Here is a 115,343-nt window from a genome sequence, read left to right on the forward strand (position 1 = left end):
CGCATGCGGTTCTCCATAACCAATACTTCAAATAGGCAAATCAAAAAGCGTGGCCCAGGACTGGGCCTTGTTCAGAACGGTGAAACGGGCAGTAGCCATTTAAAGACTTAAAGTTGGAGTTCCACTGCGTCGATCTCGCAAGATGTTGTTTTCAGGGCGCCTTTGATCAGCCCGGACCGGGCGTTCAGGTAGCTCACCAGCGTCATTGCATCGGCGCCCTGGAAGGCGATGTAGCCATCAGGACGAATGAGCATCAGCGTGCCCTCCTTGGCGTGGTAGCGTTTGTGTAACCGCCAATCGGGGTCCAGCAGCGTGGAGTGCCAGGCCGGTAATCCGGCGCTGCTCAGGGCATCGATCACGCAATAGGCCTTGATGCCTGGGTAGTCGTTTTCCACCGACTGGGCCAGCGAGTAATAGCCGGGCAGCAAAGGGGAAAACTGGTCGGCCGCGCTGAAAATCAACAGCGTGAACGTACCGTGGAACACGTCGATCAAGCGTTTTACTGGCATGCCTTGCGCTTGCCACAGCTCGACATCGGGGGCCAGTTGTCCAGCGCGGGGCGCCGAAGCCTGGAACTCGGGTTTCTTGCCTTTACGGCTCCAGTTCTGGCGCTGCTTGTTCGTCAACGAGTCCTGGATGTAATCGCTTTTGCCGTAGTGATACTGGTGGCCGGAAATCATCGACGGCAGTTTGCGCTGGACCTTTTTCCTGCTGCTGATCAGCGGCAGGACGTTGTCGCGCAGCCAGACCAGGGCCCGCTGCTTGACGGTAATCAGCCCCGTCAATCTGTGCGCGGTGTTTTCCACTTCGAGCGCTACCGGGTAGCGCTCCTCGTTGTAGCTCTCCAACAGGGACGGATCCGCCAGGCCTTGGTCGACATAGGCCATCTTCCACGCCAGGTTATACGCCTCGGAGATTCCGAGATTCATCCACTGCCCGCCGATCGGGCTGCCGATATGCGCCGAGTCCCCCACCAGGAACACCGAGCCTTGCTGCATCGACTGCACGCGGCGGTGTTGGAAAGAAGCGATGGTGGTCGAAGAAATATTGGACAGTGTCATCTTTTGTCCACGGCCTTCACACAACCGCTGGAAATTTTCCAGGCTCAGGGAGGGACGCTCGCCTTCGGGCGGAAGGTCGTAAGGCATCTCGATGAACAGCCGATAGCGCGATTGGGCGCTGATCGGCGCGACGGCCACATAACCGTCCTGCGCACCCAGGAAAAATGCCCCCTCATCCTTGCTTCCGGCCCACTCGATATCGGCGTCGGCGAGCATGAAGAAGCGGTCGTAGGACGATCCCTCGAAGGCCATGTCGAGGCGCTTGCGGATGTTGCTGCGCGCCCCATCAGAGGCGACCACCCAGCGGCTGGCGAAGCTTTCGTCGGTGCCGTCGGCGTGACGAAGGGTCATGTGCACCGAGCCTGGCTGGTTGTCTATATCGACCAGCTCGGTATTCCATTCCACCTGTGCGCCCAGCTCGTTCAGCCGTTCGAGAAGGATTTTCTCGGTCTGTGGTTGCGGCAGGCTGAGGAGCAGGGGATAGGTCGCGTCCAGGTAGGAGAAGTTGTAATTCAATACCCGCTTGGCGTTGGACTGCACCGAAAACTGGTTGATGGTGAATCCGTCGTGGATGGCTCGATCGGCAACGCCCAGGTCGCGAAAGATTTCCAGCGTCCGGGAATGGATGGCCATCGCTTTGGTTGCCGTCGACGGCCCGACATTCTTCTCGATGATGCGAAAAGACACGCCCCACTGCTTCAGCATGATGGCCAGGGATAAGCCAATGGGGCCAGCCCCTACGATCATGACGGTCGGGTTGCTGCCGGGACGCTTGAAGTGTTTGGGTGCCAGCGTACTCAGGGTATTCATCGGTCAGTACCAGTTTCTGTAGAAGGGAGAGTCGGCAATGTCGAGCAGCGCCGCGTCACCGGATGAGTCGCCGTAGGCATAAATGTAAAAGTCATCGAGGTTGCCCACGCAGCCTTTGAGCCGTGTGACTTTCTCTCTCTCCACGCAGTTGGTACCGGATATCGCCCCGGTGAGACGGTTTTTTGCAGTGGCCAGGCGGGTGCCGCACACATAGTCGAAGCCAGCGGCCTGGCCCCAGGGGATCAGGTAGTTTTCCGGCGAATTGCTGACCAGCGCGGTGCGGTGCCCCATGGACTGATGCCATTTGAGCCGGCGCAGGGCTTCAGGCCTGAGCCAGAGCGGCAGTTGCTCGGTAATGAAATATTTGGCGTGCTCGCGCTCCTGTTCCACCGAAAGGCCACCCAGGTAGCAGGCAATGAAAGCCAGCCGGGCCTGCATCAACGGGGTAAAGCCCAGGATCACGCTGAGCATCTTCGGTAACAGTGGGATGATCCTCAGCCAGAACGAGCGGGTGCCCACGATAAAGCGCATGTAGCGCCAGAAGGTATGCCGGTCGGTGAGCGTGCCATCGAAGTCGAAAACCGCGAGTACCGGTTGTGTGCTGTCAGCGTGCATTTGCCTCTTCCTTGAGCGAGATGATCTCGATGTTCCTGGGCAACTTGAAGCCCGACAGGTAATGCGAGAGCAGGGTGGATACAGCGGCCTGGTTCAGGTCGTCGCTTCCTTCAACGCACAGGTGCAGTACGTTGACTTCCTTGTTGTCCGGGACGATGTAGGCTTTGGCGCGCACGACATCGGGGTGCTTCAGGGCGATGGATTCGACTTCCGTCAGGTCGACCATCTGCGCCTTGATTTTGGAAATGCGCAGGCGCTGGCAATAGAAAAACACATGCCCATCGTCGTTGCGCCAGACCAGGTCACCGCTGTGGAACCAGCCATCACGGAAAAACCGGGCGTTGGCCTCATCGGCATTGTCATAGCCATCGATGACCATGGCCCCGCGAATCAGCAATTCGCCGATACGTCCAGCGGCCACGTCCTGTCCCTGGGCATCGACGACTCGCAGATCCACGCCACTGATCGGTTGGCCCATGGCGCCGCGATGAACCGCGCCAATCGAACTCTGCACAATCACCGGCATGCTCTCGGTCAAGCCGTAGCCTTGCAGCACTGGCTTGCACCCCAGCAACTTGCCCAGCTTGTCGGCTTCGTCGGCCGGCAGATGGCTGCCACCCGAGTAGAGCATCAGTTGAGGGTGCATCGGCAACAGCGCGCCTTTGCGTTTGGTCAGTCGCGTATTGAAGTAGCGGATGACGTCGGGCACCAGGCAGGCGAAGCTCACCTGATGCTCCGACAGCACCTCTGCCAGGTCGCGATTGAGCAAGGTGTTGGTCATCAGCAGCGTGGCGCCGATGCTGAGCGGAAACACCATCATCACGCAGAGTCCAAAGATGGCGTATAGCGGCAGCGTCACCAAGTGAACGGAGCCAACGCCTTGGCGATGAAAATGCTCGTGCAAGCCATCACTCGATTGCGTCAGGTCGAGGTAGCGGTGCGAGACTGCCAGGGGCTTGCCGGTGCCTCGATAGGTGAACTGCACCGAGACCACCGGATTGCCCTCGGGCAGGATCAATGGGGTGCTGTTGTGCGCAAGCTCAACCGCAGCCGTTGCGTTGGCCGATAGCGGTGGCGCCAGCTCGCTCCCGGTGTCCAGCAGCAGGGAGTGCCGGACGCCGTTGGACGGCTGGAATGTCTCGCTGTGCTGCACCCATAGGGCTTCGGTCGTGACCACCAGCGACGGCCTGGCGAGGCTGACGACGTTGGACATCTCGAAAGGGGTCAGCTTGCAGTTGAGGATGACCGGGATGGCTCCGCGCCCGATTATCGCCAAATAGTAAGCAATGAATGCCACCCCGTTGGGCAGTACAAGCGCAACTTTATCGCCGGGTAATACATCCAGCGCCTGAAGGGCACCGTTACATACTTCGGCCTTGATTCGTAACTCGCGATAAGTCACGGTATCGTCTTGTTCGTCCAGGTGCTTTATTGCAATCTGCTCGGGGAACGACTCCGAAATACCGACAAAGCGATGCAGAAAACCTTCTTTATATGAAAGGCTTTTCATTTACCAACCTCTCTCAATCCTTGGATGTATGGCTAGTCAAAAAAGTACTGCAGAGGCAGGCTATATATGAATTGTTTCAATCAAGCATCTACGTAGTTATTGTTCCGATACCAGGCGAGAGTATCGGTCAGTGTTTCAGCGACAGGGCGGAACTTGCATTCCAGTTCCTTTGCGCTTTTTTGATGGCTGAAGTGTGTACGGCCTTGTTCTTGTTCCATGAGCTTGACCGTGGAAGTACTGATCAGCACGGGTTTTTTCGTGAGGCGGTAATAACCTTCATAGAACCAGGCAATGATTCGTAGCATGAACAGTGGCACGTTACGCTCCGGCGCTTTTACGCCACTGACACTCGACAACGCCTGGAAGATGCTTTTCATGTCCATGTGATTGCCGGCCGCCAGATAGCGCTCGCCGGATCTACCGCGGGTAATGGCCGCGAGTTGATGTTCGGCTACGTCCCGGGCGTCGACGACGGAGAAGCTGCCAGGCAGTACACCGGGCAGTTTTTGTCCTACAAAATCCAGAAGGAATTGTCCCGACGAGGTCGGACCTATATCACCGGGGCCAAACATCCATCCGGGTAATACCATGGCGACGAACATATCCGGGTGACTGGAAAGGAACGCTTGGACTTTTTGTTCGGACAGTATTTTGCTCAAGTAGTAATCGTCGGCCTCGAGTTCGCTGCGAGACATTGTTTCATCGATCACTTGGTCACGGTTGCCCTTGAGGACGGCAATCGAAGAGGTGTGCACCGCTCGACGGATACCGGCGGCATAGGCTGCTTGTAACAGGCGTTCGGTGCCCGTCACGTTGGTGTCGTACAGCTTTTGCCAGTGTTTGCCGCCCTTGTAGCTGTCGCGAAAATAGGCTGCGGTGTGAAACAGGGCGTCGCACCCTTGGAGAGCATGACTGAAGGCGGCGACGTCAAGCATGTCCCCTTCGACCAGTTCGACGGGCAGGCCACCGAATTGCTTTCTGGCTTTTTCTGCGGAACGGACCAGCGCCTTGACCTTGATGTTTCGTTTCAGCAACGCACGAACGACGTTATTTCCCAGCAGGCCAGTAGCGCCTGTGACGAAGGCATATTCCATTAAGATCCAGCTCCTGTGAGATGACCTGCCGCTGAGTCAAGATCGGCATGGCCGACTCGCTGGGCTGAACAGGTGTTGGGCTCCACCAACGGCGCAAGTAAAAACCATTCGGTATCTGAAAATCAAGTGGTATTTCGTAGCTTCCGCCCGAGAGCCCGTAAATCCTGGGATTTCAGCGCCTCGTGGCAAAAAAAGCTCAGCGGATGATCGGTCCGAACGGGCACAAATTCCGGCTGGATTCGCTCGCCCGACCCACGCAGATCTGGCGTGATGGCCGATCTTGCGCACGGGTTCATTCACTCAACTACATGGCAAAAACATGGCACTTTATTTAAGTTTTAAATGTCAATCATTGAGCGAGGCGCGTATAAGATGGAACGGCAAAATTGGAGACTGGACGGTGAGTAGCCGATGCGTTGCATCCAGTAACAATTAGATATGATTTTTGGCCAAGGGAGCCGAGGGCGTGATTAAAAAGAGATTGGGTCGAGAAGAGAGCCAACAACTAACCAGAGATACACTGTTCGACACCGCCACTGAACTGATGATCAGCAAAGGTTTTCATGCCGCCAGCGTCAACGCCATTTCCGAGGCGGCTGGTTTTTCCAAGGGCGCTTTTTTTTCAAACTTTACAAGCAAGTCGGATTTACTTCTGCAATTGGCCCAGCGGTTCAAGCGAGTCGAGATCGACCGATTAAGTTCGACTTTGGCTGCAGGGTATTCGTCCGAGCAATTGGCCCACGGCTTGAACGCTTACATCGACACACTGAAGAATAATACCCGTTGTGCGATCCTCGATGCTGAGTTGCAACTGATCGCCTTGCGCGATGAAGATTTTGCCCCGCATTACTATGAGTTGCATGAGGAAAACAGCGAGGCCTTGGGCCAACTCATCAGCATCATATTCAATCATGCCGGGAAGAAGCCGCCGCTGCAGAATGCTGCACTGGCAAAGACTTTTACCGCACTGTCGGAAGGCTTGATATTACAAGGGCATGAAGACCCGGCCGCTGAAATAAAGTTGGTACTGAACTCGCTGATCCAGACTGCGGAGCCGTTATAAGTTTGCCGTGTAAGTTGTAGGTTATCGCTGGTACGCCAGCAAGCGGCGCTCGGCCATTCGGAATATGCCCACCAGGGCGCAGGCCAGCAGCATGTAGAGCAGGGCAGCGATCCCGTACGCCTGGAAGGTCTTGAATGTGGCCGCGTTGACATCTCCGGCGATTTTCAGGATGTCGGGCACGGTGGCGGTAAAGGCGATGGCCGTGGCATGCAGGACAAAAATCACCTCGTTGCTGTAAGCCGGGAGTGCCCGGCGCAGCATGCTTGGAATCAGCACCAGGATGAACAACTGGCTGCGGGTCATGCCCAGGGCCAGGGCGGCTTCGATTTCGCCACGTGGGGTGGTGCGCAGTACGCCGGCGAGTATTTCGATGGTGTAGGCGCAGGTGTTCAGGGCCAGGGCCAGGATCACGCAGTGCATGCCGTCACGAAAGAACCACCACAGGCTTGGCGTTTCCCTGATGACGCTCAGGCTGGCCAGGCCGCTGTAGATGATCAGCAACTGCACGAACAGCGGCGTGCCGCGAAACACCAGGGTGTACAGCTGGATAGGCAATGCCAGCCAGCGACTGCCATAGGTGCGTATCAGCGCCAGGGGAATCGCCGCAAACAAGCCGATGACGGCGGACGTCAGCAGCAACCATAGCGTGACGGACAGGCCGCTCCAGCGATAACCGTCGGTCCAGAGGAAATTGGGCCCGAACTCCTTGAGTATCTCGATCATGACGCTCTCCGCTGTGGTTCCGGGCTGTAGCGCCGTTCCAGGTGTTTGAGGGCAAGGCTGGAGAGAACTGCGAAGGCGAGGAATATCGCGGCAATCACCAAGTAGAAAAACATCTGCCTCGACGTGGCATTGCCCGCTTGCTTGGCGACCTGGACCATGTCGTTGAGGCCCAACAGCGATATCAGCCCGGCACTTTTGAGGAGCACTTGCCAGATGTTGCCGATGCCGGGCAGGGCGAAGCGCATCATTTGCGGCAGGCGGATGCGCCATAGTACTTGCCAGTGGCTCATGCCGTAGGCCCGCGCCGCTTCCAGTTGGCCGACCGCGATCGCCTGGAAAGCGCCGCGAAAGGTCTCGGTGCAGTAGGCCCCGTAAATGAAACCCAGCGTACCGATAGCCGTGCCGTAGGGGTTCAATTGGAATGATTCCTGGCCGAAGGCATCCGCGACCTGGTTGAGCCCGATTTGCGCGCTGTAATAGATCAGCAACATCAGGACCAGGTCCGGCACGCTGCGCACCAGCGTGGTATAGATCGTCGCGACCAGCCGTAGCGGTGCCAGCGGCGAGAGCTTCGCCAGCGCCCCGAGCAGGCCCAGGGTGATGGCGACGCAGGCAGCCCAGGCGGCCACCTGCACGGTCAGCCATGCGCCCTGGAAAATCAGATAGCCGTATCCCTCGAGAAACATGGTTGCAGGCTCCGCACGGGTGGTTATTTCGGTGAAATGTCGAAGTCGAAGTATTTGCTGGCGATACGCTCATACGTGCCGTTGCGGTGGATCCGTTCCAGCGCCTGATTGATTTCACCGGCCAGGGCGGTATCGTTTTTGCGCAAGCCGATCCCGGTACCCGGCCCGAAGATTTCAGGCGACTTGACCACCTCACCGGCATAGCCGAAGCCTTTGCCTATCGGCTTTTTCAGCAGCCCTTCGGAAACCGCAATCGCATCGTCAAACGCCGCATCAAGTCGCCCATTGATCAAGTCCGAATAGGTCAAGTCACTGCTTTGATAAGGCACGATTTCGACACCTTTTGGTCCCCACATGCGCTTGGCATAGACTTCGAACACGCTGCCTTGCTGCACGCCGATGCGCTTGCCGCGCAGCGATTCCGCCGTCGGCTGCAAGGCACTGCCTTCAGGCGCCACCAGGCGCGCCGGGGTGTCGTAAAGCGTGTTGGAAAAGGCAATTTCGGCCTTGCGCTCTTCAGTGATCGAAAGAGCCGACAGTATCCCGTCGAACTTCCTGCCCTTGAGGGCCGAAACCATGCCGTCGAAGGCGTTTTCCACCCAGATGCAACGTCGTTTCAATTCGCTGCACAGGCTTTCGCCCAGCTCGATATCGAAACCGGTCAGTGAGCCATCCGGGCGCTTGGACTCGAAGGGTGGATAGGTGGGATCTACCCCGAAACGCAGCTCTTCGCTGGCGCCCCAGGTCATCAGCGGGCTGGCCACGAGCATCAAACCGATCAGACATTTTTTCATCGACAGGGTATCCACGACAGGTTGGTAGAACCGCCCCGGGACATACCCCGGGTGGCGCGCATCAGCCTTGAAGGTTCAAGGCATGTTTCAGTTGCTCGGTGCGCCCGGCATCCACTGCTTGGCCGTGGCCGAAGCCACCGGCCCAGCCGCACACCTGGCCGGCGAAATCGACGCCGCGTAAAAGACACTCGGCAAGGCTCTGCCGGGCTTGCCATGCCAGCAGGAACGCGGCGATAAAACCGTCGCCGGCGCCCATGCTGTCGACGAACGTGCAGGGCAGCGCCGGTTGCTCGTGGACGCCTCGGGCATCCAGTGCAAGGGCGCCCTCGGCACCGCGAGTGATGACCACGACTGCCGGGCCCCACGCCCGCAACGAGCTTGCCAGCGTCTGGGCTTCGCTCGATGAGAGGTCGGCCGCCGAGAAAAAGGCAATGTCGACATGCTTGATCATCGCCCGCCAATCGAACTCCACCCAGTTGTCCGAAAAGTCGAAAGACAGGCAGCCACTGGCCTGGCGTATTTGCGCCAACTGGCCCTCGAGGCCGCTGTAGAGGCTGCTGTGTGCCAGTGGGTGTTGCGCGATATAGGCCAGGTCGTCGGCCTCGAGCTGCAATTGACGGCAGACACCCGCATCGCTGCCCAGAAACACCCGCTCGCCGTTGGCGCTGTCCACGCATGCCCAACCCGTGGCGCCCGGCAGCGTTCGGCAACGCGAGACGTCGACGTGCTCCTGGCGCAGGCAATCGAGCAGGCGTTGACCATGGCGGTCGTCGCCGACGCAGCCCAGGTAGGCGCTGCGAGTACCAAGCCTTGAAGCGAACACTGCGGTGTTGAGCGCGTTCCCGCCGGGGTATTCGACGTGGCGGTCCAAGTACACGTCAATCGTGTTATCACCGACCGCGATCAGGCTGGTCATGCTCAGTACTCCGTTTTCCACATGTAGCGACGGGTCGTCAGCGGCTGCTGGTGCCAGACCGCAAGATGAGCGGCGATGCGCTCGGCGGCGATCCCGACGATATAGGGCGCGACAATCGCGCGAATCTGCGGGTCGATGCCTTCCATGGGGAAGTCCTTGGCGTCATAGACCATGACCCGTTCGGTGTACCGCTGGCAGAAGCGCACGACGCGCTCCATCTGCGCCCGGCTCGGATCCTCGCCCACCAGCAACAGAAGCGGGGTGGACGAGTCGATGGCTTCGAACGGCCCATGGAAAAACTCCGCAGCCTCCACCGGCAGGCAATGCAGCCATTGGCTTTCCATCACCACGCAGACGCCGAAGACATAGGCGGTGGTGAACATCGGGCCCGAGGCCAGGAAATACATGACCCGATCATCTTTGTAGAGGCGTGCTTCTTCGGCCGCGCGCCGGTCATTGTTGATGGCTGCGTCGGCCAATGCCTGGGGCAGGGCCTTGAGCGATTGAACGAGCTTGTCCAGCAACGGCCATCCCTCGCGCTTGGCCAACAGACCGCCGATCAACGCCTGCAAGATCATGAAGCAACCGAAGTACGCCTCGTCGGTACGCCCCAACAGAAAGCAATGCTGGACAGCCTGGGCCAGCGGCAGCTCGGCAGTCTGGGTCACGCCCACCGTGAGGCAGGGCTTGTCTTTAAGGAAACGTGCGGCGGCGATGGTTTCCTGGGTCGTTCCGGATTTGGAGGCCAGGACCACCAACGTACGCTCATCCAGGCGCGGCGGATCGATGTCCATGAAATCCGCCGGGAAATAGCGCCGCACTTCCAACGTGTGGCTATAACGCTCAAGCCAGTATTGCAGGCCGAGCATGATCCGGTTGGGGGCGCCGCAACTGACGAAATAGATACGATCGATCCGCGTCGCCAGCTCCTGACCGAATTGCTGCGCGTCGTCGACGATTTGTACGGATTGTTGCAAGGAGGCGGTGAATGCTTCCCGGTTGAACTGGATCGCCATGTAAGCTCCTAGGGTGCCTTGTTAAGCGGGTTCATGCTGGATTCATGCGCCCTGTTTAGACCAAAAGCTATACCACGAAAAATACCATTACAAGGTTTTTCTGGCATGGTCTAATGGCCTGTCGCTGCGGCTTGCGAAGGCTTGAAAGCTCCGTTTCTGGCCTGTTTTAACCAAGCTTGCGGGTTTGCGAGGGTTTTCTTTGCTGCTAGAGTCGTTGTGAACGCGCCAAAAAATAATCCAGGATGTAGACCATGAAAGCTGTTTCTTCAAAGCCCTCCGATGTGGCGCTGCTGGCGCCCGAACGCAAGCAGGTTGCGTGGCAGGCCGTCCAGGCATTGCTGGAGATGCTGGAGCGACCCGAGTTCGGGCCGACCGAACGGATACCCGCGGAACGGGACCTGGCCGAGCATCTGGGGATCAGCCGGATGACGTTGCGAAAAGCCCTGCAGACGCTGATCGATCGCGGCGTCCTGGAGCGTCGGGGTAATCGCGGCACCTTTGTGACTGCGCCGGGCGTGGAGCGGCCCCTCAACACCGTGGCGCGCAAAGGTATTGCCGAAGTGGTCGAGCAGGCCGGGGCCCGGCCAGGCAGCAAGCTGTTGTACTTCGAACAAACCCAGGCCAGTGCACGCGTCGCCAAATTACTGAAGATTCGGGAAGGGGATACGTTGCTGGCCATCAGGCGCCTGCGCACCGTCGATCAAAAGCCGTTCTGCATCGAGACCAGCTATATCCCGGCGGCCCGCGCGCCGGAGCTGGTGGCTGGGGACCTGATCGCGGGGGCCTCGCTGTATGCCTTGCTGTTGTCGCGCTACCAGATCGAGATCGAAAGCGACGAGGGTACGTTGAGCATCGCCGCGATGAACGACCAGGAGGCGCGCTTGCTTGAAGTCGAGCCCGGGACGGCCGCGCTCGTCTACCGCGGTGTGATTTTCGATCGCCAGGGGCAACCGGTGGAATACCTGGTGTCGATCAACCATCCTCAGCGGGTGGTGTTCAAGCTGGCGGACAGCCGGGTCAACAGCTTTCATTCCGACCATTGAGGCGTCTGCAGGCTCGCTCGGCGGATTGGGCCTGCGCTGTCACCTGGCTTAGCCGTCGATTTTCTTTCGAATCATCCTGATCAGGTTTTCACCCACGGACTCGATACTTCTGTTCTGTGAAACGACCTGGGCGCCTTCCATCAAGTAGGTGAGTTCCATGGCCAATTCGTCCGGCTCGGCCAGAGCAGCTTCGGCACAGAGCGCAGCCAAGCGCAGGAACTGGCGTTTCTTGTGCGCTTCGATCAACTGGCGCGCGGGGTGCCCTGGCTCGGGTATTTCCGCCAGCGAATTGGTGAAAGGGCAGCCCCGGTAGGAGGCGGCCGAAAGATCCCGGGCGATGAATTCTGCAAAGCCAAGGATTTGCGCCTTGGGGTCGCCGGAATGCTTTGCCGACAGCGCCTCGAAAACCTCCGAATATTGATCGACGAGTAGCCGTATCCACTCCAACACCAGGGCGTCTTTCGAATCGAAATGCCGGTAGACGGTCATTTTGGTCGACTTGGCCTTCGCTGCGATGGCGTCCACCGTCACCCGAGTAACGCCTTCTGTGAAAAACAGCTCTTCGGCTGCATCGAGAATTCGTTCTCGGGGTGCTAGCTGGGGGATTCGTTCGGGTCGCATGACGTTCTCCACTTGACAGCGATACTTTATGGTATCTAACTATACCTATCGGTATCGTCCGATACTGCTAGGTACAAATCATAACGCCTCAACGGCATCCTGGCTTGGAGAATCTGATGAAAACCTCTGAATACGCGGGTTACGACGCCCTGGGACTCGCTGAGTTGATCGCAACCGGCCAAGTCACCCAGGCCGAAGTCAGCGCCGCGGCGCTTTCGGCCATTGAACAGCTCAACCCAACAGTCAATGCATTGGTTGAAGTGTGGGGTGACGAACCCCAGGCCACCGACGGGCCGTTCAAGGGTGTACCTTTCCTGGTGAAAGACCTGGGCCTTACTGCGAAGGGACGCTTGAACGAGTTGGGCAGTCGTTTGGCCGCCGGGTGTGTTGCCGATGAAGATTCGACCTTGATGAGCCGCTTGCGGCAGGCCGGGCTGGTTACGCTCGGCCGGACCACCACACCTGAACTGGCCGCCAGCACCACTACCGAAGCCTTGTTTTCCGGGCCGACACGCAACCCGTGGGACTTGAGCCGCAGTGCTGGAGGATCCAGCGGTGGCTCGGCCGCCGCCGTGGCTGCCGGCTTGGTACCGGCGGCCCATGCCACCGATGGCGGCGGGTCCATCCGCGTCCCCGCGGCGTCAACCGGACTTTTCGGGCTCAAGCCCAGTCGGGGCAGGGTGCCGATGGGGCCCGCGGTGGATGAAGTGTGGGCCGGGCTCGCCGTCCACGGTGTGGTCAGCCGAACCGTGCGCGACAGTGCCGCTTTGCTGGACGCAATCGAAGGGCCGGCCACCGGCGATCCCTTTGAAATTATCCGGCCGCAAGACTCCTATCTCGGGCAAACGACTCGTGAACCCGGGGCCCTGCGCATTGGCCTTCTGCTGCACCCACTGAACGGCGCTCGCTGCGCCGAACCGGTTGCCAACGCCACTCGCGACATCGCGGCACAGCTCCAGGGCCTGGGGCATAACGTGGAAGCGATCAACCTGGACATCGGCCTCAGCTGGGAAGGCTTCGTGGAGATGAACGGCCGATTCTGGTCAACCAATACCGCGGCTTGGATCAACGCGATTGCGGCGGGAACCGGACGCTCGGTGGATGCCAGCACGCTTGAGCCGGCCACGCTGGCGTTGCATGAATGGGGCTGCCGGCTCACCGCCACCGATCTGCTTGAAGCCATGTATTTGCGAAATCTGGTGACCCGCAGCATGGGGTGCTTCTTCAGCCGGTACGACATCTTGTTGAGCCCGACGTTGCCCGAGCTGCCTCCGGTAATCGGTCGCTATAACGAAGGCCAGGCGCTTGTGGATGGCAGGGGCTGGATAGACCGAGTCTTTGCCCACTCGCCTTTCACGGCCTTGGCGAATGTGACCGGGTCCCCATCGATGTCCGTACCCCTGGCGTTTGATACCGAAACAGGCTTGCCTATTGGCATGCAGTTCTCGGCGGGGTTTGGGCGCGAAGACCGGTTGTTGCGCCTGGCCGCCCAACTGGAGCGCGCCTTGCCATGGTCGGCCCGCAAGCCTGGCGCCTGGGCTGGCAACCTCTGATCTTGGCCGGCGAGCGCGGGCTTGCCGGCGGACCCGAGCGGCGCCCCGCTGAGGCTGGTGCTGCCTGCGTGCCTGCCAAATGAAGCTTTCATGACAAAAGTTCGGTAGCACATCGCCATTCCCGTCATGCCTGTGTGACGTGTTCGAGGGGACCTTCAAGGTCGTTTGGAACCGGGGCGCGAAGCCGGGAGTGAGGCGATGGGGACTATGGAACGTTATTCGAAAGTGGGCATGCAGGAGCTCGACCAGCGCCTGTCGAAGATCGTCGAGGCGGCGCGCAAGCAACCAGTGTCGGTGTATCGCTACGGGGCGCCTTGGGTCTGGATCGTTTCCCAGGAAGACTGGCAGGGCGCACTCAAGGAAGTGTCCAGCTACATCCCCCAGGGTCATTCATTGGTCCTGCTGCGTCCGCAGATCGACGACCTGCTGGATGATCATCGCGATGTCTTGCAAGGCCTGAATGCTGACGCCCGGATGCTCATCGCGCCGCAGACCGCCATGCATATCCTCTTGCTGCAACTGCTCTATTCAGTGCCCAGCGAGCAGCAACTCTACGAACAACTCAACTACAACCTGCTGTTCCGCTGGTTCGTCGGCCTGGACCTGAATCAGAAGGTCTGGAGCTTCAACGTCCTGAGCAAAGACCTCGCGACGCTGCTGGGCGATGCGCGGGCGGTGCAGCTCATCCAGAAAGTCATCGGCGAAGTGTTTTGTGGTGCCTTGCTGCAAATGCCGGAGTTCTCCTTGAATTTCGCGCTGCTGCATACCTGGCTGGCCCGGCACGCCACGACATCGACGGCCAGCAATTGAGCCGAATTTTGAATCCAGGGGGTGGTGTGGAGCATTTCTTCAAATTATGGCCGGCGCTGTGGGGCTGGCTGCTGCTGGCGGTTGGGGGGCCGACGGCATGGGCAGCCGAAGAAGGGGCGCAGGCCGAGACGGCACCGGCGCGCCTGGTGGACGTGAACGAGTATTTCGTGCGTGGCAACACCGTGCTCGATGCCCGGGCTATCGAGGAAGCGGTCTACCCGTACCTCGGTCCGCAAAAGACGCTGGACGACATCGAAGGGGCGCGCGAAGCGCTGCAAAAGGTCTACCAGGCCCGGGGCTATCAATCGGTGTTCGTTGAGCTGCCGGAACAGAAAGTCGAGGACGGCATCGTTTACCTGCAAGTCAGCGAGACCAAAGTCGGCCGGGTGCGGGTGGTGGGCGCCAAGCATTATTCCCCTGTCGAAATCCGTGATGACGTGCCGGCGCTCAAGGAAGGTGCGGTGCCTGATTTCGCCCAGGTCCAGGCCGAACTGGCGCAACTGAACAAGACGCCCGGGCGCCAGGTGATGCCGCTGGTGCGTGAAGGGCAGCGCCCCGGGACCATGGATGTGGACTTGCAGGTCGAAGACCAGGACCCCTGGCAAGCGAGCCTGGGGCTGAACAACGACTACAGTGCCGATACCGAAAAGCTGCGCACCGTCGCCAGTCTTGGCTACAACAATCTCTGGCAACTGGGCCACAGCATTTCGCTGACGTTCTTCACCGCGCCCCAAGACACCGAAAATGCCAAGGTCTGGTCGGGTGCGTACACCGCGCCCTTGAATGAACGCTGGAGTGTGCAGTTCTCTGGTTATCAGTCCGACAGCAACGTGGCGACGGTCGGCGGCAGCAACGTATTGGGCAAAGGCCACTCCTACGGGGTTTCGGCGATCTACAGCCTGCCGTCCAGCGCCGCTTGGGCCAATACGTTTTCCGTCGGCGTGGACTTCAAGGATTTCGAAGAGGAACTGAGCCTGGGCGGCGCAAGCGACAAGGCTCCGCTCAAATACGCACCGTTCACCTTCGCCTATAACGGGCTTCGCTACACCCAAAGCAGCCAACTGGGCCTCGGCCTGAGCTTGGTGGCCGGCACACGGAGCCTGTTGGGTTATGGCAGCTCCGACGAAGAATTCGACTATAAGCGTTACCGCGCCAGCCCCAGCTTTGCGGTGCTCAAGGGCGACGGCAGCTACACCTTTACCTTCGCCAACGACTGGCAGACCGCATCCAAGGCCGCCTTCCAGCTGGCATCGGGCCCCCTGGTTTCCAACGAACAGTTCTCCTCCGGTGGCGCCACCTCGGTGCGCGGTTACCTGGCCGCCGAGCGCACCGGGGACGACGGCTACCTGCTGTCTCAGGAGTTGCGCACACCGTCCCTCGCCAAGTTCCTTGGCAGCCATGTCCAGGAGTGGCGCTTCTATGCCTTCGCCGAAGGCGCGCAGCTTTACCTGCGCGACGAATTGCCCGACCAGGAAGCCGATTACAGCCTGGCCAGTGTCGGCCTCGGCACCCGAGCGAGCCTGAGCAAGTGGATGTCCGGCAGCCTCGATTGGGGCTATCCGCTGCTCGACGGGCCGAACACCTCGAAACAGGAATCGCGCCTGCACTTCAACCTGCAAGCGACGTTTTGAACCCAGGAGTCATGTCCATGCAACGCTTATTGTTTTCCCTGTTGATCTGCCTGGGGCTGGTGCTTCCGGCGACCGCCAATGCCTGGTGGCAGGACGATTGGCATTACCGCAAACAGATTTCGGTGGACACCACGCCCCAGGGCGCCGCCATCGCCCAAGCCCTGGGCCGCACGGCACTGCTGGTGCGCCTGCACACCGGTAACTTCACCTTCGATGGTGTCAAGGACGACGGCTCGGACCTGCGTTTTGTCAGCGCCGACGACAAGACCGTGCTCAATCATCAGATCGAGAGTTTCGACCCGTTGATGGGCATGGCGTTGGTCTGGGTCGATGTGCCAAGTGTGGAGGGCGGACAGCGGCAGGACCTGTGGATGTATTACGGCAACCAGAAGGCACCGGCCACGGGCAGCGGTCAGTTGACGTTCGATCCGGACTACACCGCGCTGTACCACTTCGACGGCGCCACCGGCGTGCCGCCCAAGGACACCACGGCCTACGGCAACAATGCCCAGGGCGCCGTCGGCACTAGCGTCGACGGCGTGATCGGGCGTGCCTTGCAGTTCAACGGCCAGCCGCTGTTGCTGCCCGCCAGCCCGTCGTTGCAACAGGGCGCCGGCGCGGCGTTCACGTTCAGCACCTGGCTGCGCCAGGACCAGGCCAGCGGTGAGCAAGTGATCCTGGCCCGCCACGACGGCGCCGCCAGCCTGATGGTGGGCGTGAATCAAGGCGTACCGTTTGTGGCAATCGACGGCCAGCGCGCCGTTTCCACCCAACCGCTGAACCCGGGCCAGTGGCAGCATCTGGCGCTGACCGCCGCGGGCGACAGAGTGGTGCTGTACGTAAACGGTCGCGAAACGGCGAGCCTCGCGGTGGCGATGCCGGCGTTCAACTCGCCCATCGCCCTGGGCGCGGATGTCGTTGCCGGTGCCTTCGTGCCGTTCAGCGGCGCCATGGACGAAGCGCGCCTATCCAAGGTCGCTCGTCCGGCGCCGCTGCTGTTGGCCGACGCCAACGCCCAGGGCGCCGAATCGAAACTGGTGGCCTACGGGGTCGATGAAGAACAGTCCGGCTTCGGTTTCGGCAGCTTGGGTTTTTTGCTCAACGCCGTGCCGCTGGACGCCTGGGTGATCATCGCCGTCCTGGTGCTGATGATGTTCCAGTCGTGGATCATCATGATTCGCAAGAACCGCATGGTCAGCCGCGTCAGTGCCGCCAACGAAGCCTTCCGCGAACAGTTCGCCAGGATCGGCACGCGCCTGGAGATGTTCGCCGACGATCAGGACCTCGCCCAGCGCCTGCAACATTCATCCCTGTGGCGCCTGTATGGGGTGGCGGTCAAGGAAATCCGCACCCGGCGCGAGCAGGGCGCCGACACCTCATCGGTGTCGGCGGCCACCATCGAAGCGATCCGCTGTTCCATGGACGGCGTGCGCACTCGGGAAAACCAGCAACTGAGTTCGAAACTCTCGACCCTGTCCAACGCCATCGCCGGCGGTCCTTACATCGGCCTGCTCGGCACCGTGCTGGGGATCATGGTGGTGTTCCTCGGCACGGCGATGGCCGGTGATGTGAACATCAACGCCATCGCTCCAGGCATGGCGGCAGCCTTGCTCGCCACCGCGATGGGCCTGTTCGTCGCCATTCCCGCGCTGTTTGGCTACAACCGCCTGATTACCCGCAACAAGGAAGTCAGCGCTGACATGCGGGTCTTCGTTGACGAGTTCATCACCCGGCTGGCGGAGCTGCACGGCGAAGGCCAGGCCGGCGAAGCGGCCCAGCGCCGTGACCATCACGTCCAATCGTTCGTACCGGCCTGAGGGGATCGCGATGGCTAGCGTAAATGCTTCACACGATGACGACGATGACGCGGCGGTCGACAGCATCAACATCACGCCATTGGTGGACGTGCTCATGGTGGTGCTGGTGATGTTCATCCTCACCGCCACGGCCCAAGTGTCAGGGATCCAGATCAACCTGCCCAAGGCCAGCGCCTCGGTGTCGTTGTCCGAAGCCAAGACCAAGGCGATTTCGGTGAATGACGGCGGGCAGGTGTTCCTCGATGCCTACCCGGTGACCCTGGCTGAGCTGGAAGAGCGCCTGCGCATCGAGAAGGCCCGAAGCCCGGATTTTCCGGTGATCGTGCGCGGCGACGCGACGGTGCAGTACCAGAAAGTCATCGAGGTGCTGGACTTGTTACGGCGCCTGGAGTTGTCCCAGGTCGGTCTGGTGACCGGCAAACCGAGCCAGGGCTGACCATGACCGCCAGACTTCCTATCAATCCACCCCCGGTGAAGGCCTCCCCGGTGCGCCTGCTCAAATGGGCCGCGGGCCTGCTGCTGGGCGCCGTGGCGGCCTGGCTGCTGTGGCAGTGGGCCAACGACATGAGCGGCGTGCGCCGGGAAGCGCCGAAGGTGCCGACGATCATTCCGCTGCCGCCTCCGCCCCCTCCGCCGCCGGAGAAACCCAAGGAGCCGGAACCCAAGGTCGAGGAAAAAATGCCCGAGCCTGAACCGACCCCGGAACCCGAAGAGGTCAAGCCCGAGGAAGAAGCACCGCCGTCGCCGGTGGATGACCTGGCGAACCCGATGCAGATGGACGGCGATGCGCAATCGGGCAACGACGCTTTCAACATCGGCGCCGGCAAGGGCGGTGGCATGGCCGGAGCAGGCGGAGGGCGATTGGGCAACGGCACGTACAGCCAATTCCTGGCGTTCACCTTCCAGCGCCTGCTGCGAGAGAACCCGGATCTGCGCAGCCTGGCGTTCGCCCTGCAGGCCGACGTCTGGCTGAGCGCCGTGGGGGAAATCACCCGGGTCGAGCTAGTGAAATCCAGCGGCAATCGGCAAGTGGACGAGCAGGTGATTTCCGCCCTGCGCGGCGCACCTCATTTGAGTGAACGGCCACCGGCCTCCCTGACTTTGCCCGTGCGCCTGTCCTTGCAGGGACGGCGACCGGGTTAACCGACTATTTGAAAGTTTGCCAACAGGAGTTGTGTGCAGATGATTTCCAATGTGAATCGATTGTCGTGGGCGATCGGCCTGGTGGTGTTGAGCCTGGCCGGACACGCGGCCGCCGCCCCGGCGCCTTCGGAAAACGCCACGATCAATCTGATCCGCCTGCTGGTGCAGCAAGGCGTGTTGAAGCAAGACCAGGCCGATGGCCTGATCGCCCAGGCCGAACGTGAAGCGGCGCAGGCCCGTCAAGCCGCCACGGCAATTGCCGCAACGCCGGCCGGTGCGCCGGGGGACGTGCGGGTGCAATACGTGCCGAATATCGTGCGTGAGCAGATCCGCGACCAGGTCAAGGCCGAAGTCATGGCCACCGCCAAGCAGGAAAACTGGGCGCAGCCCAACACCTTTCCGGATTGGGTCTCGCGCATCAGTTTCGATGGCGACATTCGCTTGCGGGATGAGTCGCGCTATTACTCGGGCACCAACAGCAACCAAATCGTCGATTTCGCCCGCCTCAACGACAGGGGCCCATACGACGTCAACCCCAACAGCAGTTCGAGCCTGCCACCGTTGCTCAACACTCGTGAGGACCGGGAAAACCTGTTCCGCCTGCGGGCGCGCCTGGGCATGAAAGCGGTGATCGCGCCGCAATGGACGGCGGGAATCCGCATTGGCACCGGTTCGGACAACAACCCAGTGTCCACCACCCAGACCCTGGGCGGCGGGTTCGGCAAGAAAGACATTTGGCTCGACCAGGGTTACTTGACCTGGAAACCCTCGGATGAGCTGACCCTGACCGGTGGACGTTTTGCCAATCCGTTTTTCTCCACCGACTTGTTGTATTCCGGTGACCTGAACTTCGATGGCGTGGCGGCGAATTTCAACCACAAGCTCAATCAGGACTGGGGTGTGTTCGGCACCGTCGGCGCGTTCCCGGTGGAGTACACCAATGACACCAGCACCAGCAACGGCAGTGACAAGGAAGAGAGCGATAACAAGTGGCTGTACGGCGCGCAACTGGGCGCCAACTGGGCGATCAACGACAGCAACCGGATCAAGGGCGCGCTGGCGTATTACCGCTTCGACGACATCGAAGGCCAGCGTTCTTCGTCGTGCCAGCCGTGGGCCGGCGACCCGGGCTGCGACAGCGACGGTTCACGCGTAGCGTTCATGCAAAAGGGCAACACCGTATTTTTGCTGCGGGACATCGCGCCCAATCCGCTCAACCCGTCCACCACGCCACAGCCGCAATACGTCGGCCTGGCCTCGGAATTCAACCTGCTGGACGTGAACCTGGCGTGGGACACCGACCTGCCTGAAGACCTGAAACTGCGCAGCCAGGCCCACTACGTGCACAACCTGGGCTACGACGAAGGCGAGATGCGCAAGCGTTCGGCAGGGCAGTTCGCCAACAACCTGGACAGCGACGGCGAAGTGCAAAGCGGTGCCAACGCCTGGATGCTGCAATTCACCCTGGGCAGCTCCTTGGAACTCAAGCGCCAGGGCGACTGGAACCTGTTCGCCGGATACAAGTACATCCAGCCCGATGCCTTGCCGGACGGCTTCAACGATTCGTCATTCCATCTGGGCGGCACCAACGCCAAGGGTTATTTCCTGGGTGGCAACTATGGCCTGGCGAATAACGTCTTCGCCACCGGCCGTTGGTTGAGTTCCGAAGCGGTGTACGGCGCGCCGTACGACATCGATGTCTTGCAGCTTGAAATCAACACGCGCTTCTAAGCGCAGGGAGGCCCCATGAAAAGGCGAGCCATGAACGCTTGTCCAGTCACGCTGCTGGTACTGGGCCTGTTGCTGGGCGGCAGCGCCCACGGTGAAGGCCTGGAGGAACGGTTGCGGGCGCAACTGCGCAGCACCACTGCCCAGTTGCAAGCCCTGCAAAGCGAACAAGCCCAGGCCAGCGCCGCCCGCCAGGCTGCGCAAAGCCAGGCCCAGGAGGCTCAGGCGCAGGTCAAGCAATTGACTGCGCAACTGAGCAAGGCCCAGGCGCTGAACGAACAACTGTCTGGGCACCAGCAGACCCTGCAAAGCCAGGCCCAGGCCCAGGTGACGGCCAGCAACGAGCAGATCGGCAAGTTCAAGAAAGCCTATGACGAGCTGTTGGTTTTGGCCCGTGGCAAGGAGGCCGAGCGGGCGCGGCTGGAGGCGCAACTGACGGAGCGTGACACACAAGTGCAGCAATGTTCGGTCAAGAATCAGCAAATGTACGACGTGGCCAAGTCCCTGCTGCATGCCTACGAAACCCTTGATGTGACCGACATCGTGAAGATCCGCCAGCCGTTCGCCGCCAAGGCCCGTGTACGTTTCGAAGAGCTGGCCCAAGGTTTTGGCGATGACCTCTATAAAAACCGTTTCGATGCGCCACAGGCCGCGAACATTCATTGATTAACGCAAGGAAGAATTGACCATGACCTTACTGATCGAGCACGTATCCCCCCAGACCCTGACCGAGCTGTTGCAGGCCGCAGGCTACCGGGTCAACGAAACGCAGCAGAACGGCATCGTGCAATTGCTCAGTGCCAGCCAGGGCATCGGCTATGCCGTGCGTTTCGGCAACCCTGGGCCGACACCGGGTGCGTACCTGGATTTCACGTTCAGCTGTGCCTTGCGGGTGCAGGGTGAGTTGCCGGCCGGCCTGGCGGAACTCTGGAACGCGTCGCGACGCTTTGCCCGGTTGTCGGTGCAGGGCGAATTCCTGGTGATGGAAATGGACGTGGTGGTAGCCGCCGGGGTAAGCCCCGATCATTTGCGCAGCCACTTGGAATTGTGGGATCGGTTGCTGCAGGAATTTATCGTCTACCTGCGTGAATACAGCCAGGACGCCGCGCGGGTGCAGGCCCAGGCACAGCCGGCCGAGGAATCGCTGGAAGAGGCCGCCGCATCGTGAAAAAGCCGACCTTCGTCATCAGCGCTGCGGCGTTGGGCCTGGTCGCCGTGGCGGTGACGCTTGGCCTGCGCCCGGGCAGCGATCCGGTGGCAGCGGTGCAGTCCCTCAGCGTCGTTTCGGCCGACGCGCCGAGCCTGGCCCGGTTGGGTAATCAGCAAGTCAGTGGCGATGAGCTCAAGAGCTTGCTGGCAGCCCTGGCGCCTGAGGTTCGTCAGCAGATGCGTGGCAATCGGGCTGCGCTGGAAGGCTGGATCCGCGCACGTCTCGCGGAAAAAGCCGTACTGGAGCAAGCCGATGCCCAAGGCTGGCGCCAGCGACCGGACGTTGAGCGCCAGACCCGGGCCGCCGCTGAGCAGATCGTGTTTCGCGATTACCTGCAATCGGTCAGCCAGGTGCCGGCCGGATACCCCAGCGAAGAAGAATTGAAGCAGGCCTATGCGGCCGGCAAAGCCAACTGGACCGCGCCGGCGCTGTACCGTGTGAGCCAGATTTTCCTGGCCGCGAGCGAGCCGCAAACGATCGAAGCGGTGCGTCGGCAGGCCGCGGAACTGAGCAAGAAAGCCCAGGCATCGCCCGCCGATTTTGCGGCGCTGGCGAGCCGTTATTCCCAGGACCGCAGCAGTGCCGAGCGGGGCGGCGACAGTGGTTTCCAGCCGCTCCAACAACTGGTTGCGCCGGTGCGTGAGGCGGTGGCGCGATTGAAAGTCGGGGCGGTGTCGGAGCCGGTGCAAAGTGCGGCGGGCTTTCATGTGATCAAGCTGACCGAGCAACAGCCCGCCCGCGAAGCGACCCTGGACGAAGTCCGCGAGCGCCTGGCCCAGGCCTTGCGCGCCCAGCGCCAGGAGCAGATCGCCAAGGCTTACCTGGATGGCATGCTCGACACGGCGACCTTGAGCATCGACGGTGCGCAACTGAGCAAGGTGCTGGAGGAGGGCTTTAGGTAGATCCGTAGCAACCCCGTGTATTGGAATAACCGACAGGGAGTCAACCATGACATTCATCGAGCCCGCAGGACGCCTGGCTACTCATCCACATCACACGCCGTTTCGTGCCCCCGATCCCTGGCTGGCGCTCGCTGAGAGCATTGAGCCACAGGTGGCGCAGTGTTTTCTCGCCAGCGCCCGTTGTGGCTGTTTCATGCAGGCGGCCCGCAGCCTCAACGTCAAGGCGACCTGGCTGCGCAAGCAATTGGCGCATCTGGAGGCGCAGCTGCAACGCGCGTTGTTCACTTTCCAGGGCAGCGCCTTGACCCTCAGCCGTGAAGGCCGGCAGTTGCAGGCGCGGTTGATCGCGCTGGCCAACGAAGGGCCGCCGCCATTGAATGACCAACCCTTGATCCGCCTGGCCGTCGCCGAGTCGATCCTGCATGACATCCTGGGTCGAGACCTGACCTCGCTGCTGCGCCGCAACGCCGGCGTGCGGTTGCAGATCATCACGCTGGACAGTGAGCTGGCATTGCAAGCCGCCAGCGCCGACCTTGTGCTGTGGCTCAGTGATGGGCAGGCGTCGGGGCCGGGACCGAGCTTCGCCACCCTGCCTGCGGACCGACTGGCGCGGCTGGACTACGTGCCGCACATCGCCAAACGCTATTCACGGCTGGCCACGCGTCCGGACAGCCTTGATGACTTGAACGACTACATGGTGGTGCAATGGCAGGCGGACCGACAGGTGCACGGCTTCGCGGCGTGGAATGCCGTGGTGGAGCAGCGCCGGGCCGGCGTGGTGCAAGTGCAGTCCTATGAATTGATGCTGGAAATGATTCGCTGCAGCGCCTGCATTGGCCTGTTGCCCCAGTACATGAGCTGCTTCGACAGAGGCCTCGTCGCCTTGCCGGGTCTGTTTGCCGAGCCGATGCAGCGTCACCTGTGGATGGCCGTCAACACCCAGGCCGAAGACTCGCCGCAAGTACGGATGCTCGTCGAGTTGATCCATCACGCGCTGGACGAGCGCCGGGAGTGGTTTCAGGCATGACTGGGGCAAAAGCAGTGTGGGAGCCAGCTTGCTCGCGATGGCGTTGGCACATTCAACACTGTCGCCAGTTGAGCCCCTACAGGTTCCCCACACTGCCTGGAGGGGCTTATAGTGAACGGCCTTGCCACGCCTCCAGGGAGGAGCCGCATGTCTGAACCTTCGATCACCCTCGCACGTTTCACCGATGTCCATATCCCCGCTGTCACCGCGTTATATAACGATCCCGCAGTGACCCGCCAAGTGTTGCAAATGCCTTTCCAATCCACCGAGGTCTGGCGCAAGCGCCTTGCCGTGGATGATGAACGCCAACTGAAACTGGTGGCGCTGCACCAAGGCGAAGTCATCGGTAATCTTGGATTGGAGCAGTACTCGCGCATTCGCCGTGCTCACTGCGCCAGCCTGGGCATGGGCGTGGCAGTCGCCTGGCAGGGCAAGGGCGTGGGCTCGATGCTGTTGGCTGCCGCGCTGGACGTCGCAGATAATTGGATGAATCTGCGGCGGGTCGAGCTGACGGTGTACGCCGACAACGAGGCGGCCATCGGGCTGTACCGCAAGTTCGGTTTCGAAACTGAAGGCCTGATGCGCGACTATGCCGTGCGTGACGGGCGTTGGGTGGACACCCTGGCCATGGCACGGCTGCGTTGAACGCTCAACTGCGCAGGCAACTGGCATTTGCGTACGCCCAGGGCTTGAACCTGTCATCATCCAGCTTCGCAGCACGCCCTTAATCGAGGAACAGCGCATGGATGACGTACAGCAATTGGGCGAGATGCTTCGTCATTACGCAGACAGCGAAGCGCACAAGAAACAACAGCACCTGGCCCAGTCGACGGTTTGGGCTGAACAGATCCAGCTGTTGTTCGGGCAAATCGAGCACTGGCTGGCGCCCGTCATGGCGCCAGGTCTTCTGGAACTGAGCCGCGAGGCGTACGTGGCTCATGGTGCGAGCGTTGAGGCGCAAGCGTCCCCGTTCAAGACTGAAAAACTGACCGTGTCCATTACCGGTAAACCTGTGGAGTTCGTGCCGGAAGTGATGGGCGTGGGCGGGCTGGTGTCCCTGTCGATCATCGGCCTGGCTTCGACTCGCCACGGCAGCATTTCCCTGATATGCCAGCCACCCTCGGTGCAATGGCAGTGGCGCCGGACCAACGGCCTGAAAGACCCCGACACGTTTGTTTTCGATGCAGACTTCCTCGCACAGCAACTGCAGGGTCTGATTCCCCGGGAACGAGGCTGAACAGGGATAAGGACGCTTGCCAGCCCATCGCTTGTTTTTGCTGGAACAGGCAAAAAGGCGCCGATTGGCTATACCTGTATTTCCGGCCCCGTCTCGTGTGGCTTACAGGAGTGACAGCATGAAGTTCGCGTCAATGATCGGCACCGTGTGCATCGCCTCGCTCGCCTTGGCGGGCTGCTCCAGCAAGATCACCCAGCCGGACGAGTATTCGGGGTTCCTGGGGGACTACAGTCGGCTCAAGGCAGAAAAATCCCCCTCGGGAGCCGAGGTGATGCGTTGGGTCGATCCGAAGATCGATCTTTCCAGGTACACCAGCCTTTACATTGAACCGACACAGCTTTATCCCAAGCCGCAGCCGACGGTAAAAATCCCTCAGGCGACCCTGTCAGGTATCACCAGTTACTACGACCAGGCGCTCAAGCGCGAAGCCGGGAAATCGCTGCCCCTGGCGAAGGCACCGGGCCCTGGTGTCCTGGTGATGCGCGCGGCCATCACTGCGGTCAGCAGCAAGACTGAAGGCCTGAAACCTTATGAGGTGGTTCCGATTGCGCTCGTGGCGGCTGCGGTGAGCACTGCCAGCGGTATTCGCGACCAGGAAACCACCCTGGGCACCGAGGCGGTGTTTCTCGACGGCAGCAGCAATGCGGTGGTCGCCCAAGTGGTACGCAAAGGCACGGGCAAGCCGTTGTCCAACGACTCCCAAGTGATGAAGGCCGATGATGTGAAAGGTGTGATCGACGGATGGGCGGCCGATCTGCACCAGTCGTTTCTCAAGCTCAAGGCCAAATAGCGGCGCGCGCCTGAACGAGTCATGACTTTTTATGTCCAGCCATAGGTCGGAGCACCATTTCATGGTTAACTCCGGCCTCCATCATTTTCACAATGTCAGAAGGAATCCGTTCATGGCTCAAGTCACGCTCAAAGGCAACCCGGTACAAGTCAACGGTCAGTTGCCACAAGCCGGTTCCAAGGCGCCAGCCTTTTCCCTGGTGGCCGGCAATCTGTCCGACGTTTCCCTGAAGGATTTCGCCGGCAAGCGCAAAGTGCTGAACATCTTCCCAAGCGTCGACACCCCGACCTGCGCCACGTCCGTGCGCAAATTCAACGCCCAGGCCAACGATCTGGACAACACCGTGGTGCTGTGTATTTCCGCTGACCTGCCGTTCGCCCAGGCACGCTTCTGTGGCGCCGAAGGCCTGGAAAACGTGCAGAACCTGTCGACGCTGCGGGGTGCCGAGTTCATCCAGGACTACGGCGTGGCCATCGCGGACGGCCCGCTCAAAGGCTTGACCGCCCGCGCCGTGGTCGTGCTGGATGAAAATGACAACGTGCTGCACAGCGAGCTGGTCAAGGAAATCGCTGAAGAGCCGAACTACGACGCTGCCCTGGCCGCTTTGAAATAAGTGGAATGAAATAAGGCATTTATTACAATTGTTAACGGCCTGGCCCTGTCCAGGCCGTTTTCTTTTGTGCTTCAAGGTCTTAGCCGACAACGTGCCAGGTAAGCCCAACGTAAATTGCCGGTAAAGGCGCTTTGCTAAATACCCGCCAGTGCTTATCGTTCAGCCTCCTGTAGAAGAAGCCCTCGCGCCCAATGGTTGATCACTCCATGCAATCCTCTGTTTCCCGCAATTCCCGCCGCTGGCTGCTCGGCCTGCTCATCGTATTGGTTGTCGCGGCGCTGGCCTGGAAGTTCTGGCCCGGTGGCGCCGCGCAGAAGCCTGGGGCAGGGGAGAAGACCGCAGCAGGTCACATGGGACGTTCAGGCGGCATGCGGCCTGGGTTCGGCAGTGCCTCAGGGCCGATCCCGGTGCGGGTGGCGCCGGCGGTTACCGGAGATTTCCCGCTGTACTACAAGGCGCTGGGCACGGTCACGGCCCTCAATACCATCAATGTGCGCAGCCGGGTAGGCGGGGAGTTGGTCAAGATCGCCTTCGAAGAAGGGCAGATGGTCAAGGCTGGGGACCTGCTGGCCGAAATCGACCCGCGTCCGTACCAGAACGCCTTGCTCCAGGCCGAAGGGACGCTGTTGCAGAACCAGGCCCAATTGAAGAACGCCCAGGTTGACCTCGAGCGCTACCGTGGCCTGTATGCGGAGGACAGCATCGCCAAGCAGACCCTCGACACAGCCGCTGCGCTGGTCGGCCAGTACCAGGGCACGGTCAAGACCAACCAGGCGGCGGTCAACGACGCCAAGCTCAACCTCGAATTCACCAGGATCCGCGCGCCTATCGCCGGGCGGGTCGGTCTGCGGCAGCTGGACCTCGGCAACCTGGTAGCGGCCAACGACACCACGGCGCTGGCGGTCATCACCCAGACCCAACCTATCAGCGTCGTGTTCACCCTCCCGGAAAACAGCCTGGAAACGGTCCTTGCCCGTTACCGCAGCGGGGCCAAGCTGCCCGTCGAAGCCTGGGACCGTGGCGACCTGAAACTCCAGGCCAGCGGTGTGCTGCAAAGCCTGGACAACCAGATCGATGTCACCACCGGCACGCTGAAGTTCAAGGCCCGCTACGAGAACCGCGACCAGTCGCTGTTCCCCAACCAGTTCGTCAACGTGCGCCTGCTGGCCGATACGCTCAAGGGTGTGGTCTTGGCGCCGACGGCAGCGATTCAGTTTGGCACCAATGGCACCTTCGTCTACGCCCTGGAAGGTGACAAGAAGGTCATCATCAAGAAACTGAAAATCGGTGCCAGCGACGGTGACAACACGGTGGTCACCGAAGGCCTGGCCGCTGGCGACCGGGTCGTGCTCGAAGGCACCGATCGCTTGAAGGAAGGCAGCGAAGTGGAAGTGGTCAGCGACAGCCAGGACGTACCCACCACGCCGACCGAGCACCTGCAAGGCAAGAGCGCGGCAACCCCGACTGAACCGGTCGCGGCCGACAAGGCGAAAAAGGACGGCGCATGAATCTCTCGCGGCTGTTCATTCTTCGCCCGGTCGCCACCACCCTGAGCATGCTGGCCATTGTCCTGGCCGGCCTGATCGCCTATCGGCTGCTGCCGGTGTCGGCCTTGCCTCAGGTCGATTACCCGACCATCCGCGTGATGACCCTGTACCCGGGCGCGAGCCCCGATGTGATGACCAGCGCGGTCACCGCGCCCCTGGAGCGACAGTTCGGGCAGATGCCGGGCCTGACGCAAATGGCATCCACCAGTTCCGGTGGCGCCTCGGTGATCACCCTGCGCTTCAACCTCGACATCAACATGGACGTCGCCGAGCAGCAGGTGCAAGCAGCAATCAACGCGGCGACCAATCTGCTGCCTAAAGACCTGCCGGCGCCACCGGTCTACAACAAGGTCAACCCGGCCGACACCCCGGTGCTGACCCTGGCAATCACTTCCAAGACCATGTTGCTGCCCAAGCTCAACGACCTGGTCGACACCCGCATGGCGCAGAAAATTGCCCAGATCAACGGCGTGGGCATGGTGACCATTGCTGGCGGCCAGCGCCAGGCCGTACGGATCAAGGTCAACCCCGAGGCCTTGGCGGCCAACGGCCTTAACCTGGCGGACGTGCGCACCCTCATCGGCGCCTCCAACGTCAACCAGCCCAAGGGCAATTTCGATGGGCCGACCCGGGTCTCGATGCTGGACGCCAATGACCAGTTGACCTCGCCCAAGGACTACGCCGAACTGATCCTGGCCTACGCCAATGGTGCGCCGTTGCGGCTCAAGGACGTGGCACAGATCGTCGACGGCGCGGAAAACGAACGCCTGGCCGCGTGGGCCAATGAAAACCAGGCGGTGCTGCTCAATATCCAGCGTCAGCCGGGGGCCAACGTCATCGAGGTGGTGGACCGGATCAAGGCCCTGTTGCCGAGCATCACCGATAACCTGCCGGCCGGCCTGGACGTCACCGTGCTCACCGACCGCACCCAGACCATCCGTGCCTCGGTCACCGACGTGCAGCATGAACTGCTGATCGCCATCGTCCTGGTGGTCCTGGTGACGTTCCTGTTCTTGCGCCGGGTGAGCGCCACCATTATTCCTTCGGTAGCCGTGCCGCTGTCGCTGATCGGTACGTTCGGCGTGATGTACCTGGCGGGCTTTTCCATCAATAACCTGACGCTGATGGCGCTGACCATCGCCACCGGTTTCGTGGTGGACGATGCCATCGTCATGCTGGAAAACATCGCCCGTTATATCGAGGAGGGCGACAGTCCGTTGCAGGCCGCGCTCAAGGGCGCCAAGCAGATCGGCTTCACGCTGATTTCCCTGACCCTATCGTTGATTGCGGTGCTGATCCCGCTGCTGTTCATGGCGGACGTGGTGGGGCGGTTGTTCCGCGAGTTCGCCATCACCCTGGCGGTGGCGATCCTGATTTCTTTGGTGGTATCCCTGACGCTGACGCCGATGATGTGCGCCCGGCTGCTCAAGCGTGAGCCCAAGGAAGACGAACAGGGCCGTTTCTACCGAGCCAGCGGCGCCTGGATCGATTGGTTGATCGCCGCCTACGGGCGCAAATTGCAATGGGTGCTCAAGCATCAGCCGCTGACCCTGCTGGTGGCGGTGGGCAGCCTGGTGCTGACGGTGGTGCTTTACCTGGCCGTGCCCAAGGGCTTCTTTCCGGTGCAGGACACCGGGGTGATCCAGGGTATTTCCGAGGCGCCGCAGTCGATTTCCTTCGCCGCCATGAGCGAGCGCCAGCAGCAGCTCGCCAAGGTGATCCTCGCCGACCCGGCGGTGCAAAGCCTGTCCTCCTATATTGGCGTGGACGGCGACAATGCCACCCTCAACAGCGGCCGGCTGCTGATCAACCTCAAGCCCCATGGCGAGCGGGACGACAGCGCCACCCAGATCATTGCTCGTTTGCAGCCACAGCTGGACCGCCTGGTGGGCATCCGCCTGTTCATGCAGCCGGTGCAGGACCTGACCATCGAGGACCGGGTCAGCCGCACCCAATACCAGTTCAGCCTTTCATCGCCGGACGCCGAGTTGCTCAGCCTCTGGAGCGCCCGGCTCGTCGAGGCCTTGGCCCGCCAGCCGGAGCTGACCGACGTCGCCAGCGATTTGCAGGACAAGGGCTTGCAGGTTTACCTGGTAATCGACCGTGACGCCGCCTCGCGCCTGGGCGTTTCCGTCTCGAACATCACCGATGCGCTGTATGACGCCTTCGGCCAGCGGCAGATTTCCACCATCTACACCCAGGCCAGCCAGTACCGCGTGGTGCTGCAGGCCCAGGCCGGGGAGCGGATCGGGCCGCAGGCGCTGGACCAGATCCACGTCAAGACCACCGACGGCGGTCAGGTGCGGCTGTCGAGCCTGGCCCGGGTCGAGGAGCGCCAGGCCCAGCTGGCAATTGCTCACATCGGCCAGTTTCCGGCAGTGATGATGTCGTTCAACCTCGCGCCCGGCGTGGCCCTCGGCCATGCGGTCGAGGCGATTGAAAAGGTCCAGCAGGACATCGGCATGCCGGTGGGTGTGCAGACCGAGTTCCAGGGCGCGGCCCAGGCATTCCAGGCGTCGCTGTCGAGCACCTTGCTGCTGATCCTGGCGGCGGTGGTCACCATGTACATCGTCCTGGGCGTGCTGTATGAGAGCTACATCCACCCGATCACGATTCTTTCCACGTTGCCTTCGGCGGCCATCGGCGCCTTGCTGGCGTTGATCCTCAGCGGCAATGACCTGGGCATGATTGCGATCATCGGCATCATCCTGCTGATCGGTATCGTCAAGAAGAACGCGATCATGATGATCGACTTCGCCCTCGACGCCGAACGCAACCAGGGCATCGACCCGCAAACGGCGATCTATCAAGCGGCGCTGCTGCGCTTCCGCCCGATCCTGATGACCACCCTGGCGGCCTTGTTCGGCGCGGTGCCGCTGATGCTCGCCACCGGCTCCGGGGCGGAACTGCGCCAGCCCTTGGGCTTGGTGATGGTCGGCGGGTTGTTGGTGAGCCAGGTGCTGACGCTGTTCACGACGCCGGTGATTTACCTGTATTTCGACCGCCTGGGGCGGCGCTTTGCCAAGCTGGATGGGAAAGAGGTGGCGGTATGACGGTACCTAGCGGCAAGCTTCTAGCCGCAAGCGACAAGCTAGAGCCTGTGCACGACTTGCTTTTCTCTTGCAGCTTGAAGCTTGCAGCTTGGAGCTGTAGCCCATGAACCTCTCCGGCCCATTCATCAAGCGCCCCGTGGCAACGATGCTCCTGAGCTTCGCGATCATGCTGCTCGGTGGCGTGTGCTTCGGCCTGCTGCCGGTAGCGCCGCTGCCGCAGATGGATTTCCCGGTGATCGTGGTCCAGGCCAGCTTGCCCGGGGCCAGCCCCGAGGTGATGGCGTCCACCGTCGCGACGCCCCTGGAACGGTCCTTCGGCGCCATCGCCGGGGTCAACACCATGAGCAGCCGCTCCAGCCAGGGTTCTACGCGGGTCATCCTGCAATTCGACCTGGACCGCGACATCAATGGCGCGGCCCGGGAAGTGCAGGCGGCTATCAATGCCTCGCGCAACCTGCTGCCCAGCGGCATGCGCAGCATGCCCACCTACAAGAAGGTCAACCCGTCCCAGGCGCCGATCATGGTGTTGTCGCTGACCTCCGACGTGTTGGAAAAAGGTCAGCTTTATGACTTGGCGTCGACCATCCTGTCCCAGAGCCTGTCCCAGGTAACGGGTGTCGGTGAGGTGCAGATCGGCGGCAGCTCGCTTCCCGCCGTGCGCATCGAGTTGGAACCGCAATCGCTCAACCAGTACGGCGTAGCCTTGGACGATGTGCGCACCGCCATCGCCGATAGCAACGTGCGCCGACCCAAGGGCTCGGTGGAGGATGACCGGCGCATGTGGCAGGTCCAGGCCAACGATCAACTGGAGAAGGCCAAGGACTACGAAACGCTCATCATCCGTTACCAGGACGGCTCGGTGCTGCGGCTCAAGGACGTGGCGAAAGTCACCGACAGTGTCGAGGACCGCTACAACAGCGGCTTTTTCAATAACGATGCCGCCGTGCTGCTGGTGATCAACCGTCAGGCCGGCGCCAACATCATCGAGACCGTCAACGAGATCAAGGCGCAATTGCCGGCGTTGCAGGCTGTCTTGCCCGCGAGCGTAAAACTCAACCTGGCCATGGACCGCTCGCCAGTGATCAAGGCCACCCTCCATGAAGCGGAAATGACCCTGCTGATTGCCGTCGCCCTGGTGGTGCTGGTGGTGTTCCTGTTCCTCGGCAATTTCCGCGCCTCGCTGATCCCGACCCTGGCGGTGCCGGTGTCGCTGGTGGGCACGTTTGCAGTGATGTACCTGTACGGTTTCTCCCTGAACAACCTGTCGCTGATGGCATTGATCCTGGCCACCGGGCTGGTGGTGGATGACGCCATCGTGGTGCTGGAGAACATTTCCAGGCACATCGACGAAGGCGTTCCTCCCATGAAAGCGGCGTACAAGGGCGCCGAGGAAGTGGGTTTCACCTTGCTGTCGATGAACGTCTCGCTGGTAGCGGTGTTCCTGTCGATCCTGTTCATGGGTGGGATCATCGAGAGCCTGTTCCGCGAGTTTTCAATCACCCTGGCGGCATCCATCGTGGTCTCGCTGGTGGTATCCCTGACCCTCACGCCAATGCTCTGCGCCCGCTGGCTCAAGCCTCATGTACCCGGGCAGGAGAACCGCTTGCAGCGTTGGAGCCAACGCCTCAATGACCGCATGGTCCGCGGGTATGCCACCAGCCTGGATTGGGTCCTGCGCCACCGACGCCTGACTTTGCTGAGCCTGTTGGTGACCATCGGTGTGAATGTCGCCCTGTACGTGGTGGTGCCGAAGACCTTCATGCCGCAGCAGGACACCGGCCAACTGATTGGTTTCGTGCGCGGCGACGATGGGCTGTCGTTCAACGTGATGCAGCCGAAGATGGAAATCTTCCGCCGCGCCGTGCTCAAGGATGATGCAGTGCAGAGCGTCGCCGGTTTCATCGGCGGCAACAACGGCACCAACAATGCCTTCATGCTGGTGCGCCTCAAGCCAATCAAGGAACGCAGGATTTCCGCGCAAAAAGTCATCGAGCGCCTGCGTAAGGAAATGCCCAAGGTCCCCGGTGGCCAACTCATGCTGATGGCTGACCAGGACTTGCAGTTTGGCGGTGGCCGCGAGCAGACCACCTCACAATATTCCTACATTCTGCAAAGCGCCGACCTGGCGTCGCTGCGCCAGTGGTACCCCAAGGTCGCCGCCGCGTTCAGGGCCTTGCCGGAACTGACCGCTATCGATGCCCGCGACGGTGGCGGTGCGCAACAGGTGACGCTGGTGGTGGACCGCGACCAGGCCAAGCGCCTGGGCATCGACATGGACATGGTCACCGCAGTGCTCAACAACGCCTACAGCCAGCGGCAGATCTCAACCATCTACGACAGTCTCAACCAGTACCAGGTGGTGATGGAGGTCAATCCCAAGTACGCCCAGGATCCCAGCACCCTCGAACAGGTCCAGGTAATCACCGCCGATGGCGCGCGGGTGCCGCTGTCGACCATCGCCCATTACGAGAACAGCCTGGAAGACGACCGAGTCAGTCATGAAGGTCAGTTCGCCTCCGAAAGCATTTCGTTCGACATGGCCGAAGGCGTGACGGTGGAGCAGGGCTCCGCCGCCATCGAGCGGGCGATTGCCAAACTGGGAATGCCGGAAGACGTCATCGCAAAAATGGCGGGCACGGCCGATGCTTTTGCCGCCACCCAGAAGAGCCAGCCGTTCATGATTCTCGGGGCGTTGCTGGCGGTATACCTGGTATTGGGTGTGCTGTATGAAAGCTACATTCACCCGCTGACTATCCTGTCGACCTTGCCATCGGCCGGTGTCGGCGCCTTGCTCTCGATCTACGCGCTGGGCGGCGAGTTCAGCCTGATCTCCCTGTTGGGGCTGTTCCTGCTGATTGGCGTGGTGAAGAAAAACGCGATCCTGATGATCGACCTGGCGTTGCAACTGGAGCGGGCAGGGCAGTCGCCCTTGGAGTCGATCCGCAGCGCTTGCCTGCTGCGGCTGCGGCCGATTCTGATGACCACCCTGGCGGCGATCCTGGGCGCCTTGCCGTTACTGCTCGGCTCTGCCGAGGGTGCGGAAATGCGCCAGCCGCTGGGACTGACCATCATCGGTGGGCTGGTGTTCAGCCAGGTACTGACCCTTTACACCACCCCGGTGGTTTACCTCTATCTCGACAAGCTGCGCCATCGCTTCAACCGCTGGCGCGGCGTGCGCACTGATGCTGCCCTGGAAACTCCGTTATGACCGACCGTACCCTTATCAATCTTGCCGCTGCGCTGGCAACCGCCCGGGGCTCGCGAGTGTTGAGCCTGGCCCTGTGCGTGGCAATGCTCAGCGCTTGCGCCATCGGCCCGGATTACCAGCGCCCTCCGGCGGCCGCGCCGGTGCAGTACAAGGAGGCGCAGGGCTGGCGCGCAGCGAACCCAAGCGATGCGTTGGCCCGTGGCGCCTGGTGGGAGTTGTATGGCGACACGCAGCTCAACGGCCTGGTGGATAAACTCAACACCGCCAACCAGACCGTGGCCCAGGCCGAAGCCCAATACCGCCAGGCCCGGGCTCTGGTGCGCAGCGCCCGGGGTGCATTTTTTCCAACGGTGGACCTGACGGTGGGCAAGACGCGCTCCAGCCAGGGCACCGGAAGCAGCAGTTCGAGCCTGAGCAGTTCGTCCAGTGGCATTCGCGACACCTATAACGCCCAGGCCGGGGTCAGTTGGGAGGCGGATGTCTGGGGCAAGCTGCGCCGCACCCTGGAGGCCGACGAAGCGAGCGCGCAGGCGAGTTTCGCCGACCTGGCCGCGATGCGCCTGAGCCAGCAATCGGAACTGGTGCAGAACTACCTGCAGCTGCGGGTGATCGATGAACAGAAGCGCCTGTTGCAGACCACGGTCGACAACTATCAGCGCTCGCTGAAAATGACCGAAAACCAATACCGTGCCGGTGTGTCCGGCAAGGATGCGGTGGCCCAGGCCCAGACCCAGCTCAAGACCACCCAGGGCGACCTGATCGACCTGATCTGGCAACGAGCCCAGTTTGAGAATGCCATTGCCGTGCTGATCGGCCTGCCGCCGGCCGAGTTCAACCTGGCTGAAACCGGTGATATCCCGTCACTGCCGCAAATCCCGGTGGCGCTGCCCTCGCAACTGCTCGAACGCCGGCCGGACATCGCCTCGGCGGAACGTTCGGTGATGGCCGCCAACGCCGAGATCGGCGTGGCCAAGGCCGCCTATTACCCGGACCTGACCCTGAGCCTCAGCGGCGGCTACAGCAGCAGTACCTACGATAATTGGGTCAGCGTGCCGAACCGCTTCTGGTCGGTGGGGCCGCAACTGGCGATGACACTGTTCGATGGCGGCCAGCGTTCGGCGGAAGTCGACCGCACCGTGGCCGCCTATGACCAGACCGTAGCCACCTATCGCCAGACCGTGCTCGACGGTTTCCGTGAGGTGGAAAACTACATGATCCAGCTCAAGGTCCTGGAGGACGAAGCACGGGTACGCCAGGAAGCCCTCGATGCCGCCCGGGAATCCCTGCGCCTGACGCAAAACCAGTACAAGGCCGGCCTGATTGCCTACCTCGACGTAGTGACGGTCCAGGCCACGGCCTTGAGCAACGAACGCAGCGTGTTGACCCTGCAACAGAGCCGGTTGATCGCCAGCGTGCAACTGATCGCGGCGCTGGGCGGTGGTTGGGATGGGCAACTACAGGCAGGCGAGTAACCGCAGGGTTGAATGCAGTCCCGCTTTTGGCCGATGCACTGCCTACGACCTGTCGTCATGGCTTGGTATAGTTCAGGCCTCTTTCAGTCGGTAAAGGATCACTGCCATGTCGCAATACCAAGCGTTCAACGTCGAACTTGCCGATAACGTTGCCCATGTGCAGATCAATCGTCCGGAAAAGATCAACTCGATGAACGCGGCGTTCTGGAGCGAAATCATCGAGATCTTCCAGTGGGTGGACGACACCGACGCCGCGCGGGTGGTGGTGCTCAGCGGTGCCGGCAAACATTTTTCCTCGGGGATCGACCTGATGATGCTGGCGGACGTGGCGAACGAGCTGGGCAAGGATGTAGGGCGAAATGCGCGCCTGTTGCGCCGCAAGATCCTGCAGTTGCAAGCCTCGTTCAACGCCGTCGACAATTGCCGCAAGCCGGTACTCGCCGCGGTCCAGGGCTACTGCCTGGGCGGCGCCATCGACCTGATTTCAGCCTGCGACATGCGCTACGCCGCCCAGGACGCGCAGTTCTCCATCAAGGAAATCGATATCGGCATGGCGGCCGACGTCGGCACGCTGCAACGCTTGCCCCGGATCATCGGGGACGGCATGCTGCGTGAACTCGCTTATACGGGGCGCACCTTCGATGCCGACGAAGCGCGCAGCATTGGCCTGGTCAATCGTGTCTACAGTGATACCGCCAGTTTGCTCGACGGTGTCATGGGTATCGCCCGGGAAATTGCCGCCAAATCGCCAATTGCCGTGACCGGCACCAAGGCGATGATCAGCTACATGCGCGATCACCGCATCGACGACGGGCTGGAGTACGTCGCCACGTGGAACGCTGCCATGCTGCAATCGACTGACCTGCGCGTGGCCATGGCCGCCCATATGAGCAAACAGAAACCCGAATTTCTGGATTGACTGATCATGATTTCACGCTGGACCACCGCAGTACTCGATACCGATTTTCCCGGCGGCTGGGCCGTGGCCCGCAGCCCGGAAGGCTTTCTGTTCGATGATAACGGCGCGCTGTTTCCCCGCGACTGGCTCAAGCGACAGGACCTGTCGATCCTCGCCGAGCATGGCATCGGCCACCTGGACGGTGAGCCTGTCTATCTGTTGGAATTGCACAGCTCACAGGATATTCCCGGCTGCAACTGGAAAGGCTTGCGGGCATTCATGCTCGAGGACGACCACACGCTGTACAAAGTGCTGGGCTACGCGGCGCAGATCGGCACCTGGGCGCGGGAACATCGTTTCTGCGGCAGTTGCGGCAAGCGCATGAGCCAGATCCCGCGGGAGCGGGCGATGTATTGCGATGCCTGTGATTTGCGGCACTATCCGCGCATTTCACCGAGCATGATCGTGCTCATTACCCGCGGCGACGAAGTGCTGCTGGCCCGTTCGCCGCGTTTCGTCACCGGTGTCTACAGCACCCTGGCCGGGTTTGCCGAGCCAGGCGAGTCGGCCGAGGATTGCCTGGTTCGCGAGGTGCGCGAAGAAGTAAGCATTGAGGTAAAGAATATCCAGTACATGGGCAGCCAATGCTGGCCGTTCCCCCATTCGATGATGCTGGGCTTCCACGCCGAATATGCCGGTGGCGACATCATCCCTCAAGAAGATGAAATCGAGGACGCCCAGTGGTTCAACGTTCACAACCTGCCACCGCTGCCGGCCTCGCGATCCATCGCGCGTTACCTGATCGATCTCTACGTGGCGCGCCGCCTAGGCCACGCTGAACCAGTGCTGCCAGGCTAGCCGCACGGTCAAGCCCAACACCACGGTGATGAACACCGGCCGGATGAACTTCGCGCCGCCGCTGATGGCGGTGCGAGCACCGAAGAACGCCCCGATCATCACCGCAATGCCCATGCTCAGGCCGATGATCCAGTCGACCTGCCCGGAAAAGATGAACACCGACAGCGCTGCGATGTTGCTGACGAAGTTCATGCTGCGAGCTACGCCACTGGCCTTGACCAGGTCGATGGGGTAGAGCAGCAAACTGCTCACCGTCCAGAACGCCCCCGTCCCGGGGCCCGCCACGCCGTCATAAAAGCCCAGGCTGAAGCCTTGGGGCGATTGCCACTTCTTGCTGATGGGCGCGTTGCTGTCCAGAGGCGCCTTGGGCGTGCCGCCGAACAACAGGTAGAGACCGCACGCGAAAACGATCACCGGCAGCATCTTGTTCAGCCATTCGGCCGGCAGATAGTGCGCCACGACGGCGCCGGTCAAGGCACCCACGAGCGTGCCGACCAGGGCGTGGGTCCACTGCCGGGGATGGAACAGCTTGCGCCTGTAGAAAGTGAAACTGGCCGTGGCCGAACCGAAGGTCGAGCTGAGCTTGTTGGTGCCCAGGACCAGATGGGGCGGTAGCCCGGCGGTGAGCAACGCGGGTGTGGTCAGCAGGCCACCGCCGCCAGCAATGGCATCGATGAAGCCGGCAATGAACGCGACAATGGCGAGGATAGCGAGGGTAGTGAGGTCAACGCTGAGTTCAAAAGGCATGGAATGGGCTTATTCGGCAGATCGCAGCAGGGCGGCGGGGAAGGCCGGTATGTTACCCACAATGACCGCGAGCCGCGACTGCCCGATTGCCCCCGGCTCAAAGACACTGCCCCCCGTGGCGAGGGAGCTTGCTCCCGCCGGGCTGCGCAACAGCCCCCGTCATAACCACATCGCACTCCGCCGGAGCCCGCCCCCTCGCCATCAGAACCCTCGTTCACTCCGGCCTGAACACCGCCCGCAAACAGCTGTGCGACTTGTCCTTGAACATCGCATAACCTTCCACCGACTGCTCCAGCCCCATCGGGTGGGTCAGCAAATAGGAAGGGTCCAGCTCGCCCTTCTGGATGTGCTCGAACAAACGCTTCACGTAGCGCTGCCCCGGTTGCTGGCCGGAGCGCAAGGTCAGGGATTTGTTGACGATTGCGCCCATCGGAAACTTGTCCAGCAAACCGCCATACACGCCGACCACCGATACGGTGCCGCCCTTGCGGCAGGCTCGGATCGACTGGCGCAGCACCGTGCCGCGTTCAGTGTGCAAACGCATCATCTGCTTGGTCTTGTCATAGAAATAGTCGATCTCGGTGCCATGAGCTTCCATGCCCACGCAATCGATACAACGATCCGGGCCACGGCCGCCGGTCAGCTCCAGCAAGGCGGCATGCACGTCGCAGGTTTCGTAATTGAGGGCGATGGCGCCGGCCTTCTCCTCAGCCAGGCGCAAGCGCTCGGGGAAGCGGTCGATGGCAATCACTCGCTCGGCCCCCAGCAGGTAAGCGCTGGAAATCGCCATCAGGCCAACGCCACCGCAGCCCCAGACCGCCACGGTGTCGCCGCGTTGGATGTCGGCGTTGTCGGCAGCGAAATAACCGGTGGGGACCGCGTCGGAGACGAACACCGCTTGCTCATCACTGACGCCCTCGGGAATGGCGAACAGGTTCACGTCGGCAAACGGCACGCGAATATAAGTGGCATGGCTGCCGGCGTAACCGCCGAACGCATGGCTGTAGCCGATGATGCCGCAGGCCGGTTGGCCGTAGGCAATGTCTGTTGCGCTGGGGTTGGGGTTGGAGTTGTCGCAGCAGGAAAAGTCCGAGCGCTGGCAGTGTTCGCACTGGCCGCAGCCGATGATCGACACGGTGACAACCCGGTCGCCTTTGCTGAACTGGGTGATGGCCGAGCCGGTCTCCACCACTTCGCCCATGAATTCATGGCCAATGATGTCGCCCGCTTGCATGGTCGGCACGTAACCGCCCAGCAAATGCAGGTCCGAACCGCACACGGACGACAACATCACCCGTACGATGGCGTCACGGGGATTGAGAATGGACGGATCATCGACTGTCTCGACTTGGAGTTTATTGGGGCCTTGCCAGGTCAATGCACGCATCAGGCTGTTCCTCCAGTGATAGGTGTGGTGGAAGCGGGGCTGGTCGGCGCTTGGGTGGCATTCGTGGCCGGATGCACGAACAGGAAATCCTTCGTGTCCTGGGCGCGCATTCGGTTAGTGGTCACCTCGCCGAGCTCCAGTTGCTGCTTGATGCTGCGAAGCAGATTCAACAAGGCTTTGTCCGAGAACTTCGAGATGGCGGCAGCCAGGGCGTAACCGGCGGAACCCAGGGAGGTCTGGCAAGCAACGATGGCCTTGATCTGCGTGCCTCGGCCCGTCGGCGCGTCGCTGAAATGCATCTGGATGTCATGTTTGAAACGCGAATCCGGGGCGGCGATCCAGTGCAGCTTCCGGCCATCCTTGGGGTCGTCCTGTTCGATGTCGCATTCCAAGGTCTTGTCCATCGGGCCGTGGGCGACCCAGCGGTAGGTGCGCTCGCTGGTCTGTTCAATCTCATCCACCCAAGGCACCAGCGCCCCGAGATTGCCCGGGTTGCTGCAGAACGCGAAGACTTCCTCCCTGGGCTTGCCGATCGTGATGCTGCGGGAAATTACCTTGCTACCGTTCCAGTCCCGGTCCTGTTCGAAGGCTTGCTCGAAAGGAGTATGTGTCAGCGCACGCTTGACCCTGCACGTACCTGAGTAACCGCGCCAGGCGGCACAGACGCCAAGCATCACTTGCGGCCACCCTTTGAGCCCGCCCTCGCGCAGCCCGTTGGCGATCAACAGCGTGCCGGCCAGCAACGACACGACGCGCTCCGGTGTTCCTAGGTTGGGGTGCGAAGGGGTCGGTACGGCGGCCCGGCTCGCAACCAGTTGGGGTCGTTCAGTCATGATGGTTTCCTTATGATCAAGGGCGACATAAGGAATGAGCCGGGGGACGGCGTCGTTGTTCCATCCACATTCGCGCTTTCCGATGAGGCGAACCGTGGATGCGGTCACGTATTGCACAGCCTTGGCGGGCTATCTATCGGCGACGGCCAGGACCGACCAAGCGACGATTACTTTTTTGAAATCAAGGGGTTGTCAGCCTAGGCAAATGAGTACATAATTGCGCCCATCGAACGCACTGGGACGTAAAAAATCTCAATGTTTTCAAGGAGATAGCGCTTCGTAAGAGGTCTGTTTCCAGATCAGGTTTGTACACGGTTGATGTGGCGACAATGCATCAGGCGTCTTGAGGCCGAATAGCAAAATGGTTATGCAGTGGATTGCAAATCCACCTACGCCGGTTCGATTCCGACTTCGGCCTCCACTTTAAAACAGCTCCGTAGATCTATGATTTACGGAGCTTTTTTATTTACGATGCGAGGAAAGCTTTTGTCTTGAAAAGGACATGAGCAACCTTGCTTCAGAGGGGAGGGATGTATATATTCCTCGCTCTTGCTGCACCAGGCCAGGCCCTGGCGAATCTGATATTTGCCAGTCTCCATAAGGCTTGCCGCGCTACCGCCCGAATGGCGAAACTGGTAGACGCATGGGACTTAAAATCCCCCGCTCGTAAGGGCGTGCCGGTTCGATTCCGGCTTCGGGCACCATATAAAACAAAGGGTTGCATGAGATATCTCATGCAACCCTTTTTTGTTTGCCTTTCATCTGCAACGTGACCGAGGCGACCTACAACCGCCGGCGAAACGCTTCGAGAATTTCCCGCGTGCCTCTTTTCATTTGCAGCTGGGCGATGGCATCCAATGGGTGCCAAAGGCAATCGCTGATTTCATTCTGTGGCGTGGCCGACTTTGAATCGCGAACCGAGGCTTCGAATACATGGTGTTCGGTTTCACCCTCGTTGATTCGCATGAGGTAGAGCAGGTTTTCGACGCTCAGGCCGGTTTCTTCTGCCAGCTCCCTCACCGCAGCGCCCGCGTGGGTTTCGCCGCGTTCGACCGCGCCCCCTGGCAATGCCCAGCGGCTGTTGGCCTTGCGGACCAGCAAGACGTGGCGATTATCTTCGCAAATGACCGTCGCTCGTATCTTCATGGCATTGCTCAATCAGTGACTGTCATTAAAGTGAAATATAACTGAAATATTAAGGCCCGTTGCCAGCACGGCGATCACAAACCTATTTTTCCGTGGGTCTATTCATAAGACCCTTCTCATAAGTGAAAGGCTGCACTTCATTTCTCATGCTATCGGCCATGCAAGCCCACACTTGCGTGCCGCCGGCCATCGACCGGTCATCGGCAAAAATGAATCAGATTGGAAAAAACGCATCCATTTTGGGTGGCTGGCCGCCCCCGAGAGGGGAAGGGAGGAAAAATGACCACGGTTGAAGATTTCAAGATCAGATCCCACGAGCTTCTGATGGAGCTCGATGCGGCGACGTCGCAGATGATGGAGCTCATTTGTGTTCATCAAATGACCGGGGCGACCTGGGATGAAGCCGTCCAGCGTCAACATGAGGCCTATGAGCGGTGGGTCGCTTATCTGAATGAGCGCCTGTAGGTGCAGGCGCAAATTCTTTGAACGGCGCTGGCGCGGTCATGCCTAATCCATAGACCTTCAAGAGGATAGGGCCATGTCTGAATTAGCCAGTTATTTCTGGATCGCCGTTGCGGTGATTCTGCTGCTCCTGGATCTGTGGGTGATCCTCAGTGTGTTTCGAAGCGAAAAGTCCGCCGGGACCAAGGCCGGCTGGGCGCTGCTGGTGATCATACTGCCGGTGTTGGGGCTGGTCATATGGGGCGTCGCCGGGCCACGCGGCGTCAAGCAAGGCCCATCGTCGCCGGAGCACAGCAAAGGCTAGCAACGGCTGCGTGGGCCACCCCGGTCAGCGGTTCTTCCATTGGCCGCCGGTGGTCTCGCAGTCCTGCTGGGCCTGTTTCGCTTGATTGATGTCGTAGTAGTACCAAGTGATCAGGGCATGATCGGGAAGGCTGGCCGATCCTCCATTCTGGTCCTGGCGAGTGGCGCGCGGGTTGGCCAATGCTTCCTGGGTCAGCGGTGCCTGGCATGTCGCCACGTAGCCTTCTGCGCAACGCTCGACTCGGTTTTTGCGGGTGCTGAGGGTTCCCTTGCTTTCGTTGCTGCAAGACCAATCGAGGGTTTCGGCGGGTACACCTTTGTATTCGTAGCAACTATGGCTTTCGATGGCGGGTACCGAGGAACTCTGGGACTGGGTGAAGACATCGCAGCCTTGGGCCATGGCGGCGGCGGGGCTCGCACAGGCGATCAGTAACAGGATTTTTGCGTTCATGAGGTTCTCCCTGAAGCGGCTTCTGCACGTTGATATCAATATCGAGGCGCAATAGAACGCTGTTGTTCCATCGGTTTTCCGACCAATAGAACTTAAGGGAAAACGGGGCCGGCGTAGCGCGTCAGCGGAATTTGGGCAGCGGCCGCTCAGCGGGCTTGAGCGACGTCAATGCGCTCTGGATCGACGGGGCATCGCGTTCAATGTCATTGAGCCGGTCGCGGATGCGCACTGCGGTAGGGTGTCCACCCTGGTGGTCGACCCAGTCGGCGATTTCCTTGCAGGCGGCAGTGAGCGTGGCCTGACGTGATTCCAATAAAGTGAGCAGGGTGGTGATGGACTCTTTTTCGGACATGTCACACCTCCATTTCAGAGTTGATGATGTAGCACAAAACCCGCCAGTGGGCGGGTCATACCGTTGTTTAAGCGTAGTTGAGTTATTTCGGGTCTGTCGAAGAATCCGGCGCCCGGCTGGACAGCCGGTGCGCCGGATCAGTGTGTGTTGAATCAGCCGGACTCCTTTATCCAGGACGGCGCGACACTGGCTCGCCAGCGCACGTCGGTGATGCCGTATTTCTCTGCCATGGGTTTTGAAACCCGCTTGACCTTTTCTCGCCCGAATTTGGGAATGCGCCCGACACCCGCGTCGCAACTGGCCCAATGCCAGGCCTCTGAGTTGTTCATCACCTCGGCACGGATGATGAATGACTTGGGCTCGCCATGGAGCATGTAGTCGATGATGTAAAGCGATGGCCCGCCCATAAATCCTCCCTAATTAGTCCTATACGGATGGATACGAAGGCATTCGGAAAATTCCATCGAATTTCCAGACGGTCGATATATGACTCTCCAGGCATGGGCGCGGGCCGATAGTAAAAATTGCCAGCAGGCGGCGCTCACCCTCAGGAACCAAACCCGGTTAACCTTCTCCAAGGTGGGCTTCAAAACCACGAGCCAGGGATCAAGGGCGAGGCAGTGCGGCATCAAACTAAGGCAAAATATGAAAAACATCGCCAGGACGCTGCTTTGTGCGGCCTTCGCCATCGGTCTGTCGGGATGCATCGGCCCACCCATCGAACTGACCCCGCAAACCGAGCAGCAACTGCGTGCACAACCCCCGATCCGTTTCCTCCTGACATTCGATGACGGCCCCAGTGCGTCGTCGTTCTGGAACCCGAGCCTGGCCGTGCTGGACGCGCTGGCGGACAATCCTGTGCAGCCCGGGATCAAGGCGGTTTTTTTTGTGCAGACCCGGGCGATCAGAGCCGGTGACAGCGATATCGGGCGTTCGGTGATGCACCGCGAGCAGCGCGAAGGCCACCTGTTGGGCTTTCACACGGCAACCTATTGGCACACCAATCATCGATTCCTCAGCCCCGAGCAGCTCGAGCAATCGCTTGTCGATGGCGGCGCCGATATCGCCAGCATCGCCGGTGTGGCGCCCAATCTGGTGAGGCCGCCGTTCTGGAGCTACGACAAGCGCACGTTCGCCGCCTACCAGCAGCATGGCTTGCACGTATTGCTGACCGACCTGAGCGCCAACGATGGGAAAATCTGGGGTATCACCGCCAGCCCGCGGCGGCGAATCAACCTGATACGCCAGCTCTCGGAGGTGCGCGAGCGCATTGCCGCAGGGCAGCTGCCTGTGGTGGATGGCGTGATCCCGGTGGTGGTCACCTTTCATGACCTCAATCGCTATACCGCCCGGCATGCCTGCGAATACCTTCAGATCCTGCTCGAGGCGGCTCGCGTCACCGGCGTCAAGACCGACGCCAGACCCTTTTATGACGACCATCAGGCCTTGGAGCGGGCAGCGCTGGCGCGCACGGTCAGGGACACGTCCCAGCCGGTGCACTTGCCTGGGCTGTGGGACTGGCTATGGGATTCCGACTCCCATTGACACTCCCACGGACAGCACGCCGACGTTGCGACGCTCGGTCGCTCCCCAGGCATGAACTGGGAGTAAGGTAGGCGACGTAACCCTGGTGTATCTCGAAGGAGGTAACGATGAGCCGTGCAATGCTGACCAAAATGCACATTAACGGGTACGACGTGCTCAGCGTGAACAGCGGTCCGTGGCGGGTCTGCACGCAAGCCGACCGGCTGGGCGCCTTTGGCTCCCGCGAGGAAGCGCTGGCCTACGCTGCCGCGTTGCCGCCCAGAAAAAACCCTGGCGGCCGGGCTGAGCGCACGAAATAGCGCTGAGGGGCGGGCTTGCCCGCGATGGCGGTGCGTCAGCTTGACCAGGCTCCTCGCCCCGATCAGCGATTGGCCAACTCCAGCGGTATTTCCAAAGTAAACAGCGCACCACTACCGGGTCCGTCGCTGTGTACGTGAAGGCGGCCATTCATCTCAACCGCGGCCAGCGCGCAGCTGTGCAAGCCAAACCCATGGCCGTCCTTGCGGGTCGTGAACCCGTGGTTGAAGATGCGGGCGAGGTTCTCTGGAGCGATGCCTTCGCCTCGGTCCTTGACGGTGAGGCACAACGTCGTTGGTTCGAGGATCTGTATCCCGAGGGTCATTTCGCGGGGCTCGCTGACATGGGACATGGCGAACTTGGCGTTGCTGATGAGGTTGATCAGGATCAGCAACAACCGATGCTTGTCTCCCAGGATCGTGGGGACGTCCTGATATTCCTTGATGACGGTGACGTGATGCCGGCTTAGCGCATCCGAATTCATCCGTAGCGCATCTTCGAACAGATCGTTGACCTTGAGCGGTTCGATCAGCCTGGCGGCCCCCGCATAGGTTTGTTGAGTGGTGACGATTTCCTTGATGTGGTCGATGCTCTTGGTCAGTTGCGCCAGTTCTTCGATAAGCATCGTTTGCTCGGCGGCGATGGAGTCGACCAACTCATTGAAATAACGCGGCAGCAGCTTGCCCTTTTCATCCACGGTGATGAATTGGCCGAGATCGTCAGCATGCTCATTCATCATTTTTACCGCTTTTCCGAGCCCGGCGGTCTTGCTGCTGCGTAACTTGCGGGTGACGAGCTCCGCTGAAATATTCACGCTGTTAAGGACATTTCCGACGTTGTGCAGCACATTCGTGGCGATCTCGGCCATGCCGGCCATTCGCGCGGCATCCAAGAGCTCACGCTCGGCTTCCTTGAGTTCGCGCGTGCGCTCCTGCACGCGTTCCTCGAGCCGTTCGTTGGAGAGTTGCAGCTCGTGGTTGATGTGGTTGATGACCGAATAGCTGCGGACCAGCCGCACAGCCAGGTAGATCATCAGGATCGCCATCAGGCTGGCGCACACGGCCAGGTAGAGATGATATTGGCGATCCGTAGCGGCGGTCCTGCGCTGGGTCTCGTTCAACAACTCATTGATGCTGTCCAATTCCTGGGCAACCGGAATGACATTGATGCGGTCAAGCAGGTCGTTGACGATCGGTTGTTCTTCGACAATGGATTTGACGTGCTGGGCCAGGGTGAGGAAAGGCGGCTGGCGGTCGGCGGGCAACCGGTCGATGTTTGGGCCCAGTTCGTTCAACAGGCGCTGCACCTCCTGGGCTTTTGCCGGGGTGACGTAAAGCGTGTACTCCAGCGTCGCCAGTGACAACTCAACAATGGTGTTGGCCGCGCTCAGGCGTTCGGCAGGGGTTGGGATGTTGATTTCGTTGAGCAGTGCCTGGATCTCGTCCTCGACGAGCGGGAGCGCATCCAGGGCTTCGCGTAGATGGGCATTGTGTTGCTGGAACTGGTCGACCAGTAAGGTCTTGTTCCGGACCGCTTCCACATAACCCTGGCGCCTTGAAGCCCAGAGGGCCGCAAGGGGACCCGAATTGTTGAGTCGTTCCAGTTGCTCCCAACGGCTGTTCGCTTCCGGCGGTGGGGCCAGCGACAGGTTGTTGCTGACGTCGATCTTTTTCCTGAGGATCTTGACGTTCCAGTTCGCGTCGGACTGTTTCAGTTGGCGAATGAAGTCGCGGGATTCGAAGTAGGTCGATGTATCGTACGTATAGGACTTGATCAAGAAGAAGATCAACGCGCAGAAAACCATCAGCGCGGCGGCCAGCAACGCGGGCCATTTATACTTTCTTATAAGGGTGGTCACGTTATTCCCCTGTCCGGGACGCTGGTCGAAGGCGTCTGTATATGACTGAGTGGGCAGAAATGATCGAGGGGTGAAAGCAGGGAGGAAGGAAGCTGCGATGGTATCGGTTGTGGCGTCGAGTGCTTTTACCTGCAAACACGTTGAGCTCCCTGCTAACGGTAAACGGCGGGTTCATCAGTGAGCTGAGTGTAGCGCCAACGAGACAGCAGGGGATGGGCGCGCGATCACGCCAGGATGGAACGGGCGCGGCCAAGGCAGGCCGCGCCCTTGGCGTTACTTGATATCGATGAAGGGCAGGGTGCCGTTCGGCAGTACGGTGGTTGGCAAGACGCCATTCCAGCGTTCGGCCTTGGTCAGTTCCACCAGGTTCTGGTTGCTGGCCAAGGCCTGCGCGCGCGCCTTGATGGCCTCGGCTTCGGCTTTGCCTCGCAACTCGGTGGCCAATGCATCTGCCTTGGCCTGGGCCACTTGTGAATCGGCCTCCGCCTGGGCCTGGGTCACTCGGATCTGCGCCTGGACCTGCTCGGTGGCGAGTTGCTGTTCGCGGGTCTTGACCTGGACTTCCGCAGCCATGCGCGCTTCGATGGCTTTCTCGTAGGCGTCACTGAAGTCGATGTTCTCGACCTGGACACTGTCGATGATCACCGGGCCGGTAATGGTCGCCTTGATGGCCGCGGAAATATCATTGACCAGTTGGACACGGTTCTGCACGGCGGCCACAGCGTTGAACTTGCCGAACACGTTTTCAACCTGCGTAGGTACCTGGCGGCTGATCATCCGGTCACGGATACCTTCGATATCCTTGAATTGGGTGTAGACCTTGGCGACGTCGGAAGGCGCGATGTGCCAGGACACCGACACCTTGAGCTGGGCAGACTGCTGGTCCTTGCTGTAGGCCTGCAGATCCTCGTAGGACGTGACCTGGCTCTGGGTGCTGATCAAGCGCACCGACTCGATGAAAGGCGTCTTGAACGAGAGGCCAGGTTCAACCACCCCGACCAGTGCGCCGTTGCGCAGCAGCACGCCACGCTCGGTTTCGTCGACCGTGTACCAACTGCCAAAGAACACGCATAAGAGAACAATGCCGAGGATCGCCGCAGCAACAGAGCCAATGGTTTTGCTGGTCACTTTTTTCGTTCCTTGAGTACGTGAGTCGGGAAGGGATTTGCGAGGTGCCATAACATTGCAACCGATGCTGGTTTTTAAATGCCGGACACGAAAAAGCCCTGATAAATCAGGGCTTTAACGTACAAATATGGCGGAGGCGATGGGATTCGAACTCATGGACCTGTTACAGTCGACGGTTTTCAAGACCGTTGCCTTAAACCACTCGGCCACACCTCCGTATTGCGTTGCGGGCGCCATAATACCCGAATGAAACACACTGTCAAACTCTCTACGTAGCTTGTTACAGAGCGTCTGTTATTATCCTTGCCACTGAATGTTTCAAAACCGGAGGAGTGTCGCCATGCGCGAACAGGATTACGCAGTGAACAACAGCGTGCAGGCTGAGCAGCTAGAGGTTAGCCGCGTCCTGCGCAACACTTATGGCCTGCTGGCACTCACGCTCGCTTTCAGCGGTGTGATGGCCTACGTCGCACAACAAATGCGGGTCGGTTATCCGAACGTCTTTGTGGTGCTGATCGGTTTCTACGGCCTTTTCTTCCTCACCAACAAACTCCGTGACTCGGCCTGGGGCCTGGTATCGGCTTTCGCCCTGACCGGTTTCATGGGTTTCCTGCTCGGCCCGATCCTCAATCGCTACCTGCAAATGCAGGGCGGTGCCGAAGTGGTCAGCTCGGCCTTTGCGATGACCGCATTGGTGTTCGGTGGTTTGTCGGCCTACGTGCTGATTACTCGCAAGGACATGAGCTTCCTCGGCGGCTTCATTACCGCGGGCTTCTTTGTACTGATGGGTGCGGTCCTGGCGAGCTTCTTCTTCCAGATCAGCGGCCTGCAACTGGCGATCAGCGCCGGTTTCGTGCTGTTCTCGTCGGTCTGCATCCTGTATCAGACCAGCGCGATCATCCATGGCGGCGAGCGCAACTACATCATGGCGACCATTAGCCTGTATGTATCGATCTACAACCTGTTCGTCAGCCTGCTGCAGCTGTTCGGCCTGATGGGTCGCGACGACTGATTGCAACAGAGATGAGTAAGAAACTCGCTTCGCAGACCGTGTGAAAACACGCTGAAGCGGCCTGGCAAACGCCCCGACTCGTTCGGGGCGTTTTTTTACCCTCAAGTTTATACTTTCGAAGGGCAGCGTTTGAAGCGCAAGGCCTACAGCGGGTGCCCGGTCTTGGACAAACGCCGGGCCCTGATTTTCCTACGCCATCGGTGGCAATCGCCGCTTGACCGGCGTCTTCTTGACGATGGCCGTATTGGTCTCGGCGTGGACATTTAGCTTGTCCAGCAAGGTGTCCAGCTGTTCCATCGAGCGAACGTGCAACCGAGCGATGAAGCAATCGTCGCCGGTCACCTTGTCGCACTCGGTGAATTCGGCAATGGCCTGTATCTGCCGTTCCACTGCCTGCAACTGCCCCGGTAGCGGACGGATACGCACAATCGCCTGCAATTGATAGCCGAAGCACTTGGGGTCCACCTCAACGGTATATCCCCTGAGCACGCCACGTTCCTCGAGACGCCGAAGGCGTTCGGCAACGCTGGGTGACGACAAGCCGCTCAGGTTCGCCAGGGCCTTGAGCGAGCGTCGGGAGTCCTCCATCAAAGCGCTGATAAGGATCTGGTCAATATCGTCAGTCATTTCAACCCCGTTAGGTGAAAACGTGAAGTTGCCTTGATAAAAAAGGTCGATAGGCAGTTTAGCCTTTTTCAAGCCATGGAGAAGCCCGGGGTGGGGTCGGCATACTGTGGCCACTTGCTAAAGGAGCCTGAAGATGGACAAGACCTTACGTCGCGGTTCGCTGGAAATGACCGCCGCCATGCTGATTTCCGGAACCATTGGTTGGTTCGTGCTGGTTTCGGGCCAGCCGGTGCTGGACGTTGTGTTCTGGCGCTGTGTGTTTGGGGCCGTAACGTTGCTGCTGATCTGCGCCGGTTTCGGCTTCCTGCGTCCAGGCATTCTCACGCGCACCACGTTCCTGCTGGCGGTGCTCAGCGGCGTCGCAATCGTCGGCAACTGGGTGCTGTTGTTCGCTTCCTATTCCCGGGCTTCGATTGCCATCGGGACGGCGGTCTACAACGTCCAGCCGTTCATGCTGGTGGGGCTGGCGGCGCTTTTCCTGGGTGAAAAAATCACTGCGCAAAAGCTGTTCTGGCTGGCTGTATCATTCCTCGGGATGCTGGCGATTGTCAGTGCACACGGTGAGCAAGGGCAGGGTGGAGAGGACTATCTGGTCGGTATCGCCTTGGCGCTGGGTGCTGCATTGCTGTACGCCATTGCAGCGTTGATCATCAAGCGCCTGACCGGCACACCGCCCCATCTGATTGCGCTGATCCAGGTCAGCACCGGCATATTGCTGCTGGCGCCCTGGGCGAGTTTTTCGGCGTTGCCGCAACAGGCTGAGGCCTGGGCCAGCCTGGTGACCCTGGGCATTGTGCACACCGGCGTGATGTACGTGTTGCTGTACAGCGCGATTCAACGGTTGCCGACGGCATTGACCGGTGCACTTTCATTCATTTATCCAATCGCGGCGATCTTAGTCGACTGGTTCGCCTTCGGCCATCGCCTCGAACCGTTGCAGTGGTTGGGCGTGGCGGCGATCCTGCTGGCGGCCGCTGGCATGCAACAAGGCTGGGGCGCTCGCTTGCGGCGCCCAGCCCTGTCATAACCCGGTGACTCGGCGCGGGTCAGAAGATGTAGTCGGTGGTCAGGAAGTTGGAGTCCCGTTCACGGATGATGTCGCTGATCAGCGCCTTGTTGCTGTCCTGGAACTTGGTCGCCACCAAGGTGCGAATGGAAAAGGTGCGCAGCGCATCGTGGACGGACAACGTGCCCTCGGCGGAATTTTTCCGGCCGTTGAACGGGAAGGTATCCGGGCCACGCTGGCACTGGGCGTTGATGTTGATACGCCCGACCTGATTGGCGAAGGTGTCCACCAGCTTGCCGACTTCCGCCGGGTTGGTGCCGAAGATACTCAGCTGCTGGCCGAAGTCGGACTCGAGCACGTAATCGACCACGGTGTTGAGGTCGCGGTACGGCACGATGGGCACGACCGGGCCGAACTGTTCTTCGTGGTAGACCCGCATCGCAGTGTTCACCGGATAAAGCACGGCCGGGTAGAAGAATGAGCTTCGCGATTCGCCGCCGTGGGCATTGGTCACCGCTGCGCCTTTGGCGACCGCATCGGCCACCAGCGAATGCAGGTAATCGACTTTGCCCGCTTCGGGCAGCGGCGTCAGCGCCACACCGTCTTCCCAGGGCATGCCCGGCTTGAGCGCGGCGAGCTTGGCGTTGAATTTCTCGATGAACGCCGGCGCCACGTCTTCATGGACAAAGAGAATTTTCAGCGCCGTGCAGCGTTGGCCATTGAACGACAGGGAGCCGGTCAACGCTTCGCTGACTGCATTGTCCAGATCAACGTCCGGCAGCACCAGACCAGGGTTCTTCGCATCCAGCCCAAGGGCGGCACGCAGGCGATGCGGGCGCGGGTGGAGTTTTTTCAGGTCGCTGGCGGCCTTGTTGGTACCGATGAAGGCAAAGATGTCGATTTTTCCACTGGCCATCAGCGCACTGACGGTTTCCCGGCCGCTGCCATAGATCACGTTGATAACGCCTGCCGGGAAGCTGTCGCGGAAGGCTTCCAGCAGTGGACGTACCAGCAATACGCCGAGCTTGGCGGGCTTGAATACCACGGTGTTGCCCATGATCAAGGCAGGAATCAAGGTGGTGAAGGTTTCGTTCAACGGATAGTTATACGGGCCCATGCACAGCGCCACGCCCAGGGGGACGCGCCGGATCTGGCCCAAGGTGTCCTGCTCCAGTTCGAAGCGGCTTGAGCGACGGTCCAGTTCCTTGAGGGCATTGATGGTGTCGACGATGTAGTCGCAGGTGCGGTCGAACTCCTTCTGGGAATCCTTGAGGTTCTTGCCGATTTCCCACATCAATAGCTTCACTACGGCTTCGCGTTGCTCGCGCATGCGGGCCAGGAAGGTTTCGACATGGCGGATGCGTTCGGCGACACGCATCGTGGGCCACTGCCCCTGGCCGCGATCGTAAGCGCGCACGGCGGCGTCCAGGGCGGTGAGGGCGGTCTCGGCGTCCAGCAGTGGCGTACTGCCGAGGATCACTTGTTCATCGCCGTGTTCGCCAGCCAGGTACACCGGGCTGCGGACGACGGCCAGTGGGCCTTGCCAGGTCTTCAGGACACCGTCCACCAGGTATTCGCGCTGCTCGATCTGACCGTCGAGGCGGTACGCGTCCGGAATCTGGGCAGCAGCGGGAAACAGATTGGCGAGGAGGGGGGCTGTGGTCATGTCGTTACTCCATCAATGAAATGAGCCATGGGCTGACGGCTTGCAAGCATAAAGCGCTTTTAGGGTTATACGCCTTAAAGCAGGTGCTTTTTAAGCAGACATTGAGCAGCCGATGTTATTCATTGATGAAATAGAGGACTGATGCGAGCGACCGAAGGGCCACCTACCAGCTGACTCGCACCCCAAGGTTACCCGCCACGCTGCGTTGCTGTTGGCTGTCCAGGTTGTTGCTGTAATCTGCGCTGGCGTACACGCTCACCGCAGGTGCCAGGCTGACAATGACGCCGACGCCCAGGTCGCCGGTGGACGAGCGCTGTTGGGTCTCGACTCGCTCGGTGTCGTCGAAGGTCACCGCATCGGTGCCGGAAAACGTATGCCACAGGTTGGCGCGCAGATACGGCTCCACCGGCATGCCGCTGATTTGATAGCGGCCCTTCAGGCGAGCTCCGAGACGGCCGGTCCAGGCTCCGTCGGAATCGAATTCGACCCGGGAGATGCCGTCATCCTGGGTGTCCAGGGAAACTTTCTGGTGAATGATTTGCACCTGGGGTTCGAGGACCCAGTCGGTGGTTACGGCGAAGGGGTAGCCAGCCTCCGCCGACAGGGTGAGGGCATGTCCACGATTGTCGATTTTCAAGCCGCGATCAGAGCGGTTATCGCCATCCAACCGCGTACCCATCACCACCGCGTCGACATAGCCGCCGGTGGGATCGGTCAACGTCCAGTACAGCCCGAAGCTGTCGCCGTCGAGCTCGATCTTGCCGGCGCGTCGGCCTTGGAAGCCAAGGTTGAAACCGTCGACGTCGCCGTTCAATTTGGTATGACCGACGAAAAAACCGATGCGTTGGGTCTGGCCACCGGCAGTCGGCGCGCTGTACAGGTCATTGCCGACCTGGAAACCCTTGATGGACCCGTCGAACCGTGGCGTAACGGTGCCGGCCCAGGTCTGATCCAGATCCTTGCCATAGACTCGCCCCCAACCCGCGCCGAACCCGCCGGTTTCGGTAAGCAGGCGCTGGTCGCCCTGTCGGTCATGGAAGGTGCCGAGGGCCATCAGGGTCAGTTGCGCCGCCGCTGGAGGCAGGACCGACCAAGTAGGCACTTCCGGACGATACAACGGCACCGGCGCTGCGCCAGGGACCGCAGCCGGCAAGGCGGGCAATGACGGGCTGGGTGCCGCCACCGGTCCTGCCACCAGGGTCGAGCGCAGGTACCAATTGTTTTCATTGCCAGGCGCCACGCCCCCCTTGAACAAGCGATAATCGAAGGCGCCGGCCGAGACGGATTGGGCCAGCGAGAAGGCGCCATCGGTGCTGACCGCACCGCCCTGGGCGCTGACCAGCTCGATGCCGTTGCGGGTGGTCAAGGCGCCGGCACCGCCCAGATTGGTGACGGCGATGGCGGTGCTGCCTGTGAGTGTCCCGCCATTGACCACCAGCCGATCGCTTTGAGAGTCGTCTGCCCCGACGACTGTTTGCAGGCGCAACTGGCCATTGCTGCCGATATAGTTGCCTTGCACGGTCAGGCTGTCGTCGGTGCGAGTGTTGTCGCGGCTGAGGTCGATGATCCCGCTGTTGTCGAGCGTGACCGATTGACCGGCCGTGAATGGGTTGATGCTGCCCTGAGTGGACGTCAGCACACTGCTGCTGTCGATGGCGAGCACGCCGGTGGCGGTGGTGCTGTCACCCAAGACGAGCGTGTCATTGAGATCCAGGCGCGAGCCTTGGCTAAGCTCGACCGTTTCCCAATTGACGTACCGGGCGCCGGTGCCTGTGGTGGTGGCATCGAAGGTCAAGGTGTCCTGGCCCAGCCCGCCATCCACGCTCGGAGTGGTGGCGAGCAATGCTTCATTGAGGTTGCTCAACAGCGCCGTGTCGTTGCCTTCTCCCATCAAGACAGCCGAGCGAAGGACGCCGCCACTCCACTGGAGTTGGTCGTCGCCGAAACTGGCGCGGACCTCGCCGACGATTTCACCGCCGCTCACGGTAATCCGGTCGTTGCCGCCGCTGACGCTGACATTGCCGCCGATGCGTCCGGCGGAAAGGATGATGGTGTCCTGGCCGAAGCCGGTCACCAGATTGCCGAGGATCTGTCCGCCGGACATGTCGAAAATATTGTCATCGAGTTTCATGTCGACCCGGCCGATGGTGCCGCCAGTCATCGTGGCGTTATCGCCGTCTTCGAAGGCGCCGACGATGGTACCGCCGGTCATCCGGAACGTATCGAGGCCGTCGCCCTGGGCCAGGGACTGGATGCTGCCGCCATTCATGACGAAATCGTCGATGCCTGAGCCTTGTTGCACATCGCCCTGGATCACGCCATTGGCGTCGATCTGGATTTTATCGACACCGGGGCCAAAGGTGACGTCACCCTGGATAATGCCGCTGCCGTTGGCCGGCATGGTCAGGCGGTTATCCCCCAGCAGGTCCGTCAGCCCGGGACTGGTACCGCTGTCGCAGACATAAGCGTCGTTACCGGGTCCCGGCGTCAGGGTGCAAGCCGCCATGGCGGACGGCACGGGTAACAGGAAAGGGGCCGATGCCCACAGGACGTTGAACAGCCGATTGAATCCATGCTCGCGCAAGCTCATGTGCTATCCCTCTGCGTAGGCATTCCGGGAATGCCGATTCCAGCATCGGTTGCACGACAGATGGCACACAGGGCCTGGCAACGCTCGCTGTATGGGATGGCACCGTAGCAACGAATAAAACCCGTCGCTACTGTCAGAACTTACAGGTCGGCGCTTGGCGAGCAGGGAAGCAGGACACTAGAGGTGCACTTCAACGGCAAGTGGCAGGTGGTCGCTCAGGTGCGTCCAGGGTTTATTGCCCAATATTTGCGGCGCGTGGCTGGTGGCGTTGCGCAGGTAGATGCGGTCCAGGCGCAGCAATGGGAAGCGGGCCGGGTATGTCCTGGCGGGACGACCGTGGTGTTGCTCGAAGGCTTCATGCAAGTGCCCATGGCGGGCGAGGGCACTGTTGCCGCGCAACTGCCAGTCGTTGAAGTCGCCGGCAATGATTACCGGGGCGTCTTCGGGGAGCGAGGCAAGTAGCTTGCAGAGCAGTTTGAGCTGTAGCTGGCGATGGCTTTCCAACAGGCTCAAGTGCACACAGATCCCGTGGACTTCGGCGTGGCCCGGCACATCCAGTACGCAGTGCAGCAAGCCGCGTCGTTCCGGGCCGGTGATCGAAACGTCCAGGTTTCGGAACTGGCGGATCGGGTATTTGGAGAGCAATGCATTGCCATGGTGCCCATCGGGGTACACCGCATTGCGGCCATAGGCGAAGTCGCTCCACATGCTGTCAGCGAGAAATTCGTACTGGGACACCTGGGGCCAGTTGTCGTAGCGCGATGCATGGCGGTCATGTTCGCCCAGCACTTCCTGAAGGAACACCAGGTCAGCACCGGTACTGCGCACCGCCTCGCGCAGTTCGGGCAGGATGAAACGACGGTTGAGAGCGGTGAACCCCTTATGGGTATTGACCGTGAGGACCCGCAGCCGGTGAACCGCCGCAGGCGTGTCCAACAGCATCGATTCACCGGCCCGCCAATCGGGATCTTGGCTCACGTTCACTCCTGGATCAGATATACCTGTTCATGCGACTGGCGAGAGGCTCCGGCAGTTCCGGATTTTTCATCGCTGCCTGGTGGGTTCACTTCAGATAAAGACAATCTCGTAGGGCATGCCCATGCGGTCAAGGATGACCCGTGGCACCAGCGGGGCGATGCCGCTGGCGGGTTCGCCGTTGAGCTGGCTGACATAGGCATACATCGCGTGACGCTTGCGGGCGGTCGTCCAGACGTCAAGGCGCAGTTTGCGGGCGCGGTGCCAGGGAATCTTGTTCTGTTCGCGGACCGGCCAATGCCACGCCCATACCGGCAGCTCGTTGAACGTCGCGCCGATGCTGTCAGCGGCCAGGGCCCCGGCGCGGCCTACCGTGTCGTGGTCACTGTCGCCGTCCTGGCGCCAGGTACCGAACACCACATCACCGGGGCGCAGGTAACGGCCGATAAAAGCGGCCAGCTCGGCCTCGTGCTCGGCAAGGGCTTTTTCCGGGAAGCCGCCTCGTACCCATTGCAAGGCGTGGGCCGGTACGCCCAGGCGATGCAAGGCGTCCACGCTTTCCTGTGGGTGAGGGCGGTGCGTGCGCAGGCGCTCATCGGTCCACAAAGGGGAACCGGGTGGGCAGAGGTCGCCATCGGTGACCGAGATCAGCAGCATGGGTTGGTCCAGGTTGCTCATCAATTGCAGCAGCCCACCGCAGGCCCCGACTTCATCGCCTGGATGCGGCGCGAGAATGACCGCACGAGAGCCAGCAGGAACGAGGGTTTGGGTACTGATGATGGGAATGTCGGCCAATTGCGCAGCACTGTTCCAGATTTGTGGGTGCTGTCGACCAGGCAAGCGAGAGGCGGGTTTCATGATAGACGTCCTTGTTTGTGTTCAATCTTCCAACCAGGTACCGGGCCTGCTGCCCGACATTTGCCCGTAGGGCCTGGCTGCGATTCGCGGCGCTCCGAATCCTGGAATCTACCGCATGGGAAGTATTGACCATGTCGGCCGATTCGTCGCGTCACAGGTGTATCTGAACCGCTTTTTTTCTCCGAACTGGGTGGTAAGTCAACGTGCCGCGTCCTTGCGGCTTTCTAGTGCAACCGTATCAATCCTCTTCTTCACGTTGCAGCTCGAACAACAGCAGCGAGCGCCCGGTGACGGAGTACTCGGAGTCGAAGTCGAACCGCTCCTGCCCCCGTACCGTTGGTTCATTGGTGTCGACCATGCACGTCCAGAAGCTGCCCTCGGGGACTTCCGGAAGCCGGAAGTTGACGATGTCGTGATGGGCGTTGACCACCAGCAGCAGCGTCGCGTCGCCGCCCTTGCGGCGGATACCCGTTTCTTGGGCGCGGCCGTCCATCAGCATGCCCAGGCAGCGGCCATGGCTGTCCTGCCACTGCTCGGTGGTCATTTCGCTGCCATCGGGAGCCAGCCAGGTCACGTCCTTGACACCGATGTCCTCGTTGTAATTGCCCACCAGGAAACGTCCCCGACGCAGTATCGGATACGTCAGGCGCAACTTGATCAGGCGCTTGACGAATTTGAGCAGCGCCGCGCCGTCCTCGCTCAGGTCCCAGTTCACCCAGCCGATGTCGCTGTCCTGGCAATAGGCATTGTTGTTGCCATGCTGGGTGCGGGCGAACTCATCACCGGCGACGATCATCGGCGTGCCCTGGGCCAGCAGCAATGTCGCAAAGAAGTTACGCATCTGGCGGTGACGCAGCGCGTTGATCTGCGGATCATCGGTCGGCCCTTCGACGCCATGGTTCCAGGACAGGTTATTGTTGCTGCCGTCCTGGTTGTTTTCGTCGTTGGCTTCGTTGTGCTTGTCGTTGTACGACACCAGGTCGTGCAGGGTAAAACCGTCGTGGGCGGTGACGAAGTTCACCGACGCATAGGGGCGTCGCCCGCGCTGGTTGAACATTTCACCCGAGGCGGTCATGCGACTGGCGAAGTCGGCAAGCTGGCCGTCGTCGCCTTTCCAGAACGCGCGCACCGTGTCGCGGAACTTGTCATTCCACTCCACCCAGCCGGGAGGGAAACCGCCGACCTGGTAACCGCCGGGACCGCAGTCCCAAGGTTCGGCAATCATTTTCACCTGGCGCAGCACCGGGTCTTGGCGGCAGGCGACGAGGAAGCTGTGGCGCTCGTCGAAACCATCGTGGTAGCGACCCAGAATCGTCGCCAGGTCGAAACGGAAACCGTCGACGTGCATTTCCGTCGCCCAGTAGCGCAAGGAGTCGGTGACCATCTGCAAGACGCAAGGATGACTCAGGTCCAGGGTATTACCGGTGCCGGAATCGTTGATGTAATAGCGTTTGTCGTCAGGCATCAGCCGGTAGTACGAGGCGTTGTCGATGCCCCGCATGGACAGCGTCGGGCCCTGCTCGTTGCCCTCGGCGGTGTGGTTGTAGACCACGTCGAGGATGACTTCGAGCTTGGCCTCGTGCAGGTGCGCCACCATTTCCTTGAATTCAGCGATTTTGCCGCTGGCCAGGTAGCGTGGGTCCGGGGCAAAGAAAGCGATGCTGTTGTAGCCCCAGTAATTGGTCATGCCCTTGTGCAACAGGTGCTGGTCATTGACGAACGCGTGGACCGGCAGCAGCTCCACCGACGAAACACCGAGCTTGCGGATGTGTTCGAGCACGTCGTCGACCATCAACCCGGCGAAAGTGCCGCGCAGGTTCTCGGGGACCGAGGGGTGGCGCATGCTGATGCCACGCACATGGGTTTCATACAGGATGGTCTTGTCCCAAGGTACGCTCACGCGTTGGTCATGACCCCAGGTGTGGGCCGGATCGATGACCTTGCATTTGGGCACGAACGGCGCGCTGTCGCGTTCATCGAAGCTGAGGTCGCCATCGGGGTGGCCGATGGTGTAGCCGAACAACGCTTCGGACCATTTCAACTCACCCACCAATTGCTTGGCGTAGGGGTCGATCAGCAACTTGTTAGGGTTGAAGCGATGGCCATTCTCCGGGTCGTATGGGCCGTACACGCGGTAGCCATAGATCAGCCCCGGATGGGCGTCCGGCAGGTAGCCGTGGTAAATCTCGTCGGTGTATTCCGGCAGCTCGATGCGTTCGAGTTCGACTTCGCCGGTGTCATCGAAAATGCACAGTTCAACCTTGGTTGCGTTGGCTGAGAACAGCGCGAAATTGACCCCGAGGCCATCCCAGGTAGCACCAAGTGGAAAAGGCAGCCCCTCACGAATCCGCGATGCCTCGATAACGGGCGGCGGCGTGGCTTTGTTTGGACGGGTCATAGTTGCTCCTGCAAAAGACAGACAGATACAGCGGTGTGGTTCAGTTGGATCGATGGCCATGGCGTGCGCGTGCGGCGAAGGGGTTATTCCCTCGCCACACGCGGGCCGCTTCGCCAGGAAGACGCGCTTGATCGAGACCGAGAAGGCAGGTGAATCACACCGCGGGGGGCTTGCGCGGTGCCCGTGGCTTCTTGTCGGCGGCTTTATTGGCCGGTGGCACTACCGCTGCAGTCGCCGCGGAAGGTTTAGCCGCAGGCTTGACCTTGGGGGTGGTGTTTTTGCCGCGGTCTTGGCGCTAGTGCTCTTGACGGCGGCAGGCTTGGTGCCGTCGGTTTTGCTGGCCGTAGACTTGCTTGCGGCCTTGGCCGGTTTGCTTGGCGCCAAGGCTTCAGCCTCGGCCAGTTTGCGCGCCATCTCCCAGTGGCGCTTTTCTTGTCCGGCGGGCTTACCCTCGGACTCCCAGATCTGATAGGCGAATTCGCGAATGCGTTTATCGTCGGTACTCATCGCAGTGCTCCTGACTTGACTCAAGATTGGATAAAGACGTTGACCGGGAAATCCCCCAGCGCGGCGCTGACCATCAGCTCCCTTTGGGGTGTGACTGTTGCGCTTGAAAAAAGTCCCTTCAATTTTCCATCCTCCGCGGCGAACGGTAGCGACACGCGGGTATCGCCCCAGTCCGAGGCAGCCACCTGCGGTACGGCACCGTTTTCCAGCAGGCCGGCTGCATGGATCGGCACCACGACAATCGCCCGCTGTTGCTCGTGCTCGCGCATGAAGGCGAGCACCCGTTGAGCGTGCTTGCCGACCACCTCAAGCGGCTGGTAGCTGCCCTGGTGGAACAATTGCGAATACTCCGCGCGCAGGGCCAATGTCCTGGCGATCAACGCCTGCTTGACCCGGCCGTCGCGCCAGTCACGTACCAGTGCCACCGGCGTGCTGTCGGCCTGCATCGCCTCACGGCGCGCCTGGAAATCCACCGGGCGGCGGTTGTCCGGGTCCACCAGGCTGAAATCCCAGAATTCGTTGCCCTGATACAGATCCGGTACGCCGGGCACGGTCATGCGCAGCAAAGTTTGCGCCAGACTGTTGAGGGCGCCCGCCGGTGCGATGGCCTGCACTGCCTCGGCGATGGCAGAACGCAGGGGCAGCCCTTCATCTCCCAGCAATAACCGTTCGAGGAACATCTGGGTCGCTTGTTCATAGGCGTCGTTGACTGCCGCCCAACTGCTTTGCAGTTTGGCTTCTCGCAGGGCCTTGCGCTGCCATTGCCACAGGCGTTCGTTGTATTGGGCCAATGCCTTGGTGTCTTGCAGATCGAGGTCCAGCGGCCAGCTACCGAGCAGCGCCTGGTACAGGATCAGTTCATCGCCGGTCGAAGGGGATGCCGGATCACTGTGCAGGGAAGGCGAGAGGATGCGCCATTGCTCGACGCACGCGGTGTACCAGTCGGCGCGCTCACTGAGTACCGCCAGCCGGGCACGGGTGTCTTCGCCCCGTTTGTGATCGTGGGTGGCAGTGGTTATCAGGTTGTCAGGGAAGTGCTCGAGTCGCTCGATGCAGGCGTTGTGAAACTCCTGCGGCGGGGCACTGAAACGCTCGGTGTTGTAGCCGACGTCATTGCGCGACAGCAGCACCGCCGAGCGATAGAGCGCCGTATCCTCCACCGCCTTGGCGGCGGCTGGCGAGGTCAGTTGCTGGAAGCGCACGCAGGCATGGCGCAGTCGCTTGCGCTGGCTGCCGCGCGGGCGTTGTCGCCAGGGCGTGCCGCCAAGCCAGTCGGCCAGGCAATCGAGCACCGGCCAGTCGGCTTCGCTGAGGGTTTGCCGCGCACCTTCCAAGGCCTGGTTGAAGAAAATTTCGTCTTCAGCAGAGCGACCCAGGGGGTTGATATAAGTGCGGTAAACCGGGAAGTGCACGATCAGTTCCTGCAAGGCCCGGCGAATCGCGCCCAGGGTCAGGTCGCGAGTCATGACATCGTCCCGGGCCACTTGCAGCAGGGCCTGGGCGACGGTTTCGAAATCCCCGGCCAGGGAACCGTTGAGAATCTGCTGGCGGGCCAGGTGGGCTTCGTCGATGAACTGCGCCGGCCGTTCGCTGTGCCGGCTCCAGAACTCGGCCAGCGGCGCGGCGCCCGCCGGGTCATGCTGCAACAGCGAGATCTGGTTCATGAACTCGTAGCCAGTACTGCCGTCGACCTTCCAGTCCCGACGCAAGGTTTCACCGTCGCCGAGGATTTTCTCGATGAAGATCGGCAGGTGCCGCGATGGCGAAAGCGAGTCGACGCGCCGACGCAGCTTGCGGCAGTAGCCGCGGGGGTCGGCCAGCCCATCAACGTGGTCGATGCGCAACCCGTCCACCAGTCCTGCGCTGATCAGCTCGAAGATCTTGGCGTGGGTGGCTTCGAACACGGCAGGGCGTTCGACCCTCAGCCCACCCAGTTCGTTGACATCGAAAAACCGCCGCCAGTTGATGTCATCCGCGGCGGTGCGCCAACTGGCGAGCCGGTAACTCTGGCGCTCCAGCAGTTGATGCAGGCGCTCGAAGCCTTCTGCCTGCGTCGTGTCGTAGCCGCGCAGATGCTCCTCGATGGCGGCCAGGGCGCCGGGCTGCACCGCCAGGTCCCGCAGTTCGATTTGCAGCGCACGGGCGAGGCTGTGGGCATCGCTCTGGTAATTGAGCGTGGTGAAACGCTCGCTCAGCGCCCTGAACGCTTCGGTTTGTTCGGCAGGCAGGGTCTCGGCGGGTCTGAGCAGCTCGCCGTAGTGCATCGGGCAAATCGGGAAGCGGTGTTCGTAGTGTTCAACATAGAAGCAGCCATGGGCGGCATCGAAGCGCAGTTGCAAGGTGCCTTCCTGCAACGCCACGCCGTAGTCGCTGCCCAGGAACGGCAAGAGCAACTGGCCTTCCATCAGCGGGTCCGGGGAGTGCCACTGGATGTCGAAAAACTCGCCGTAGGGGCTCAGACGCCCCCATTCCAGCAGGTCCAGCCACCAGGGATTGTCATTGCCGCCGACCGCCATGTGGTTGGAAACGATATCCAGGATCAGGCCCATCCGGTGCTCGCGCAGGGTCGACACCAGGCGCTTCAGGGCGGCTTCGCCACCCAGTTCGGGGTTGACCAGGGTCGGATCGACCACGTCGTAGCCGTGCATGGAGCCGGCCCGGGCTTTCAGCAGCGGGGACGCATAGATATGGCTGATGCCCAACGAGGCGAAGTACGGCACCTGCGGTATCGCATCGTCCAGGGTAAAGCCTTTATGAAATTGCAGGCGAAGTGTGGCCCGCAGTGGTTGGATCGACATCTCGTTCATCGGTCACGCTCATTCGCCTGAAGTCTCGCGCAGGCGAGTATTTCCAGACGCCGGGCAGCGTCCGGGTTATCCAGCAACGCCTGGCTCTCATGAGCCAGGCGCCGCCGCCAATTGGGGTGGGTGTCGATGGTGCCGGGCAGGTTGGCCTGCTCCTCGATGCCCAGGGCGTCTTCGAGCGGCAGCAACACCAACGGCGCGCGGGTATGGCCGAGAAAGCGCACGCTGGCGTCGAGCACCTGGTCGGTTTCGCGGTGTTCCTCGCGAAAGTTCTGCGGGTCCTGGTCCAGTACGTTGCGCAGGCCTTCGCGTTCACGCTCGCGGTGTTTGCGCCAGTCCATTTCCGTGTGGGAATCGATCAGGTCCAGCCGGGCGTTCCAGTCGATATCGTGCCCGTGCCACCAACCATTGAGGGTCGGCAGGTCGTGGGTGCTGGTGGTAGCCAAGGCGTTGTCCGGCCAGTCGAGAATGGGCTTGAAGTGGGTGTTGTCCTGTTCGAACAGCAGCACGCGCATGCCCAGGATCGACCGGGCGCTGAGCTTTTCCCGCAGGCCGTCGGGCACGGTGCCGAGGTCTTCACCGAGCACGATGGCCTGGTGGCGATGGGATTCGAGGGCGAGCAGGCGCAGCAGGTCATCCACGGGGTAGTAGAGGTAGGCGCCGTCGGTGGGCGGGGCGTCGTTGGGAATGACCCAGAGCCGCTGCAAGCCCATGACGTGATCGATGCGCAAGCCGCCCGCATGGGCGAAGTTGGCTCGCAGCATTTCAATGAAGGCCCGAAAACCATTACGCACCAGGCCTTCAGGGGAAAACGCCGAAATGCCCCAGCCTTGGCCGGAGCGGTTGAGGATGTCCGGCGGCGCGCCCACGGTCAGCGACGCGAGCAATTCATCTTGCCGGCTCCAGGCCTGGCTGCCACCGCCGTCAGCGCCCACCGCAAGGTCGGCGATCAGGCCGATGCCCATGCCACTGGACTTGGCCGCGCTTTGGGCGCGCTCCAGGCAACGGGCGATCAGCCATTGGCAAAAGGCATAGAAGCCGATTTCGTCGGCGTTCTCTTCGGCAAAATGGGCCAGCGTCGGGCTGCGTGGGTTACGCCATTCTTCCGGCCACTGGCGCCAATCCAGGCTTTCACCTTTGGCCGCACGTTCGGCCTGCAGCGCTTCGAAGCGGCAATGGTTCTCCAGGGCTTCGCCGCTGGTGTGGCGAAAGCTGCTGAAGTCTTCATGCAAGGGATGCTCGCCCTGGCTGAAACCGTCGTACAGGGCGCGCAAGACTTTCTGCTTGGCCTCGGCGGCCACGGGCCAATCGACCAGTGGCTGCTCTTCCAGGCTGCGCAATTGATTGGTCAGGCCCGTGGCGTCGATAGCCGTGCGCAGGGCGCGCTCGCCGAGAATGGTGCCGGGCGCCGCGTACAGGCTATTGAGAAACAGTCGGCTGGAGGGCGAATAAGGGCTGTAGCGCCCGGTGTCGCTGCTGAACATCGCGTGCATCGGGCTGATGGCAATGGCATCGGCCCCACGCTCGCCGGCCACGCGGGCCAGTTCTTCCAAGGCCTGGGTGTCGCCGAAGCCGCCATCGCCGGGACGCCTGAGGGCATACAACTGGGCGCTCAATCCCCAGGCACGGGGCGTCGGGTTGTCCACCGCATCGGCCACGCTGTAGCACCGGGCCGGCGCGACGGCGAGGGTGAAATGCTGGTCCTGGATGCTGACATGTTGGTAGCCCACCGGGACCATCCCGGGCAACCGGGCCTCGGCGTCGAGCTTGAGGTTCAGCGTTGCCCCGTCCTCGAGCCGGATTTCGCAAGGCGTCGCTGCATCGAAATAGCGGCTCAAGTCCAGGCTGGCCCCGACGTCGACGGTGATTAGCGGTGGCAATTGATGGTTCTGCTGGTCCTGCTGCAACTGCAACAGGCTGGCGTCGATTTCCTGGGCGCTGCCGGCGGGATGGCCGAGGCCAGTCAGGACCGACCGCAGCACCGCCGGCGACACTTTTTGTGCCCGGCCATTGGCGTCGATCCAATCCACCGCCAGGCCGGCTCGGCCAGCGAGGATTTCCAGTTGCGCGTCGCTCATAGGCGCTCTCCACTGATGTTGGGCAAGGGTGTCGCCTGCGTCAGACTGACCAGCGCGCTGTAGGGCGAAAGGGTGCCCCTCTGTTGCAACAGACCCATGAGCTGCGGCGGATGTTCGAAAAGAATGCGAACCTCTTCTGGCGCGCTGTGCTCGACAGGCTGGTCGCTGAGGTTCAGGTCAATGCGCAAGACGCTGCCGTTGCCTAGCCGCCAGCGTGCGCTGACGGCGCCGTGGCCCAACACGTCGGCGCCCAGGGCCTGTGCGCCCGGCACATGCGGGACGATTTCTTCGCGACGGATTTTCAGCAGCGTGCGATACAGCGTCTCGCAGGCCAGTTGTTCCGGTTGTTGTGCTTCGAGGTTCGGCCGTGAGGCGTCGAACGTGCCGGCCGCGTTGGGATCGGGAATCCGCTTGCGTTTTTCGGGATCGGCAAAGGCGCTGAACGCCTTGAATTCGTTGCGCCGGCCTTCGCGGACCAACTCGGCCAATTCGCCGTGATGACTGGTGAAGAACAGAAATGGTTGTTGCGCCAACACTTCATCGCCCATGAACAACAGCGGAATCATCGGCGACAGCAACAACAGGGCCGTCGCCGCTTGCAGCGCCTGGGGCGGTGCCAGTTGATGCAGGCGTTCACCGAGGGCACGGTTGCCAATCTGGTCATGGTTCTGCAAGAACAACACGAAAGCGCTCGGCGGCAGGTGCCCGCTGGGTTCACCCCGTGACACACCGTGGCGGTTGGTATGCCCCTGGAAGACGAACCCCTGGCTGAGGCAGCGCGCCAGTTTTTCCGTGGGCTGCTCGGCGTAGTCGGCGTAATAGGCGTCGGTCTCGCCCGTCAGCAGTACGTGCAGGGCGTTGTGGCCGTCGTCGTTCCATTGGGCGTCGTAGCCCTGTTCCAACAGGCTGGCCTGGTTATGTTCGTTTTCCACGGTAAGCCAGACATGCCGGGCCGGGTCCACCTGTTCGCGCACCTTGGCCGCCAGTTCCTCGAGGAAGTCCGGGTCTTCAATTGCGTGCACCGCATCCAGGCGCAGACCGTCGAAGCGGTACTCCAACAGCCACATGAGTGCATTGTCGATGAAGAAATCCCGCACTTCGCGCCGACGGAAATCGATCGCCGCGCCCCATGGTGTGTGCTTGTCCTCTCGGAAGAACCCCTTGGCGTAGCGGTGCAGGTAGTTGCCGTCGGGGCCGAAGTGGTTGTAGACCACATCGACAATGACCGCCAGCCCATGGCCGTGGGCCGTGTCGATCAGATGCTTGAGCTGTTCGGGAGTGCCGTAGGAGGCTTGTGGTGCGTAGGGCAGGACGCCGTCATAACCCCAGTTTCGATCACCCGGAAACTGCGACAGCGGCATCAGCTCGATGGCGGTTACACCCAGCCCGGCCAAGTGCGCCAGGTGTTCTTCGACTCCGGCAAAACCGCCGAGGGCTCCCACGTGCAATTCGTAGATCACCGCTTCGTTCCAGGGGCGGCCGGCCCATTGGGTGTGTCGCCATTGATAGGCGTGAGGGTCGACAACCACGCTGTGACGGTCGATGTCGCCGGCCTGGGCGCGTGAGGCCGGGTCCGGTACTTCCAGCTCGCCATCGATGTTGTAGCGATAGCGCGTGCCGGCGGGACATCGGGTCTGGATCATGAACCAGCCGTCGGCTTGGGGCAGCAGGGGTATCGACTCGCCAGTGTCGAGTTCGACACTGACAAAAAAGGCATCCGGGGCCCAGAGGGCAAAACGCGTGTGCTCGGCGTCCAGCATGATCGCGCCGTGGGTCCATGTATCAGGCGTCCTTGACGTCATTGTTACCTCATTGTCTGGCCGGTTTACCCAGGGATTTAGCCACCAATTGCTCGTAGAGCTCTGCGTAGGGTTCCACTGCCTGGCACCAGTTGAACGGTGCCGACATCGCCCGGCAGCGCATGGCGTTGAGCAAATCGGGGAACTCGAAGACCTTGAAGGCCCGGCTCAGCGCCTGCTTGTAGCTCTCTACGGTGGATTCGTCGAAAAGGAAGCCGGTGATGCCATCTTCGATCGTGTCTGCCAGCCCGCCGGTATTGCGCGCCACCGGCAGCGAACCGAAGCGTTGCGCGTACATCTGGCTCAAGCCGCAGGGCTCGTAACGTGATGGCATCAGCAGGAAATCACTGCCGGCGAACATCCGCCGCGCGTCGGTTTCGTTGAAGCCGATGCGCACGCCGATACGTCCCGGGAAGCGCAGGGCCAGCTCGCGCATGGCTTGTTCTTCCTCCGGTTCGCCGCGACCGATAATGGCGATCTGGCCGCCCGATTCGACGATGAATTCGGAGACTGCTTCGGTCAGGTCCAGGCCTTTCTGCACGACCAGGCGCGACACTACGGCGAACAGTGGGCCGGTGGAGTCGTCGAGCCCGAAGAGCTCGCGCACATGAGCCGCGTTGGCGGCCTTGCCCTCCCAGTCGCCGATGGCAAATTGGCGGAGCAGGTGGCTATCGGTGGCGGAATCCCAGCTTTCGTCGATGCCGTTGGGAATGCCGCTGAGCAAGCCTTGCTGGGTCTTGGCCGCGAGGAAGCCATCAAGTCCGCAGCCAAACGCCGGGGTAGTGATTTCCTGGGCGTAGGTGGCGCTGACGGTTGTGATATGGCTGGAATAAGCCATCCCGGCCTTGAGGAATGACAGTTTGCCGTAGAACTCCATGCCTTCCTGCTGCAGCGCGTGCTCGGGGATGCCCAGCTCAGGGCAGCAGGCCAGGCTGACCACGCCCTGGTACGCCAGGTTGTGGATGGTGAAGAGCGTCGGGGTGCGTTGTCCGCGCCAATGCATGTAGGCCGGTGCCAGCCCGGCAGGCCAATCGTGAGCGTGGACAAGGTCCGGGCACCAGTGGATCTGCGCGAGGTTGGCGGCGATATCCGCAGCGGCAAGGCCCAGGCGGGCGAAACGAATGTGATTATCGGGCCAGTCGCGACCGTTGTTGGCGCCGTAGGGCGAGCCTTCGCGGGCGAAGAGTTCGGGGCAGATCAGCACGTAGATCACCAGGCCGTCGGCCATGTCCATGCGGCCGATCTTGCACGGCGGCAATGCGGCGTGGCCGCCCAGTTCGCCGATGATGTGGATCGGATTGCCGCTGTTCATCACCTGCGGATAACCGGGGATCAGTACCCGGACATCATGCAGCCCGGCCATCGCCCGGGGCAGTGCTGCGGAAACGTCGCCCAGGCCACCGGTCTTTACCAGGTCGGCAATTTCCGATGTGACGAATAATATTTTCTTGCGATTGGGATTCTGTCGGACGACGGGGAGCAGTGCCTTGCCGCCGGTGGCCAGCACCGGTGCCGTTGGCGATTCGGCCGCCGGCGGTAGTTGTGAACGGACCTGTTGTGGTTCTAAGGCAGCACTGATCATAAATATCTCCCATTTTCTCGATCTGTTTCCGGCTAGCGCCAGAGTGTTGTTTCATTGGCCAAATCCTGCGGCCAGGCGCATGAGCGCAACACAAGGAAAGCAAAGCGCTGCCCTTGTGGCGAAGCGGATCAGCTGAAGGAGCTGTTGCAAGGGCCAGTGCAAGGACTGCACCAGCCTCTGTTGCCCTACCTCTAACCTGACCCGTCGCCGTTGCGAAAAGTTTCGACTTTTTTTCGTCTGGATGACCGGTCGGTTTTCCCCCCGGTTTGGCAGTCTAGGTCAGAACCTAGAGCGTTGCGGCGCGGTTCGTCGCATTGTCGGACAATCACGTTTTTTGTCGGCAATGTCTTACGCTTCAACGAGAAGATCGCACCGACGAAGTGCACATTCCTGCAACGTAACGGGTGTATGGGGAAAGACGATGTCTCATCGACGTGCGCGATGGAATGGCGCAACGCACCATTGGGGGGCGGGATAAATACAGGCCATTTGATGGCCATTGGCTGCGCTGGAGAATGCTGTTTCTGTGGGAGCGGGCTTGCCCGCGAATGCGGTCTGTCAGTCAGATACTTACAAGCTGATACACCGTATTCGCGAGCAAGCCCGCTCCCACACAAGACGGTTCTGTCAGCCCGCAGGCATTAGCAACCGAATCGGCTTGCCCGCCGCCCAGGCCTGGATGTCTTCGATCATCAGGGAATAGAACTGTCGATAGTTCTGCTGGCTGACGTAGCCCACATGAGGCGTGGCCAGGACATTGTCCAGCGTCCTGAATGGATGGTCGGCCGGCAAGGGCTCCTGGGCGAACACGTCCAGCGCGGCGGCGCCCAGGCGCTTGTGCTGGAGGGCATCGATCAGGGCCGCTTCGTCGACGATTGGCCCACGTGCGGTATTCACCAAGAGAGCATCAGGCTTCATCCAGCCCAGCGCCTGGGCATCGACCAGCCCACGAGTGCGCTCGCTGAGCACCAGATGGATCGACAGGATATCGGCCTGCTCGAACAGAGCCTGCTTGCTCACCTGCGTCACGCCCACGTCGGCCGCCCGTTCGGCAGTCAGGTTCTGGCTCCAGGCAATGACTCGCATGCCGAACACTTGGCCGAATTGCGCCACACGCGTGCCAATGCTACCCAGGCCAAGGACTCCCAACGTCTTGCCATGCAAGTCGCCACCCAGGCCTTGCTGCCAGGCTCCGGCGCGCAGCGCGTTGGCTTCCTGCACCAAGTGACGGGTCGAGGCCATGATCAGTGCCCAGGTCAGTTCGGGGGCGGCGTGCTTGTAGCTGTCGGTGCCGCATACCTGGATCCCCAGGTCGGCGGCAGCCTTGAGGTCCAGGGCGGCATTGCGCATGCCGCCGGTGAGCAAGAGCTTCAGGTTGGGCAGGCAGCGCAGCAGGCCCTCATCGAACACCGTGCGCTCACGCATCACACAGATCACCTCAAAACGCTGCAGACGCTCAGCGAGGGTGTCGCGGTCGGCGGGGTAGCCGTGAAGAAAAGTCACCTGGCCGATACTGTCCAGCACCGACCAATCCACCACGTCCCGCGCCACGTCCTGCCAATCATCGATGACCGCTATTTGCACCGCCATGGAACACCTCGTCAGGGAATGGGTTTGTCCAGCCAGCCCAGCAGTGCCTTGTGAAACCGCTCCGGCTCTTCCATTTGCGGTGCATGCCCCAAGTTGGGGAACTCTACCAAGGTCGAGCGGGGGATCAGCTGGGCAACCTGCTTGCCCAAGACCTCATAGCGCCCTAGCTTGGCCTTCACCGCCGGCGGCGCGATGTCACTGCCGATGGCCGTCGTGTCGGAGGTGCCGATCATCAGCAGGGTTGGCACCGTCAGGTCCTTGAATTCGTAATAGACCGGCTGGGTGAAGATCATGTCGTAGATCAGCGCCGAGTTCCATGCCACTTGCGTATGGCCGGGGCCTTTGTTCAGGCCGGCGAGCATGTCCACCCAGCGTTCGAATTCCGGCTTCCAGCGGCCACTGTAGTAAGTGGTGCGCTCGTAATTGCGGATGCCGTCGGCGTTGAGCTTAAGCTCACGTTCGTACCATTGGTCCACGGTGCGATAAGGCACGCCAAGGGCTTTCCAGTCCTCCAGGCCAATGGGGTTGACCATCGCCAGGCGCTCGACCTGGTCGGGATACTGCAGCGCGTAACGGGTGGCGAGCATGCCGCCGGTCGAGTGGCCGAGCACGATGCTTTTCTGTACGCCAAGGGCCTTGAGCAGCGCCTGCGTGTTACCTGCCAGCTGCTGGAAGCTGTACTGATAGTGGTCGGGCTTGCTCGATGTGCAGAAGCCGATCTGGTCCGCGGCGATCACCCGGTATCCAGCGTTACTGAGCGCCTTGATCGAGTCGCCCCAGGTGGCGGCGCAGAAGTTCTTGCCATGCATCAACACCACCGTGCGGCCATTGACCTTGCCTTGGGCCGGCACATCCATATAGCCCATCTGCAAGGACTCGCCCTGGGACTGGAAGGCGAAGTGCTTGAGGGTATAAGGGTATTCGAAACCTTCCAGTTGCGGGCCGTAGGCCGGGCCTTGCGGCTGGGCGGCCTGGGCGAGCAAGGGCAGGGCGGCGGTGAAAAACAGGCTGGGCAGCCAGCGGGTTTTGAAACGCGACATGGTCAATCTCCTTGAAACAACCGGCCGATCCTCGAACGGCTCGATTATGGCGACATTAACCACAGGCAACCGAACGGCCCGAACGTTCAACCCATCGCCACTCAGTGGGCCGGGTAATCGGCCACTACGGTCTGTGTCCCGTCTTTTTTCAGGCCGATCACTTGATACGCGTCACTCATGCCGTCCATTTCCATGCCGGGCGAACCCATGGGCATGCCGGGCGCAGCCACACCGAGCAAGTCATCGCGTTTGCTCAAGGCCAGCACCTGGTCGGCCGGAACATGCCCTTCGACGAACTTGCCGTTGATCTCAGCGGTGTGGCAGGAGCGCAGGTTTGGTGCCACGCCCAGGCGTTGCTTGACCGAACTCATGTCGGCTTCAACGTGGTCGTTGACCTTGAAGCCATTTTCTTGCAGATGGGAAATCCACTTCTTGCAGCAGCCGCAATTGGCATCGCGGTGCACATCGATGGTGACCGGCTCGGCGGCCTGGGCCAGGGTGGTAATGAACAGGGCGCTCAGGGCGAGCAGATGCAGGGGCTTGGCCATGGGGAAGTCTCATGTCGAACGGTTTGGAGGGAGGATAACAGAGTAGCGAGGGGCAGCTGACAGGCGGCTGAGGGGAAAATGACAGAGTTGTCAGGTTGCGGGCTGATAGCAGTGCCGGGGCGACACCGCTGCAAAAAGAGTCCTCTCTGTGGCTAGGAAGCAAGCTCCCTAGCCACAGAGAGGGTCATGAGTCGTTATCAGCGCACTTTGAACCGCCCCATGATGGCATTCACCCGGGTATTGGCTTCGAGCAACTGACGGGTATTGTTCTCGCTGGCGAGGCCGCTCTCCACCAGTTCCTCCACCATGTGACGGATCTGCACCATGCTGCGATTGATCTCTTCGGTCACCGCACTCTGCTGTTCGGCAGCGGTGGCGATCTGGGTGCTGAGGCTGTTGATCTGGCTGACGGAACCGGCCATTTCATCCAGGCCCGAGTTGACTCGCGAAGTGGCGTCAGCGGCCGACTGGCAGCTGGCCTGGGTGTTTTCCATGGCCGAGACCGACGAGCTCACGCCCTGGGTCAGGCGGCTCAACATTTCGTTGATTTCCGAGGTGCTGGCCTGGGTGCGGGCGGCGAGAGCACGGACCTCGTCGGCCACCACGGCGAAACCGCGGCCCTGCTCGCCGGCCCGGGCGGCTTCGATGGCGGCGTTCAAGGCCAGCAGGTTGGTCTGGCCGGCAATGGCGCCAATCACACCGAGAATCTCGGTAATGCGCTGGGCGTCCTGCTGCATGCTCTCGACCTTGCGGGTCGCGCTGGCCACTTCATCGATCAACGCGACAACGCTGTTGGACGCCTCGCCGACCACCACGCGAGAGCGATCGGCATGTTCGTTGGCGCGCTGGGTGAACGCTGCGGTTTCAGCGGCATTCTGCGCCACGCTTTCTGCCGTGGAGCTCATTTCGGTGATGGCTGTCACCGTCTGGTCGGTTTCCGAGGCGTGGCGCATCAGGATCTCGCTGGTGTGGGCCGAGGTCCGTTGCAGGTTGTCCAGGCTTGATGCCATGGCGCCGGTGGCTTGGGTGACCTCGCCAATCATGTTTTGCAGGTATTCGATGAAGCGGTTGACCGAATGACCGATCGCACCCAGTTCGTCCTCGGCACGGATGGTGATGCGGCGGGTCAGGTCGGCATCGCCCGCGGACAATGCGTCGATGTTGCCCTTGAGGTTCTTCATACGGTTGGTCAACTGACGGATCGCATACAACTGCATGAGCACCAGCAGGATCACCATGGGAATCTGCAGCAGGCTCAGCGTGCTCAATACATCGTCGCGCTGGGCGGTGATCAGGCGAGTAGGCAGCGCGGTGGCGAGGTACCACGGTGACCCTTCGATGGGCCGCATGAAAAACGTGCTGGCCTCGCCCTTGTTGTCGAACTCGACACGCTGCAGCGGCTGGTCGCGATGAGCTAGGCCCGCCTGGACCTGAGCAGCGAACGGCGAGGTTGCCGCCAGTTCGCTGATGTTTTTCAGGACGATCGGCCCGCTGATGCGCGAACTGTTGCTGATGATTTTGCCGTCGCCTTCGACGATCAGCATCTCGGCGCCGAGATCGGCTTCCTTGCGCGCCACCAGGTCGTTGAAGAATCCCAGGGTCACGTCAATGGTGGAAACGCCGTAAGGCACGCCGTTCTTCTGGATGGACATGGCGCAGTTGGTGCGCGGTTCGGCGCTGGCGTCGTCTTTGTAAGCGGCGGCCCAGGCGCATTTGCCGGGAGGGGTGGCCATGCCACCCTTGTGCCAGGGCTGCTCGTAATAGTTTGGGGCGGCGTCACTGTTCCAGAAAGTATTGACCGCCAGTTTGCCTGACGCTTCGCGGTGCCAGAACGTACTGAACTTGCTGCGGCCCTCTGCGCGCTGGTTGGGCAACGGCCAGATCCCGCCGCCGAAGACCTTCAACTCACCATATTGATCGACCAGTCCCGGCAGGACTTTGTCGATGGCATCGCTATCAAGCAGCGGGATGGTCTGGGTGATGCTGCGCTGCTGCGCCTGCACCTTGTTCAGCTCGCCCTGGATCTGCCCGGCAACCTCGCCGATGCGGTTGAGCGCGACCTGTTCCTCGGTATGGCGCAGTTTGGGCGCAACCAGATAGCTGATGCCCACGACCGTCAGGATGGACAACACCAGGATGAACAGAACCAGGAACAGCGTGTAGCGAGCCTGGATGGTGCGGAATGCGGGCATTTGGGGGGATCCTTGCACGAAGGCTGAATTCTGGGCAGACCAAAGGGTAGTCCCCTACCTATCGGCCTGACCCCCCGACAGCTTTAATGTCGCCGGTGTCACTTCGTCGGGTTAGCGCGCCCTACGATTAACGGCTGCGGTTACGTCAATACGCTCGTTCGGCTGTACCATGGGACCCCGCCGGCTGCCGCTCATCTTCGCAATACGGATGAGCCTGGCATGCTTACGGATACAGAACGGATACATTAGGAAACTGGCAATGACTCATTCGCAACGCTTGAAATACTCGATCCTGATCGTCATCGTCGTCCTGGCGATCATGCTGGGCCTGTCCTGGATGCAGGGCAAAGGCATGATCAGCGAGCAATTGTTCCAGTACATCGCCATTGCCGTGGCGGTCATCGTCGTGGTGATCAACGGTGTGATGCGGCGCAAGGTCAAGCCTTGAGCATCAACCTCATTCCCCGGCTTCGAGCACGGCCCTCGCCCGAGGATGCAGGCAGTAGCTTTTATCCGGATTGAGGGTGACGACGCCCTCGCTGCACAAGCGCTTCAACACCTCGCGCACACTGAGAAAGGACAAGGGAATGTCCAACCCCAGCAACTGGCTGTGTACGCCGCGTACGCCCAGGAAACGGTTCTCGTCATCAGCCTTGAGCAAGGCATCGATGACTTTGAGGCGAATCAGGCTGGTACGCAGCCCGAAACTTTTGAGCAGTCGACGGATGTGTTCATTGCCGCCTCGCTCTGCGGGCCTGGCAAACACAACGTTGGTGGCGGTCTGCCTTGGCTTGCCCTCCATGGGCAGTTGCGCGTTACGCATGTAAAGACTCCTTACCAGCCTGATCAGAAAAGGTCACGGATACTCTCCTGTTATAGGACGAACGAGGGTGAGCAATATGAAGGCCCCGATGTGAAAAAATGCCCTGGCTTCGTCAAACCCACGTGGTCGAAGGGTCGGCAGGCCATTAATTTTTTTCATCCGGTTCGTTTGAAGGGGAGGCACATTGCGCTTCGGCGCGCGGCGTGTGCATGCCCAGGCGGGCCGACTGTGGTCGATTGATCGCAGCGGCAACCGTGCTGGTTTTTCAAATTGGCAGCAGGAGTGAGTGCAAGAATGTCCGGGCAGTTATCGAGGGTTGGCCTTGCAGGCGTGTTTTTGGGGATGGCCTTGGGCGCCAGCCCCGCAGTCAACGCGCGTAGCGATGTACCGCAGGCCAGTGCCGAAATCCGGCGCACCAGTTTTGGCGTCCCGCATATCCGCGCGCAGGACGAACGCGGGCTGGGCTACGGCATCGGCTATGCCTACGCGCAGGATAACCTTTGCCTGCTGGCCAATGAGATTGTCACGGTCAACGCCCAGCGCTCCCGCTATTTCGGTCCCGCACAGGTTACGGTGGAGCAGCGGGAGAACCGCGTCAGCGATCTGTTTTTCAGCTGGCTCAACACACCGCAAGCCGTATCCGCTTTCTGGCAAGCCCAGACGCCCCAGGTGCAGCAATTGCTCGAAGGTTATGTTGTGGGCTACAACCGAGCGCTGGCCGAGCGCCAGGCCAAAGGCCTGCCCGAGCAATGTGCCAGCGAGTGGGTGCGGCCCATCACGGCGTTCGATCTGGTCAAGTTGACCCGCCGCCTGCTGGTCGAAGGCGGCATCGGCCAGTTCGCCGAAGCCCTGGCCGGCGCGCAGCCGCCTCAAGCAACAGCGCTCGTGGGCCACACGGCGTCCGGTTTTGCCACCGCCGACGCCCGCCAGCAGCGTTTTGCGCTTGAGCGCGGCAGCAATGCGCTGGCCATCGGCAGCGAGCGTTCGGCCAACGGGCGCGGAATGTTGCTGGCGAACCCGCATTTCCCCTGGCTGGGTGGCATGCGCTTTTATCAGATGCACCTGACCATCCCCGGCAAGCTGGACGTGATGGGCGCGGCCTTGCCGGGCCTACCGGTGATCAACATCGGTTTCAGCCGCCACCTGGCCTGGACCCATACCGTCGATACATCGAAACATTTCACCCTGTACCGCCTGCAACTCGACCCGAAAGACCCGACCCGCTACCTCATCGATGGCAAGTCGGTGCCCATGAGCCAACAGACCGTCGCCGTCGAGGTCAAGCAAGCCGACGGCCAACTGAAGACGGTGTCCCGAGTGGTCTACGGCTCGCGGTTCGGCCCGATCGTGCAATGGCCGGGCCGACTGGACTGGGACAACCGGTTCGCCTATAGCCTGCGCGACGCAAACCTGGAGAACGACCGTGTGTTGGCTCAGTGGTACGCGATGAATCGGGCCGTCACGCTCGCCGATCTTCAGGGCGCCGTGCACAAGATCCAGGGAATTCCGTGGGTCAATACCCTGGCGGTGGATGACCAAGGGCAGAGCCTTTATATGAACCTTTCGGTCGTGCCAAACGTGGGCGCCGACAAACTGGCCCGGTGCAGCGATCCCAGGGCCGGGCTGCGACTGATCGTGCTGGATGGCTCACGCAGCGAATGCGCGTGGGACATCGATGCGAAAGCCGCGCAAAAAGGCATTTTTGCGGCCGACAAGTTGCCGCAGTTGCTGCGCCGCGATTATGTGCAGAACTCCAATGATTCGGCCTGGATGGTCAACCCGTCCCAACCTTTGTCCGGTTATTCGCCAGTGATCAGCCAGCAGGATCTGCCGCTGGGCTTGCGGGCGCGTTTTGCGCTCGACCGGCTGGGTCAGCTCGCCAAGGGCGGGCCAGTGAAAGTGGACGACTTGCAGCGCATGGTCATGGACGATCAGGTCTACCTCGCCGATCAGGTCATGCCCGACCTGCTGGGCTTTTGCGCCGGCGACCTGGGGCCGGATGCCTCGGTGTTGGGCGAGGCATGTGGGCGCCTCGAGGCCTGGGATCGCACGGCTGGCCTGGATAGCGGATTGGGCTTCATTCACTTCCAGCAGGTCATGGCGCGGTTGCAGGCTGCACCCGATATATGGCGTGTCCCGTTCGACCCCAAGGATCCGCAACATACCCCGCGTGGCCTGGCGATCGATCGGCCATCGGTGCTGAAGGCGTTGCGCGAAGCCATGTTGGCCTCAGTGGAGGCGGTCAACAAAATGGGCTTGCAGAATAATAGCCAATGGCGGGACGTCCAGGTCACCAGCAGCGGTGACCGGCAAACACCGATCCACGGCGGACCGGGTGAGCTGGGGATCTACAACGCGATCCAGAGTGTGCCGGGGGCGAGCGGCAAACGCGAAGTGATCAGCGGTACCAGCTACCTGCAAGTGGTGACGTTCGACGGCGAGGGGCCACAAGCCCAGGGCCTACTGGCATTTTCGATCTCCAGCGACCCCGCATCGCCTTATTCGGCTGACCAGACTCGGGCATTCTCACAAAAGCAATGGAGTGTGCTGCCCTTCACTGAGCAACAGATCAAGGCCGATCCACACTATCAGGCGCTGATCATCCGTGAGCTCGATGAAGTGGGCAAGGTGGCCAGGCAATAAGTCGTCAGGCAATAACCCTGGGTGTGTTGTGCAAAAGCCGCGTCCAACAGGGCACGGCTTTTTTCTTAAGGATTGGTTGGCCGCTGGCCGATGGCATTGAGGACCGGGTTGCCGTCCTTGTTCTGCGTCAGGTAGACCGGCAACACTTTGGGCAAGGAGGGCACCAGGTTGTGCACTTCGCTGAGGTTGTAGATCCCACCGATACGCAAGGTGCCGGTGCTGTTGTCAGCCAGCATGACCGGACGTTCGAGGTAGCGGTTGATCAGCGGCAACGCGTCGCTCAGGGCAAGGTCATTGAGCACCAGCTTGCCGTTGCGCCATGCCAACGCACTGTCATTGGGGTCGGTCGGGCGGATCTGCGGTTGGGCGTCGCCGGCCTTGTAGCTGGCCTGCATACCGGGCGAAAGCGTCGAGCCGGTGCTGGCCAGTGCCAAGTTGCTGGCAACTTTTACGGAGCCTTCCACCAACGTGACCCGTACTTGGTCCTGATACAACCAGACATTAAACCGCGTGCCGGTGACACGCACCTGGCCCTGGCCCGCCCGAACGATGAAGGGATGCTGCTGGTCATGGCTGACGTCGAAAAACGCCTCGCCCTTTTCCAGGGTGACCCGACGCTCATTCTTATAGTTGGCGAACACCAGCTCACTGCCAAGGTTGAGTTCCACCTGGCTGCCGTCGCCAAGGGTGACGTGGCGTACGCTGGTGCCTGCTTCGAATCGTTGGTAGGAATTGGCCAGCCAGCCCAGGTGCCAGCCAGTGAATGCGGCCAGGGGCAAACCCAGGGCAACGACTGTGGCTGCAACGGCCAGCCGGCTCCAGCGTGAGCGAACCCGGGAAGACTGGACAGACGGCGTCACTGGCTCGACCCGCGGCAGGTTGTCGGCAACCACCCAAATCTCCAGCATGGCTTGATATTCGAATGCATGCAGCGGATTGGCATCGTGCCATTGCTTGAACGCCTGCCGTTCGGCGTCGGTGCAATCGACGGCATGCAACCGCATGCACCAATGCGCGGCAGCATCGGTAATGGCGTCGTATTCGGCTTCCGAGAGGGGATGTTCGGTCATTGACTCTTCCTGGTTTGCCGCATTCTAACCTTCGGCATGAGCTGCCGAGAACAGCCGTCATGGCGTTTGCATATCAAATGGGCCTGTTTTTTCCGGTCGAAGGCCCCAGTACCGGTCTGTCACGGATAGAGCGTCCCATAAAAGCCGTGAAAAAAAGATCAACAGCCGACCTGTCCCGCTGCTGTCAAAATCCGGATTCGGGTGTTGTGGTGGGTGAGTCGAGCTGGCGACCCAGTTCACAAATGAGCAAAGTCATGGAGTCAGCGTTGCGAAGTATGACGTCGATGCGTTTCTGGGCTAAGTGCGAATCCAGGAAGACATCCCTTGCTTCGTTCATGGTGCGCGCACCGGTCATCTTCAGGATCTCCCTGACGGTGTCCTTGTTTTGGGGAAAAGCCTCCAGGCTCTTGAACGAATTGGCGGCGTTGTCCCATTCCATGAACAGCCGGGAGCGCGGCGTGGTCAACGATAGTCCGTTTTGCTGTAGCTCTTTTTGCCGGTCGTATTGTTGCCGTCCGAATTGGGTCGACCTTGAAATCAGGTCCAGAAACGGCAAAGGGGCGTCCAGGTAGATGATGTCCAGCGTGTCGAACAGCTGATGGGAAATTTCGTGGATCAGCGTCGCCCCTTGGGCATGGGCGTCGACATTGAACGACTGCGGAACGACGGCCCTGTACCAGTCCAGTCCTGCGTCGAAAAACAGTTCCGTAAGGTAGATTCGCCCGCTGGCTTGCGGCTCGATCACGAATGCGGTCGCTCGGTCGTTGACGTTCCTGAGGCTGCCCATGACGATGCGGTTCGCGTTCTGCAATTCCCAGGAGGGATCGGCCAATGCCTGGCAGATCGGCGAGACGGCAGCGTGAATAGTCCTGATGAGGCTCTCATCGACCGGATTAACGCCAAAAAAAGACCTCAGGTAAGTGTCCAGCCGAGAGCCGGGATGGACTTGTCGCCTGGCCTGCTCGAGATTATGGAGAGCATTGAAGCAATAGTATCGAGCCGTTTCCAGCCCCTGCACGATTATCTGGGCATGGCGGGGGTATTTCCTGCGTATTTCCTTCATGCCTCGTGCTTCGATGTTCAGTGAGCCCGCTGCCTTGTAGTCGCTGTAGGAATAGGCCAGGGTCGACATGACCTTGCCGTAGCGAATGGTGTGTCGCTCGGGATCGATCACCCATTGCCTGCGGTCGTCCGAACGCTTGAGCAGGGGGCCTTCGCCGTTCTCATGGATGATGCGCCAGGCCTGCCTGGCTTTTACCACTTGAAAGACTTTACCCATCAGCGGGACAAAGAACCTGCTCGATTGGGTGTCGGCGTAGATGCCCTCGAAGGCAGTCTTTTCCAAGTCATGAAGACTTACGCCAGTGGCTTCGAAGACTTGCAGGTTAATCCGCAGGGGAGCCGTGGTGGCGATATCCTTCCAGGGGGGCGGGGTGGTTGCCGAGGGTTTGGGCGCCGCAGGAACGATCGGGTCGAGCAGGCCGAACGTATCGTCGCGGTTGAGAAAGCCCAGTGAAACCATCTGCGCGGCGCCGGCGATAAAGTCGTGCAAACCGGTTTTCCAGTCATGCACCCGCAGTGCCTCGGCAGAGCCTTTGAAGTCCTGGTAGCTTTCCCAGAGGGTATCGATAAAGGTCAATTTGCCCGGCAATTGCCTGCCGGCCAACCTGATGCCGGCGCTGAACAGGTGCAGCACCGTTTCCCAATCGAATTGACGGTCTTTTTTTGTCTGGGTCGTCAGCATGTCCGATAACAACAGGGTGTTGTCGTTGAACAACGTGTCGATCAGGTTCGTTTTGATCGGATTCGAGGCCAGGGTGATTTCCGAAACAGCGCCGGCCGTGGAGGAAAACAAATTCCTAAAGAGGGCTTGCTGGCTGTCGGGCAGCCGGCGCAACAACAGGTCCTGAAGCGCCCCCGGCAGGTTGAATGCAGCCACGACGCTGGTTTCGTCCTTGAATTCGGTAAAGGTCTGACCGGCGTGGTAGGGGGAATACAGAACGTAAGGGGCTTGTGCATCCGTACTCGAACCGATCAGGTAAAGCCCCAATGCCTTGATCGCCGAAGCGCCCGCGGTCTTGATCAGCTCCAGCGGACGAATCAACGCACCGGCACCTTGCACCGCCTGGCGGGCGATGGCATCGGGCATATCCAGCACCTGGCGAATCAAGTCAAAGGCCGTCGGGGAAAGGTGCTGCTGCAGGTGTCGGGCATGGGCGTGCTGCAACAGCTGCCAGGGTAGCTGCTGGCGGAATCTGCACTTGCGCTGCCGGGCTTGCTCGTCGGTGCCGGAAAGCTTGCCCAGGACGTATGTTTTGTAATCGGTGGATATCGCCAGCGACAGCAATATTTGCTGTACCGCCGCCTCGTTCAAATTGTCTGGCAGCGTGCGGCGCGAGGCCGAAGTCACCGTAAAACGGGTGTTTTGAGTGATCTGGATATGGCTTGAGGCAAACTCGGTCAGGGTGCTGGGCGGCCCGGCCAGTGCGAACGTCGGCGTGATCTGGAGCGTGGCGGGGTCGAGGTCTTTATCGTCGAAGCGCGCACCCAGTAATGCCTTCAGTTTTTTTTCCACGTAGGCCGGCAGGGGCTCGATGCCGTCCAGGTAATCCTGGCCGTCTCCCATGCTGTTGCGGCATTGTTCGAGCAGGTCGATATGCAGGCGCTGGTCCTCGAGGGGCGCGGTGCCGAGCCAGGCCGGAAGCTTCTGTTGCCACCTGTTGGCCTGGGCAATGTGCGTGGCACGCGGCAGATTGGTCGGGGCCCCTTGGCGCACCAGCGCTTGAAGGCTTTTTACCAATGTCGGCCCAGTGAGCTGCCAGCCACCGATCTTCAAGGTGCGCAGATAGTCGTGCTCGGCTTCGAACCAGGTGATGAAAGAATTCATCCGGTTTAGCAGCACGTTGTCCTCGATCAACTCGAATGTTTCGAGCTGATAGCGCCCATGGGGTTTGCGTTGGGCGCAGTTGAGGTTGGCGAGCAAACCAAAGCGTCTGCGGGAATCGAGCAGGTCGCGGTTCAGTTGGCGGGTGGCTGTTTCCACCGAGGGGAAGGCCTGCAAGCCATTGGCCGGCGTCCAGAGAATCGCCATGCCGGAATAGGGCGTGTCCAGTCCGCCTCGCTCGGTCAGCAGCAAGCAATTGGCGAGCGGTAAGGAGACCGACTTGCCGTCTGCGTTGCAGGACAGCTTCAGCCAATACACGTCAGGCCGGAAGCCCTTCACACCGATGCGCTGGCTGCGGTCCGGGTAGTCGGAGTCGAAGGCAAAGACGCCCCTGACAAGATCGTGGGCGGCCGGCGCTAATGTTCCGTTGAGCTCCCTGAGTTCAGCCTCTGCACGAATGCCCTGGGAAAAAACGCTGGTCAGCTGCCCGACCAGGTCCTTGAGTTCATGATCCAGCGCGATGTCGGTGGATTGCGGCAGCTGGGTGAACAGGGCGTTGAACGCCGCTTCGACGCTGGTATAGCTCTTGATCTTGCGCGCCAGCCGATCGGCCTTGAAGTTGGATGGCTGCAAGTCGCCATAAAAAGCCGGTTGCGTGTTCCAATGGCCCTCGATCTTGGGCTTCAACAGGCTTGGATTGATCAGGGTGCGTATGTCCAAGGCCTTGTCAACCAGCGCATGGATGTCCATGTCGCCCTGGCGGGACATTTCCAACGCGAAATGAAGGTTCTTCGCCTGCTTGTCGATGATCGCGTTGCCCAGGGATTCGAGTACCGGCATGGCCACCGACTGGCCTGACACTTGCGGGGCGTCGAAACGCAGGAAGCGGTTGCGTTCTTCCAGACTGAGCAGGCCATAAAGCGCTTCCTTGCGCTCGGTGGATGTCGACCCGCCGAAAAACGCGTCCTTGAAGCTCAGATAGTTGTCGACGGTCTGTAAACCCAGGCCAGGGGTATAGAGATAGTGTTCCTTGCCACTGATCATCAAGGCGCCCGCGAGCTCGACGAAGAGCGGCTTATATTCCCAAAGGCGCACGGTTTCGATGAACAGCAGCGGTTCGTCCGGGCGCGACGACCGGTACAGCCGGAGCAGTTCCTGGCTTTGTGCTGCGGTGATCTGCTTTCTTTCCCGGGAAATCAGGATACGGGCGCGCAGTGCATCGCCGATGACCCGGTAAAGAAACGTCCGGCGTGAAGCGTGGAAAGGGCCGATGGTGTTCCAATAGCTATCGATGCACAGGGTAAGCCTGGGGATCAGGTTCCGCGCGGTGTCCCTCAGGATGCTTTCCCACTGTTGGGTGTTGTGGGGCGAGTCGCTAATCGCCGGATGGATAAGATCCAGGTCATGCCCGACCGGTCGGCCCTGGTTGTGGAAATACACCAGCAGCGCATCACTCAAGGACATGCGGCGGGTCAGCTGGTCTGCCTTGGGATCGCCCGAGCCAACATCCGCCACCAGCGCCACGCGAGCCTGCCGGTGATCGATATTGGGCAGTACCTCGCCCAGCACGTGGTCGAGCATCGAGGCCAGCGAGGGCTGCTTGACCAACTCGTCCACCATGGCCTGGGCGTTGAGGCGCTGAGCCTGTTCGATGGATTCGATCTGAGCCTCGAATACATCGGCGTCGATGCGTTGGCGTGTCGTGGTGATGGTGGTCGTACCGTTGAGTTCGTTGCGTTGCGCAATCGATAGGAAGCGAAACAGTTCGTCGCGGCCCTCCGGGGTCTGGCGCAGCTTTTCGACTTGCTGTTCCAGGACTGTGAGGCTGGGGAATTTGGCCAGGCCACCGTGTGGTGTGTAGAGGAACGCACGCTTGGGGCTTGAGGCGTCGTCACTTGGCGAGGTGCTGAGGGTGAAGCAGCCGGCGAGGGGGATCGGAGCCTTGCCTTCGGGCGTCAGGAGAATCGTTTCGGCGTGCATCGCTGGCGTCTGCCGGATGCGCAGCGCGTGGCTGGGCAGGGCGGTGTGATGCAGCCAGTCGAGGTCGTCCTGCGTCAGCCCGTGGGGCGTGGTCAACTCGTCCAGGCGACTGGCGCCCAGTACTTCGGGAAACAGGAGTGGCGTGGTCTCAGTGGTCATCGTCGCTTCTCGATCAAGGCGCCGCAAGGCGGGCGCCGTGGATGAAGCGGCCAGACTAGGCAACGACGCGTGAGCGAAGGTGGTACATAGTTATCGCATCCAGCGCTTGGAACGTTTCAGTTCACGACGTCGTCCACGGCTTCGTGTTGCAAAGATTGACAGGGCGCGCGTGAAGCGGTGTTTAATCAGCGGATGCTTTCTCCTACGCTGTTGCTACCTCCAACAATCATTCTGGAGCTTCAGATGTCTGCGCTATCCGATCATGCTGGTTCTTGCACGTTGTCTCTTGATGCGTTGGTGAATTTGCTGGAGAAGATTTTCCTGCGCCATGGCACGTCGGCCGACGTCGCTCGGACCCTGGCCGAGAATTGCGCCTTCGCCGAGCGCGACGGGGCCCACAGCCATGGGGTGTTTCGCATCCCCGGCTATGTCTCGACGCTGAAGAGCGGCTGGGTCAATGGGCAGGCGGTGCCGGTGGTCGAGGACGTCGCCTCCGGGTTCGTACGGGTGGATGCCGCTAACGGTTTCGCCCAGCCAGCCCTGGCCGCAGCGCGCCCCTTGCTGGTGGAAAAGGCCCGTAGCGCCGGTATCGCGGTGTTGGCCATTCGCAACTCTCATCACTTCGCCGCCCTCTGGCCGGATGTCGAGCCTTTTGCCTATGAAGGCTTGGTGGCGTTGAGCGTGGTCAACAGCATGACGTGCGTGGTGCCCCATGGCGCGGACCGTCCTCTGTTCGGCACCAACCCCATCGCCTTCGCCGCGCCAAGGGCCGACGGCGAGCCAATTGTCTTTGACTTGGCCACCAGCGCCATCGCCCATGGCGACGTACAGATTGCCGCGCGCAAGGGCGAGTTGCTGCCGGCCGGCATGGGCGTGGACAGCCTCGGCCAACCGACGCGCGACCCCAAGGCCATTCTCGAGGGCGGAGCGCTGCTGCCGTTTGGCGGACACAAGGGGTCGGCGCTGTCGATGATGGTCGAGCTGCTGGCGGCGGCCCTGACGGGGGGCAATTTCTCGTTCGAGTTTGACTGGAGCAATCATCCAGGCGCCAAGACGCCATGGACCGGCCAATTGCTGATCGTGATCGACCCGAGCAAGGCCGCCGGGCTGGGCTTTGCCGAGCGCAGCCAGGAACTGGTCAGGCAGATGCACGGCGTGGGGCTCAAGCGCCTGCCGGGGGACCGTCGTCATCGCGAGCGCAGCAAATCCGTCGAGCGCGGCGTCACGCTGGATGAAACCACCCTGGCGCAATTGCGCGAGCTGGCCGGCGACTGAACGCGTCGGCTCAATCTGCGCAAGCCGCATTGGCTTGCACAGGTTGTGCGTGATGCGAACAGCGCCGTTGCCTTGCCGTGACACGCTGTCCCAAAGCCTTTTACTATGGCGGCTCTCTTTGCCCCGGAAAACGACTGGATGAGTAAGCCCGGCCAAACGGTGCTGGTTGCGCTGCGTAGAATGATCGCCTCGGGCGAACTGGCGGCGGGCGAGCGGCTGATGGAAATACCTACGGCCGAGTTATTCGGCGTTTCGCGAATGCCGGTGCGCATGGCCTTTCGGACGCTGGAACAGGAAGGGCTGCTGGTGCGCTTCGGCGGACGCGGTTTCCAGGTGCGCTCAGTCAGCGCCGAGGAAATCGCCGGAGCGGTGGAGGTACGCGGGGTGCTCGAAGGCCTGGCCGCGCGGCAGACGGCCGAGCGAGGTTTGTCCGACACGGCTCGTGCGACCCTTGAACAATGCCTGGTGCAAGGCGATCAACTGTTCGCCAAGGGGTATGTGACCGAGGAGGACCTGGAGGTCTATCACGACCTCAACATGCGCTTTCATCAGGTGATCGTCGAAGGCAGCCACAACCCCGCGATAGCCGATGCCCTGGCCCGCAATGATCATTTACCCTTCGCCTCAGTCACCGCCCTGGCGGTGGACCGCCAGAACATGGCCGGTGAATTTCGCCGTTTCAACTATGCGCACATGCAGCACCATTCCGTGTTCGATGCACTGATCCATCGCCAGGGCGCCCGTGCCGAAGCGATCATGCGCGAACATGCCAACGCCACCTTGCGCTACGCCGAAGTGTTCGGCTCGACACTGGCGGATGAGCGAATGAAGGTGATCCTGCGTTCAGAGTGAAAGCCCGTTGTGGAGCGTAATGCTGTTCACTTAAGGCAATGAGACAGACCTGTGGCGAGGGAGCTTGCTCCCGCTGGGCCGCGTAGCGGCCCCAAAACCTGCCAAATGCAGAGTATCAGACACACCGAATTCGCCAGTTTACGACTGCTTCGCAGCCGAGCGGGAGCAAGCTCCCTCGCCACGGGTCCATCATTTTTCCTAAATGAACCACAAGCTCCCACAGGGAGGATCTGGAAGTTAGAGATCCAACACCAGCAACGGCGTTTTCGAGCGGGAGCAACATGGCGTGAACTGGTCGTTGCAGGCCTGTTCTGCCTCGGTCAGGAACATGTCGCGGTGCTCGGGGACACCTTCCAGGACGCGGGTCAGGCAGGTGCCGCAAATGCCTTGTTCGCAGGAAATCGGAATCTCGATGCCATGGCTTTCCAACACCTGCACCACGCTGCGGTCCGCTGGTATATCGAACACCTGCCCACTGCGGGCAAGTTTCACTGAAAAGCTGCCGTCGGCGCGTGTATCGACGGGGGCAGCGGAGAAATATTCTCGGTGCAGGCGGGTTTCCTCCCAACCGTGGTGCCTGGCGGTGTCGAGTATGTATTGCATGAACCCGCCGGGCCCGCACACATAAAGGTGCAGGTCATCGGTGGGCGCGCAGAGCACCGCAGCGGCGTCCAGCAGGGTGTCGGGTTCTTCATCGAAATGCAGAAACACCCGGTCGGCATAAGGCGACAGGCGCAAGCGTTCGACAAAGGCCGCCCGCTCCCGGGACCGGGCGCAGTAATGCAGCTCGAACGCTGCCCCGTCCTGGGCCAGGAACTCCGCCATGCTCAGGATCGGCGTGATACCGATGCCGCCAGCAAACAGCAGGCTGCGCTGCGCTTCGGGGGCGAGGGGGAACAGGTTGCGCGGTTCGCTGATCTGCAAGCGGGTTCCCGGCTCGATCAACTCATGCATCGCGCGCGAACCGCCTCGCGACGCCGGGTCCCTGAGCACGCCGATCAGATAGCGATGCCGCTCTTCAGGATGATTGCACAAGGAATACTGGCGAATCATGCCCGTGGGCAAGTGCACATCAATGTGCGCTCCAGCGGTGAACGCTGGCAAAGGTTGCCCATCGACAGCGGTCAGTTCGTAGCCGCAAATGTCGAGGGCTTCATGATGACGTGCCGCAACCAGGACTTCGATCATGAGCGTTGCTCCACCGGTTGTGGCTGGTGAGTACTGGCAATCAAACCCGCCTGGGATTCGCGTTCACGGGCAATCCAGCGCTCGAGCACCCGGCGCGATTGCACGCCACCGGCGTCGATGTTGAGCTTGAGCAGGTTGCGTTGCGGATGATCCAGCAGGTTGCGCTGCTGACGTTCGAGCATTTCCAGGTCTTCGCTGAAAATCTTGCCCTGGCCTTCACGAATGGTCGCGGTGAGGGCCTCGTCCTGGGGTTGGAAGTGCCGGGCCATGCCCCAGAAATACCAGATGGAGGTCTCGGTTTCCGGCGTGATGAAATCCACCACGATGCTCGACGCCTTGAACTGTGGCGCGGCGTGATAGCCACCGTGGCCTGCGTGCGCAACGCCGACTTCGATCAACACATGGCTGGGCGGGGTGAAACGGCAGATCTGCCAGCGGTCCACCGGCACGTCGTCGGCCAGGTTATTGCCGCGCAACGCCATGCGCCAGAAGGGCGGCGCCATGATGTTTTCCATGTGACGGGCAGTGACCACTTCATCGCCGTTAACCGTGGTCTCTGGCGGCGCTTCGTCGATTTCCTTCTGACCGATGCTGGAAGCGTGCACGTAGGTTTCGTGGGTCAGGTCCATCAGGTTGTCGATCATCAGGCGATAGTCGCACTGGATATGGAACAGGCCGCCGCCGTAGGCCCATTCTTCATTTTCCGCCCATTCCAGAGGGTGGATCAGCGCCGGATCGGCGAGTGCCTGATCCCCCGGCCAGACCCAGATGAACCCATGGCGTTCCTGTACCGCGAAGGACTTGTTGCAGGGGAACCCCCGGACCCGTTGCCCCGGCATGTCGACGGTCTTGCCATCAGCGCCCATTACCAGGCCGTGGTAGCCGCACACCAAGTTACCGTTTTCCACATAACCCAAAGAGAGCGGGGCGCCACGGTGGGGGCAGAAGTCTTCCACGGCGGCGACCTTGCCCTCGTGCCCACGGTAGAAAACCATCTTCTCACCGCAGATCTGCCGACCCAGGGGCTTAGCGGCGATTTCATCGGGGGTGCAGGCAACGTACCAAGTGTTCTTGGGGTACATGACGGATCTCCAGGCGGGTATTGTTATTGTCTGTGGATCCATTAACCCTCTTAACTAATTTCCTTGTCAACGGTTTTAAAGGTGAAAACGGATGATTGGTTGTCTTCAATGGATCCATTGGTGAGCAACTGGAGGTTGGGCTCAGAATCGGTAGGCCGCCGGCACCTGCGCCTCGATGAAGCGCTGCATATGCTCCAGGAAACTGGCTTGTAGCCTGGAAATCGGCCCTTGGACGGGCAGGAGCATGCTGAAGTCCATTTCAATGGCCGGTTCAAAGGCCCGGAACACGATTGCTTCGCCGCGGTATTCAACCGCACTGATGGCATCTACCAGCGCCACTCCCAGGCCTTGCTCGACGAACGCACACATGGGCAGGGAGAGTTGGGTTTCCAGGCGTAATTGGCGGTCCACGCCGTGGGCCGCGAAGATCGCATCGATGTGTTGGCGCGAGCCGATGGATTGCGGGTACGAAATGAACGCTTCGCCCTGCAAGTCTTCCGGGCGGATCGTCATCTGCCCTTGCAAGCGGTGGCCAGCGGGCAGGGCGCAAAGCATGCGTGTCGCCAGGAGTTTTTCTGCCCGGGGGCTCGGGTAGGTATTGGGCAGCACGATCAGGCCCAGGTCGCAACGCTGGCCCACCACCAGGTCCACCACCTCCCGTGACGAATGCACCACCAGGGAAATTTGCACCTGGTCGTGCTCGGCCATGAACGCGGCAATGGCTCGCGGCAGAAACGACAAACCCATGGCCGGCGCGCAGGCGATGTGCAGCGAACCGCGCTTGAGCGTGCGAATGTCCTGGGCGGTGCGAGCAATGCGCTCCACGCCCAACAACGAGCGCTGCACTTCCTGATACAGCGTCATGGCTTCTGCGGTGGGTTGCAGCCGGCCCTTGACCCTGTCGAACAAGCTGAAGCCGATGTCCTCTTCCAGGCTGGCGATCAGCCGGGTCGCCGCCGGTTGCGAGATGTGCAGCATTTCGGCGGCGCGGGTCACGGTCTGGCCCAGGATCACGGCACGAAAGGCTTCCAGTTGGCGAAGGTTCATAGCGGTTGTCCAACCCATAACAAAAAGACATGAGCTGGCCAAAATAAAGCATTTTTCATCGCGCCGACACCGCCCTAGGATCGTCTGCAATTCGTCAATAGAGCCGAAAAGCGGGTAATCCACCCGATAACCGGTGCCGACCACAGCGATTAGAGAACCATGCATAAAACTGATGTCATTGTCGTGGGAGGCGGCCTGGTGGGGATGTCCATCGCTTATGGGCTGGCCCTGCTCGGGCGCCAAGTGAGCGTGCTCGACGAAGGTGACGATGCCATTCGCGCCGCCCGGGGCAACTTCGGTTTGTTGTGGGTCCAGGGCAAGGGCTACCGGATGAGCCCTTACGCGCAGTGGACCCGCGACTCGGTGGCGCTCTGGCCGCGCTTGGCCAGCGCATTGCACGCCGACACCGGCATCGATGTTCATCTGCGTCAGCAGGGCGGTTTCCAGCTATGCCTGAGCGATGCCGAAATGAACGAGGAAAGTCATCGCCTCGGCTGGCTGCGTGAAGCCCTCCAGGGCGATTACCCCTATGAACTGCTGGACGCCGCGCAACTGCGTGTCCGCTTGCCCGGCGTCGGGCCGGAGGTGGTGGGTGGTTGTTTTTCGCCCATGGATGGCCACGTCAACCCACTCAAGCTGCTTCGCTCGCTCTACGCGGCCTGTCTGTCCCGTGGGGTAAAGCTCATCAACGGCCACCACATCGACGCAATCGAGGCGCTTGCGACGGGTTTTGAGTTGCGCGCAGGGCCGCAGCGCTGGGCGGCGCGTCAGGTCGTGCTAGCGGCGGGTCTGGGCAATCGCGCGTTGGGAGCCATGGTGGGGCTGGATGTACCGGTGCAGCCTAATCGCGGTCAGATCCTGATTACCGAACGGCTCAAGCCTTTCCTGCATTACCCCACCACCTATGTGCGCCAGACCGACGAGGGCACAGTGCAACTGGGCGATTCTCACGAATCCGCCGGCTTCGACGACGGCACTGGCAGCCAGGTCATGGCCGCGATCGCCCGGCGCGCCGTGCAGTGTTTCCCACGATTGGCCGAGGTGCGTCTGGTGCGGGGCTGGGGCGCGCTGCGGGTGATGAGCGCCGATGGCTTGCCGATCTACGAAGCGCCCCAGGCCTGTCCGGGGTTGTCGATTGTCAGCTGCCACAGCGGCGTGACGTTGGCGGCGGTCCACGCCTTGCGCCTGGCGCCGTGGATTGCCGGCGAGTTCGACGAGCCGGCAGTGAAGCTGTTCGGCCTGCAACGCTTCAACCCGCAAGCAGAGGTGCGCCATGTCGGCTGACTGCCTGTTCCGGCCGCTGGCCTCGAACCCTCACACCGTGCAAATCGAATTCGAGGGCACGTCGTTGTCCGTGCCTGGCGATGTATCCCTGGCCGCGGCACTGCTTGCCAGCGGCATTCGCCATACCCGCGAAAGCGCCGTCAATGGCCGCCCCGGCGCGCCCTATTGCATGATGGGCGTTTGCTTTGAATGCCTGGTTGAAGTCGACGGCCACGCCAATGTGCAGGCCTGCCTGGTGCCGGTGCGTCCGGGCCTGCGCGTGCGCCGACAACGTGGGGCTGCCGACCTGGTCCTGCGGGAGGCGTGCGCCGATGAGTAACGCCGCCATCGACCTGATCATCATTGGTGCCGGACCGGCGGGCATGGGCGCGGCGCTGGAAGCCAGGGCCCACGGTATGTCGGTGGTGGTGCTGGACGAGCAGGCCAGCCCGGGCGGGCAGATTTATCGCCAGGTGCTGGAAGCCGACGCCCGCCGCCGTGCCGTGCTGGGCGACGACTACACCGTTGGGGCGAAACTGGCCGCCGATTTCCTCCAGTGCGGCGCCCGCTATCTGCCCAACGCCGCGATCTGGCAAGTGACGCCGCAACGCCAGGTTCACTACCTGATTGAAGGCCGAGCCGAGGTCTTGCAGGCGCGCCATCTGTTGATCGCCACTGGTGCCTTCGAGCGACCGATGCCAATCCCCGGCTGGACCGTGCCGGGCGTCATGACCGCTGGCGCCGGACAGATCCTGCTCAAGAGCGCGGCGTTGATGCCGGCTTGTCCGTTGGTGCTGGCCGGCTGTGGCCCCTTGCTGTACTTGCTGGCGGTGCAATACCTGCGCGCCGGCATTGCCATCGAGGCCCTTGTGGACACCAGCAAGCGCGGCGATCTGCTGCGGGCCTGGCGCATGGTTCCCGCCGCGTTGCGCGGCTGGCGTGACCTGCTGAAAGGGCTCGGGCTGCTGGCCGAATTGAAACGCGCCGGCATCCGGCATTTTCGCGGTGCCTGCAACCTGGAGGTTGAAGGGACGGATCGGGCCCGCGCCCTGGTTTTCGACAGCGAAGGCCAGCGGCAGCGCATCTCCGCAGAGCTGATCCTGCTGCACCAGGGCGTGGTGCCGAACACGCAAATCAGTTGGTCGTTGCGCCTGGAACACGATTGGAGCGAACAGCAATTGTGCTGGGTCGCCCGCCGCGACGCGTGGGGCGAAACCAGCGTGCCGGGCATTTTCATCGCCGGTGACAGTGGCGCCATCGGCGGCGCTGGGGTCGCACGACTGGAAGGTCGCCTGGCCGTCCTGGCGATGGCCGGCGAATCGGCGCAGGCCCGTCCTGTGCAGCAGGCATTGCATCGCGCTCGCGCCGCACGGCCGCTGCTCGATGCGCTGTACCGGCCCCCGCCAGGACACCGTATTCCCGCTGACGACGTGACGGTTTGCCGTTGCGAAGAAGTCAGCGCTGGCGACATCCGCCGTCATGTCGACCTCGGCTGCCTGGGGCCGAACCAGACCAAAGCCTTCGGTCGCTGCGGGATGGGCCCGTGCCAGGGGCGCCAGTGCGGCCTGAGCGTCACCGAGATCATCGCCGGGCATCGCCAGGTAACGCCCGCCGAAGTCGGTTACTACCGCATCCGTTCGCCTCTCAAACCCATCACGCTCGCCCAATTGGCTGGCGAAACTCTCCCCGTCGAGGAACCCTCATGAGTATTCAACGCATCGAAAGCAACCCACGCCTGAGCCGCAGCGTCGTGCACAACGGCGTGGCCTGGCTCAGCGGAATCGTCGCCGCCGATTGCAGCCAGGGCATCGAAGGCCAGACCCGTCAGGTGCTGCAACGGGTGGACGAATTGCTGGCCGCTTCGGGCAGCGACAAGCAGCGCTTGCTCAGCGTGCAGATCTGGATGAAAGACATGGGCCGGGATTTCGCTGCGATGAACGCGCTGTGGAGCGACTGGGTCGATGCCGCGCAAACCCCGGCCCGAGCCACGGCCCAGGTGGCTTTCGACGACCCCGAGATTTTGCTGGAGCTGATTGTCACCGCGGCGGTCTGAGGCCGCTGGCCGTGACACCGCTGTGCCGTTACCGGCCAGGCGACCGCCAGAGTCGTCGCCCGGGCTTGTTCACATTGCCGCTGCCATAACGGACGACTTCTGTGGAGCGTCCGGAACCAATAACATCGCATCTGGAGCAAATGAATGAACGTTAAACGCATTGCTTTGAAACTCGGCCTCGTCTCGCTGCTGGCCTTGGGCGCGAGTGTGCATGCCGCCGAACCCTCCCTGCGAATCGGCATCGAGGCAGCTTACCCGCCGTTCGCCTCGAAAACCCCGGACAACACCATCGTCGGCTTCGACTACGACATTGGCCAGGCATTGTGCGCCGAGATGAAGGTCCGCTGCGTGTGGCAGGAACAAGAGTTCGACGGCTTGATTCCGGCGCTCAAGGTGAAGAAGGTCGACGCGGTGATTTCCTCCATGTCCATCACCCCCGAGCGCTTGAAGTCGGTGGATTTCACTGACCGCTACTACCGGATCCCGGCCCGCCTGGTGTTTCGCAAGGGCAGCGGCATCAGCGATATACCCGCGCAGCTCAAAGGCAAGCGGATCGGCGTGCAGCGGGCGACCAACTTCGATCGATATGTCACCGATCACTTTGCCCCGGCGGGTGCCGAGGTCGTGCGCTATGGTTCGCAGAACGAAATCTTCCTCGACCTGCTGGGTGGGCGCCTGGACGCGACCATGGCCAGTTCGGTGGTGATCGACGAAAGCCTGCTCAAGCGTCCCGAAGGAAAGGATTTCGAATTTATCGGTCCCAATTTCACCGAAGAGCAATATTTCGGCACGGGTATCGGCATTGCCGTGCGCCAGAACGACGCGCTGGCAGGCCGCTTCAACCAGGCGTTGGCGACGATCCGCGCCAACGGCACTTACGACACGATTCGCCGGAAATATTTTGATTTCGATATCTACGGCGAATAATCATTGGCAGGTCTTGGCCCGCAGGCATTGCCTGGCGGGCTTCTTGTAACAGCGCACGGGGTGATTCATGAAAACCAAAGCGGTACTCACTGAGCAAGACGTTGCCATGTTGCTGGTAGCGGCCAAGGATCTGGCCCATCAGCGGGAATGGGCGGTGTCGATCTGCGTGGTAGACGATGGAGGCCATCCGCTGGGGCTGTCGCGCCTGGACGACGCTTCGCCGCTATCGGCTTATATCGCCACCGAGAAAGCCCGCACCGCCGCCGTGGGGCGACGCGACAGCAAGGTGTTCGAGGACATGATCAACGGCGGTCGCTACGCTTTCCTCAGCGCCCCGCACCTGCAAGGCATGCTCGAAGGTGGCGTGACCATCCGTCACGACGGCCAATGCATCGGCGCCATCGGCGTGTCCGGCGTCAAGGCCGAGCAGGATGCGGAACTGGCCCGGCTGGCGGTGGAGATTGCGTTGTCGACTCTCACGCCGGATGCCTGAAGCTGGCGGTCGACCTGTGGGCGCCACAAAACAAAGGCCACCCACAGACCCCATGTGGGAGCGGGCTTGCTCGCGAAGGCGTCGTGTCAGCTTGCATCGATGTTGAGCCGCGACCGCGAGCAAGCCCACACAAAGGGATTGCACAAATCTTCCAGACGTCATCGCCATCAGCGGTTAATCTGCTCCGGACGGATACACACTACGAGGCGGCTCATGACAGCGCGCAACTGGATCGATCTCAAGCAGGACGCCACGTCTGGCATCGAGACCGTGCGCGCGCATTTCGAGGGGCATGCCTATGACCCTCATTGGCATGATGCGTACCTGGTGGGCGTGACCGAGCAGGGCGTGCAGCAATTTCATTGCCGTCGCCAGCAGCACAACAGCACGCCAGGCAAGGTGTTCCTGCTTGAACCCGGCGAGTTGCATGACGGCCACGCGCCCCACGACAAGGGTTTCACTTACCGCACGCTGTACCTGGAACCCCTTTGGCTGGAGCGCGAATTGCGCTCGTTGTTCGACGAAGCGCCAGATAACGCCCAACTGGGGTTTGCCGCCACCCTGACGGACGACGCACGCCTGGCGAGCGCCACGGCCCTGGCGTTCCAGAGCCTGCACGAGGAGGAAATCCGCATCGTGCGCCAGACGGCCCTCGATACGCTGTTGGCCAACCTGACCCAACACCTGCATTGGCGGGCGCGGATCAATCCGGACCCAAGACTGCCCTTGGTGGCGCAACAGGCCCGGGATTATCTGCACAGCCACCTGCATGAAGACATCGGGCTGGATGATCTGGCGCAGGTGACCGGCGTCGATCGTTTCCGCTTGACCCGTGCGTTCAAGGCCGCTTTTGGCCTGGCGCCCCATGCCTACCTGATCCAACTGCGCCTGGCCCGCGCCCGGCGTTTGCTGGCCCGTGGCGAAAGCGCCGTGGCCGTGGCGGCCGTGCTTGGTTTTGCCGACCAGAGCCACCTGGGGCGCTGGTTCCAGCGTGCCTATCGACTGAGCCCGGCGGACTATCGCAAGCGCTGCTCAATTGTTCCAGACTGAGCAGGACTTCTTGGGGATGATCAAGCGATCGATCCTTCACCGAGAAGTTGCTCCATGGACCAGTTATTGCCGTTTGCCTTGTTTGCATTTGTCGCCTCCATCACCCCAGGCCCCACCAACATCCTGGTGCTGAGCCATAGCTCGCGCTTCGGTCTGGCAACCACCTTGCCGATCATCCTCGGCGCCTGCGCCGCAGCGGCCTTGCTGGTACTCCTGGTCGGCACGGGGCTGGGCGACGTGCTGGCGCGCCACGCCTCGATCCAAACGGCGCTTTCATGGGCGGGCATCGCCTGGCTGAGCTGGATGGCGTGGCAGATTTTCCGCGCACCGGCCCAGGCCATCGACCCCGACCGGCCGGTTGAAGGCCCGCGGCTGGGCTTGGCGGGGGCGGCCGGATTGCAGTTGGTGAATCCGAAAACCTGGATGATGGCGCTGGCGGTGGTCAGCGTCTTCGCGGGGGCTGAGGCCGACCGTACCGTTCGCGTCCTCTGGCTGTCCCTGGCGTTCTTCGCCATTTCGATCCCGTGCATGACGGTCTGGGCATACCTGGGCCGTGGCGCAGCCCGATTCTGTCGTTCCGCCGTGGCGATGGGGCGTTTCAACCGGGCCATGGCGGTGCTGTTGCTGGTGTCGGCATGGTTGACGCTGGTGGTGTAGCGCCTCGATCGACGTGGGCGCAAATCTACCTGACGAAATTGTAATTTTTCTTTCGAAACCCCTCGTACGCCGAAACAGTCGACCGAGTACCGCCCCTGTCCAGGCGCGGTACAACGATCAATCGACCTTCGCTAGAGGAGATTCTCCATGAACACACCGTACGAGGCATGTATCGCCGAATGCGTTGCTTGCGCCATGGCTTGTGAGGCCTGCGCATCCGCCTGCCTGCGCGAACAGAACGTACAGATGATGGCCCGGTGCATCGAACTGGACCGCGACTGCGCCGACCTGTGCCGTCTCGCCGCCACGCTGATGAAGCGAGACAGCAGCGTCGCCGCAGCGTTGTGCAAAGTCTGCGCAAGTATTTGCCGCGCGTGCGCTGAGGAGTGCGCCAAACACGACGCGGAGCACTGCCAGGCATGCGCCAGGGCTTGCCAGGCTTGCGCAACCGAATGCGAGCGCATGGCGGCCTGATTTCCAAAGGCATCGACGTAACTGAACCGCCGCTGTCGCCAGCGAGCTCGTTCCCACCGTTTTTGCAATGGTCCATCGTGGGAGCGAGCTTGCTCGCGATGGTATGCAACCCCTTGCAACGGTTGCGGGGTTTCATAAAAGCACCGATTTGGGGAGCATCGGTCGCGCCAACGCTTGGCGCCTTGCCCTATTTCGAATGCTCAATCGCCCCCAAGGAAGGAGGTGCTACATGTCGTCCCTCGACACTCACGTCGATTTTATCCAGGCCCGGTTACCCGCCTGGCTCAAACACGCTTCGCGGCCGCGCCAGGAGCGTTTCAAGGCCATTGCCCAGCAGCTACAGCGCGACAGCGATGCGCTCAACGCACTGCTGACCGACCTGGCCGCTCCCGACACGTTTACCCTCGACCTGTTGCAGGCGCAGCCGGCCGTGCAGGCATGGCGCTTGGTCAATGGCGCCGGTAGCGCTAAGGATGCGATACGACGGGCGAGGGTCAGGCGCGAGCCCTTTGGGGCCTCGCTGTCGGTGATCGAAGCCGCAATGCGCAACTTTCCGCCCGCCGACGCAGCCACTGACAGCGAATTCGATAAAAAAGGCGAGCTGTTCATCAAGGGCCAGCCGGCAGAGTTTTATCGTTGGGGCGCGCCCTCGGCTATCGCGGCATTGCCCATGGCCCCAGCCGATTTCGCGCAGCTGTGTCGAAGCGTGGACGCGGGTGGGGCGTATCAGCGCTTGCTCGAACAGCGGCTGCCGCGAATCGGCAATGAAACGCCGACCGTCGCCAAGGCATATATGGCCTATGCGTGCAGCCAGCTCGTCTATGACGCCTACGAGGCGAAGCTGGATGGACGCCTGGACGAGACTGGCGAGCGCTTGCTGGCCCATGTCGGCGTGCAGCTCGAAGATCCACCGGTCGCGCCCCTGGTCTGTGAAGTCAAGGCACTGGAAGTGCTGTCCGTGCCGTTGTTCGGTGCTCGGGTGTATTGGGGGATGGCAGGGGACGCCAAGGGCGTGCGCCCGGTCGTCTTGCACATGCCCCACGACGTGATTGCACCCATCCAGCAATTCCCCAGTTTGCAGGCCATGGCTGCGCAACTGACCGAGCGGGTACGCAAGCGCAGCTACCGCACAAGCCTGATGCGTTACCTCCCGATGCGTCTGCAAGCCCGGTTGGGGGAGGCGCTGCATGACCAGGTGGAATGGGAGATACAGGACAACCCCAATCTTTTCCAAGAGATCCACGCGCGCATTGTCGGATGGCGCGATGGCGAGCCTGGCGAGGATGACAACCCCCGGCGCATCCGGGTTCCGGCGCCCCGCGTGCCCTGGAGCCTGGGCGATGTGCGTGAAAGTCACTGGGCCGACGGTTATCACGAGTGGCGCACCCACACCCTGGCGAACGCCTCGACACTGATGGTGCCTACCAAAGTCGTGGACTGGCAGGCGCTGCTGGCACGCCTGGAATATTGGGAAAGCCTAGCCGAGCGCTCGCTAATGCTTGCCGTCAGCTTCATCCCGTTCTGCGCGCCCATCGGCATGGCCGCCGCAGCGGTGGGCGGGGTGCGTTTGGTCTACGAGTTTTTCGAAGGCATCCAGGCGTTCAACGAAGGCCACGCGCAGGAAGGCATCAATCACATCTTCAACGTTTTGTTCGGCATCGCTCAGGGCGCGTATCTCGGCTTCGTCGGTGGCGCTGTCGAACCCATGCCGTTGAGTGACGGCACGACGCGTCTCTGGAATGGCGATGTCACATCGTTCCAGGCCCGAGGCCGGCCTCCCATGGAAGCCGAGCAGGACGTCTGGGGCGTCTGGCGAACGGCAGACCAGGCCTGGGTGCAGGTCGAGGGCCGCTATTTCGAGGTGCAAGGGCGCGCCGATGCCTTGGACTTGCGCCTGCCCGCCGGCCATCGGGGCGTGACGCCCCTGTTGGAATGGAGTCGTACACGCGGCTGGCGATGGGCCCATCGCAACCCGTTGCAGCGCAGCAGCCTGGAACTGCTACGGGACTTTGCCGGAACACCGGACGAACTCGACGACCGAACCCTTCTTGCCGTGCAACAGCAGGTGGGCATTGACGAGGCGCACCTGCGTTATTTGCAAGTGAGCGGGCAGCCGATTCCGGCCATCTTCGCCCAAGCGCTGGATGAAACACGCAACTGGCAAGCGCTGCAGCAGGTCATGGGCCGCCTGCGGCGCGATGAGCCGCCGGGCAGCGTGCCGATTCGAATCGCCCAGACCCTCGCCGAGTTGCCGGGGTGGCCCAGGGATCTGCTGCTGCGCTATCACGAGGGTGACCGGATTCATTCGGCGGGTGATACCACCGCCAGGCGCGTTCTCGATGTGCACGGAACAGACCTGCAACTGGACGCCTGGGCAGATCGCATCCTGACCGAGCTCAGCGCGGATGAGCAGCGCGCACTGCTGGGGCAAAGCCCCCTGGGTTTACGCCCGGTGGAGCTGAGTCGGTTGTTGGCCGGGCGCTGGTCCGGATATCTGGAGCGCAATGCCACGCAAGTGCTGGCAGGCATGGCGCGGCCCACCGTGCTTGAGCCGTTGGCGGCTCCCTTGGTCCGTGCTTTTCCCAGCCTGCCGGAGTCCATCGCCAACGAGCTGGCCAGCCAGACTCAAGGCCAGGACCGCCTGCGCCTGCAAGCCGGCCGGATAACCGCAACCCTGGCCAAGCAATGCGTCGAGGCCCTGGGTGAGCTGCGTCTGACCCGCGCCTTGCGGGCCCTGGAACGCGGCGAAAGCAGCCCCGACCGCGACCGCATCGTCATGGGTCTGCTTGGCGAAACCCGCTCTTTGCGCGGTCGATTGAACCTGCGCCTTGAATCGGCCGAGCTGTTGGAACCGCTCGAAGTGGGCGAAGCAGGGCCATTGAAAGTGATTCGTGAGGAAAACTCGACCTATCAAGCTTTTGACGAACAGGGTCACGAACTCGGGGCAGGCGGCTTGGAGTCGGCGTTGCTGAGCGCTTTACCGGACGAAGCTCGCAAGGCGCTGGACCTGGACATCTGGGAAGCGACCCGGCTGCGCCAGGTATTGCTCGAACAGGCCCTTGGCGATCGGCAAGGCCTGCGCCGGTTCTTGCAGCTCAAGGCCCTCGACAGCGCCGGGCCCGGACCGCAATGGCTGAACGAACGCCTGGGCTATCCGCTGAGCGGGCGCGGGCGGCTACCGTTGCAGCGCTGGCGCGGCAGCCTCCAGGCTCGTCTCGAACGGCTGTTTCCCTATTACGCCGGGGATGCCCTCACGCGGCTTCAGCACAGCCTGACTGAACAGGCCGGACGTGAGGGCATCAGCCTGGATGACTTGGTCAACCGCTTGACCAATGACTGGGCGACCCTGGATGAAGGGCTGCGCCAGTGGGAAGTCGAGGAGGACTTTCATCACCCTGTCGAGAGCCAATACGAACGTGAAGAGCTGCTCACGCTGCGCAGGGAAGTGGCGAAGGAAATCCGTCGGGCCTGGCGACGTGAGCCCGATCCAAGCCGGGAGGACAGCGAGCTGATATTGCGCCTGTCGGGATGGGACATTGGCCGGCTTCCGCCGCTGAGCGCGCGTTTCGAGCACATCGAAGAGCTGATGCTCGCCCATACGGGCCTCACTGAAGACCCTTCGGATTTCCTGCGGCTATTCCCCAACCTCGAAACGTTGCGCCTGCACGGTAATCGCCTCACCGCAGTGCCGGCGGCGGTCGGCGAGTTTCGCAGCCTGCTGGAACTGTCACTGGGCAAGAATCCGCTCGACCTGAAGGCGGATGCATTCGCCCCGCTGTTGGGCGCCGACCGTGCTCCTCGGCTACAGGAACTGAACCTGTCCGAGGTCAGCGGCGGGGCAGCGTCCAGCGCCGAAAGGGCCGTGGCCATCGGCCGCCTGGCTCAGTTGCCCGCGCTGCGCGAGTTGGTCTGGTCCGACAATGTGCATTTCACTGGCGAGGAGTTGCAGGCCATCACCGCGTTGCCAGGGCTGCGCACACTGGACCTGACGCGCTGTGGCCTGCGCCTGGACGAGGAGGGCAGCGCCTTCTTGCGAACGGCCACGACTGTCAGGGACTTGCGCCTGAGCGGCAACAACTGCCGCGATTTGCCTGACCTGCCCGAACTGGTATCCCTTGAGGCGCTGGAGCTGGCCAACGCAGCGCTGGAGCGCGTGCCGGCGCTGGCATTGCGGTTGCTGTCCAAGTCTTCATCCGAGCCGATCTTCATCGACCTCAAGGGCAACCGCATCACTGACATCCAAAGTGACCTGATTCCGGCGCTGGGCAACATGCCGACGGGTAATACCCTCGGCTTGTGGCTTGAAGACAATCCGCTACCCAGCGCCCAGATCGGGACCCTGCGCGCCGTGGATACCCAGGCCTTTCGCTACACCGCCGACGACTGGCTGGAAAACTTCCCTGAACTCCAGCGAGCACTGGAGGTGGCGCGCGACGATGCCGGGGGGCGGCGTTTCATCGATTGGTACTCCGGCCTCATCCGTGACGCCGACGCCGAAGTGCCGGGCGGGCTGGCCTTCGGAGATCGTCAACGGGCGACGAGTATCCTGCAGTACTACACTGGATTCCCCGATCTCTACGCCGACCTCTCGACCCGGATCGCGGATTTCGACCAGCAACTGGCTCAACTGCGCACCCGCTTGCAAGCGCGCGTCCTGGACCGGTTGGTGCCAGACGTCGCCGAACTGGAAGTGCATTTCCAGATGTTCCAAGTGGTCCAGCGGGCGCGCCTCGACTCCCAGGCCGTGCCGTTCTCAAGTTTCCTCGTCAGTCATCATGACTATTGGAGCCGGGTGCTCAGCAGCCGCTATCCGGAGATTGCGCAGCGCCGGGCGGCGATGACCCGCGAGGGGTTCATCAACTGGCTCAGCGATGCCCAGGACACCTTCAACGGTAACGACCAGACGCCTCGCGTCGGTGAACTGACCTGGCGACCCTACCTGGGCTTGATGTCCCGGGACTGGTCCGAAGGCCTGGCCGTCTGGGACACGGTAGAAGAGAGCCTGGTGGATGCCTTCAGCGAACCGGTGGACCCTTCCCATTGGCCCCAGGTGCTGCTGGACAACCTGGCGCAACCGGACGTGGACCTGCCCAGCGCGCTGGAGTCCATCACGCTACCTACTGGCATCGTCTGGCAACGGGTGAGGCTCGAAGCCGTGGCGGATGTGGAGTGGACCGCAGGCGCGCCGGTGATGCTGAGCGAGGATCAGCTACGACGCACCATGGCCATCTATCGCTCGGTCAAGAGCCGTGAAGTCGAAGCCATGGTGAGGCGTATTACCACCGGCCTGGTCAGCCCCTGGTGGTCGCGGCGATTGAATTAGTCACTGCGGTTCAAAGCGCCTGGCTGACCGGCGTGGTCCTGAACACCAAGGCTTTGAGGCCGCATTCCGGATCGGCGTCGGGAAACTCCGGCGGGTTTTCCAGGCGCTGTTCGAATATCAGCCCCGGGGCTTCGCGTGTGACGCCGTCAATCAGGAAGTCGGTGCCGGTGGCCGGATCGTTGCTGCATGCCAGCACCGTGCCTCGGGCGGTGAGCAGTTCCGGCAAGCGCCGCAGGACGCGCTGATAATCCTTGGTCAGCAGGAAACTGCCTTTCTGGAAAGTTGGCGGGTCGATGATCACCAGGTCGTACGGCCCGCTGTTGATCACCTTGCCCCAGGACTTGAACAGATCGTGGCCGAGAAACGTCACCTGGCCCAGGTCATGACCGTTAAGGCGATGGTTGTCGCGGCCACGGCTCAGGGCGGCGCGGGACATGTCCAGATTGACCACGTGCCGAGCCCCGCCAGCGATGGCCGCCACCGAAAAACCGCAGGTGTAGGCGAACAGATTGAGCACCCGTTTGCCATCGGCATTGGCACGGACCCAGTCGCGGCCGTAGCGCATATCCAGGAACAGGCCATTGTTCTGTTTCTTGCCCAGGTCGATCCGGTAGCGCAGGCCGCCTTCGGTCAGGGTCCATTCCTCTATCGGCTCGCCCACCAGCCACTGGGTGAGGCTTTGCGGCAGGTAGCGGTGCTGCACGGCCAGCGTATGGGCGGTGCTGTGTTGCCAGGCGGGCGAGGTGGCCAGGGCCAGCAACATCGACAGCAGGTCGTCCAGCTGCGTCGGCTCCGGTTCCTTGAACAGCGAGACCAGCACCACGCCTTCGAGCCAGTCGACGGTAATCTGTTCCAGGCCCGCCCAGCATCGACCGCGGCCATGGAACAGGCGACGGGTTTGCTCGGGCACCGAAACCAGCGCCGTCAGTAAATGAGTCTGCAGGATTTGAAGGGCTTCAAGGTTCATCGTACAAGGCCGGCAATTCGAAGGGCCGGCATCTTAACCGCTAGCCACCGCTGGTAGCGAGAATACTGGCCACCTGTTGCGGCCGGCAGTTGAGGTAGGCCGAACGCTTGAGCCAGCCCGGGTCCGGGTACCAGGAAAACATGAATTGCCCGCCCTTGAGCTTATCGATCACTTGGCGCGCCACTTGCGGCCGCACGGCAGGGCAACCCTGGCTGCGCCCGATGCGACCTTGGCGGGCGCTCCACAACGGATTCACATAATCGGCGGCGTGGATCACGAGGGCGCGGTCGCGTGCCTGATCGTTGAAACCCGGTTCCAGGCCGTCCATGCGCAGCGAATAACCGTGGGTGCCCTGATAGCTTTCCTGGGTGCGGAACAGCCCCAGGCTGGATTGGTAACTGCCCAGGCGATTGGAGAATTGGGTCGCGAAGTTCTCCCCGGATTTCTGCCCATGGGCCACCAGGTCGCGCAATACCAGCTTCTTCTGGTTCAGGTCGAAGATCCACAGGCGACGGGCGGTGGAGGGCTGCGAGTAATCGATCACTGCAAGGTGGCGAGCCTGTCGCGCACCATTGGCAACAGCGCACTGCATGGCGCTCAAGGCGCTTTTAAGGGCCAGGGGATTGAGTTCCGGCGCGGCGTGGGCGAGGCTGTTGTAGAGGCCCTGGGTATTTTTGCTTTCGGCAAACGCCGGGTTGCAGAGCACGCCCAGGCTTGTCACGGCCAGGCAGAACCGACGCAGGAAAGTCAGCACAGAAGAAAAATCCCCAAGCAAGTATTTATCTGCGGCATCCCGTCCGGTTTGAAATGTTGGCATGATGGCGGGCAGTACCTGTCGCAAAGTCAACCGTCAACGAGACGGCCATGGATTGGAGTAAAGCAGTTGTTCAAAGCGTCCGTATGTTACTTGAGCCTTTTATTGCTCGCTGCGCCATTGGTCGCGACGGGCGAAGACGCTCCGCTTGCTGAAGCGACACCCGTCCAGGGCGCGCTCGCTCAATTGTCGGTGGCGTGTCCGACGTTGGCGGCCGGCGTCGATTTTCCGACAATGATCAGCTTGCAGGCGTTTTACCAGCAAAACGCAGGCCAGCCGGCCTGGGCGGGCGCCGAACGGTTAACGCTGCTGCGCGACCAGTTGCAGCAACTGGCCGATGACGGGTTGGATCCAGCGCGCTACAGCCTGCCCGACGACGGCACTGTCGAGGGTGCGCCGTGCACCGACATCGCCATTACCCAACGCTACCTCCAGGCGCTGTATGAATTGCGCTTCGGTTACCTGTCGCAAGAGCGGCTGGAGCCTGTGTGGCGGGCCCATCCGAAACTGCAAGACCGACAGGCCGAGGTAGTGGCCATCGCTGGGCCAGGGTTGCAAGACCTCGCCAAGGCTTTCGAGCAAGCCCGGCCGAGCCTGGAGTTCTACCGCAACTTGCGCCTGGCCTATGCGCAGCGGCGCCAGCAACCGTTGTCCGATTGGCAGCCGGTTCCCGCAGGGGCGCTGTTGCAGCCGGACAAACAGGACGCTCGCGTGCCCGCGCTGGCGCAGCGATTGTTCAACGAAGGTTATCTGGGCGCGCCGCCCCGGGTCGTCGATGATCGATACAACCCTGACCTGGTCGAGGCGATGAAGCGCTTCCAGCTCCAGCATTCATTGCAGGCTGACGGCGTGGTAGGCCCCTGGACCGTCACCGAGCTGAACATCAGCGCGGCCATGCGGCGCGAGCAACTGCGCGTCAACCTGGAACGAATGCGTTGGCTGGCCCAGGACCTTGAACCCGACAGCGTGCTGGTCAACGTCGCGGCCGCCCAGCTGACGGTCTACCGAGGTGGCGCACCGGCATGGCAAACCCGTACCCAGGTGGGACGTGCCGAGCGGCAGACGCCGCTGATCAAGTCCAACATCACGCGCCTGACGCTCAATCCGACGTGGACCATCCCACCGACCATCATGCGCGAAGACAAGCTGCCGGAGATCCGCCGCGACCCCGAGTTCCTCGCTCGGCATAACCTCAGGATCCTCGACCGCGACGGCCTGCCGTTGGCCGCGGAGGCGATCGACTGGGAGCACCCCGGCGACTTGATGCTGCGCCAGGACCCCGGCCCGAAGAACCCACTGGGCAAAATGGCGATCCGTTTCCCCAATCCGTTTTCTGTATACCTGCACGACACCCCCAGCCAATCATTGTTCGCCAAGGGACCACGAGCGTTCAGCTCAGGGTGCGTGCGAATCGAGCAGGCGATGCAACTGCGTGACTGGCTGGTGAACCCAGCCGAGCGCGTCAGGACCGACACCTTGCTGGCCAGCGAACTGACCCATGAGTTCCGGTTGGCCAAGCCCGTGCCGATCCTGCTGGGTTATTGGACGGTTCAAGCCGATCACCAGGGGCAACTGCTTTATGTCCCGGACATCTACGGACGCGATCATGCTTTGTCGGTCGCCCGACCCCGTGCGCTCTGAACCCTGGGCAGCAATTGGCGGCCAAGATCATAGGCCGTGGCCAGGTGCTGGGCAGGGTCAAGGGTTTCCGAATCGAGCAGGCGCAGGGAGGTCATTACGCGGGCGCCACAATAATCGAAAATGCCGTGGTCGATCTGGGTCGTCATCGCCGCGCCGTAACCATGGCGCAGGAAAGTCCCTTGATCGGCACCGCCCACGGCCACCAAGTGCACCTTCATATGCCCGAGTTTCTTGACGAACGGAGCATCGAGGCTGAACTCGAACGCCCAGCCGTTGGAAAACACCCGGTCGATCCAACCCTTGAGCAACGCCGGCATCGACCACCAATAGATGGGATACACCACGACCAGTGTATCGGCCCGCTCGATTCTGGCCTGCTCAGCCAACACGTCCACTGGCGGCGCGGCCTCGCCATGGTGGACCGCATGGTCGGCAAATGTGTAGCGCGGGTCGAAGCCCTCGGCGGCCAGGTCGGCCATTTCGAAGGTGTCGCTGGGGTTCGCTTGGACCAAGCCCTCGGCGATTTTCCGAGCGATGCCATGGGTCAGGGATTGTGGGTCATGATGGGCAACGACAAAGAGTGCGTGCATAGCGGAACTCCTTCTGACAAAAAACGGTAAAAAGCGACTAAGCTACGTTTGGTAAGCTACCCTTAGTAAACTAAGCCATTAAGTTACGGTTGGTAAAGTAAGCATGTCAAGCAGCGAAGCCAATGCAGCACCTTCAGCCGCGCCACGCCGACGTCTGTCCCGCGAGGATCGGCAGCGTCAGTTGCTGGACGTCGCCTGGCAATTAATACGGGAGGAGGGCACCGAGGGCCTGACCCTGGCCCGGCTCGCCGAGCACGCGGGCGTCACCAAACCCATTGTTTATGACCACTTCACCACGCGGCCCGGGCTCCTGGCGGCGTTGTACAAGGATTTCGATGCCCGCCAGACGGCATTGATGGACGCAACGCTTGAGGCAAGCGAAGCGACCCTCGACAGTCGAGCCCGGGTCATTGCCTCGGCTTATGTGGACTGTGTGTTGCTGCAAGGGCGAGAGATCTCCGGTGTGGTCGCGGCGCTGAACAGCTCACCGGAGCTGGAAACCATCAAGCGGGAATATGAAGCGATTTTTCTCGACAAATGCCGGGCCGTCCTCCAGCCCTACGCCGGCGCCAAAGTCCTGAGCCAGGCAGGGTTGCGGGCAATGCTCGGGGCCGCGGAAGCCTTGTCCAACGCAGCGGCGACTGGCGAGATCAACGCCGACGAGGCCAAGCGGGAGCTTTTCATCACCATCGTTGCGATGGTCGAAAGAAATGCCCGCGACAGCATTCCAGGTACTGCTGCCGGCTAACCCGTGGCGAGGGAGCTTGCTCCCTCGCCACGGGGCATGCCGCTTGGTTGATTCCTGCGGATGACGCGACACACAGAAAAAAAACGAACCCCCGAGGCTTTTTCCGGTTCTTAAGCTATGTCCCGTCATGAAGGGGCAGCAGGCGGGGCTACGGTCTTGCCCACCATATACCGCGATCAGAGGAGGCGACATGCCCAACTCCTTGTCCTCGCCCTGGTGGAAAAATGCCGTGATCTACCAGGTCTACCCACGTTCGTTTGCCGATGCCAATGGCGACGGTGTCGGCGATCTGCCCGGCTTGACCGCGCATCTGGATCACCTTCAACGCCTGGGCATCGACGCCCTGTGGCTGTCGCCGGTGTACCGCTCGCCCATGTGCGACGCTGGCTATGACATCTGCGACTACACCGATGTCGACCCATTGTTCGGCACCCTGGCCGACCTGGACAACCTTATCGAACAAGCCCACCAGCGCGGTCTCAAGGTGCTGCTGGATTTCGTCCCCAATCACACTTCGGACCAGCATCCGTGGTTCATCGAGTCGCGCTCCAGCCGCGACAACCCCAAGCGTGACTGGTACATCTGGCGCGACCAGCCGAACAACTGGCGAGCCTCGATCAACGGCGGCAGCACCTGGACCTGGGACGACACCAGCCAGCAGTATTATTTGCATTTTTTCCTCCCGCAGCAGCCTGACCTGAACTGGCGCAACCCCGAAGTCGTCGCCGCCATGCAACAGGTGCTGCACTTTTGGCTGGAACGCGGGGTGGACGGATTCCGCATTGACGTGGTGCATTGTGTGGGCAAAGACCCAAATTTCGCCGACGACCCGCGCTGCATGGCCGGCGAACCCATGGTCAAGATCAACGATCAGCCTTATAGCCACGAGGTGCTGCGCGGCCTGCGCCGATTGGTGGACAGTTATCCAGGCGACCGGGTGCTGATCGGCGAGGTGAACATCCGCTCGACAGCGCAGGTCGCCGCCTACTACGGGGCCAGCGACGAGCTGCACATGTCGTTCAATTTCCCGCCCTTGGATGCGCCATGGGACCCGGTGATTTTCCGCTTGTGCGTGCGTGAGGTGGAGAATGACCTGGGGCCGTTGCAGGCCTGGCCGACCTGGGTGCTGTCCAATCATGACAACAGCCGCCATCGCAGCCGCTATGGTGGCTCGCTGCGTCGAGCCCGGGCCGCAGCAGTGATGCTGCTGACGCTACGCGGCACGCCGTTCATTTATCAGGGCGAGGAGCTGGGCCTGGAAGATACCCAGGTCAGCGCCCAGACCCGCGTCGATCCCGGCGGCAGGGACGGCAGCCGCGCACCGTTGCCGTGGTTAGCCCAGGCACCCCATGGCTGGGGCGGGCAGGCACCGTGGCTGCCATTTCCCCCTGACGCGGGGGCTTTGTCGGTGGAAGCCCAAGAGCAGTCCGCCGATTCCACGTTGGCGCTGTACCGCCAGTTGCTCGCATGCCGCCGCGACAGCCCGGCGCTGCGCCTGGGAGCTTGGGAGGAGCTGGCGTCGCACCCGCAAGTCCTCGCGTATCGCCGTCACTGTGAAGGTGACGAGAGATTGGTCTGCATTAACTTCGCCGACAGCGAACACACCTTTCCCCTGGCCGAGCCTTGGCGGGTTGAACTTGCCAGCGATGGGCAAGGCGAAGGCCAGCCGTTCAGTGGCCGGCTGGCTGCTGAACAGGCGCTGGTGTTGTGCCGGTAAGGAGAGATCGATGAAAGCCAATTGGCATCGAAATACCCTGATCTATCAAATCGACCCGTCATTGTTCCATGACAGCAACGGCGATGGCCGGGGCGATCTCAAGGGCATCATCCAGCGCCTCGATTACTTGCAATCGCTGGGGGTGGGTGCGCTCTGGTTGATGCCGTTGTACCGTTCGCCCTTCAAGGATGCGGGGTATGACGTCAGCGATTTCCTCGCGTTGGACCCACGCTTTGGTAGCGAAGAAGACCTGAGGCAATTGATCGTCCAGGCCCGGGAGCGCGGCATACGGGTGATCATGGAACTGGTGGTGCAGCACACTTCTGACCAGCACCCGTGGTTCCAGCGCGCACGACGCGACAGAAACAGCCCCTACCGCGATTACTACCTGTGGTCCGACACCCCCGTAGACGACGGCAACCAGCCGATTTTCCCGTCAGTGGAAGAGAGCATCTGGCAATGGGACGAGGAGGCCGGCCAGTACTATCGGCATTTGTTCTATCGTCATGAGCCCGACCTGAACCTGGCGAACCCGCGCGTGGTGGAGGCCATTGAGCGGGTCATGGTGCACTGGCTGGAATTGGGCATCGCCGGTTTTCGCCTTGACGCCGCTTCCCATCTGGTCGAGCAGGCCGGCGGTGGCGATGAAGAGCAGGGTGTCTGGGTGCTGGACAGGTTCTTCAAATGCCTGACCCGCGTCAACCCGGAGGGCGTGTTGATGGGCGAAGTGGACGTTGGACCGGAGCGCTACCGGCATTATTTTGGCGACGGCGAGCGCCTGGGGCTGGTGCTGGATTTCTGGGTCAATAACCATTTGTTCCTGGCGCTGGCCCGTGGCGAGGCCGAGCCATTGCAACGCGCCATCAAGCGCCGGCCGGCCCCGCCAGACGGCGCCAACTACGCGGTGTGGCTGCGCAACCATGACGAGCTGGACCTGGAACGCTTGACCGAGCAGGAACGGGAGGAGGTCATGCAGGCCTTCGCCCCGGACGAAAACATGCGCCTGTATGGCCGTGGTATTCGTCGACGGCTGGCGCCGATGCTTGAGGGCGATGTGCGTCGTCAGGCGCTGGCCGAGGCACTGCTGCTTTCGCTGCCAGGCACGCCCATCGTGCGCTATGGCGAGGAAATCGGCATGGGCGACGACCTGGCCCTGCCCGAACGCCTGTCAGTACGCACGCCGATGCAATGGTCCGCCGAGGCCAATGCCGGATTCTCCTCGGCCCAACGCCTGGCAGCACCGCTAATCGATAAAGGGCCGTTCGCCTACACCCACCTGAACGTCGCCGTTCAAGAGGATGATCCCGACTCGCTGCTGGCTCGCACACGGCATTTGCTGAGGGCGCGTGGCTGGCTTCCTGAAATCGGCGACGGGCGCGCCGAATTGCTGGTGGCGGATCATCCGGCGGTGTTTGCGATTGCCCATATAGGCGAGGCCACATCGCTGATGTTCGCCAATCTCAGTGGCGAAGCCGTTACGGTGCAGCTTGAAGCGCCGGACCTTGCAGGGTTCGAAGAGATTGTCTCGGACGGCCACTATGAAGCCGCGCAAGACTCGCGCCTGGCCTTGCACGGCTACGGCTATCGTTGGTTCAGGCGCAAGACTTCAGAACAATAGCAGCACCACCGCCACCAGCCCGCCGGTTGCCAGCAGCAGCGCCGACACTTGGGTGGAGCTGAGCGCCAGCGCGGCATTGCGCGAGCGTCCGCTGAAGCGTCCGCGAGTGCGATGCACCGGCACTTCGGGAGAAAACAGGTTGTCTGGCCGTTGTCCGTCGTCTGGCTCATCGGTCATCTGGCCAGAACAGGCACCGCGAGCCAGCATTCGGTCGAGCAGCCCGGGCATCAGGCATGTGCCGACAATCGCCTTGAGCGATGCGGCACCCAGCCACAATTCCCTGGGTGTGCGCCGCACCACACTGAAAATGGCCCGCGCGGCCACGTCCGGGTCGTGAATGGGCGGCACCGGTTGAGGGCGTTTGCCGAGTTTGTTGCGGGCCCAGTCGAACTGCGGTGTGTTGATCGCTGGCAACTGCACCATGCACACCCGGATGTCGCTGTGCTGATGCAGCAGTTCGCAGCGCAGCGAGTCGGTAAAACCGCGTACCGCGAACTTGGCCCCGCAATACGCCGCTTGCAAGGGAATGGCCCGATAGGCGAGGGCGGAACCGACCTGGATAATCACGCCACGATTGCGCGGCATCATCAACTCCAGCGCCGCCAGCGTGCCGTGGACGGTGCCCAGGTAAGTCACCGACGTGACCCTGTGGATTTCCTCGGCGGCCAGTCGATGGACCGGTGAAAACACCGTGACCATGGCGCAGTTGATCCATACCGTCACCGGCCCCAGCGTCTCTTCGATTTTTTGCGCCGCTTCCAATACCGCCTCGGCATCGGCCACGTCCACGCTGGCGGCCAGTGTTGCAACGCCGTGCACGCTCAGTTCTTCTTCTGTAGCAGCCAACGCCTGCTCATCCCGGGCCAGCAGGCCGACCCGGTAACCGGCGGCGGCAAACCGGTGTGCGGTCGCACGACCGACGCCGGCGGTCGCACCACAAATGACGACAACAGGTTGGGTTCGCATATCCATCGTGTTGGTTCCACTCATAGCTGCTGCCGATCCCTCCAGAGTGCTTATTCACCGAATGTCGGCGGGTAACGGTTGCTTATAAAGTGTGAAATTCGGCGTGGATGATGGTTCACAATTTTGCTGGCGCGGTGGTTGCGCCGTTGCACTTTTATGAAGCTTGTAGCGTTGGGTCGCACCACTGGAAGGCAAGAGTCGGCGCGCTTGGAGTTGCTGCAAGCGGGCGAGTCTTGTCGCTGGTTGGACGGGCGCTTTCGCGGGCAAGCCCGCTCCCACAGGGGATTATGGGTGTTGCGAGGGTGCGGGGTAGGACGAGGTGTGAGCGTTGGCACGCTCGCTGCAAGAGGGTGTTCAGGCCCACCGTGAATACAATCGAGTGGGCACCCCCGTCGGTCAACGAAGATCGAGCGCCAGCAGGCCGGGACAACGGTAGATCGCAGCGCAGTCGCTGGGTCGATACCGCACAGAACAGGCAAAGACGCCTGGAACCGCAAGGTTTCAGGCGTCTTTTTTTTTGCTTTCAAAAATCGTGATGGGCTTTTGTCGGGTGCTTTTTATGAATTCCAACGTTGCTTCTCTGAACAAGCTGCAAACGCTGATCGTGATCGGCAATGGCATGGTCGGCCATCACTGCGTCGAGCAATTGATCGAGCGCGGTGCCCTCAATCATTACCACCTGCATGTGTTCAGCGAAGAGCCGATGCGTGCCTATGACCGCGTGCATCTGTCCGAGTATTTCTCGGGGCGCGATGCCGAATCCCTGGCCCTCGGTGAAGCTTCGCTGTACCAGACGCCCGGTGTCGCGCTGCACCTGGGCGTGCCGGTGTTGGAAATCGATCGCCAGGCCCGTCAGGTCGTCACCGCCGGCGAGCGCATCAGCTACGACAAGCTGGTGCTCGCCACCGGTTCCTACCCGTTCGTGCCACCCATCGAAGGTGCCGAAGGGGATTGCTGCCTGGTCTATCGCACCCTGGAAGACCTGGACGCGATCCGTGCCGCCGCCACCAACGCCCGCCGTGGCGTGGTGGTCGGTGGTGGCCTGCTGGGCCTCGAAGCGGCCAACGCCCTCAAGTCCCTGGGCCTGGAAGCCCATGTGGTTGAGTTCGCCCCACGGCTGATGCCCGTGCAACTGGACGAGCAGGGCGGCCTGGCGCTCAAGGCGCGCATCGAGAAGCTCGGTGTCGGCGTGCACTTGTCCAAGGGCACCCGGTCCATCTGCGCCGGTGAGCAGTACCGCTATCGGATGAATTTCGGCGAAGAGGATTTCCTCGAAACCGACCTCATCGTGTTCTCCGCCGGTATCCGCGCCCAGGACGCCCTGGCTCGCCAGAGTGACCTGCAGATTGGTCCGCGCGGCGGCGTCGTGATCGATGATCATTGCCAGAGCAGCGACCCGGACATCTACGCCATCGGTGAATGCGCGGCCTGGAACGGCAGCATCTTCGGCCTGGTCGCTCCCGGCTACCAGATGGCCCGCAACGTTGCGGCGCGCCTGTGCGGCGAACCCGGCGAAGCCTTCACCGGCGCGGACATGTCCACCAAGCTCAAATTGCTCGGCGTCGACGTGGGTTCCATCGGCGATGCCCATGGCAACACACCAGGGTCGCGCAGTTTCCAGTTCATCGATGGCACCAGCGCCAGCTACCGGCGACTGGTGGTGGACGCCGATGGCAAGCGCGTAATCGGCGCGGTGCTGGTGGGCGACAACAGCTACTACGACACGTTGCTGCAATACATGCAGAACGGCATCGCCTTGCCCAAGGACGCGGCCAGCCTGATCCTGCCATCGTCCGAAGGCGCCCCGACACTCGGCCCGGCGGCGCTGCCCGAAGCAGCCACCATTTGTTCATGCCACAACGTCACCAAGGGCTCGATCTGCTCGGCCATCGACGGCGGTTGCACCGAGCTGGGCCAACTCAAGTGCGACACCAAGGCCGGCACCGGTTGCGGTGGTTGCGCCGCGCTGGTCAAGCAGGTATTCGAGCATGAACTGATCGCCCGCGGCGTCAGCGTCGACAAGAGCCTGTGCGAACACTTCGCCTACACCCGCCAGGAGCTGTACGCCCTGGTGCGGGTGGAAGGCATCATCAGTTTTGACGAACTGCTGGCCAAGCACGGCCGCGGCCACACCGGTTGCGACCTGTGCAAACCGGCGGTGGGCTCGATCCTGGCGTCGTGCTGGAACCAGCCGATCATGGACCCATCCCTGGTGCCGTTGCAGGACACCAACGACACGTTCATGGCGAACATGCAGAAAAACGGCACCTATTCGGTGGTGCCGCGCATCGCCGGCGGGGAAATCACCGCCGACAAACTCATCGCCATCGGCGTGGTTGCGAAGAAATACGACCTCTACACCAAGATCACCGGCGGTCAGCGCATCGACCTGTTCGGTGCCCAGTTGCACCAGTTGCCCGACATCTGGGCCGAGCTGATCGAAGCCGGTTTCGAAACGGGCCATGCCTACGGCAAATCCACCCGCACGGTGAAATCCTGCGTGGGCAGCACCTGGTGCCGCTACGGCGTGCAGGACAGCGTGCAAATGGCCCTCACTCTCGAAGACCGCTACAAAGGCCTGCGCTCGCCGCACAAGCTCAAGTTTGCGGTGTCCGGTTGCACCCGCGAGTGCGCCGAGGCCCAGAGCAAGGACGTCGGCGTGATCGCCACCGAGAAGGGCTGGAACCTGTACGTTGCCGGCAACGGTGGCATGCGCCCACGTCACGCCGAGTTGTTCGCCACTGACTTGGATGACGCGACGCTGATCCGCTACATCGACCGCTTCCTGATGTTCTACATCCGCACCGCTGACAAGCTGCAGCGCACCTCGGTCTGGCGCGAGAGCCTGGAGGGCGGCCTGGATTACCTCAAGGACGTGATCATCCACGATAGCCTCGGCCTGGGCGCCGAGCTCGAAGCCCAAATGCAACTGGTGGTCGACCGCTACGAATGCGAATGGGCGAACGCCCTCAAGGACCCGGAAAAACTCAAGCGCTTCCGTACGTTCGTCAACGACAAGCGCAGCGATCCGGACGTCCATTTCGTCCGCGAACGTGGCCAGCGCCGGCCGGTTCACGCCGGCGAACTTCACCTGATTCCCGTCACCGAGGAGGTGCTCTGATGAGCCAGTCAAACGTCGTTCGTATCCCCACCCGTTCTGAGGACCCGCAACCGGTCCAATGGCGAGCCCTGTGCAGCCGCGAGGACCTGGTGCCGAACTCCGGCGTGGTGGCCTGGCACGAGGGCGCCCAGGTGGCGTTGCTGTACCTGCCCGAGCATCAGGACAAGCCGATCTACGCCATCGACAACCGCGACCCGAAGTCAGGGGCGAATGTGATCGGTCGCGGATTGCTGGGCAGCATCAAGGGCGACCTGGTGATTGCCTCGCCCATGTACAAACAGCATTTTCGCCTGGAAGACGGCCATTGCCTGGAATACCCGGAGCAGCGCCTGCGGGTATGGCCGGTGCGCTTGAATGGCGACGTGGTCGAGATCGGCGAAGACTGACCTGTTTTATGTGGCGAGGGCGCTTGCTCCCGCTCGGGTGCGCAGCGCCCGCAAGATCCTGGGGCCGCTGCGCAGCCCAGCGGGAGCAAGGTCCCTCGCCACATAGGGTTCTCAAGCGAAAGTATCAGCAGGCTGTTAGGGGATATGCCATGAAAACCGCCGCTCAACTGGTGAAACTCAAAAGTGTGCAGAACCAGCAGGTCCACAGCATCGCACCCGAGCAGACGGTGCTCGAAGCGTTGCAAATCATGGCCGAGAAGAATGTTGGCGCACTGCCGGTGATCGAGAATGGTCAGGTCGTGGGCGTGTTCAGCGAGCGGGACTACGCACGCAAAATGGTGCTGCAAGGTCGCTCATCCGTGGGGACGCCGGTGCGCACCATCATGAGTGCGCCGGTGATCACCGCCGACAGCCAGCAGAGCATCGATCGCTGCATGGAAGTCATGACCGACAGCCACCTGCGGCACTTGCCGGTGCTGGATAACGGACAGTTGATTGGCCTTTTGTCCATTGGTGATCTGGTCAAGGAAGCGATTGTCGAACAGGCGGACTTGATCCGGCAGTTGGAGCATTACATCCGCGGGCATTGAGTCCGCCTCTTCAAATCAGAGCGGCTCTTGTGGCTAGGGAGCTTGCATGCCAGCCATTGACACAACCTGTCTGTTGCGATTGATGTGCGGCGCCGGGAAGGATCAGGCGTCGCGAAACAGGTCGTGGGCGTCCAACAACCGCCAGGCGATTTCAGGGCGTTTCTCCAGGCCACGCCGAATGGCGGCCGGAATCGACTGGCGTATCTTGCGGCACAGGCCGGGTTGCTGCTGGAACTCGATGGCGATGCCACGCATGGTCCGGACTTCGTTGTAACCGGGCTCGATGCGCAGCCGCACGCCCAGGTTCTCGTATAGCCGCTGTTGCAGACGCTCGAGCTCGTCAAGGCTCTGGATGTTTTCCAGCCGTTCGAGCAGGCGTTTTTCTTCCTGGCGGTTCAGGCAAAGGATGCGCAAGTCGCTGCCTGGCGTTTGCAGTAACTCGTCACGCCCGCAATCGCAGACGCCGGGCGGGCAGGGGGGACGGATCGGGATCGACGCGGTCATGGGCTCCACAGGTCTGCAACAAGACACACCGCCTTTTGCGCAAGGGCGACCCAGGCAATGTGATGCCTGCCGGCGCGATGGTCAACCCTCTCCCCGGGCTGCTCTGCCACTGGGTATCGACCGTTCGTCCGTCTACCGGTCAATCCAAGCAAATTTTTCATGCCCAAGCGGCCTCACCTAGGAGAGGCGTGTCGTGGCTCGCTCCGTCACCGACACGACGGCAAACCGCCAAATGATAAGGAGAGCGAAAAAGATGCAACCCCAACCGTCTACCTTGCCGTTGCTTGAAGAGCTGCTAATGGCCCGAGGCCCGGGCGATCAGGAAAACGAGGTCCGTGGAGTTTGCCTGCGAGAACTCAAGCCCCACTGCGATGAAGCCTGGGTCGACCCGGCCGGCAATGTGATCGGCCTGATCAAGGGAACCGCCAAGGCCAGTGGAAACCCTGAACCCGTGAGGATCATGGCGCACCTGGACGAGATCGCCATGCTGGTCAAACAGATCGACCCGGATGGTACGCTGCGAGTGGTGGCCCTGGGCGGGGCGAATCCGATCAACTTCGGCGTCTGCCCGGTGGATATTCTCGGCGATCAGGATTTCATTCCCGGCGTGTTGTCGTTCGGCTCGATGCACAGCACCGGCGAAACCCACCAGGGTTCGGATGTGCTGTCGGGAAATGTCACTTGGCAGGACGTGCATATCATCACCCGCTGTTCCCCGGAAGAATTGCAAGCCCATGGGGTAAGACCCGGTACGCGGGTGGTGTTGAGCCAACATTGGCGCCGACCGTTTCGGGTTCGTGATGCAATCGCCGCGCATTTCCTCGACGACCGCGCGCCCATGGTCGCGTCCTTGCAGGCGGCACGATCGTTGGCCGAGCGCCGCGCCGAACTGGCGGGTGACGTCTATTTCGTGTTCACCACCCAGGAAGAGGAATCCAATGCTGGAGCGCGCTACGCCGCCAGCCACTTGCCCGGCGATATCACGGTGGCGGTTGAGGTAGGTCCGGTGATGGCGGAATACGGTACAACCCTGAGCGTCGACCCCATCATCAATTCCGGAGACAAGAACGGCTGTTACCACCGTTACGTTGTCGATCAGCTGTACAAGGCGGGCAAGCGTTGTGGGTTGTCGCCGCAATTCGCACTGCTGGTGGATTTTGCCAGCGATGCCAGCGCGATCATGAGCAGTGGTATTTCCGCGCAAGGCG

96 protein-coding genes, 3 tRNA genes and 1 pseudogene (2 of these 100 only partly in view) are annotated in these 115,343 nt (G+C 61.5%); 53 read left to right on the forward strand and 47 right to left on the reverse strand.

What is annotated here, in order from left to right; all coding sequences use genetic code 11:
* The 5 genes from PFLQ2_RS14810 to PFLQ2_RS14790 all read right to left on the reverse strand — a co-directional run.
* Positions 1-5 carry the start of an acyl carrier protein gene (locus PFLQ2_RS14810; RefSeq protein WP_003181477.1) on the reverse strand. Its footprint begins 1,078 nt before the window's first position, so only the first 5 of its 1,083 coding nucleotides appear in the window; it begins with the start codon at positions 3-5; the stop codon falls past the left edge of the window.
* 102 nt (positions 6-107) lie between these two features.
* Positions 108-1,871, reverse strand: a complete 1,764-nt coding sequence (locus tag PFLQ2_RS14805) for an FAD-dependent monooxygenase (protein WP_003181479.1) — start codon at positions 1,869-1,871, stop codon at positions 108-110.
* 3 nt (positions 1,872-1,874) lie between these two features.
* Positions 1,875-2,486, reverse strand: coding sequence for an HAD-IB family hydrolase (locus PFLQ2_RS14800; RefSeq protein ID WP_003181480.1), 612 nt, complete (start codon positions 2,484-2,486; stop codon positions 1,875-1,877).
* Positions 2,476-3,996, reverse strand: coding sequence for a class I adenylate-forming enzyme family protein (locus tag PFLQ2_RS14795; RefSeq protein WP_003181482.1), 1,521 nt, complete (start codon positions 3,994-3,996; stop codon positions 2,476-2,478). Before PFLQ2_RS14795 ends, PFLQ2_RS14800 begins: the two co-directional genes overlap by 11 nt.
* An 80-nt stretch (positions 3,997-4,076) precedes the next feature.
* Positions 4,077-5,090, reverse strand: coding sequence for an SDR family oxidoreductase (locus tag PFLQ2_RS14790; protein ID WP_003181485.1), 1,014 nt, complete (start codon positions 5,088-5,090; stop codon positions 4,077-4,079).
* Between the two features lie 466 nt (positions 5,091-5,556).
* Here PFLQ2_RS14790 and PFLQ2_RS14785 point away from each other — a divergent pair, with 466 nt between their 5' ends.
* Positions 5,557-6,153, forward strand: coding sequence for a TetR/AcrR family transcriptional regulator (locus tag PFLQ2_RS14785; protein WP_003181486.1), 597 nt, complete (start codon positions 5,557-5,559; stop codon positions 6,151-6,153).
* Positions 6,154-6,174: 21 nt separating this feature from the next.
* On the opposite strand, the gene hisM is transcribed toward PFLQ2_RS14785, so the two are convergent.
* From hisM to PFLQ2_RS14760, 5 genes are all read right to left on the reverse strand, one after another.
* On the reverse strand, positions 6,175-6,876 hold the full coding sequence (hisM, locus tag PFLQ2_RS14780; RefSeq protein ID WP_003181488.1) for a histidine ABC transporter permease HisM: 702 nt from the start codon (positions 6,874-6,876) through the stop codon (positions 6,175-6,177).
* Positions 6,873-7,562, reverse strand: a complete 690-nt coding sequence (locus PFLQ2_RS14775) for an ABC transporter permease (protein WP_003181489.1) — start codon at positions 7,560-7,562, stop codon at positions 6,873-6,875. The genes hisM and PFLQ2_RS14775 overlap by 4 nt, the downstream gene beginning before the upstream one ends.
* Positions 7,563-7,585: 23 nt before the next feature.
* Entirely contained in the window at positions 7,586-8,356 is a 771-nt protein-coding gene (locus PFLQ2_RS14770) for an ABC transporter substrate-binding protein (RefSeq protein ID WP_003181491.1), read from the reverse strand.
* A 61-nt stretch (positions 8,357-8,417) separates the two neighbouring features.
* On the reverse strand, positions 8,418-9,272 hold the full coding sequence (locus PFLQ2_RS14765; RefSeq protein ID WP_003181493.1) for a PfkB family carbohydrate kinase: 855 nt from the start codon (positions 9,270-9,272) through the stop codon (positions 8,418-8,420).
* A 2-nt stretch (positions 9,273-9,274) separates the two neighbouring features.
* Positions 9,275-10,288, reverse strand: coding sequence for an SIS domain-containing protein (locus tag PFLQ2_RS14760; RefSeq protein ID WP_003181495.1), 1,014 nt, complete (start codon positions 10,286-10,288; stop codon positions 9,275-9,277).
* Between the two features lie 251 nt (positions 10,289-10,539).
* Between PFLQ2_RS14760 and PFLQ2_RS14755 the strand changes: the two genes are divergently transcribed.
* Positions 10,540-11,331 (forward strand): GntR family transcriptional regulator, encoded by a 792-nt coding sequence (locus tag PFLQ2_RS14755; protein ID WP_003181496.1) that lies wholly within the window; start codon positions 10,540-10,542, stop codon positions 11,329-11,331.
* Between the two features lie 48 nt (positions 11,332-11,379).
* Here the strand turns inward: PFLQ2_RS14755 and PFLQ2_RS14750 are convergent, their stop codons facing one another.
* Positions 11,380-11,952 carry a TetR/AcrR family transcriptional regulator gene (locus tag PFLQ2_RS14750; RefSeq protein ID WP_033046003.1) on the reverse strand — a complete coding sequence of 191 codons (573 nt, stop codon included), beginning with the start codon at positions 11,950-11,952 and terminating at the stop codon, positions 11,380-11,382.
* 116 nt (positions 11,953-12,068) lie between these two features.
* On the opposite strand from PFLQ2_RS14750, the gene PFLQ2_RS14745 reads away from it, so the two are divergent.
* From PFLQ2_RS14745 to nudC, 21 genes are all read left to right on the forward strand, one after another.
* The gene (locus tag PFLQ2_RS14745; RefSeq protein ID WP_003181500.1) at positions 12,069-13,505 is read left to right on the forward strand and encodes an amidase; all 1,437 of its coding nucleotides are present in this window, start codon (positions 12,069-12,071) and stop codon (positions 13,503-13,505) included.
* 207 nt (positions 13,506-13,712) lie between these two features.
* Positions 13,713-14,315 (forward strand): transposase, encoded by a 603-nt coding sequence (locus PFLQ2_RS30995; protein ID WP_003181502.1) that lies wholly within the window; start codon positions 13,713-13,715, stop codon positions 14,313-14,315.
* Positions 14,316-14,341: 26 nt separating this feature from the next.
* Positions 14,342-15,946 carry a ShlB/FhaC/HecB family hemolysin secretion/activation protein gene (locus tag PFLQ2_RS14735; RefSeq protein ID WP_033046005.1) on the forward strand — a complete coding sequence of 535 codons (1,605 nt, stop codon included), beginning with the start codon at positions 14,342-14,344 and terminating at the stop codon, positions 15,944-15,946.
* 17 nt (positions 15,947-15,963) lie between these two features.
* Positions 15,964-17,763 (forward strand): DUF2341 domain-containing protein, encoded by a 1,800-nt coding sequence (locus PFLQ2_RS14730; RefSeq protein WP_003181506.1) that lies wholly within the window; start codon positions 15,964-15,966, stop codon positions 17,761-17,763.
* Between the two features lie 10 nt (positions 17,764-17,773).
* Entirely contained in the window at positions 17,774-18,199 is a 426-nt protein-coding gene (locus tag PFLQ2_RS14725) for an ExbD/TolR family protein (RefSeq protein WP_003181509.1), read from the forward strand.
* A gap of 2 nt (positions 18,200-18,201) precedes the next feature.
* Positions 18,202-18,906: an energy transducer TonB family protein gene (locus PFLQ2_RS14720; RefSeq protein ID WP_003181510.1), complete on the forward strand. Its 705-nt coding sequence runs from the start codon at positions 18,202-18,204 to the stop codon at positions 18,904-18,906.
* A gap of 39 nt (positions 18,907-18,945) precedes the next feature.
* Positions 18,946-20,637, forward strand: coding sequence for a putative porin (locus PFLQ2_RS14715; protein ID WP_033046006.1), 1,692 nt, complete (start codon positions 18,946-18,948; stop codon positions 20,635-20,637).
* Positions 20,638-20,652: 15 nt separating this feature from the next.
* Entirely contained in the window at positions 20,653-21,300 is a 648-nt protein-coding gene (locus tag PFLQ2_RS14710) for a hypothetical protein (RefSeq protein ID WP_003181514.1), read from the forward strand.
* A 22-nt stretch (positions 21,301-21,322) separates the two neighbouring features.
* Positions 21,323-21,802, forward strand: coding sequence for a YbjN domain-containing protein (locus PFLQ2_RS14705; RefSeq protein ID WP_003181515.1), 480 nt, complete (start codon positions 21,323-21,325; stop codon positions 21,800-21,802).
* Positions 21,799-22,746 (forward strand): peptidylprolyl isomerase, encoded by a 948-nt coding sequence (locus tag PFLQ2_RS14700; protein ID WP_003181517.1) that lies wholly within the window; start codon positions 21,799-21,801, stop codon positions 22,744-22,746. Before PFLQ2_RS14705 ends, PFLQ2_RS14700 begins: the two co-directional genes overlap by 4 nt.
* A 46-nt stretch (positions 22,747-22,792) precedes the next feature.
* The gene (locus tag PFLQ2_RS14695; protein ID WP_003181518.1) at positions 22,793-23,773 is read left to right on the forward strand and encodes a LysR family transcriptional regulator; all 981 of its coding nucleotides are present in this window, start codon (positions 22,793-22,795) and stop codon (positions 23,771-23,773) included.
* Between the two features lie 147 nt (positions 23,774-23,920).
* Positions 23,921-24,418 carry a GNAT family N-acetyltransferase gene (locus PFLQ2_RS14690; protein WP_003181520.1) on the forward strand — a complete coding sequence of 166 codons (498 nt, stop codon included), beginning with the start codon at positions 23,921-23,923 and terminating at the stop codon, positions 24,416-24,418.
* A gap of 97 nt (positions 24,419-24,515) precedes the next feature.
* Complete coding sequence (locus PFLQ2_RS14685) at positions 24,516-25,010, forward strand: hypothetical protein (protein WP_003181521.1); 495 nt, start codon at positions 24,516-24,518, stop codon at positions 25,008-25,010.
* Positions 25,011-25,128: 118 nt separating this feature from the next.
* The gene (locus tag PFLQ2_RS14680; protein ID WP_003181523.1) at positions 25,129-25,800 is read left to right on the forward strand and encodes a DUF3313 domain-containing protein; all 672 of its coding nucleotides are present in this window, start codon (positions 25,129-25,131) and stop codon (positions 25,798-25,800) included.
* Positions 25,801-25,912: 112 nt separating this feature from the next.
* Positions 25,913-26,413 carry a thiol peroxidase gene (tpx, locus tag PFLQ2_RS14675; RefSeq protein WP_003181525.1) on the forward strand — a complete coding sequence of 167 codons (501 nt, stop codon included), beginning with the start codon at positions 25,913-25,915 and terminating at the stop codon, positions 26,411-26,413.
* 191 nt (positions 26,414-26,604) lie between these two features.
* Positions 26,605-27,921 (forward strand): MdtA/MuxA family multidrug efflux RND transporter periplasmic adaptor subunit, encoded by a 1,317-nt coding sequence (locus PFLQ2_RS14670; protein WP_003181527.1) that lies wholly within the window; start codon positions 26,605-26,607, stop codon positions 27,919-27,921.
* Complete coding sequence (locus tag PFLQ2_RS14665; protein ID WP_003181530.1) at positions 27,918-31,013, forward strand: MdtB/MuxB family multidrug efflux RND transporter permease subunit; 3,096 nt, start codon at positions 27,918-27,920, stop codon at positions 31,011-31,013. The genes PFLQ2_RS14670 and PFLQ2_RS14665 overlap by 4 nt, the downstream gene beginning before the upstream one ends.
* Before the next feature lie 103 nt (positions 31,014-31,116).
* On the forward strand, positions 31,117-34,221 hold the full coding sequence (locus PFLQ2_RS14660; protein WP_003181532.1) for an efflux RND transporter permease subunit: 3,105 nt from the start codon (positions 31,117-31,119) through the stop codon (positions 34,219-34,221).
* A complete protein-coding gene (locus PFLQ2_RS14655; protein ID WP_003181533.1) occupies positions 34,218-35,693 on the forward strand; it encodes an efflux transporter outer membrane subunit in 1,476 nt (491 codons plus the stop codon). Before PFLQ2_RS14660 ends, PFLQ2_RS14655 begins: the two co-directional genes overlap by 4 nt.
* A gap of 106 nt (positions 35,694-35,799) precedes the next feature.
* Positions 35,800-36,612: a crotonase/enoyl-CoA hydratase family protein gene (locus PFLQ2_RS14650; protein ID WP_003181535.1), complete on the forward strand. Its 813-nt coding sequence runs from the start codon at positions 35,800-35,802 to the stop codon at positions 36,610-36,612.
* 6 nt (positions 36,613-36,618) lie between these two features.
* A complete protein-coding gene (gene nudC, locus PFLQ2_RS14645; RefSeq protein ID WP_003181537.1) occupies positions 36,619-37,449 on the forward strand; it encodes an NAD(+) diphosphatase in 831 nt (276 codons plus the stop codon).
* Here nudC and PFLQ2_RS14640 read toward each other — a convergent pair.
* From PFLQ2_RS14640 to PFLQ2_RS14630, 3 genes are all read right to left on the reverse strand, one after another.
* Positions 37,417-38,196, reverse strand: coding sequence for a TSUP family transporter (locus tag PFLQ2_RS14640; RefSeq protein ID WP_003181539.1), 780 nt, complete (start codon positions 38,194-38,196; stop codon positions 37,417-37,419). The genes nudC and PFLQ2_RS14640 overlap by 33 nt on opposite strands.
* 214 nt (positions 38,197-38,410) lie before the next feature.
* Complete coding sequence (locus PFLQ2_RS14635) at positions 38,411-39,583, reverse strand: zinc-dependent alcohol dehydrogenase (protein WP_003181542.1); 1,173 nt, start codon at positions 39,581-39,583, stop codon at positions 38,411-38,413.
* Positions 39,583-40,416 carry a DUF2892 domain-containing protein gene (locus PFLQ2_RS14630; RefSeq protein WP_003181545.1) on the reverse strand — a complete coding sequence of 278 codons (834 nt, stop codon included), beginning with the start codon at positions 40,414-40,416 and terminating at the stop codon, positions 39,583-39,585. Before PFLQ2_RS14630 ends, PFLQ2_RS14635 begins: the two co-directional genes overlap by 1 nt.
* A gap of 347 nt (positions 40,417-40,763) precedes the next feature.
* Between PFLQ2_RS14630 and PFLQ2_RS14625 the strand changes: the two genes are divergently transcribed.
* A tRNA-Cys gene (locus PFLQ2_RS14625) sits at positions 40,764-40,837 on the forward strand.
* A 196-nt stretch (positions 40,838-41,033) separates the two neighbouring features.
* Positions 41,034-41,120, forward strand: a tRNA-Leu gene (locus PFLQ2_RS14620).
* Positions 41,121-41,199: 79 nt separating this feature from the next.
* Here the strand turns inward: PFLQ2_RS14620 and PFLQ2_RS14615 are convergent.
* The gene (locus PFLQ2_RS14615) at positions 41,200-41,562 is read right to left on the reverse strand and encodes an NUDIX hydrolase (RefSeq protein ID WP_003181547.1); all 363 of its coding nucleotides are present in this window, start codon (positions 41,560-41,562) and stop codon (positions 41,200-41,202) included.
* A gap of 279 nt (positions 41,563-41,841) precedes the next feature.
* On the opposite strand from PFLQ2_RS14615, the gene PFLQ2_RS27765 reads away from it, so the two are divergent.
* Complete coding sequence (locus PFLQ2_RS27765) at positions 41,842-42,027, forward strand: hypothetical protein (RefSeq protein WP_033046011.1); 186 nt, start codon at positions 41,842-41,844, stop codon at positions 42,025-42,027.
* Between the two features lie 73 nt (positions 42,028-42,100).
* A complete protein-coding gene (locus PFLQ2_RS14610) occupies positions 42,101-42,328 on the forward strand; it encodes a PLD nuclease N-terminal domain-containing protein (RefSeq protein ID WP_003181551.1) in 228 nt (75 codons plus the stop codon).
* Between the two features lie 24 nt (positions 42,329-42,352).
* Here PFLQ2_RS14610 and PFLQ2_RS14605 read toward each other — a convergent pair whose 3' ends face one another.
* The 3 genes from PFLQ2_RS14605 to PFLQ2_RS14595 form a co-directional block, all read right to left on the reverse strand.
* Complete coding sequence (locus PFLQ2_RS14605; protein ID WP_003181553.1) at positions 42,353-42,778, reverse strand: hypothetical protein; 426 nt, start codon at positions 42,776-42,778, stop codon at positions 42,353-42,355.
* Positions 42,779-42,899: 121 nt separating this feature from the next.
* Positions 42,900-43,130 carry a hypothetical protein gene (locus tag PFLQ2_RS14600; protein WP_003181555.1) on the reverse strand — a complete coding sequence of 77 codons (231 nt, stop codon included), beginning with the start codon at positions 43,128-43,130 and terminating at the stop codon, positions 42,900-42,902.
* 152 nt (positions 43,131-43,282) lie between these two features.
* Positions 43,283-43,537 (reverse strand): DUF6555 family protein, encoded by a 255-nt coding sequence (locus PFLQ2_RS14595; RefSeq protein ID WP_003181556.1) that lies wholly within the window; start codon positions 43,535-43,537, stop codon positions 43,283-43,285.
* Between the two features lie 238 nt (positions 43,538-43,775).
* Here PFLQ2_RS14595 and PFLQ2_RS14590 point away from each other — a divergent pair, with 238 nt between their 5' ends.
* Positions 43,776-44,675, forward strand: coding sequence for a polysaccharide deacetylase family protein (locus tag PFLQ2_RS14590; RefSeq protein WP_003181558.1), 900 nt, complete (start codon positions 43,776-43,778; stop codon positions 44,673-44,675).
* Positions 44,676-44,782: 107 nt separating this feature from the next.
* Positions 44,783-44,974 (forward strand): hypothetical protein, encoded by a 192-nt coding sequence (locus tag PFLQ2_RS14585; protein WP_003181560.1) that lies wholly within the window; start codon positions 44,783-44,785, stop codon positions 44,972-44,974.
* A gap of 62 nt (positions 44,975-45,036) precedes the next feature.
* Here the strand turns inward: PFLQ2_RS14585 and PFLQ2_RS14580 are convergent, their stop codons facing one another.
* The 3 genes from PFLQ2_RS14580 to PFLQ2_RS14570 all read right to left on the reverse strand — a co-directional run bounded on the left by PFLQ2_RS14580 (position 45,037) and on the right by PFLQ2_RS14570 (position 48,174).
* The gene (locus PFLQ2_RS14580) at positions 45,037-46,830 is read right to left on the reverse strand and encodes a DAHL domain-containing protein (RefSeq protein WP_003181561.1); all 1,794 of its coding nucleotides are present in this window, start codon (positions 46,828-46,830) and stop codon (positions 45,037-45,039) included.
* A gap of 273 nt (positions 46,831-47,103) precedes the next feature.
* Positions 47,104-47,958 (reverse strand): SPFH domain-containing protein, encoded by an 855-nt coding sequence (locus tag PFLQ2_RS14575; protein ID WP_003181564.1) that lies wholly within the window; start codon positions 47,956-47,958, stop codon positions 47,104-47,106.
* Between the two features lie 128 nt (positions 47,959-48,086).
* Positions 48,087-48,174, reverse strand: a tRNA-Ser gene (locus tag PFLQ2_RS14570).
* Positions 48,175-48,298: 124 nt separating this feature from the next.
* On the opposite strand from PFLQ2_RS14570, the gene PFLQ2_RS14565 reads away from it, so the two are divergent.
* The gene (locus tag PFLQ2_RS14565) at positions 48,299-48,970 is read left to right on the forward strand and encodes a Bax inhibitor-1/YccA family protein (RefSeq protein ID WP_003181565.1); all 672 of its coding nucleotides are present in this window, start codon (positions 48,299-48,301) and stop codon (positions 48,968-48,970) included.
* Between the two features lie 189 nt (positions 48,971-49,159).
* Here PFLQ2_RS14565 and PFLQ2_RS14560 read toward each other — a convergent pair whose 3' ends face one another.
* Positions 49,160-49,597 carry an Lrp/AsnC family transcriptional regulator gene (locus PFLQ2_RS14560; protein ID WP_003181568.1) on the reverse strand — a complete coding sequence of 146 codons (438 nt, stop codon included), beginning with the start codon at positions 49,595-49,597 and terminating at the stop codon, positions 49,160-49,162.
* A 133-nt stretch (positions 49,598-49,730) separates the two neighbouring features.
* Between PFLQ2_RS14560 and PFLQ2_RS14555 the strand changes: the two genes are divergently transcribed.
* The gene (locus tag PFLQ2_RS14555; RefSeq protein ID WP_003181570.1) at positions 49,731-50,624 is read left to right on the forward strand and encodes a DMT family transporter; all 894 of its coding nucleotides are present in this window, start codon (positions 49,731-49,733) and stop codon (positions 50,622-50,624) included.
* A 19-nt stretch (positions 50,625-50,643) separates the two neighbouring features.
* Here PFLQ2_RS14555 and PFLQ2_RS14550 read toward each other — a convergent pair whose 3' ends face one another.
* The 14 genes and pseudogenes from PFLQ2_RS14550 to PFLQ2_RS14485 all read right to left on the reverse strand — a co-directional run bounded on the left by PFLQ2_RS14550 (position 50,644) and on the right by PFLQ2_RS14485 (position 73,230).
* Positions 50,644-52,269 (reverse strand): NADP-dependent glyceraldehyde-3-phosphate dehydrogenase, encoded by a 1,626-nt coding sequence (locus PFLQ2_RS14550; RefSeq protein ID WP_003181572.1) that lies wholly within the window; start codon positions 52,267-52,269, stop codon positions 50,644-50,646.
* A gap of 163 nt (positions 52,270-52,432) precedes the next feature.
* Positions 52,433-54,859: an autotransporter outer membrane beta-barrel domain-containing protein gene (locus PFLQ2_RS14545; RefSeq protein WP_003181574.1), complete on the reverse strand. Its 2,427-nt coding sequence runs from the start codon at positions 54,857-54,859 to the stop codon at positions 52,433-52,435.
* Positions 54,860-55,036: 177 nt separating this feature from the next.
* Complete coding sequence (locus PFLQ2_RS14540; RefSeq protein ID WP_430452967.1) at positions 55,037-55,801, reverse strand: endonuclease/exonuclease/phosphatase family protein; 765 nt, start codon at positions 55,799-55,801, stop codon at positions 55,037-55,039.
* A 126-nt stretch (positions 55,802-55,927) separates the two neighbouring features.
* On the reverse strand, positions 55,928-56,692 hold the full coding sequence (locus PFLQ2_RS14535; protein WP_003181577.1) for a PIG-L deacetylase family protein: 765 nt from the start codon (positions 56,690-56,692) through the stop codon (positions 55,928-55,930).
* Between the two features lie 238 nt (positions 56,693-56,930).
* Entirely contained in the window at positions 56,931-59,090 is a 2,160-nt protein-coding gene (gene glgX, locus PFLQ2_RS14530) for a glycogen debranching protein GlgX (protein WP_003181579.1), read from the reverse strand.
* Between the two features lie 154 nt (positions 59,091-59,244).
* Positions 59,245-59,597, reverse strand: a pseudogene (locus tag PFLQ2_RS14525) (DUF2934 domain-containing protein).
* 20 nt (positions 59,598-59,617) lie between these two features.
* Positions 59,618-62,404, reverse strand: a complete 2,787-nt coding sequence (locus PFLQ2_RS14520; protein ID WP_003181582.1) for a malto-oligosyltrehalose synthase — start codon at positions 62,402-62,404, stop codon at positions 59,618-59,620.
* The gene (malQ, locus tag PFLQ2_RS14515; protein WP_003181584.1) at positions 62,401-64,479 is read right to left on the reverse strand and encodes a 4-alpha-glucanotransferase; all 2,079 of its coding nucleotides are present in this window, start codon (positions 64,477-64,479) and stop codon (positions 62,401-62,403) included. Before malQ ends, PFLQ2_RS14520 begins: the two co-directional genes overlap by 4 nt.
* A complete protein-coding gene (treZ, locus tag PFLQ2_RS14510) occupies positions 64,476-66,281 on the reverse strand; it encodes a malto-oligosyltrehalose trehalohydrolase (RefSeq protein WP_003181585.1) in 1,806 nt (601 codons plus the stop codon). Before treZ ends, malQ begins: the two co-directional genes overlap by 4 nt.
* A 7-nt stretch (positions 66,282-66,288) precedes the next feature.
* Complete coding sequence (gene glgA / locus PFLQ2_RS14505; RefSeq protein WP_003181586.1) at positions 66,289-67,860, reverse strand: glycogen synthase GlgA; 1,572 nt, start codon at positions 67,858-67,860, stop codon at positions 66,289-66,291.
* A gap of 627 nt (positions 67,861-68,487) precedes the next feature.
* Entirely contained in the window at positions 68,488-69,450 is a 963-nt protein-coding gene (locus PFLQ2_RS14500; protein WP_003181590.1) for a D-2-hydroxyacid dehydrogenase family protein, read from the reverse strand.
* Between the two features lie 11 nt (positions 69,451-69,461).
* Positions 69,462-70,490: an alpha/beta fold hydrolase gene (locus PFLQ2_RS14495; protein WP_003181592.1), complete on the reverse strand. Its 1,029-nt coding sequence runs from the start codon at positions 70,488-70,490 to the stop codon at positions 69,462-69,464.
* Between the two features lie 101 nt (positions 70,491-70,591).
* On the reverse strand, positions 70,592-71,038 hold the full coding sequence (locus tag PFLQ2_RS14490) for a DUF411 domain-containing protein (protein WP_003181593.1): 447 nt from the start codon (positions 71,036-71,038) through the stop codon (positions 70,592-70,594).
* A gap of 197 nt (positions 71,039-71,235) precedes the next feature.
* Positions 71,236-73,230: a methyl-accepting chemotaxis protein gene (locus PFLQ2_RS14485; protein ID WP_003181595.1), complete on the reverse strand. Its 1,995-nt coding sequence runs from the start codon at positions 73,228-73,230 to the stop codon at positions 71,236-71,238.
* 259 nt (positions 73,231-73,489) lie between these two features.
* On the opposite strand from PFLQ2_RS14485, the gene PFLQ2_RS14480 reads away from it, so the two are divergent.
* Positions 73,490-73,678, forward strand: a complete 189-nt coding sequence (locus PFLQ2_RS14480) for a hypothetical protein (protein ID WP_003181597.1) — start codon at positions 73,490-73,492, stop codon at positions 73,676-73,678.
* A gap of 9 nt (positions 73,679-73,687) precedes the next feature.
* Here the strand turns inward: PFLQ2_RS14480 and PFLQ2_RS14475 are convergent, their stop codons facing one another.
* A complete protein-coding gene (locus PFLQ2_RS14475; RefSeq protein ID WP_003181599.1) occupies positions 73,688-74,053 on the reverse strand; it encodes a hypothetical protein in 366 nt (121 codons plus the stop codon).
* Positions 74,054-74,347: 294 nt separating this feature from the next.
* Here PFLQ2_RS14475 and PFLQ2_RS14470 point away from each other — a divergent pair, with 294 nt between their 5' ends.
* Positions 74,348-76,696, forward strand: coding sequence for an acylase (locus tag PFLQ2_RS14470; RefSeq protein WP_003181600.1), 2,349 nt, complete (start codon positions 74,348-74,350; stop codon positions 76,694-76,696).
* Between the two features lie 65 nt (positions 76,697-76,761).
* Here the strand turns inward: PFLQ2_RS14470 and PFLQ2_RS14465 are convergent, their stop codons facing one another.
* Positions 76,762-77,766 (reverse strand): FecR family protein, encoded by a 1,005-nt coding sequence (locus PFLQ2_RS14465; RefSeq protein WP_003181602.1) that lies wholly within the window; start codon positions 77,764-77,766, stop codon positions 76,762-76,764.
* A gap of 184 nt (positions 77,767-77,950) precedes the next feature.
* Positions 77,951-82,789 (reverse strand): dermonecrotic toxin domain-containing protein, encoded by a 4,839-nt coding sequence (locus PFLQ2_RS14460; RefSeq protein WP_003181604.1) that lies wholly within the window; start codon positions 82,787-82,789, stop codon positions 77,951-77,953.
* A 243-nt stretch (positions 82,790-83,032) separates the two neighbouring features.
* Here PFLQ2_RS14460 and PFLQ2_RS14455 point away from each other — a divergent pair, with 243 nt between their 5' ends.
* Together PFLQ2_RS14455 and PFLQ2_RS14450 are read left to right on the forward strand one after the other, a co-directional pair.
* Entirely contained in the window at positions 83,033-84,064 is a 1,032-nt protein-coding gene (locus PFLQ2_RS14455) for an Ldh family oxidoreductase (RefSeq protein WP_003181605.1), read from the forward strand.
* A gap of 138 nt (positions 84,065-84,202) precedes the next feature.
* Positions 84,203-84,916, forward strand: coding sequence for a GntR family transcriptional regulator (locus PFLQ2_RS14450; RefSeq protein ID WP_003181607.1), 714 nt, complete (start codon positions 84,203-84,205; stop codon positions 84,914-84,916).
* 237 nt (positions 84,917-85,153) lie between these two features.
* Here the strand turns inward: PFLQ2_RS14450 and PFLQ2_RS14445 are convergent, their stop codons facing one another.
* From PFLQ2_RS14445 to PFLQ2_RS14435, 3 genes are all read right to left on the reverse strand, one after another.
* Positions 85,154-86,104: a PDR/VanB family oxidoreductase gene (locus tag PFLQ2_RS14445; protein ID WP_003181609.1), complete on the reverse strand. Its 951-nt coding sequence runs from the start codon at positions 86,102-86,104 to the stop codon at positions 85,154-85,156.
* Complete coding sequence (locus PFLQ2_RS14440; RefSeq protein WP_003181610.1) at positions 86,101-87,186, reverse strand: aromatic ring-hydroxylating oxygenase subunit alpha; 1,086 nt, start codon at positions 87,184-87,186, stop codon at positions 86,101-86,103. The genes PFLQ2_RS14445 and PFLQ2_RS14440 overlap by 4 nt, the downstream gene beginning before the upstream one ends.
* A gap of 141 nt (positions 87,187-87,327) precedes the next feature.
* Positions 87,328-88,233 carry a LysR substrate-binding domain-containing protein gene (locus PFLQ2_RS14435; RefSeq protein WP_003181611.1) on the reverse strand — a complete coding sequence of 302 codons (906 nt, stop codon included), beginning with the start codon at positions 88,231-88,233 and terminating at the stop codon, positions 87,328-87,330.
* Between the two features lie 159 nt (positions 88,234-88,392).
* On the opposite strand from PFLQ2_RS14435, the gene PFLQ2_RS14430 reads away from it, so the two are divergent.
* The 10 genes from PFLQ2_RS14430 to PFLQ2_RS14385 all read left to right on the forward strand — a co-directional run bounded on the left by PFLQ2_RS14430 (position 88,393) and on the right by PFLQ2_RS14385 (position 100,473).
* A complete protein-coding gene (locus PFLQ2_RS14430; protein ID WP_003181614.1) occupies positions 88,393-89,517 on the forward strand; it encodes an NAD(P)/FAD-dependent oxidoreductase in 1,125 nt (374 codons plus the stop codon).
* Positions 89,507-89,836 carry a (2Fe-2S)-binding protein gene (locus PFLQ2_RS14425; RefSeq protein ID WP_003181616.1) on the forward strand — a complete coding sequence of 110 codons (330 nt, stop codon included), beginning with the start codon at positions 89,507-89,509 and terminating at the stop codon, positions 89,834-89,836. Before PFLQ2_RS14430 ends, PFLQ2_RS14425 begins: the two co-directional genes overlap by 11 nt.
* Positions 89,829-91,202, forward strand: coding sequence for an NAD(P)/FAD-dependent oxidoreductase (locus tag PFLQ2_RS14420; protein ID WP_003181619.1), 1,374 nt, complete (start codon positions 89,829-89,831; stop codon positions 91,200-91,202). Before PFLQ2_RS14425 ends, PFLQ2_RS14420 begins: the two co-directional genes overlap by 8 nt.
* The gene (locus PFLQ2_RS14415) at positions 91,199-91,549 is read left to right on the forward strand and encodes a RidA family protein (protein ID WP_003181621.1); all 351 of its coding nucleotides are present in this window, start codon (positions 91,199-91,201) and stop codon (positions 91,547-91,549) included. The genes PFLQ2_RS14420 and PFLQ2_RS14415 overlap by 4 nt, the downstream gene beginning before the upstream one ends.
* Before the next feature lie 144 nt (positions 91,550-91,693).
* Positions 91,694-92,476, forward strand: coding sequence for an ABC transporter substrate-binding protein (locus tag PFLQ2_RS14410; protein WP_003181623.1), 783 nt, complete (start codon positions 91,694-91,696; stop codon positions 92,474-92,476).
* A 67-nt stretch (positions 92,477-92,543) separates the two neighbouring features.
* Positions 92,544-92,969, forward strand: coding sequence for a heme-binding protein (locus PFLQ2_RS14405; RefSeq protein ID WP_003181625.1), 426 nt, complete (start codon positions 92,544-92,546; stop codon positions 92,967-92,969).
* 213 nt (positions 92,970-93,182) lie between these two features.
* On the forward strand, positions 93,183-94,019 hold the full coding sequence (locus tag PFLQ2_RS14400) for an AraC family transcriptional regulator (RefSeq protein ID WP_003181627.1): 837 nt from the start codon (positions 93,183-93,185) through the stop codon (positions 94,017-94,019).
* A gap of 54 nt (positions 94,020-94,073) precedes the next feature.
* On the forward strand, positions 94,074-94,676 hold the full coding sequence (locus tag PFLQ2_RS14395) for a LysE family translocator (protein WP_003181629.1): 603 nt from the start codon (positions 94,074-94,076) through the stop codon (positions 94,674-94,676).
* A 147-nt stretch (positions 94,677-94,823) separates the two neighbouring features.
* On the forward strand, positions 94,824-95,150 hold the full coding sequence (locus tag PFLQ2_RS14390) for a four-helix bundle copper-binding protein (protein WP_003181631.1): 327 nt from the start codon (positions 94,824-94,826) through the stop codon (positions 95,148-95,150).
* A gap of 229 nt (positions 95,151-95,379) precedes the next feature.
* Positions 95,380-100,473, forward strand: a complete 5,094-nt coding sequence (locus tag PFLQ2_RS14385) for a dermonecrotic toxin domain-containing protein (protein WP_003181633.1) — start codon at positions 95,380-95,382, stop codon at positions 100,471-100,473.
* A 10-nt stretch (positions 100,474-100,483) separates the two neighbouring features.
* Here the strand turns inward: PFLQ2_RS14385 and PFLQ2_RS14380 are convergent, their stop codons facing one another.
* Together PFLQ2_RS14380 and PFLQ2_RS14375 are read right to left on the reverse strand one after the other, a co-directional pair.
* Positions 100,484-101,440, reverse strand: coding sequence for a class I SAM-dependent methyltransferase (locus PFLQ2_RS14380; protein WP_003181634.1), 957 nt, complete (start codon positions 101,438-101,440; stop codon positions 100,484-100,486).
* A gap of 40 nt (positions 101,441-101,480) precedes the next feature.
* Complete coding sequence (locus PFLQ2_RS14375; protein WP_003181636.1) at positions 101,481-102,194, reverse strand: murein L,D-transpeptidase catalytic domain family protein; 714 nt, start codon at positions 102,192-102,194, stop codon at positions 101,481-101,483.
* A 129-nt stretch (positions 102,195-102,323) separates the two neighbouring features.
* On the opposite strand from PFLQ2_RS14375, the gene PFLQ2_RS14370 reads away from it, so the two are divergent.
* Positions 102,324-103,895, forward strand: a complete 1,572-nt coding sequence (locus PFLQ2_RS14370) for a L,D-transpeptidase family protein (protein ID WP_003181638.1) — start codon at positions 102,324-102,326, stop codon at positions 103,893-103,895.
* Here the strand turns inward: PFLQ2_RS14370 and PFLQ2_RS14365 are convergent.
* Positions 103,859-104,485 carry an NAD(P)H-dependent oxidoreductase gene (locus PFLQ2_RS14365; RefSeq protein WP_003181640.1) on the reverse strand — a complete coding sequence of 209 codons (627 nt, stop codon included), beginning with the start codon at positions 104,483-104,485 and terminating at the stop codon, positions 103,859-103,861. The genes PFLQ2_RS14370 and PFLQ2_RS14365 overlap by 37 nt on opposite strands.
* Before the next feature lie 103 nt (positions 104,486-104,588).
* Here PFLQ2_RS14365 and PFLQ2_RS14360 point away from each other — a divergent pair, with 103 nt between their 5' ends.
* From PFLQ2_RS14360 to PFLQ2_RS14350, 3 genes are all read left to right on the forward strand, one after another.
* Positions 104,589-105,233: a TetR/AcrR family transcriptional regulator gene (locus PFLQ2_RS14360; RefSeq protein WP_003181643.1), complete on the forward strand. Its 645-nt coding sequence runs from the start codon at positions 104,589-104,591 to the stop codon at positions 105,231-105,233.
* 190 nt (positions 105,234-105,423) lie between these two features.
* The gene (locus PFLQ2_RS14355) at positions 105,424-106,950 is read left to right on the forward strand and encodes an alpha-amylase family glycosyl hydrolase (RefSeq protein ID WP_003181645.1); all 1,527 of its coding nucleotides are present in this window, start codon (positions 105,424-105,426) and stop codon (positions 106,948-106,950) included.
* A gap of 10 nt (positions 106,951-106,960) precedes the next feature.
* Positions 106,961-108,568 (forward strand): alpha-amylase family protein, encoded by a 1,608-nt coding sequence (locus PFLQ2_RS14350; protein ID WP_003181647.1) that lies wholly within the window; start codon positions 106,961-106,963, stop codon positions 108,566-108,568.
* Here the strand turns inward: PFLQ2_RS14350 and PFLQ2_RS14345 are convergent.
* Entirely contained in the window at positions 108,557-109,540 is a 984-nt protein-coding gene (locus PFLQ2_RS14345) for an SDR family oxidoreductase (protein WP_033046013.1), read from the reverse strand. The two genes, PFLQ2_RS14350 and PFLQ2_RS14345, sit on opposite strands and share 12 nt — an antisense overlap.
* Before the next feature lie 553 nt (positions 109,541-110,093).
* On the opposite strand from PFLQ2_RS14345, the gene nirB reads away from it, so the two are divergent.
* From nirB to PFLQ2_RS14330, 3 genes are all read left to right on the forward strand, one after another.
* Positions 110,094-112,655: a nitrite reductase large subunit NirB gene (nirB, locus tag PFLQ2_RS14340; RefSeq protein ID WP_003181651.1), complete on the forward strand. Its 2,562-nt coding sequence runs from the start codon at positions 110,094-110,096 to the stop codon at positions 112,653-112,655.
* Positions 112,655-113,041 carry a nitrite reductase small subunit NirD gene (nirD, locus tag PFLQ2_RS14335; RefSeq protein ID WP_003181652.1) on the forward strand — a complete coding sequence of 129 codons (387 nt, stop codon included), beginning with the start codon at positions 112,655-112,657 and terminating at the stop codon, positions 113,039-113,041. The genes nirB and nirD overlap by 1 nt, the downstream gene beginning before the upstream one ends.
* Before the next feature lie 149 nt (positions 113,042-113,190).
* Positions 113,191-113,631: a CBS domain-containing protein gene (locus PFLQ2_RS14330; protein ID WP_003181654.1), complete on the forward strand. Its 441-nt coding sequence runs from the start codon at positions 113,191-113,193 to the stop codon at positions 113,629-113,631.
* Positions 113,632-113,733: 102 nt separating this feature from the next.
* Here the strand turns inward: PFLQ2_RS14330 and PFLQ2_RS14325 are convergent, their stop codons facing one another.
* Positions 113,734-114,135, reverse strand: coding sequence for a hypothetical protein (locus PFLQ2_RS14325; RefSeq protein WP_003181656.1), 402 nt, complete (start codon positions 114,133-114,135; stop codon positions 113,734-113,736).
* 253 nt (positions 114,136-114,388) lie between these two features.
* Here PFLQ2_RS14325 and PFLQ2_RS14320 point away from each other — a divergent pair, with 253 nt between their 5' ends.
* Positions 114,389-115,343, forward strand: partial view of a M42 family metallopeptidase gene (locus PFLQ2_RS14320; RefSeq protein ID WP_003181658.1) — the 5' portion only. 116 nt of this gene lie beyond the right edge of the window; only the first 955 of its 1,071 coding nucleotides appear in the window; its start codon is at positions 114,389-114,391; its stop codon lies off the right edge, out of view.

It is taken from the genome of Pseudomonas fluorescens Q2-87, from assembly GCF_000281895.1.
In the GTDB taxonomy this organism is placed as follows: domain Bacteria; phylum Pseudomonadota; class Gammaproteobacteria; order Pseudomonadales; family Pseudomonadaceae; genus Aquipseudomonas; species Aquipseudomonas fluorescens_S.

Excerpts from the sequence above, each read along its gene's own strand:
- PFLQ2_RS14750 (WP_033046003.1), bottom strand. The coding sequence starts at position 11,952 with ATGCGACCCGAACGAATCCCCCAGCTAGCACCCCGAGAACGAATTCTC.
- PFLQ2_RS14635 (WP_003181542.1), bottom strand. The coding sequence starts at position 39,583 with ATGCGTGCATTGACCTGGCAAGGCCCCAATAAACTCCAAGTCGAGACA.
- PFLQ2_RS14360 (WP_003181643.1), top strand. The coding sequence starts at position 104,589 with ATGTCAAGCAGCGAAGCCAATGCAGCACCTTCAGCCGCGCCACGCCGA.
- PFLQ2_RS14470 (WP_003181600.1), top strand. The coding sequence starts at position 74,348 with ATGTCCGGGCAGTTATCGAGGGTTGGCCTTGCAGGCGTGTTTTTGGGG.
- PFLQ2_RS14800 (WP_003181480.1), bottom strand. The coding sequence starts at position 2,486 with ATGCACGCTGACAGCACACAACCGGTACTCGCGGTTTTCGACTTCGAT.
- PFLQ2_RS14805 (WP_003181479.1), bottom strand. The coding sequence starts at position 1,871 with ATGAATACCCTGAGTACGCTGGCACCCAAACACTTCAAGCGTCCCGGC.
- PFLQ2_RS14715 (WP_033046006.1), top strand. The coding sequence starts at position 18,946 with ATGATTTCCAATGTGAATCGATTGTCGTGGGCGATCGGCCTGGTGGTG.
- PFLQ2_RS14440 (WP_003181610.1), bottom strand. The coding sequence starts at position 87,186 with ATGTACCCCAAGAACACTTGGTACGTTGCCTGCACCCCCGATGAAATC.
- PFLQ2_RS14600 (WP_003181555.1), bottom strand. The coding sequence starts at position 43,130 with ATGTCCGAAAAAGAGTCCATCACCACCCTGCTCACTTTATTGGAATCA.
- nirB (WP_003181651.1), top strand. The coding sequence starts at position 110,094 with ATGAATTCCAACGTTGCTTCTCTGAACAAGCTGCAAACGCTGATCGTG.
- PFLQ2_RS14550 (WP_003181572.1), bottom strand. The coding sequence starts at position 52,269 with ATGACCACAGCCCCCCTCCTCGCCAATCTGTTTCCCGCTGCTGCCCAG.
- PFLQ2_RS14690 (WP_003181520.1), top strand. The coding sequence starts at position 23,921 with ATGTCTGAACCTTCGATCACCCTCGCACGTTTCACCGATGTCCATATC.
- PFLQ2_RS14555 (WP_003181570.1), top strand. The coding sequence starts at position 49,731 with ATGGACAAGACCTTACGTCGCGGTTCGCTGGAAATGACCGCCGCCATG.
- PFLQ2_RS14430 (WP_003181614.1), top strand. The coding sequence starts at position 88,393 with ATGCATAAAACTGATGTCATTGTCGTGGGAGGCGGCCTGGTGGGGATG.
- PFLQ2_RS14475 (WP_003181599.1), bottom strand. The coding sequence starts at position 74,053 with ATGCGTAACGCGCAACTGCCCATGGAGGGCAAGCCAAGGCAGACCGCC.
- PFLQ2_RS14435 (WP_003181611.1), bottom strand. The coding sequence starts at position 88,233 with ATGAACCTTCGCCAACTGGAAGCCTTTCGTGCCGTGATCCTGGGCCAG.
- treZ (WP_003181585.1), bottom strand. The coding sequence starts at position 66,281 with ATGACGTCAAGGACGCCTGATACATGGACCCACGGCGCGATCATGCTG.
- PFLQ2_RS14720 (WP_003181510.1), top strand. The coding sequence starts at position 18,202 with ATGACCGCCAGACTTCCTATCAATCCACCCCCGGTGAAGGCCTCCCCG.
- PFLQ2_RS14590 (WP_003181558.1), top strand. The coding sequence starts at position 43,776 with ATGAAAAACATCGCCAGGACGCTGCTTTGTGCGGCCTTCGCCATCGGT.
- PFLQ2_RS14660 (WP_003181532.1), top strand. The coding sequence starts at position 31,117 with ATGAACCTCTCCGGCCCATTCATCAAGCGCCCCGTGGCAACGATGCTC.
- PFLQ2_RS14655 (WP_003181533.1), top strand. The coding sequence starts at position 34,218 with ATGACCGACCGTACCCTTATCAATCTTGCCGCTGCGCTGGCAACCGCC.
- PFLQ2_RS14730 (WP_003181506.1), top strand. The coding sequence starts at position 15,964 with ATGCAACGCTTATTGTTTTCCCTGTTGATCTGCCTGGGGCTGGTGCTT.
- PFLQ2_RS14665 (WP_003181530.1), top strand. The coding sequence starts at position 27,918 with ATGAATCTCTCGCGGCTGTTCATTCTTCGCCCGGTCGCCACCACCCTG.
- PFLQ2_RS14350 (WP_003181647.1), top strand. The coding sequence starts at position 106,961 with ATGAAAGCCAATTGGCATCGAAATACCCTGATCTATCAAATCGACCCG.
- PFLQ2_RS14380 (WP_003181634.1), bottom strand. The coding sequence starts at position 101,440 with ATGAACCTTGAAGCCCTTCAAATCCTGCAGACTCATTTACTGACGGCG.
- hisM (WP_003181488.1), bottom strand. The coding sequence starts at position 6,876 with ATGATCGAGATACTCAAGGAGTTCGGGCCCAATTTCCTCTGGACCGAC.
- PFLQ2_RS14540 (WP_430452967.1), bottom strand. The coding sequence starts at position 55,801 with ATGCTGTTGGACACGCCTGCGGCGGTTCACCGGCTGCGGGTCCTCACG.
- PFLQ2_RS14560 (WP_003181568.1), bottom strand. The coding sequence starts at position 49,597 with ATGACTGACGATATTGACCAGATCCTTATCAGCGCTTTGATGGAGGAC.
- nudC (WP_003181537.1), top strand. The coding sequence starts at position 36,619 with ATGATTTCACGCTGGACCACCGCAGTACTCGATACCGATTTTCCCGGC.
- PFLQ2_RS14405 (WP_003181625.1), top strand. The coding sequence starts at position 92,544 with ATGAAAACCAAAGCGGTACTCACTGAGCAAGACGTTGCCATGTTGCTG.
- PFLQ2_RS14355 (WP_003181645.1), top strand. The coding sequence starts at position 105,424 with ATGCCCAACTCCTTGTCCTCGCCCTGGTGGAAAAATGCCGTGATCTAC.
- PFLQ2_RS14610 (WP_003181551.1), top strand. The coding sequence starts at position 42,101 with ATGTCTGAATTAGCCAGTTATTTCTGGATCGCCGTTGCGGTGATTCTG.
- PFLQ2_RS14345 (WP_033046013.1), bottom strand. The coding sequence starts at position 109,540 with ATGGATATGCGAACCCAACCTGTTGTCGTCATTTGTGGTGCGACCGCC.
- PFLQ2_RS14325 (WP_003181656.1), bottom strand. The coding sequence starts at position 114,135 with ATGACCGCGTCGATCCCGATCCGTCCCCCCTGCCCGCCCGGCGTCTGC.
- PFLQ2_RS14755 (WP_003181496.1), top strand. The coding sequence starts at position 10,540 with ATGAAAGCTGTTTCTTCAAAGCCCTCCGATGTGGCGCTGCTGGCGCCC.
- PFLQ2_RS14710 (WP_003181514.1), top strand. The coding sequence starts at position 20,653 with ATGAAAAGGCGAGCCATGAACGCTTGTCCAGTCACGCTGCTGGTACTG.
- PFLQ2_RS14485 (WP_003181595.1), bottom strand. The coding sequence starts at position 73,230 with ATGCCCGCATTCCGCACCATCCAGGCTCGCTACACGCTGTTCCTGGTT.
- PFLQ2_RS14680 (WP_003181523.1), top strand. The coding sequence starts at position 25,129 with ATGAAGTTCGCGTCAATGATCGGCACCGTGTGCATCGCCTCGCTCGCC.
- PFLQ2_RS14650 (WP_003181535.1), top strand. The coding sequence starts at position 35,800 with ATGTCGCAATACCAAGCGTTCAACGTCGAACTTGCCGATAACGTTGCC.
- malQ (WP_003181584.1), bottom strand. The coding sequence starts at position 64,479 with ATGAGCGACGCGCAACTGGAAATCCTCGCTGGCCGAGCCGGCCTGGCG.
- PFLQ2_RS14390 (WP_003181631.1), top strand. The coding sequence starts at position 94,824 with ATGAACACACCGTACGAGGCATGTATCGCCGAATGCGTTGCTTGCGCC.
- PFLQ2_RS14500 (WP_003181590.1), bottom strand. The coding sequence starts at position 69,450 with ATGGCGGTGCAAATAGCGGTCATCGATGATTGGCAGGACGTGGCGCGG.
- PFLQ2_RS14410 (WP_003181623.1), top strand. The coding sequence starts at position 91,694 with ATGAACGTTAAACGCATTGCTTTGAAACTCGGCCTCGTCTCGCTGCTG.
- PFLQ2_RS14685 (WP_003181521.1), top strand. The coding sequence starts at position 24,516 with ATGGATGACGTACAGCAATTGGGCGAGATGCTTCGTCATTACGCAGAC.
- PFLQ2_RS14705 (WP_003181515.1), top strand. The coding sequence starts at position 21,323 with ATGACCTTACTGATCGAGCACGTATCCCCCCAGACCCTGACCGAGCTG.
- tpx (WP_003181525.1), top strand. The coding sequence starts at position 25,913 with ATGGCTCAAGTCACGCTCAAAGGCAACCCGGTACAAGTCAACGGTCAG.
- PFLQ2_RS14415 (WP_003181621.1), top strand. The coding sequence starts at position 91,199 with ATGAGTATTCAACGCATCGAAAGCAACCCACGCCTGAGCCGCAGCGTC.
- PFLQ2_RS14450 (WP_003181607.1), top strand. The coding sequence starts at position 84,203 with ATGAGTAAGCCCGGCCAAACGGTGCTGGTTGCGCTGCGTAGAATGATC.
- PFLQ2_RS14545 (WP_003181574.1), bottom strand. The coding sequence starts at position 54,859 with ATGAGCTTGCGCGAGCATGGATTCAATCGGCTGTTCAACGTCCTGTGG.
- PFLQ2_RS14765 (WP_003181493.1), bottom strand. The coding sequence starts at position 9,272 with ATGACCAGCCTGATCGCGGTCGGTGATAACACGATTGACGTGTACTTG.
- PFLQ2_RS14395 (WP_003181629.1), top strand. The coding sequence starts at position 94,074 with ATGGACCAGTTATTGCCGTTTGCCTTGTTTGCATTTGTCGCCTCCATC.
- PFLQ2_RS14795 (WP_003181482.1), bottom strand. The coding sequence starts at position 3,996 with ATGAAAAGCCTTTCATATAAAGAAGGTTTTCTGCATCGCTTTGTCGGT.
- PFLQ2_RS14445 (WP_003181609.1), bottom strand. The coding sequence starts at position 86,104 with ATGATCGAAGTCCTGGTTGCGGCACGTCATCATGAAGCCCTCGACATT.
- glgX (WP_003181579.1), bottom strand. The coding sequence starts at position 59,090 with ATGACCCGTCCAAACAAAGCCACGCCGCCGCCCGTTATCGAGGCATCG.
- PFLQ2_RS14760 (WP_003181495.1), bottom strand. The coding sequence starts at position 10,288 with ATGGCGATCCAGTTCAACCGGGAAGCATTCACCGCCTCCTTGCAACAA.
- PFLQ2_RS27765 (WP_033046011.1), top strand. The coding sequence starts at position 41,842 with ATGACCACGGTTGAAGATTTCAAGATCAGATCCCACGAGCTTCTGATG.
- PFLQ2_RS14480 (WP_003181597.1), top strand. The coding sequence starts at position 73,490 with ATGACTCATTCGCAACGCTTGAAATACTCGATCCTGATCGTCATCGTC.
- PFLQ2_RS14775 (WP_003181489.1), bottom strand. The coding sequence starts at position 7,562 with ATGTTTCTCGAGGGATACGGCTATCTGATTTTCCAGGGCGCATGGCTG.
- PFLQ2_RS14460 (WP_003181604.1), bottom strand. The coding sequence starts at position 82,789 with ATGACCACTGAGACCACGCCACTCCTGTTTCCCGAAGTACTGGGCGCC.
- PFLQ2_RS14520 (WP_003181582.1), bottom strand. The coding sequence starts at position 62,404 with ATGAACGAGATGTCGATCCAACCACTGCGGGCCACACTTCGCCTGCAA.
- PFLQ2_RS14330 (WP_003181654.1), top strand. The coding sequence starts at position 113,191 with ATGAAAACCGCCGCTCAACTGGTGAAACTCAAAAGTGTGCAGAACCAG.
- PFLQ2_RS14605 (WP_003181553.1), bottom strand. The coding sequence starts at position 42,778 with ATGAACGCAAAAATCCTGTTACTGATCGCCTGTGCGAGCCCCGCCGCC.
- PFLQ2_RS14365 (WP_003181640.1), bottom strand. The coding sequence starts at position 104,485 with ATGCACGCACTCTTTGTCGTTGCCCATCATGACCCACAATCCCTGACC.
- PFLQ2_RS14400 (WP_003181627.1), top strand. The coding sequence starts at position 93,183 with ATGACAGCGCGCAACTGGATCGATCTCAAGCAGGACGCCACGTCTGGC.
- PFLQ2_RS14725 (WP_003181509.1), top strand. The coding sequence starts at position 17,774 with ATGGCTAGCGTAAATGCTTCACACGATGACGACGATGACGCGGCGGTC.
- glgA (WP_003181586.1), bottom strand. The coding sequence starts at position 67,860 with ATGATCAGTGCTGCCTTAGAACCACAACAGGTCCGTTCACAACTACCG.
- PFLQ2_RS14640 (WP_003181539.1), bottom strand. The coding sequence starts at position 38,196 with ATGCCTTTTGAACTCAGCGTTGACCTCACTACCCTCGCTATCCTCGCC.
- PFLQ2_RS14790 (WP_003181485.1), bottom strand. The coding sequence starts at position 5,090 with ATGGAATATGCCTTCGTCACAGGCGCTACTGGCCTGCTGGGAAATAAC.
- PFLQ2_RS14585 (WP_003181560.1), top strand. The coding sequence starts at position 44,783 with ATGAGCCGTGCAATGCTGACCAAAATGCACATTAACGGGTACGACGTG.
- PFLQ2_RS14770 (WP_003181491.1), bottom strand. The coding sequence starts at position 8,356 with ATGAAAAAATGTCTGATCGGTTTGATGCTCGTGGCCAGCCCGCTGATG.
- PFLQ2_RS30995 (WP_003181502.1), top strand. The coding sequence starts at position 13,713 with ATGGAACGTTATTCGAAAGTGGGCATGCAGGAGCTCGACCAGCGCCTG.
- PFLQ2_RS14535 (WP_003181577.1), bottom strand. The coding sequence starts at position 56,692 with ATGAAACCCGCCTCTCGCTTGCCTGGTCGACAGCACCCACAAATCTGG.
- PFLQ2_RS14595 (WP_003181556.1), bottom strand. The coding sequence starts at position 43,537 with ATGGGCGGGCCATCGCTTTACATCATCGACTACATGCTCCATGGCGAG.
- PFLQ2_RS14465 (WP_003181602.1), bottom strand. The coding sequence starts at position 77,766 with ATGACCGAACATCCCCTCTCGGAAGCCGAATACGACGCCATTACCGAT.
- PFLQ2_RS14455 (WP_003181605.1), top strand. The coding sequence starts at position 83,033 with ATGTCTGCGCTATCCGATCATGCTGGTTCTTGCACGTTGTCTCTTGAT.
- PFLQ2_RS14630 (WP_003181545.1), bottom strand. The coding sequence starts at position 40,416 with ATGACTGAACGACCCCAACTGGTTGCGAGCCGGGCCGCCGTACCGACC.
- PFLQ2_RS14495 (WP_003181592.1), bottom strand. The coding sequence starts at position 70,490 with ATGTCGCGTTTCAAAACCCGCTGGCTGCCCAGCCTGTTTTTCACCGCC.
- PFLQ2_RS14695 (WP_003181518.1), top strand. The coding sequence starts at position 22,793 with ATGACATTCATCGAGCCCGCAGGACGCCTGGCTACTCATCCACATCAC.
- PFLQ2_RS14385 (WP_003181633.1), top strand. The coding sequence starts at position 95,380 with ATGTCGTCCCTCGACACTCACGTCGATTTTATCCAGGCCCGGTTACCC.
- PFLQ2_RS14745 (WP_003181500.1), top strand. The coding sequence starts at position 12,069 with ATGAAAACCTCTGAATACGCGGGTTACGACGCCCTGGGACTCGCTGAG.
- PFLQ2_RS14565 (WP_003181565.1), top strand. The coding sequence starts at position 48,299 with ATGCGCGAACAGGATTACGCAGTGAACAACAGCGTGCAGGCTGAGCAG.
- nirD (WP_003181652.1), top strand. The coding sequence starts at position 112,655 with ATGAGCCAGTCAAACGTCGTTCGTATCCCCACCCGTTCTGAGGACCCG.
- PFLQ2_RS14670 (WP_003181527.1), top strand. The coding sequence starts at position 26,605 with ATGGTTGATCACTCCATGCAATCCTCTGTTTCCCGCAATTCCCGCCGC.
- PFLQ2_RS14490 (WP_003181593.1), bottom strand. The coding sequence starts at position 71,038 with ATGGCCAAGCCCCTGCATCTGCTCGCCCTGAGCGCCCTGTTCATTACC.
- PFLQ2_RS14615 (WP_003181547.1), bottom strand. The coding sequence starts at position 41,562 with ATGAAGATACGAGCGACGGTCATTTGCGAAGATAATCGCCACGTCTTG.
- PFLQ2_RS14420 (WP_003181619.1), top strand. The coding sequence starts at position 89,829 with ATGAGTAACGCCGCCATCGACCTGATCATCATTGGTGCCGGACCGGCG.
- PFLQ2_RS14425 (WP_003181616.1), top strand. The coding sequence starts at position 89,507 with ATGTCGGCTGACTGCCTGTTCCGGCCGCTGGCCTCGAACCCTCACACC.